Origin of the sequence: Sessilibacter corallicola (genome assembly GCF_021290925.1) — a bacterium.
Classification (GTDB): Bacteria; Pseudomonadota; Gammaproteobacteria; order Pseudomonadales; family Cellvibrionaceae; genus Sessilibacter; species Sessilibacter corallicola.
This window is the reverse complement of the sequence record NZ_JAJSLX010000005.1, coordinates 115343-230685: the sequence shown is the minus strand read 5'-3', so window position 1 is coordinate 230685 and position 115343 is coordinate 115343. Positions and strand designations below refer to the sequence as shown.

96 protein-coding genes, 1 other RNA gene and 1 riboswitch (2 of these 98 running past the window's edge) are annotated in these 115343 nt (G+C 44.3%); of the genes, 45 read left to right on the top strand and 52 right to left on the bottom strand.

What is annotated here, in order from left to right; genetic code table 11:
- A protein-coding gene (gene serA, locus LU361_RS19535; RefSeq protein ID WP_233090848.1) for a phosphoglycerate dehydrogenase crosses the window boundary here: on the bottom strand, nt 1-456 show its start. The gene continues 774 nt to the left of window position 1, outside the view; the window shows 456 of its 1230 coding nt (coding positions 1-456); the start codon lies at nt 454-456; its stop codon lies off the left edge, out of view.
- A 494-nt stretch (nt 457-950) separates the two neighbouring features.
- Between serA and LU361_RS19530 the strand changes: the two genes are divergently transcribed.
- From LU361_RS19530 to LU361_RS19495, 8 genes are all read left to right on the top strand, one after another.
- Entirely contained in the window at nt 951-1859 is a 909-nt protein-coding gene (locus LU361_RS19530) for an alpha/beta hydrolase (RefSeq protein WP_233090847.1), read from the top strand.
- Between the two features lie 113 nt (nt 1860-1972).
- Nucleotides 1973-2296 (top strand): DUF4156 domain-containing protein, encoded by a 324-nt coding sequence (locus tag LU361_RS19525; RefSeq protein WP_233090846.1) that lies wholly within the window; start codon nt 1973-1975, stop codon nt 2294-2296.
- Nucleotides 2297-2421: 125 nt separating this feature from the next.
- Nucleotides 2422-3405: a YbgA family protein gene (locus tag LU361_RS19520; RefSeq protein WP_233090845.1), complete on the top strand. Its 984-nt coding sequence runs from the start codon at nt 2422-2424 to the stop codon at nt 3403-3405.
- 39 nt (nt 3406-3444) lie between these two features.
- Nucleotides 3445-4848, top strand: a complete 1404-nt coding sequence (locus tag LU361_RS20425) for a cryptochrome/photolyase family protein (protein WP_233090844.1) — start codon at nt 3445-3447, stop codon at nt 4846-4848.
- Nucleotides 4849-4909: 61 nt separating this feature from the next.
- Entirely contained in the window at nt 4910-5758 is an 849-nt protein-coding gene (locus tag LU361_RS19510; RefSeq protein WP_233090843.1) for an AAA family ATPase, read from the top strand.
- Nucleotides 5759-5792: 34 nt separating this feature from the next.
- Nucleotides 5793-6968, top strand: coding sequence for a vWA domain-containing protein (locus tag LU361_RS19505; RefSeq protein WP_233090842.1), 1176 nt, complete (start codon nt 5793-5795; stop codon nt 6966-6968).
- 251 nt (nt 6969-7219) lie between these two features.
- Nucleotides 7220-8293, top strand: coding sequence for a Mut7-C ubiquitin/RNAse domain-containing protein (locus tag LU361_RS19500; RefSeq protein ID WP_233090841.1), 1074 nt, complete (start codon nt 7220-7222; stop codon nt 8291-8293).
- Nucleotides 8294-8306: 13 nt separating this feature from the next.
- Nucleotides 8307-9566: an SDR family NAD(P)-dependent oxidoreductase gene (locus LU361_RS19495; protein ID WP_233090840.1), complete on the top strand. Its 1260-nt coding sequence runs from the start codon at nt 8307-8309 to the stop codon at nt 9564-9566.
- 360 nt (nt 9567-9926) lie between these two features.
- Here LU361_RS19495 and LU361_RS19490 read toward each other — a convergent pair whose 3' ends face one another.
- Nucleotides 9927-10373 carry a hypothetical protein gene (locus LU361_RS19490; protein ID WP_233090839.1) on the bottom strand — a complete coding sequence of 149 codons (447 nt, stop codon included), beginning with the start codon at nt 10371-10373 and terminating at the stop codon, nt 9927-9929.
- A 627-nt stretch (nt 10374-11000) separates the two neighbouring features.
- Here LU361_RS19490 and LU361_RS19485 point away from each other — a divergent pair.
- Together LU361_RS19485 and LU361_RS19480 are read left to right on the top strand one after the other, a co-directional pair.
- A complete protein-coding gene (locus LU361_RS19485) occupies nt 11001-12626 on the top strand; it encodes a hypothetical protein (protein WP_233090838.1) in 1626 nt (541 codons plus the stop codon).
- Between the two features lie 234 nt (nt 12627-12860).
- Nucleotides 12861-13658, top strand: coding sequence for a hypothetical protein (locus tag LU361_RS19480; RefSeq protein ID WP_233090837.1), 798 nt, complete (start codon nt 12861-12863; stop codon nt 13656-13658).
- Between the two features lie 193 nt (nt 13659-13851).
- Here the strand turns inward: LU361_RS19480 and rpiA are convergent, their stop codons facing one another.
- Nucleotides 13852-14517, bottom strand: coding sequence for a ribose-5-phosphate isomerase RpiA (gene rpiA / locus LU361_RS19475; protein ID WP_233090836.1), 666 nt, complete (start codon nt 14515-14517; stop codon nt 13852-13854).
- A 157-nt stretch (nt 14518-14674) separates the two neighbouring features.
- On the opposite strand from rpiA, the gene ilvA reads away from it, so the two are divergent.
- Together ilvA and LU361_RS19465 are read left to right on the top strand one after the other, a co-directional pair.
- Nucleotides 14675-16207: a threonine ammonia-lyase, biosynthetic gene (ilvA, locus tag LU361_RS19470; protein WP_233090835.1), complete on the top strand. Its 1533-nt coding sequence runs from the start codon at nt 14675-14677 to the stop codon at nt 16205-16207.
- Between the two features lie 440 nt (nt 16208-16647).
- Nucleotides 16648-16785 (top strand): hypothetical protein, encoded by a 138-nt coding sequence (locus LU361_RS19465; protein WP_233090834.1) that lies wholly within the window; start codon nt 16648-16650, stop codon nt 16783-16785.
- 33 nt (nt 16786-16818) lie between these two features.
- On the opposite strand, the gene LU361_RS19460 is transcribed toward LU361_RS19465, so the two are convergent.
- The 4 genes from LU361_RS19460 to LU361_RS19445 form a co-directional block, all read right to left on the bottom strand.
- Nucleotides 16819-17442: a 5-formyltetrahydrofolate cyclo-ligase gene (locus tag LU361_RS19460; RefSeq protein ID WP_233090833.1), complete on the bottom strand. Its 624-nt coding sequence runs from the start codon at nt 17440-17442 to the stop codon at nt 16819-16821.
- 77 nt (nt 17443-17519) lie between these two features.
- A non-coding RNA gene (gene ssrS / locus LU361_RS19455) (6S RNA) lies at nt 17520-17696 on the bottom strand.
- Nucleotides 17697-17815: 119 nt separating this feature from the next.
- Complete coding sequence (locus LU361_RS19450; RefSeq protein WP_434064676.1) at nt 17816-18127, bottom strand: cell division protein ZapA; 312 nt, start codon at nt 18125-18127, stop codon at nt 17816-17818.
- Between the two features lie 32 nt (nt 18128-18159).
- On the bottom strand, nt 18160-18384 hold the full coding sequence (locus LU361_RS19445) for a TIGR02449 family protein (protein WP_233090832.1): 225 nt from the start codon (nt 18382-18384) through the stop codon (nt 18160-18162).
- Nucleotides 18385-18638: 254 nt separating this feature from the next.
- On the opposite strand from LU361_RS19445, the gene LU361_RS19440 reads away from it, so the two are divergent.
- Together LU361_RS19440 and pepP are read left to right on the top strand one after the other, a co-directional pair.
- Nucleotides 18639-19223, top strand: a complete 585-nt coding sequence (locus LU361_RS19440; RefSeq protein WP_233090831.1) for a UPF0149 family protein — start codon at nt 18639-18641, stop codon at nt 19221-19223.
- A 9-nt stretch (nt 19224-19232) separates the two neighbouring features.
- Entirely contained in the window at nt 19233-20564 is a 1332-nt protein-coding gene (gene pepP, locus LU361_RS19435; protein WP_350338030.1) for a Xaa-Pro aminopeptidase, read from the top strand.
- Nucleotides 20565-20633: 69 nt separating this feature from the next.
- On the opposite strand, the gene LU361_RS19430 is transcribed toward pepP, so the two are convergent.
- The 7 genes from LU361_RS19430 to LU361_RS19400 all read right to left on the bottom strand — a co-directional run bounded on the left by LU361_RS19430 (nt 20634) and on the right by LU361_RS19400 (nt 25495).
- Nucleotides 20634-21299 carry a hypothetical protein gene (locus LU361_RS19430; protein WP_233090830.1) on the bottom strand — a complete coding sequence of 222 codons (666 nt, stop codon included), beginning with the start codon at nt 21297-21299 and terminating at the stop codon, nt 20634-20636.
- A 139-nt stretch (nt 21300-21438) separates the two neighbouring features.
- Nucleotides 21439-21927: a hypothetical protein gene (locus tag LU361_RS19425; protein ID WP_233090829.1), complete on the bottom strand. Its 489-nt coding sequence runs from the start codon at nt 21925-21927 to the stop codon at nt 21439-21441.
- A gap of 12 nt (nt 21928-21939) precedes the next feature.
- On the bottom strand, nt 21940-22395 hold the full coding sequence (locus LU361_RS19420; RefSeq protein WP_233090828.1) for a hypothetical protein: 456 nt from the start codon (nt 22393-22395) through the stop codon (nt 21940-21942).
- Nucleotides 22396-22522: 127 nt separating this feature from the next.
- The gene (prfH, locus tag LU361_RS19415) at nt 22523-23215 is read right to left on the bottom strand and encodes a peptide chain release factor H (RefSeq protein WP_233090827.1); all 693 of its coding nucleotides are present in this window, start codon (nt 23213-23215) and stop codon (nt 22523-22525) included.
- A gap of 2 nt (nt 23216-23217) precedes the next feature.
- Nucleotides 23218-24420: an RNA ligase RtcB family protein gene (locus tag LU361_RS19410; RefSeq protein ID WP_233090826.1), complete on the bottom strand. Its 1203-nt coding sequence runs from the start codon at nt 24418-24420 to the stop codon at nt 23218-23220.
- 362 nt (nt 24421-24782) lie between these two features.
- Complete coding sequence (locus LU361_RS19405; protein ID WP_233090825.1) at nt 24783-25088, bottom strand: hypothetical protein; 306 nt, start codon at nt 25086-25088, stop codon at nt 24783-24785.
- 89 nt (nt 25089-25177) lie between these two features.
- Nucleotides 25178-25495, bottom strand: coding sequence for a hypothetical protein (locus LU361_RS19400; RefSeq protein ID WP_233090824.1), 318 nt, complete (start codon nt 25493-25495; stop codon nt 25178-25180).
- A gap of 134 nt (nt 25496-25629) precedes the next feature.
- Nucleotides 25630-25722, top strand: a riboswitch (TPP riboswitch).
- A 102-nt stretch (nt 25723-25824) separates the two neighbouring features.
- Here LU361_RS19400 and thiC point away from each other — a divergent pair.
- From thiC to LU361_RS19365, 7 genes are all read left to right on the top strand, one after another.
- A complete protein-coding gene (gene thiC, locus LU361_RS19395) occupies nt 25825-27750 on the top strand; it encodes a phosphomethylpyrimidine synthase ThiC (RefSeq protein ID WP_233090823.1) in 1926 nt (641 codons plus the stop codon).
- On the top strand, nt 27750-28901 hold the full coding sequence (gene thiO / locus LU361_RS19390) for a glycine oxidase ThiO (RefSeq protein WP_233090822.1): 1152 nt from the start codon (nt 27750-27752) through the stop codon (nt 28899-28901). Before thiC ends, thiO begins: the two co-directional genes overlap by 1 nt.
- Nucleotides 28898-29686 carry a thiazole synthase gene (locus LU361_RS19385; RefSeq protein WP_233090821.1) on the top strand — a complete coding sequence of 263 codons (789 nt, stop codon included), beginning with the start codon at nt 28898-28900 and terminating at the stop codon, nt 29684-29686. The genes thiO and LU361_RS19385 overlap by 4 nt, the downstream gene beginning before the upstream one ends.
- Before the next feature lie 38 nt (nt 29687-29724).
- Nucleotides 29725-31215: a bifunctional hydroxymethylpyrimidine kinase/phosphomethylpyrimidine kinase gene (thiD, locus tag LU361_RS19380; protein ID WP_233090820.1), complete on the top strand. Its 1491-nt coding sequence runs from the start codon at nt 29725-29727 to the stop codon at nt 31213-31215.
- A gap of 298 nt (nt 31216-31513) precedes the next feature.
- Nucleotides 31514-31711: a sulfur carrier protein ThiS gene (gene thiS / locus LU361_RS19375; RefSeq protein WP_233090819.1), complete on the top strand. Its 198-nt coding sequence runs from the start codon at nt 31514-31516 to the stop codon at nt 31709-31711.
- A 61-nt stretch (nt 31712-31772) separates the two neighbouring features.
- Nucleotides 31773-32750 (top strand): HesA/MoeB/ThiF family protein, encoded by a 978-nt coding sequence (locus LU361_RS19370; RefSeq protein WP_233090818.1) that lies wholly within the window; start codon nt 31773-31775, stop codon nt 32748-32750.
- Between the two features lie 239 nt (nt 32751-32989).
- Nucleotides 32990-34270, top strand: coding sequence for a metal-dependent hydrolase family protein (locus LU361_RS19365; protein WP_233090817.1), 1281 nt, complete (start codon nt 32990-32992; stop codon nt 34268-34270).
- A 171-nt stretch (nt 34271-34441) separates the two neighbouring features.
- Here the strand turns inward: LU361_RS19365 and LU361_RS19360 are convergent, their stop codons facing one another.
- Both LU361_RS19360 and LU361_RS19355 read right to left on the bottom strand, forming a co-directional pair.
- Nucleotides 34442-35968, bottom strand: a complete 1527-nt coding sequence (locus LU361_RS19360) for a phytase (RefSeq protein WP_233090816.1) — start codon at nt 35966-35968, stop codon at nt 34442-34444.
- Between the two features lie 120 nt (nt 35969-36088).
- Nucleotides 36089-38332: a TonB-dependent receptor plug domain-containing protein gene (locus LU361_RS19355; protein WP_233090815.1), complete on the bottom strand. Its 2244-nt coding sequence runs from the start codon at nt 38330-38332 to the stop codon at nt 36089-36091.
- Between the two features lie 298 nt (nt 38333-38630).
- Here LU361_RS19355 and LU361_RS19350 point away from each other — a divergent pair, with 298 nt between their 5' ends.
- Both LU361_RS19350 and LU361_RS19345 read left to right on the top strand, forming a co-directional pair.
- Complete coding sequence (locus LU361_RS19350) at nt 38631-39560, top strand: GGDEF domain-containing protein (RefSeq protein ID WP_233090814.1); 930 nt, start codon at nt 38631-38633, stop codon at nt 39558-39560.
- The gene (locus LU361_RS19345; protein WP_233090813.1) at nt 39554-40576 is read left to right on the top strand and encodes a helix-turn-helix transcriptional regulator; all 1023 of its coding nucleotides are present in this window, start codon (nt 39554-39556) and stop codon (nt 40574-40576) included. The genes LU361_RS19350 and LU361_RS19345 overlap by 7 nt, the downstream gene beginning before the upstream one ends.
- Here LU361_RS19345 and LU361_RS19340 read toward each other — a convergent pair.
- Nucleotides 40573-41010: a helix-turn-helix domain-containing protein gene (locus LU361_RS19340; protein WP_233090812.1), complete on the bottom strand. Its 438-nt coding sequence runs from the start codon at nt 41008-41010 to the stop codon at nt 40573-40575. The genes LU361_RS19345 and LU361_RS19340 overlap by 4 nt on opposite strands.
- Before the next feature lie 93 nt (nt 41011-41103).
- Between LU361_RS19340 and tmpT the strand changes: the two genes are divergently transcribed.
- Nucleotides 41104-41748 carry a thiopurine S-methyltransferase gene (tmpT, locus tag LU361_RS19335; RefSeq protein ID WP_233090811.1) on the top strand — a complete coding sequence of 215 codons (645 nt, stop codon included), beginning with the start codon at nt 41104-41106 and terminating at the stop codon, nt 41746-41748.
- Nucleotides 41749-41876: 128 nt separating this feature from the next.
- On the opposite strand, the gene LU361_RS19330 is transcribed toward tmpT, so the two are convergent.
- Together LU361_RS19330 and LU361_RS19325 are read right to left on the bottom strand one after the other, a co-directional pair.
- Nucleotides 41877-42530 (bottom strand): Abi-alpha family protein, encoded by a 654-nt coding sequence (locus LU361_RS19330; protein WP_233090810.1) that lies wholly within the window; start codon nt 42528-42530, stop codon nt 41877-41879.
- 172 nt (nt 42531-42702) lie between these two features.
- The gene (locus LU361_RS19325) at nt 42703-43107 is read right to left on the bottom strand and encodes a hypothetical protein (RefSeq protein ID WP_233090809.1); all 405 of its coding nucleotides are present in this window, start codon (nt 43105-43107) and stop codon (nt 42703-42705) included.
- Nucleotides 43108-43353: 246 nt separating this feature from the next.
- On the opposite strand from LU361_RS19325, the gene LU361_RS19320 reads away from it, so the two are divergent.
- On the top strand, nt 43354-43941 hold the full coding sequence (locus LU361_RS19320) for an endonuclease dU (RefSeq protein ID WP_233090808.1): 588 nt from the start codon (nt 43354-43356) through the stop codon (nt 43939-43941).
- 12 nt (nt 43942-43953) lie between these two features.
- Here LU361_RS19320 and LU361_RS19315 read toward each other — a convergent pair whose 3' ends face one another.
- The 4 genes from LU361_RS19315 to LU361_RS19300 all read right to left on the bottom strand — a co-directional run bounded on the left by LU361_RS19315 (nt 43954) and on the right by LU361_RS19300 (nt 47582).
- Nucleotides 43954-44448: a hypothetical protein gene (locus LU361_RS19315; protein ID WP_233090807.1), complete on the bottom strand. Its 495-nt coding sequence runs from the start codon at nt 44446-44448 to the stop codon at nt 43954-43956.
- An 81-nt stretch (nt 44449-44529) separates the two neighbouring features.
- Nucleotides 44530-45918, bottom strand: coding sequence for a TRAP transporter large permease (locus LU361_RS19310; RefSeq protein ID WP_233090806.1), 1389 nt, complete (start codon nt 45916-45918; stop codon nt 44530-44532).
- A gap of 1 nt (nt 45919) precedes the next feature.
- Nucleotides 45920-46462 carry a TRAP transporter small permease subunit gene (locus LU361_RS19305; protein ID WP_233090805.1) on the bottom strand — a complete coding sequence of 181 codons (543 nt, stop codon included), beginning with the start codon at nt 46460-46462 and terminating at the stop codon, nt 45920-45922.
- Nucleotides 46463-46532: 70 nt separating this feature from the next.
- Nucleotides 46533-47582: a TRAP transporter substrate-binding protein gene (locus LU361_RS19300; protein WP_233090804.1), complete on the bottom strand. Its 1050-nt coding sequence runs from the start codon at nt 47580-47582 to the stop codon at nt 46533-46535.
- A gap of 493 nt (nt 47583-48075) precedes the next feature.
- Between LU361_RS19300 and LU361_RS19295 the strand changes: the two genes are divergently transcribed.
- Nucleotides 48076-51546, top strand: a complete 3471-nt coding sequence (locus tag LU361_RS19295; protein WP_233090803.1) for a PAS domain-containing hybrid sensor histidine kinase/response regulator — start codon at nt 48076-48078, stop codon at nt 51544-51546.
- A 19-nt stretch (nt 51547-51565) separates the two neighbouring features.
- Here the strand turns inward: LU361_RS19295 and LU361_RS19290 are convergent, their stop codons facing one another.
- A complete protein-coding gene (locus LU361_RS19290) occupies nt 51566-52180 on the bottom strand; it encodes a response regulator (protein ID WP_233090802.1) in 615 nt (204 codons plus the stop codon).
- A 583-nt stretch (nt 52181-52763) separates the two neighbouring features.
- Here LU361_RS19290 and LU361_RS19285 point away from each other — a divergent pair.
- Nucleotides 52764-53864 (top strand): DcaP family trimeric outer membrane transporter, encoded by a 1101-nt coding sequence (locus tag LU361_RS19285; RefSeq protein WP_233090801.1) that lies wholly within the window; start codon nt 52764-52766, stop codon nt 53862-53864.
- Between the two features lie 57 nt (nt 53865-53921).
- Here the strand turns inward: LU361_RS19285 and LU361_RS19280 are convergent, their stop codons facing one another.
- From LU361_RS19280 to LU361_RS19260, 5 genes are all read right to left on the bottom strand, one after another.
- Complete coding sequence (locus LU361_RS19280) at nt 53922-54155, bottom strand: DUF1737 domain-containing protein (protein WP_233090800.1); 234 nt, start codon at nt 54153-54155, stop codon at nt 53922-53924.
- A 360-nt stretch (nt 54156-54515) separates the two neighbouring features.
- The gene (locus tag LU361_RS19275) at nt 54516-57254 is read right to left on the bottom strand and encodes an FG-GAP repeat domain-containing protein (RefSeq protein WP_233090799.1); all 2739 of its coding nucleotides are present in this window, start codon (nt 57252-57254) and stop codon (nt 54516-54518) included.
- A gap of 1166 nt (nt 57255-58420) precedes the next feature.
- The gene (locus LU361_RS19270) at nt 58421-58993 is read right to left on the bottom strand and encodes a hypothetical protein (RefSeq protein WP_233090798.1); all 573 of its coding nucleotides are present in this window, start codon (nt 58991-58993) and stop codon (nt 58421-58423) included.
- Nucleotides 58993-64116: an RHS repeat-associated core domain-containing protein gene (locus LU361_RS19265; RefSeq protein ID WP_233090797.1), complete on the bottom strand. Its 5124-nt coding sequence runs from the start codon at nt 64114-64116 to the stop codon at nt 58993-58995. The genes LU361_RS19270 and LU361_RS19265 overlap by 1 nt, the downstream gene beginning before the upstream one ends.
- A 412-nt stretch (nt 64117-64528) precedes the next feature.
- On the bottom strand, nt 64529-65506 hold the full coding sequence (locus LU361_RS19260; protein WP_233090796.1) for a hypothetical protein: 978 nt from the start codon (nt 65504-65506) through the stop codon (nt 64529-64531).
- 104 nt (nt 65507-65610) lie between these two features.
- Here LU361_RS19260 and LU361_RS19255 point away from each other — a divergent pair, with 104 nt between their 5' ends.
- From LU361_RS19255 to LU361_RS19240, 4 genes are all read left to right on the top strand, one after another.
- Entirely contained in the window at nt 65611-66888 is a 1278-nt protein-coding gene (locus tag LU361_RS19255) for a radical SAM protein (protein WP_233090795.1), read from the top strand.
- Nucleotides 66888-67694, top strand: a complete 807-nt coding sequence (locus LU361_RS19250) for a DUF547 domain-containing protein (RefSeq protein WP_233090794.1) — start codon at nt 66888-66890, stop codon at nt 67692-67694. The genes LU361_RS19255 and LU361_RS19250 overlap by 1 nt, the downstream gene beginning before the upstream one ends.
- Before the next feature lie 500 nt (nt 67695-68194).
- Nucleotides 68195-69544: a polysaccharide lyase family 7 protein gene (locus LU361_RS19245; RefSeq protein WP_233090793.1), complete on the top strand. Its 1350-nt coding sequence runs from the start codon at nt 68195-68197 to the stop codon at nt 69542-69544.
- A gap of 109 nt (nt 69545-69653) precedes the next feature.
- Nucleotides 69654-70661 carry a hypothetical protein gene (locus tag LU361_RS19240; RefSeq protein ID WP_233090792.1) on the top strand — a complete coding sequence of 336 codons (1008 nt, stop codon included), beginning with the start codon at nt 69654-69656 and terminating at the stop codon, nt 70659-70661.
- Between the two features lie 129 nt (nt 70662-70790).
- On the opposite strand, the gene LU361_RS19235 is transcribed toward LU361_RS19240, so the two are convergent.
- From LU361_RS19235 to LU361_RS19210, 6 genes are all read right to left on the bottom strand, one after another.
- A complete protein-coding gene (locus tag LU361_RS19235; protein WP_233090791.1) occupies nt 70791-71183 on the bottom strand; it encodes a hypothetical protein in 393 nt (130 codons plus the stop codon).
- Nucleotides 71184-73067 (bottom strand): DNA topoisomerase IV subunit B, encoded by a 1884-nt coding sequence (gene parE, locus LU361_RS19230; protein ID WP_233090790.1) that lies wholly within the window; start codon nt 73065-73067, stop codon nt 71184-71186.
- 41 nt (nt 73068-73108) lie between these two features.
- Nucleotides 73109-73702: a YqiA/YcfP family alpha/beta fold hydrolase gene (locus LU361_RS19225; RefSeq protein ID WP_233090789.1), complete on the bottom strand. Its 594-nt coding sequence runs from the start codon at nt 73700-73702 to the stop codon at nt 73109-73111.
- Nucleotides 73703-74014: 312 nt separating this feature from the next.
- Nucleotides 74015-74806: a 3',5'-cyclic-AMP phosphodiesterase gene (gene cpdA / locus LU361_RS19220; RefSeq protein WP_233090788.1), complete on the bottom strand. Its 792-nt coding sequence runs from the start codon at nt 74804-74806 to the stop codon at nt 74015-74017.
- Between the two features lie 263 nt (nt 74807-75069).
- The gene (locus tag LU361_RS19215) at nt 75070-75540 is read right to left on the bottom strand and encodes a DUF1249 domain-containing protein (protein WP_233090787.1); all 471 of its coding nucleotides are present in this window, start codon (nt 75538-75540) and stop codon (nt 75070-75072) included.
- Nucleotides 75541-75857: 317 nt separating this feature from the next.
- Entirely contained in the window at nt 75858-76466 is a 609-nt protein-coding gene (locus LU361_RS19210) for an NUDIX domain-containing protein (protein ID WP_233090786.1), read from the bottom strand.
- A 501-nt stretch (nt 76467-76967) separates the two neighbouring features.
- On the opposite strand from LU361_RS19210, the gene LU361_RS19205 reads away from it, so the two are divergent.
- From LU361_RS19205 to LU361_RS19195, 3 genes are all read left to right on the top strand, one after another.
- Nucleotides 76968-78314 (top strand): TolC family outer membrane protein, encoded by a 1347-nt coding sequence (locus tag LU361_RS19205; protein WP_233090785.1) that lies wholly within the window; start codon nt 76968-76970, stop codon nt 78312-78314.
- A 485-nt stretch (nt 78315-78799) separates the two neighbouring features.
- Nucleotides 78800-80236: a rhomboid family intramembrane serine protease gene (locus tag LU361_RS19200; RefSeq protein ID WP_233090784.1), complete on the top strand. Its 1437-nt coding sequence runs from the start codon at nt 78800-78802 to the stop codon at nt 80234-80236.
- A 9-nt stretch (nt 80237-80245) separates the two neighbouring features.
- Entirely contained in the window at nt 80246-81643 is a 1398-nt protein-coding gene (locus LU361_RS19195; protein ID WP_233090783.1) for a B-box zinc finger protein, read from the top strand.
- 75 nt (nt 81644-81718) lie between these two features.
- Here the strand turns inward: LU361_RS19195 and LU361_RS19190 are convergent, their stop codons facing one another.
- Nucleotides 81719-82327 (bottom strand): LysE/ArgO family amino acid transporter, encoded by a 609-nt coding sequence (locus LU361_RS19190; protein WP_233090782.1) that lies wholly within the window; start codon nt 82325-82327, stop codon nt 81719-81721.
- Nucleotides 82328-82486: 159 nt separating this feature from the next.
- Between LU361_RS19190 and LU361_RS19185 the strand changes: the two genes are divergently transcribed.
- From LU361_RS19185 to LU361_RS19175, 3 genes are read left to right on the top strand one after another with little or no spacing between them, the layout of a single operon-like run.
- The gene (locus LU361_RS19185) at nt 82487-83362 is read left to right on the top strand and encodes a LysR family transcriptional regulator ArgP (RefSeq protein ID WP_233090781.1); all 876 of its coding nucleotides are present in this window, start codon (nt 82487-82489) and stop codon (nt 83360-83362) included.
- Nucleotides 83363-83390: 28 nt separating this feature from the next.
- On the top strand, nt 83391-83855 hold the full coding sequence (locus tag LU361_RS19180; protein ID WP_233090780.1) for a GNAT family N-acetyltransferase: 465 nt from the start codon (nt 83391-83393) through the stop codon (nt 83853-83855).
- 10 nt (nt 83856-83865) lie between these two features.
- Nucleotides 83866-84573 (top strand): sulfotransferase, encoded by a 708-nt coding sequence (locus tag LU361_RS19175; protein ID WP_233090779.1) that lies wholly within the window; start codon nt 83866-83868, stop codon nt 84571-84573.
- Here LU361_RS19175 and waaA read toward each other — a convergent pair.
- From waaA to tfpB, 6 genes are all read right to left on the bottom strand, one after another.
- Nucleotides 84558-85844, bottom strand: a complete 1287-nt coding sequence (waaA, locus tag LU361_RS19170) for a lipid IV(A) 3-deoxy-D-manno-octulosonic acid transferase (protein ID WP_233090778.1) — start codon at nt 85842-85844, stop codon at nt 84558-84560. The two genes, LU361_RS19175 and waaA, sit on opposite strands and share 16 nt — an antisense overlap.
- A gap of 19 nt (nt 85845-85863) precedes the next feature.
- Nucleotides 85864-87612 carry a lipid A export permease/ATP-binding protein MsbA gene (msbA, locus tag LU361_RS19165; protein WP_233090777.1) on the bottom strand — a complete coding sequence of 583 codons (1749 nt, stop codon included), beginning with the start codon at nt 87610-87612 and terminating at the stop codon, nt 85864-85866.
- Between the two features lie 26 nt (nt 87613-87638).
- Entirely contained in the window at nt 87639-88646 is a 1008-nt protein-coding gene (waaC, locus tag LU361_RS19160) for a lipopolysaccharide heptosyltransferase I (protein ID WP_233090776.1), read from the bottom strand.
- Between the two features lie 97 nt (nt 88647-88743).
- Entirely contained in the window at nt 88744-89673 is a 930-nt protein-coding gene (locus tag LU361_RS19155; RefSeq protein ID WP_233090775.1) for a branched-chain amino acid transaminase, read from the bottom strand.
- A gap of 65 nt (nt 89674-89738) precedes the next feature.
- Nucleotides 89739-92816, bottom strand: a complete 3078-nt coding sequence (gene glnE, locus LU361_RS19150; RefSeq protein ID WP_233090774.1) for a bifunctional [glutamate--ammonia ligase]-adenylyl-L-tyrosine phosphorylase/[glutamate--ammonia-ligase] adenylyltransferase — start codon at nt 92814-92816, stop codon at nt 89739-89741.
- 91 nt (nt 92817-92907) lie between these two features.
- Nucleotides 92908-94668, bottom strand: a complete 1761-nt coding sequence (tfpB, locus tag LU361_RS19145) for a type IV pilus assembly ATPase TfpB (RefSeq protein ID WP_233090773.1) — start codon at nt 94666-94668, stop codon at nt 92908-92910.
- Nucleotides 94669-95892: 1224 nt separating this feature from the next.
- Between tfpB and LU361_RS19140 the strand changes: the two genes are divergently transcribed.
- Nucleotides 95893-96510, top strand: a complete 618-nt coding sequence (locus tag LU361_RS19140) for a chemotaxis protein CheC (protein ID WP_233090772.1) — start codon at nt 95893-95895, stop codon at nt 96508-96510.
- Complete coding sequence (locus tag LU361_RS19135; RefSeq protein ID WP_233090771.1) at nt 96489-99053, top strand: sensor domain-containing protein; 2565 nt, start codon at nt 96489-96491, stop codon at nt 99051-99053. Before LU361_RS19140 ends, LU361_RS19135 begins: the two co-directional genes overlap by 22 nt.
- Nucleotides 99054-99125: 72 nt before the next feature.
- Here the strand turns inward: LU361_RS19135 and LU361_RS19130 are convergent, their stop codons facing one another.
- Nucleotides 99126-99899 carry an SDR family NAD(P)-dependent oxidoreductase gene (locus LU361_RS19130; RefSeq protein WP_233090770.1) on the bottom strand — a complete coding sequence of 258 codons (774 nt, stop codon included), beginning with the start codon at nt 99897-99899 and terminating at the stop codon, nt 99126-99128.
- Nucleotides 99900-100001: 102 nt separating this feature from the next.
- Here LU361_RS19130 and LU361_RS19125 point away from each other — a divergent pair, with 102 nt between their 5' ends.
- Complete coding sequence (locus tag LU361_RS19125) at nt 100002-100358, top strand: winged helix-turn-helix transcriptional regulator (protein ID WP_233090769.1); 357 nt, start codon at nt 100002-100004, stop codon at nt 100356-100358.
- A 13-nt stretch (nt 100359-100371) separates the two neighbouring features.
- Here the strand turns inward: LU361_RS19125 and LU361_RS19120 are convergent, their stop codons facing one another.
- Nucleotides 100372-100965, bottom strand: a complete 594-nt coding sequence (locus LU361_RS19120) for a hypothetical protein (RefSeq protein ID WP_233090768.1) — start codon at nt 100963-100965, stop codon at nt 100372-100374.
- Between the two features lie 379 nt (nt 100966-101344).
- Here LU361_RS19120 and argE point away from each other — a divergent pair, with 379 nt between their 5' ends.
- The 4 genes from argE to ilvD all read left to right on the top strand — a co-directional run bounded on the left by argE (nt 101345) and on the right by ilvD (nt 107121).
- Nucleotides 101345-102490, top strand: a complete 1146-nt coding sequence (argE, locus tag LU361_RS19115) for an acetylornithine deacetylase (RefSeq protein WP_233090767.1) — start codon at nt 101345-101347, stop codon at nt 102488-102490.
- Nucleotides 102491-102677: 187 nt separating this feature from the next.
- Nucleotides 102678-103988 carry an amino-acid N-acetyltransferase gene (argA, locus tag LU361_RS19110; RefSeq protein WP_233090766.1) on the top strand — a complete coding sequence of 437 codons (1311 nt, stop codon included), beginning with the start codon at nt 102678-102680 and terminating at the stop codon, nt 103986-103988.
- A 612-nt stretch (nt 103989-104600) separates the two neighbouring features.
- A complete protein-coding gene (locus LU361_RS19105) occupies nt 104601-104825 on the top strand; it encodes a hypothetical protein (protein ID WP_233090765.1) in 225 nt (74 codons plus the stop codon).
- Between the two features lie 460 nt (nt 104826-105285).
- A complete protein-coding gene (gene ilvD / locus LU361_RS19100) occupies nt 105286-107121 on the top strand; it encodes a dihydroxy-acid dehydratase (protein ID WP_233090764.1) in 1836 nt (611 codons plus the stop codon).
- Nucleotides 107122-107380: 259 nt separating this feature from the next.
- On the opposite strand, the gene LU361_RS19095 is transcribed toward ilvD, so the two are convergent.
- The 8 genes from LU361_RS19095 to lgt form a co-directional block, all read right to left on the bottom strand.
- Nucleotides 107381-108742: a tetratricopeptide repeat protein gene (locus tag LU361_RS19095; RefSeq protein ID WP_233090763.1), complete on the bottom strand. Its 1362-nt coding sequence runs from the start codon at nt 108740-108742 to the stop codon at nt 107381-107383.
- A gap of 14 nt (nt 108743-108756) precedes the next feature.
- The gene (locus LU361_RS19090) at nt 108757-109362 is read right to left on the bottom strand and encodes an energy transducer TonB (protein WP_233090762.1); all 606 of its coding nucleotides are present in this window, start codon (nt 109360-109362) and stop codon (nt 108757-108759) included.
- Between the two features lie 7 nt (nt 109363-109369).
- A complete protein-coding gene (locus LU361_RS19085; protein ID WP_233090761.1) occupies nt 109370-109774 on the bottom strand; it encodes an ExbD/TolR family protein in 405 nt (134 codons plus the stop codon).
- Between the two features lie 42 nt (nt 109775-109816).
- Nucleotides 109817-110344, bottom strand: coding sequence for a MotA/TolQ/ExbB proton channel family protein (locus LU361_RS19080; RefSeq protein WP_233090760.1), 528 nt, complete (start codon nt 110342-110344; stop codon nt 109817-109819).
- 11 nt (nt 110345-110355) lie between these two features.
- Nucleotides 110356-111729, bottom strand: coding sequence for a MotA/TolQ/ExbB proton channel family protein (locus LU361_RS19075; protein ID WP_233090759.1), 1374 nt, complete (start codon nt 111727-111729; stop codon nt 110356-110358).
- Nucleotides 111726-112511 (bottom strand): DUF3450 domain-containing protein, encoded by a 786-nt coding sequence (locus tag LU361_RS19070; protein ID WP_233090758.1) that lies wholly within the window; start codon nt 112509-112511, stop codon nt 111726-111728. Before LU361_RS19070 ends, LU361_RS19075 begins: the two co-directional genes overlap by 4 nt.
- A 629-nt stretch (nt 112512-113140) precedes the next feature.
- Entirely contained in the window at nt 113141-113974 is an 834-nt protein-coding gene (locus LU361_RS19065) for a thymidylate synthase (protein ID WP_233090757.1), read from the bottom strand.
- A gap of 77 nt (nt 113975-114051) precedes the next feature.
- The gene (gene lgt / locus LU361_RS19060) at nt 114052-114882 is read right to left on the bottom strand and encodes a prolipoprotein diacylglyceryl transferase (protein WP_233090756.1); all 831 of its coding nucleotides are present in this window, start codon (nt 114880-114882) and stop codon (nt 114052-114054) included.
- A gap of 128 nt (nt 114883-115010) precedes the next feature.
- On the opposite strand from lgt, the gene LU361_RS19055 reads away from it, so the two are divergent.
- A protein-coding gene (locus tag LU361_RS19055) for an NRDE family protein (protein WP_233090755.1) crosses the window boundary here: on the top strand, nt 115011-115343 show its 5' end (the start). It continues 444 nt past the right edge of the window; 333 of the gene's 777 nt are visible here — the first part of the coding sequence; its start codon is at nt 115011-115013; its stop codon lies beyond the right edge, outside the window.

The window sequence follows — 115343 nt, the reverse complement described above, 5'->3', positions numbered from 1 at the left end:
TTTGCCGCGAATTTCGTAGGAACCCGCTGCTGATTTACCCCAACCACCGCGGTGGGTTTCGAAGTTTTTCTCAGGAATTCGACGCAACAACAAAATAGCTTCGGCAATCACCAATTCAGCCACCGAACGGGTGTTTGAATAAGGCGCGTTAAACACAACCACACCGTGCTCTTGAGCGGCGTCTAAATCCACCTGATTTGTCCCGATACAGAAACAACCCACGGCGATCAACTTTTCAGCGCTTTCAAATACTCGACGAGTCAGCTGGGTACGGGAACGAATACCCACAAAATGCGCGTCTTTGATTTTTTCGATCAGTTGGTCTTCTGGTAGAGAAGTTTTCAGATACTCGATGTTGGAGTAGCCGGCTTCTTTGAGTGTATCAATCGCGGACTGATGCACGCCTTCAAGCAAAAGAAACTTAATTTTGTCTTTATTGAGCGACGTGTTAGCCATACTGTTTCACCTCGATAGCGGTAACAAACGGGATAATGCTTAAGTTCTGCGTTACACGACTTAAACAAATTTGGCAGTTCAAAAACTTCGCCAAACCGTAGATGATTGCCAATGTTTTCCGAAATTGAAAAACAATTCTCTCATTAAATGTATGCTCAAGATTTATCTATCTTGAATTCGTTAGAATGGCCCGAGATTGACTCCGGCCTAAAAAAGGGGCGCTATCATAGCACACAGATACCTGAGCCCAAGTATTCAGGAGGAAATTCCTTCTTTTGTACCATTTGCGGTAATTTTCTAGAATTATCGATCAAAAACCTCTAGATTTGTGCTGTCCAGTTCATGTTATGCCAGCAAAGAAATAACAACGGCGTAATAAGCAACTCCCGAATAAACGCCGCTTTTTAGCGTTCGTCATTGATTTAATGAGACTTCAGCCGATTAGGTTAGACTGGATCCTAACCGACAAGCCCATCGCTCAAATGAGGCAACCCATGAGCATTGATAGAGTTATCTCTCACATGACCACCATTGCCGAGCTATCTGCTACCACGGCAAATCATCCCATTCACAAACGCGCCCTACTGGATATGTACTTTGCCGCCAGCCCCGAAATACTGACGGTAGACGCCGACATTCAACCGGCGGTGGTAGGTGATCTTGCCTGCGAGTGGGTCATTGCCGAAAACGCAGATATCAACCGCCGTATTCTCTACGTTCACGGCGGCTCTTGGATGGCGGGCTCGTCGATCAGTCACAGGCCCTTAACCGCACGCTTAGCCAAAGCCTGCGGCTGTGCCGTGCTGGCGATTAACTATCGCCTCGCGCCAGAATTCCCATTTCCCAACGGCCTGGAAGACATTATTCACGGCCTGCAATGGCTGAGAAATCACAGCCCTAGGGGAGAACAACCCGCCGAGCAAGTGTTCTTAATCGGCGACTCAGCCGGTGGTAATCTGAGCTTGGCAGCGATGCTCGCACTCGCCGAAGAACCCAAAAACCTCCCCGATGCGTGTGTATTGCTCTCTCCTGCTACCGACCTCAATTACGAGCGCAAAGGCTTTGGCAGCGCGTGCGACAACGACCCAATCATTAGTGAGTTAGTACTCCCTTACATTGTCGCTAAATACGTTCAAGAACAAGGCGATCTTAAAAACCCGCTGATCTCTCCCATTCACGGCGATTTAAAATCCCTGCCTGCGACACTGGTTCAAGTGGGCGAGCGAGAAATTCTTCTGGAAGATTCAGTCAATTTTGTTGAAGCTGCAAAAGCCCAAGGTAACGAGCACATACAACTGTCTCGTTGGCCAGATATGCCCCACGTCTTTCAAGGCTTCGCCCCCATTCTTCCTGAGGCCAATCAGGCATTAGAAGAAATTAATGAATTTCTGCGGCAAATATGATCAAAGACACTCCGAATTAACCTGTCAACACGGTAGGATTAAGCCTTTATCGCATGGCTTTTGCTAGCGCCAACCAAGCCAGCTAAAGCCAACTGTTTTTTGGGAGTGACTTTATGCCATTTAAGAAAATAATTACCCTTACCACCGTCGCCTTGGCGGTAAGTCTGAGTGCCTGTACGTGGGTGAAGCTATCGGATGCCGGTAAAAACGTGGATGTTCGCCGCTCCACTGGCGTCGGCAATTGCAAATCGTTGGGAACACTGTCGGTTAGCGGCATCGATAAAATTACCGGCATCTCTCGCAACAAAAATAAAGTCGAAACCGAACTCCTCACCCAAGCTCGCAATGACGCGGCCTCAATGGGAGCCAACGTTATCGTGCCACTGGAACAACCCGTTGAAGGCAATCAGCAGTTCAAAATGTATCATTGCCCATAATCCACGGCTTCCAACAAGTATTACTGCTGTAAAAATCGCTCAAGCCACCAAATGAAAACTCATCTGGTGGCGATCCAAGGCTTATACTGATACGTAACCGTCAGAAAACCATTGGAAGAGTAGCCTTGCCTTACCGAAATCACCCGCACAACATTCCCGTCGGCATCAGCGCCTGTGTAATGGGACAAGAAGTCCGTTACAACGGTGGCCACAAACGCTCTCGCTTCTGTACCGACGTACTGGGCAAAATTTTTGACTTCAAACCTTACTGCCCAGAAATGGCCATCGGTTTGGGCGTTCCTAGACCAACCATTCGTTTAGTCGGCGACATTAACCAGCCTCGAGTAGTCGGCACAGACGACCCTACCCTAGACGTCACCGACAAACTCTACGCCTACAGCGAGGAAACCGCTGGCACCCTGAACGATTTGTGCGGTTACATTTTTATCAAGAACTCACCCAGTTGCGGCGCGTTTAAAGTTAAAGTCTATAACAACGATCCAACCAGCAAGAGCTTTGGTTACCCGCAAGAAGGAAAAGGTGTCGGTGTTTTCGCCAACGCCGTTATGGAAAAAAACCCATTACTGCCCGTGGAAGAAGAAGGTCGATTAAACGATCCACCACTTCGCGAAAACTTTATTCTGCGCGTATTCGCCTTAAATTATTGGCGACAAACCGTTGAGCAAAAACCGACTCTCGGTGCATTAATTGATTTCCATAGCCGCTACAAATACACGCTCATGGCACATTCACAAAAAGGTTACCGAGCACTCGGCCGTCTGGTTGCCAATCACGATGGTCTCGACGAAAAGTCCATCTGCGATCAATACATTGCGTTATTCATGCAAACCGTTGCCAAACCCGCAACGCGAAAAAATCACGTCAATACACTTCAACATATTCTCGGTTATTTAAAACGCACCGTCGAAGGTGAAATTCGCCAAGACATACTGAGTGTTATTCGCCAATACCACCAAGGCTCCGTGCATTTAAGCGTTCCCATAACATTATTGAAACACTATGTTGATCGCTACGGTAACGACTACATTCGCTCGCAAATTTATTTGGACCCCTACCCGCTAGAGTTGGGTTTACGAAACCAAATATAAGCACTGTAAAACATAAAAGACAAAACATTAGGAACACTAGTGAGCCACTCGCCGTTACACCTTATTTGGTTTCGCAACGATTTACGTCTCAACGATAATCCCGCCTTATTTAATGCCGCAAAAGCTGGCTCTGTTGTAGGTGTATTTTTTATCTGTGAGAAACAATGGCAAGAACACAACGACAGTCCCGTAAAATTGGGATTAATAGCCGACAGACTGCGAGAATTCAGCAAGGAACTGAAGCAAAAAAACATTCCGTTAAAAATTATTGCGGTGGATTATTTTACCGAAATTCCAGGCAAGCTCGCTCAATTTTGCAAAAAGCATGCAATTCACGATCTGTGGTTTAACAATGAATACCCATTGAACGAAAAAAAACGTGACGACCAAACCGAGCAAGAACTGAAAAAAATATCCGTCACAAGCCATCGATTTAACGGCGACGTTATTCTTCCTCCGGGCAGTGTTCTGAATAACTCCGGCAGCATGTTTCAAGTGTTTACCCCTTTTTCCAACGCTTGGCGATTGCGAGCAAACCCAGAAATACTTACCGTATTTAAGTCGCCGAGAAAACAATCTGAATTAACCATTGAGAGCGACGAAATTCCACAATTTGGCGGCGAATACAGAACGGATTTATGGAAAGTAACCACAAAATCCATTCATTCGCGACTGCATAAATTTGTTGAACGCTCTGAACAGAGTTATAAAGAGCTTCGTGATTTTCCCGCCATAAACGCAACCAGCACATTGTCACCGTATTTAACCATTGGCGCTGTTGGTATTCGTGAATGCATACAAGTACTGATAGAAACCAACAGTGACGAAGCCTTTCACCGACAGTGGCTAACCGAATTAATTTGGCGAGAATTTTACCGACACCTCATGGCAACCAATCCTCGATTAAGCCAAGGACTGTGTTTTAAACCCGTAGCCGATAATCTTCAATGGCAGGTTAACGAATCCAATTTTCAACGTTGGTGCGACGGAAAAACCGGTTTTCCAATCGTTGATGCTGGCATGCGACAACTAAAGCAAACCGGTTGGATGCACAATCGCGTGCGCATGATTACCGCCGCGTTTCTCACAAAATTACTGCGCATCGATTGGCGACTCGGCGAAGCCCATTTTATGCAGCATTTAATGGACGGTGATTTTGCCAGCAATAACGGTGGATGGCAGTGGAGTGCATCCGTTGGCGCCGATAGCGTACCTTATTTTCGTATTTTTAATCCCTATCGACAGGCAGAAAAGTTCGACCCACAGGGCAATTATGTCAGAAAATTTGTGCCCGAACTTTCCTCAATTAATGACAAAAAAATTCACCAGCCAAGTACTTTAAGCTGTGAAACCCTGGGCTACCCAAACCCCATGATTGATTATGCCAGTGAGCGAAAAAAGACACTGGCAATTTGGAGCGAATTTCTTAATACTGCTCGATAAATTTGGTGCTCACACCACCAACACAATCGTTCAGAAACCGTTAAAGTTAGGGTTCGTTACCATGAAATTCCAGGGAACCAACGACTACGTCGCTACCGATGATTTAAGCATGGCGGTCAACGCCTCTGTCAGTTTACAACGACCATTACTGGTAAAAGGTGAACCCGGAACCGGTAAAACCATGCTCGCCGAGCAAATTGCTGCCAGCTTAAATTTGCGCCTCATTCAGTGGCATATAAAATCCACCACCAAAGCGCAACAAGGCTTGTACGAATACGATGCAGTATCGCGACTAAGAGACTCTCAACTCGGTAACGAACGCGTTCACGACATCAATAACTACATAAAAAAAGGCAAACTTTGGGAAGCCTTTGAAGCTGATGAACAAGTGGTTTTATTGATTGATGAAATCGACAAAGCCGACATAGAATTTCCCAACGATTTACTGGTAGAAATCGATAAAATGGAATTCTTCGTTTATGAAACCGGAGAAACCATCAAAGCCAAAACCCGTCCCATCGTTATTATTACCAGCAATAACGAGAAAGAACTTCCCGATGCATTTTTACGCCGATGTTTTTTCCACTACATTAGCTTTCCCAGCCGGGAAACCATGCAAAAAATTATCGATGTGCATTTCCCAACAATAAAAAAAGATCTAGTCGCCAACGCCTTAGATGTATTTTTTGATGTCAGAAAAATTCCAGGCCTTAAGAAAAAACCGTCAACATCTGAATTAGTCGATTGGTTAAAATTGCTCATGGCCGATGACATACCGGACGATATCTTGCAAAACAGCGACGCCCGCCAAGCCATTCCACCCTTGCACGGAGCACTGCTAAAAAACGAGCAAGACGTTCAATTGCTGGAACGCTTAGCGTTCATGACCCGTCGTAAAAATTCGCCGTAAAAACCCATAGTGACGACTTTTCGTAGGCAGCATTATGCTAGTTAATTTTTTCTACCACTTACGACAAGCCAAAGTTCCAGTTTCACTCAAAGAACTGTTGGTTCTGATTGAAGCTATGGAAAATAATCTAGCTTTCGGCTCTATCGATGATTTTTACTTGCTTGCTCGGATCTGTCTTATTAAAGACGAAAAATATTTTGATCGTTTCGATAAAGCCTTTGGCACTTACTTTAAAGGCTTAGAAGATCTAGGCGATATTATTGATGCCCTCATTCCCGACGACTGGACACGTGCAGAATTCCTAAAAACCTTATCAGACGAAGAAAAAGCAAAAATAGAATCGCTCGGTGGATTGGACAAACTTATCGACGAATTTAAAAAACGCTTACAAGAACAGAAAGAACGGCACCAAGGCGGCAGCAAATGGATTGGCACCGGAGGCACCTCTCCTTTTGGTAACAACGGCTACAACCCAGAAGGTATTCGTGTTGGTGGAGAAAGCAAAAATAAACGCGCGGTAAAAGTTTGGGAAAAACGAGAGTTTAAAAATCTCGACGATTCCGTCGAACTGGGTACCCGCAACATTAAAGTTGCCCTGCGCAAATTGCGTAAATTTGCCAGAACTGGCGCCGACGAAGAACTTGATCTAGACGATACCATTCGCTCCACCGCCAACAATGCCGGTTTTCTCGATCTAAAAATGGTGCCTGAACGCCACAACGCCGTAAAAGTGCTGTTATTTTTTGACGTCGGTGGCTCGATGGATCCATATGTTCAAGTGTGTGAAGAACTTTTCTCAGCTTGTAAAACCGAATTCAAACACATCGAATATTTTTATTTCCACAATTTTATCTACGATTTTGTTTGGAAAAACAATCAGCGTAGGCACGCCGAAACCACACCGCTCTACGATGTATTGCACACCTATTCCTCAGACTACAAAGTAATATTTGTTGGCGACGCCTCCATGGCTCCCTACGAAATTACATCGCCTTATGGCAGCGTTGAATACAACAACGAAGAAGCTGGCAGTGTATGGATGCAACGTCTCACAGAAACATTCGAAAAAGTTATTTGGCTAAACCCAACACCAAAACGATTTTGGGACTATTCGACTTCCATTCAACTAACCCAAGACCTAATCGAAAATAAGATGTACGAGTTAACATTGTCAGGGTTAGAGAAAGGTATTAAGTATTTGACCCAATAGTAATACGCCGAATATCGCCTGCTCGAAACACACTCGACAAATCTGCTTTACAGCTCAGCCACACAATGATAAATTTCTTGTATCTGGGCTGCCTGCTCGCCCTTCTTCCCACAAGAAAAGGTCAATCGACCATTAGGCTTTCGATTCTGTAGTCTGTTATTAGCAGTTAGAATCATACTTAAATACACAGTCGCATATTTTAATGAGCAATTGATTCAGAGTGGGACAAATCTCAATTGCAACGATGAAATATGAGAACTTGTGTTATGCCTTTTTATCTTTCCAAAAAAGTTTTTAAACAACAAACCAAAACTCTTGTTGCTCACTGGCCCTTCGGCGCAATAAAAACCACTCACGCTCGGAATTTATTAGGTCAATTCTACGGCTATAAAGACGACCATGATTTCCAAAAAACCTCAATAAATCATGGCATAAGAACAATACCTGTTACTCAGGAACTCGTGCTAGCCAACTATGTAAACTGGGTTAAAAAGTTAGCCGATTTAGGCTCGATGAACCAAATTCAAGCCAAAAAGCTACTTCATCAGTTATGGCCTGGCTACCTATCCAACCATATATCGCTGCATGAAAAACTCTATCAAGCAACACTGAGGTTTCACGGTAACTGCAATAATTTTTTAAACAATAACTCGGAAATCAGTGAATTAGTTTATCGCTTTGACGATCGCCCCTCCATCAAAGACACCATAGAGGCCTGTGGCATTCCTCATCCAGAAATTGGGGCGATAACAATTAATAATCAATGGGTTGAATTCGGTCACCAATTGCAGAACGGTGATCGAGTTGAGGTATACCCTAACCCGCACAAAGACGCGTCCATTTCTATGCCATATAAGCCTTCTGGAGAACTAACTTTTTTGCTTGATGTGCACTTAAAAGGCCTAGCACGTTATTTACGGTTAGCAGGTTTTAATTGTCTACATAACGACCGAGATCTAGGGGACGAGTTACTTGCGGAAATTTCATCGAACCAGGATTACCTATTACTCACTCGCGACATCGGCTTACTCAAGCGTGGAAACATTAAATACGCACGCTGGATTCGCAATCAATTGCCGCAAGCGCAATTTAAAGAGATCGTCGATCACTACCAACTGAGAGACGAATTCAAACCCTTCACACGGTGCGTAAAATGTAATGGCACCATTCATCAAATACAAAAGTCTTCGGTGAGAGCAATGTTGCCAGAAGATATATTTGACCGCTTCACTGAATTCAAACAATGCTCCGATTGTAAACAAATTTATTGGAAAGGGTCACACTTCGAAAAGATACAAAAAATCCTTGATGAAGCGCGCCAATAGGGAAATAAAAACGATGAACTTTACCCGTAAACAACGCCAAATTATGCACGACAAATTACTGATTGAATCGACCGAACGCTGCCAAGCAGAGCCTTACTTTCTGAATTGCGGCAGAATGTTATCAATCAATAGTTCTTTACAGTTACCCCACGAAGATGCTCGAATCTTGTTTCGGTCACGCCGCTGCTACGTATGTAAAGAGAAATACAACAAAGTCCATCATTTCTATCACCAAATGTGCCCGACTTGTGCATCAGAGAATTATAAACATAGAAATCAAACAGGAAACCTAGAAGGTAAAATTGCACTCGTCACTGGCGGACGAATTAAAATTGGTTATGAAACCTCGTTAAAACTCTTAAGAGCTGGTGCACAAGTAATTGTAACAACCCGGTTCGAAAAAGACGCTGCATACAGATTTTCACAAGAAGCGGACTTTCACGTTTGGCAAAATCGGCTCATAATTTACGGCTTGGACCTGAGACATGTCCCTTTGATCGAAGCATTTACAACCTATTTGCTAGATCACTATCAAGCCCTGGACATTATCATTAATAACGCAGCACAAACAATAAAAAAGCATCCAGAATATTTCGAATACCTGTCACACCAGGAACAGCGCCCATTGGAAAAACAACAAACACAGCTATTAGGTAAATTTCGAGACACATCTCTTGAGGCAGAAAAGCTAAGATTGATACACATTAACGACGATACGCATTCGAAAAATTTACCAACCCGGAATTACAATTGTGATGAATTTAACGAACCCGTTGACACCCGTGCAACCAACAGCTGGACTGACACGTTAGAATCCGTAGAAACACTCGAACTGGTAGAAACTCAGGTTATAAATGCAATTGCACCATTTATCATTAACAGCCGATTAAAGCCGCTATTAAAGAAGAGCACTCATACAGAAAAATTTATTATCAATGTATCTTCAATGGAAGGACAATTTAATCGTAAAAATAAAACTCATCGCCACCCTCATACTAATATGTCAAAAGCCTCTTTGAATATGATGACGAGAACTTCGGCGTCGGATTATTCTGATGACAAAATTTATATGAACAGCGTGGATACCGGCTGGGTAACCGAAGAAAACCCATTACCCATAAAGGTTCGATCCAGAATATCAGGCAAAGTACCACCCTTAGATTGTATCGATGGTGCAGCAAGAATTCTGGCACCCATATTTGATGTCTTAGAAGACAATAAGTCACCAGCTTATGGCAAATTTTTCAAAGATTACAGGGAAACTAATTGGTAACAAACAGCATTATAACTAAAGGAGCCTCTGATTAACCTCAAAATTACTCAGCGTGGTCTCAAACGTGCAGTTGCAAGGCTCCGTTTGTAATTAATGGCCTGAGTCCTTAATAAAAACGGCAACGCCGCAAATGTGCGTTTGAGATCACGTCCTTGGGAGCCTGCCAGTTTTTTCCTGCTCTGCGTTGTGCTTTTTCGATTTAACCCGTTAGACCTTCAAAAGCACGCCTTAATCAGAAAAAAACTCCTTGGCCTGAGTGATCTTGAGGTTAATCAGAGGCTCCTAAACTAAAAAGCCAATGTTCATGCTCGTGAACATTCAACGAATATGAACACTGGCAAAAATCTGTTGAAATTTACGTCACAAACAAATAATCATATTACTGTAATCTTTATTACTCGCTGAAAAGTCATAAGTAACCTGCTGGCTCAACTGCGCCTCATTTTTATGCGCATAAATCGTATTCCAAACATGAAAACGAATTAAATAGGTTCCTGATTCGTCTGACAGATTTAATTTCGATTTGTATCTAAGCGCCATTAACTGACAGAAAGCAATGGCGGGATCAGTGCCAGCGGGCATTAAATTGAAAAAGTGACGAAATTTAGGCACATTTAAAATATATTCCATGTCTGCTTGGTCACGGCCATCAGAGGCATCCCTAAACCAGATGCAACTGTCGTCATCGTTGCGATGAACTTCGTCATTCTTGTACGAGACAATGTCGCACGACTCTACATAACTCTTAAACTCTTCAAAACCTGGATACGTCTGGTTACTCCACTTTCTGATAATGGCATTTCCCATAATTTTTTTGTCCGTGTGTTTTACTGAAAGAGCACAGTCGATACAGACTGCAATTAGAAACAGTTATCTATTGAAATTTTCGAAGAGTCTATCTTTGCCAATCTTTAATAAAAAGATGTTGAACCAACATTTTACAAGACAAATTTTTAGACTTAAAACTAAACCGGAAATAAAGTCTCGAAAAATCAATTACTAAAAGAGAATCTAAAAATATGTAAACCAACGAATAACTGGCACTACTATCAGGACAGCAATAAAAGAAAACCAGACAATTAACCTTAATAAAATCTATAAAAGAGTAATTTTTATAACGGTATCTATGCCAATAGGAACAACTTCAGCACCTTCTAAAGTCATTCATTCAAAAAATACTCGCACTCATTATTGAACAATCAATATTGACACCAATCACATCCACCAAATTTCAGATGTTGAATAAGGAACTAATAAAAATCAAAACATACTAACACCACTGAAACGATTAAATTCAAACACCTCCAAGCTAAAACATCCAAATCAAAAGTTATTTATACCTTGTTATTCTCGTCGTCACTTTCCCGAATCATGAAATTAAACCAGAGTTATCGCACGCAACTGTTATCATTATTGACAGTGATTATCCTGGTCATGAACAGTAACCTTCAAGCAGAAGAATCAACGCTCGAAACAAATGATCAGAATAACATCTCATCAACAGTTGAAAATTCTACGCAGGCTCGAATCTCGGAATTAAGTACTGAAATCACATCGATTCGAGAATCTATTTCAGAAATCGATCGGCAGATAGAATTTTCTACCTACGAAGATGAGCTGGACAGTTTAAGAAATCAAAAAGAAAACCAGCAAGTGTTGCTTGCCGATAAACTTATCGCCTTTGAACAAATCGCCACTGGCATCGTCGATCAGTCGGTTTTTGATGAGACAAAGAGTAATGATTTTAGTTGGCACAAAGAATTAAAGGAAATTTTTAAGCCCATAGTATACGAACTTAAAAAGTTAACCGAACGTCCACGGCAAATTGACAGACTCACCAGTGAAATAGAATCACTTACGCTACAACAAGAACTTGCTGTATCGGCAATTAATAAACTTCACGAGTTAGAGCTGTTACCTAACAACTCTGAAATTCACAACAATTTAAATAATTTAGAGATTCAATGGCAAAATAAACTCTCTGACATAAACAATAAGCTGGCGCTAGTCTCCATTCAATTGGAAGAAAAGCAACAAAACAGCGGTCCACACAGCGGAGAAATCGTTCAATTCTTGAAAGATTTTTTTAGTGGACGAGGATTAAACCTATTATTGGCGACGCTGGCATTTTCATTGACACTGATAACGTTACGCTTTCTCAGCCACCAATTAGAGCGATTTATTCGTCGCGGTAGCGATCGTGAACGTCGTTTCTTCAGCCGTCTAGTTCACGTTGTATTTCAGGTACTCGCGGTACTCTTAGCCTTATTTTCCCTATTGGCGACGTTATACACCTTGGGTGATTGGCTACTACTGACATTAGTTATTATATTTTTAATTGGCCTAGCGATCGCTTTGCGTAATTCATTGCCGCAATATTTAGGCGAAGTTCGATTGTTACTTAATTTAGGCCCGGTGCGCGAGGGAGAGAGAATTATGTATAACGGTTTACCTTGGCGGGTATCACGGTTAAATATTCATTCAGATTTGGTCAACCCAGCACTTACCGGCGGTAGAATACGCCTGCCAATCACCGAGCTTTCAGAGATGGTGTCGCGCCGATGGTCCAGAACCGAACCCTGGTTTCCCTGCAAGCCAAAGGACTTCGTTATTTTAAATGATGAAACCTACGGCGAAATTCTTCTTCAAACACCCGATACAGTGCAACTTAAAGTATTTGGTGGCTCGGTTAAAACCTATAAAACTCAGGAATTTCTCGATCTATCCCCTAGAAATATCTCTGAAGGTTTTGGAATCAACGTCGTATTAAAATTAGATCACTCACTGCAACCAGAGATTACATCCGGCGTGATCGAAAAACTCCGCGAACAGATAAAACAATCATTAGATTCATCCGCCTACAAAGAACATATTCACCAGCTCAACATTGAGTTCGATCAGGCAAACATCTTGTCGTTGGATGTGGGTATACAGGCAACCGTGTCTGGCGAGTGCGCCAGCGATTACAATAATATCCGACGATTTATTCAGAAAGGTGCAATAGAGTGTTGTGATAGAAATGGTTGGGCAATATCTAAAGCGAACAATGTATTGCAATAGAGACTTTACAGATTCGAATAACATTTAAATTTAAAAGAGTAATATCCCTGTCGAAGACGTATTATCTATTAAAATGCAAAAATCTATTATAGCTAACAAGATCAAAACTTTGAAAAAAACTAATTTAAAAATCAACCTAAGTAGTAATTAAAGACTACCAATTTACAATTGTTTGTCTTTCTTCAACCAAGTAGCATGCCCTTTCAATGTCCTACGCTGAGGTTAATATTTTAAATGAAATTTAGACTTTTGATCGCACCTTTATTATTTTCTTCCTTATCTTTCGCCGGTCCGGCAGAAACTAATAGATTCTGCCCTGACATTTCAACCCAGATCGGGCGCAGCGGTAATTTTATTAATTTTGATGGAACTTTAAGAATTCGAGATCCATCATATAATATTGTAGGAACATCGTTTCAATTAAGATCCGAGGAACGAGAAAGACTCGAATGTATAGATGACTTAAGTGTGAGTGCTTGCAATTCGTTGGGTTCTACATTAATTGACCTAGCTTATGACGGTGATAATGTCGACTTTGTTTATTCGAGAAATGGTTCATTGTTACCTAATTCTGGAGGTACAACTTTCACACGCTCTGAAACCTATTCACTACCTTCCAGATCCAGAGGTACAGAATCTGTTGGGGTTGGTGCAGTAGTTAGAGGTAGCGGTCCATATTGTGAATTTAACACTTTATACTGGCAAAATGCTCCAACTATATCAGCTAAATCAATAAGTTTAACAAACATCCATAGCCCCATTACTGCAAGCGTAAATGCAACTTACGATACCTCTTACTCACGATCCGCAATTGAAGGGGTTCCGGTTAAATACACGTGGATATTCCAAGCTTTGAGCGCAGGTGGCACTTACACAGTTGAGACATCAGTCCCTTCCGTTTCTTATGCCCCCCCAAAAACAAGTGATTATCGAGTAAGAGCCATCATTAACGACGGAACTTTCACTAGATCAGTAACGTTTTCTCCAATCCCTTATTATCAGAGCAGAGATAATGGTGGGATCCTACGTTAATCTAAGCCCTTGTAACACCAGGATTGTTCGATAACGATAAAAATCGTAATGTAAGGAAATGAAAAATAGATTATGGATGCTTACCACCCAATTAAATCAAGGATGATTTAATTGGGTGGTTCTTAGAAAATAGTGCAGAAAGTTAGAGGTTGTACTTTTGGATAATTTTCACTGAGTTTGGGTTTGCACTCAATTACTTAGTCTCAACTCCACTCTCAGTTCCCAACAGCAATACATCGGCGTTGCGAGCGGCGAATAATCCGTTGGTAACGACACCAACGATTTGATTGAGTTGATTTTCGAAATCAACTGGGTCGGTAATTTGTAAGTCATGCACATCTAAAATGACATTGCCGTTATCGGTAACAACACCTTCGCGATAAACAGGGCTGCCACCGAGTTTTACGATTTCGCGGGCGACGTGTGAGCGCGCCATTGGAATTACTTCTACGGGCAATGGGAAAGCACCTAATACGTCTACCCATTTGCTGCCGTCGGCAATACACACGAATTCATCAGCAACGGCGGCAACGATTTTTTCGCGAGTTAATGCAGCACCGCCACCTTTAATCAACATTCTTTGTGGATTGGTTTCGTCGGCACCGTCGACATACACAACCACTTGATCAACTGCGTTCAAATCGTAAACCGGAATACCGTGAGATTTTAGTCGCTCGGCGGAAGCTTCGGAGCTGGCAACGGTACCGTCAAATTGGCCTTTGATATCAGCTAAGTAATCAATGAAATAATTGGCGGTGGAGCCAGTTCCGACGCCGACGATGGAATCGGATTCCAATTTTGGTTGAATGTAGTCGATTGCAGCTTTTGCTACCGCTTGTTTAAGTTGGTCTTGATTCATCGCAGCGCCCTTTGAATTTTTGCTCTCAATAAACTTGGAGCCTTGGTTTTGGCGCCATTATAGGCAAGATTTCACGGGTTTAAAGGCGCAATTCATGACTTGTGGCGACTTCTTAGATAGTATGGCCGTTTTTCCGAACTGACCAAGAAATAGAATCATGCCTCACTTTTACATCAAGCGCATTTTAGATGCCCGCATATACGACCTTGCCGAAGAAACTCCTCTGGATTACGCCAAGTCGATTTCTGCGCGCATTGGCAATTCGGTGTATTTAAAGCGAGAAGATTTACAGCCGGTGTTTTCATTCAAAATTCGCGGTGCCTACAACAAACTGTTGGCGTTAACCGATGAGCAACGCGCCGGTGGCGTTATTGCTGCATCGGCCGGTAACCACGCTCAAGGCTTAGCTTACAGCGCTCGGCATTTAGGTGTTAAGGCTACCATCGTGATGCCGAAAACAACTCCGGCCATTAAGGTTGATGCGGTACGTGGCTACGGCGCACAGGTAATTTTGCACGGCGATGTTTTTGATGAAGCGTCAAAACACGCGCAGAGCTTAGTGGAAGAAAAAGGCTTTACTTATATTCCCCCCTACGACGATCCCGATGTCATCGCCGGTCAAGGTACCGTGGCGATGGAAATTTTGCGTCAGCACCCCAAACACATAGACGCCATTTTTGTTCCCGTTGGCGGCGGTGGCTTGGCCGCAGGTGTTGCTACCTACATCAAATACGTTCGCCCCGACATCAAAGTGTTCGCGGTAGAGCCAGAAGACGCTGCCTGTTTAAAAGCCGCATTGGAAGCAAACGAAAGGGTTGTTTTGCCCGAGGTGGGCATTTTTGCCGACGGCGTTGCCGTTGCTCAAATTGGTGAAGAAACTTACGACGTACTTAAAGACACCATTGACGGCGTAATCACAGCCAATACCGATGAAATTTGTGCGGCCATCAAAGATATCTTTGAAGACACGCGCTCCATCGCTGAACCCGCGGGGGCTTTATCACTAGCGGGCTTGAAAAAGTACGCCGAAGAACACGATTTGAATGGCCAAACGTTAATTGCCATCGACAGTGGCGCCAATACGAACTTTGATCGCCTGCGCTACATCTCAGAGCGCACCGAAATCGGTGAAAAGCGCGAAGCACTCTTTGCCGTAGAGATTCCCGAACAGCCCGGCGCTTACGCCAAATTCTGCAAGGATCTCGGCAGTCGCAACATCACCGAATTTAATTATCGTTATACCGGTGGCGACAACGCCCACATTTTTGTCGGCGTACAGGTGTCTCACGGTGGCAATGGCCGCGCAGAAGTCATTGAGACCTTGCAGTCAAACGGCTATCAAGTGGAAGACTTAACCGATAACGAAATGGCAAAACTGCACATTCGCTATATGGTCGGTGGCCGCAAGGCCTTGCCAACGAGCGAAGGCAATGTCCAAGAACGCGTTTACCGTTTCCAATTTCCAGAACGCCCCGGCGCTTTGATGAAATTCCTGAGCCACCTTGCCGGTCGCTGGAATATCTCGATGTTCCACTACCGCAATCACGGCAGTGCCTTCGCGAGAATTCTGATGGCGATGCAAATACCGGAAAACGAGCTGGAAGCCGCCGAAGTGTTCTTCAAATCATTAGAAAGCTACCGCTTTTGGGATGAAACCGATAACCCAGCGTACCAGTTGTTCTTGTCGTAGATCACAAAGTATTGGCTTGAGAAGCATAAAGTTTGGGAAGGACCCCAACAAAAGAAACCCATTAGTAAACGTAAATATTGAACGCGCCTTTTCGGTGCCTTATTTGCAATTTTGCTAGGTACACGTTCACGCTTTTGTAATAAATTGCCAGACCTGACAGGTTATAGGCTTTGGCTGTTTTCACTACTCTAAGCAATGAAAAGAATTTTTAATCAAAATTTAACAAATTGTAAGCAAATACTCACTATCAGAGTGAACCCTTTAACAAACTGGCAATCTAAATTTGTGATTAATTTTTAGCAACGCTATAACTGATAATATTATCGCGTTGTCGCCATAAGCACTTGGTCTATTGATTATTTTTCGGTATAAAGTTTGCTCTTCCTATAAGGCATATAAAAAATAGTATTTATAGAAGAGTTAAACGTAAGGACATTACAATGAAGTTTGATGTACTTACCTTCGCTGCAGCTATCTTTTTTATTGGCGTGCTAGCAACAAGCGTCGGAGCGAGCGATTGGTTCAAATCCGAAGCAGAGCCGCCAGCACAACTGCAGCAAGGTGTTGCTATAAAATAAAGCGCGCTATAAGAAGTTTTATCAAAAACCGACTTAATCCGTCGGTTTTTGCTTTTCTGAGCCAGGAAAATACCAATCTTTATCAGTTAACACAGCGTCAAGCTTGATATCCCAGGATTCGGTTGGCAAAGGCTGCTCATACATCTGACACTGATGAGCAATTCCTAACAAAAAGGGTTTGTGACCTCGACCTTGGCGAAAGGCAAAGGTCCTGTCGTAAAACCCGCCGCCCATGCCTAGGCGATTTAAATCGGCGTCAAATCCCACCAACGGAACACACACCAAATCCAGAAACCGTGGATTGATGACTTTTAGGGGGTCTGGCTCAGGCTCGGTAATGCCATAGCGATTTAGCAGCAGTGGCGTTTGTTCATCCACCTTCTGAAAACGCATACGCTCGCCTGAAACAACCGGCACGAAGACCTGTTTTTTTGCGTCTAGCAACAGCTTTTGAATCAGTGGAAATGTGCCGATTTCGCCCTTGCACGAAAAATACAAACCAATGCGTTTTGTACTCATCATAAACAGGCTGCCAAGGAGCTTTTGCGCCAAAGCAGATTCGGCGTTTGCCTGCTGCTGATCGGTCAATTGGGTTCGGCGAGATTTTAGCTCTCGGCGAATGCGGCCTTTGTATTCAGCCAGTGTTGGATCGTGCATAGAAATGTGTAGGCGGCTAATCTGAAATTGAATTTATTAGGATAATTCGTCTACTGCGCTTCAGATTCCAGAGGGGTTAGTGCCCCGAGAATACCGCTGTCAACTTGGCCTTGAACCGTAGGGTTCAAGGGGTGGTAACTGAAATACTTTAGGCTTTCCGTCTCGCGGACATGCACACCGGTATTTGCGAGTTACCTCCAGGGGTAACATTATCGGCTCGAGGACTAATCGACTGGCGAATACCTCAGGGAAGTTCAGTATACAGAATTCTCTGTTCAGAAAAACTCTTGTAAATAGACGAATTTTTCTTTATGAGCAGTGAACTTATAGCCCTAAATTCATTGACAAAAAGCCCGTATTCAACGGGTAAAAATCAATCGTTACTCAATTTATTGAGGGCATCATCCAGTTTAGACGACATTCGCTCTAGCAGCGATTCATCGATGTGAGGTTGGGCTTGATGTTGGGCTTGCATCAGCTCGTGACAGAGATTGAGCGCCGCCATAACCGCGATGCGCTCAAGACCAATAACATTGCCAGAATTGCGAATCGTACGCATGCGCTCGTCGAGCTGACGAGCAGCGCTCAACAAGTCGTCGTATTCGTCGACACCACACGCTACTTGGTATTCCTTACCAAGTATGGTGACAACAGCAGTTTTGTTGGTACTCATGGCATCAGTCATTGTTTAGCTTCACACAATCTACTCTCACTGCCCTAGGCTTGAGATTCCAAACTTTTTAGTCGGCTAATCATTGCCTCAACACGGGTTCTGGCAAGGTCGTTCTTTTCGATCAAACGCGCTCGATCTTCAAGCCAGCGCTGCTCATTTTCACGCAGAGTTTGGTTCTCTCTGGCTAAGCTGTGCGCCTGTTCTATCAACACCTCAAGTTTGCGCTCCATCTCAACTAAAGATTGCTCCGGTGTGTGATTCTCAGCCATAACCTGTCTACATCATCCTAAAAAGTGAAACTACTATATGTTGCGGCAAATTGGTGGTCAATCGTTGCAATTACAGCTTGCGTAACTTAGGGCCTGATAACAGGCCTTAGCCAATATAACGGATCGCTGAGTAAAATCATCCACCTAATAACAGGATTTACAAATATTGCTGTATGGCGCTTGTATCATCAATCTGTAACGGCCAAATTCATGATAGCATCGCACAAAAACCAACGACCCAAGCATAGACAATTATGGCAGATGATTTTCAACCGATCAGCTTTGACGAACTCTCGCAAATACTGATCCACCACAGCGCTCTGGCAAGCACCAGCGAAATTCACGGCTTTTTGGTCGGAACACTGTGCCAACGAGCCGGTGAGTCCGAGTGGATTCTCGGTGCACAAACTCTATTAGAGATCGACCTCAACAGCATCGATAATTTAATGGTGATGCTGAAAACGCTTCACCAGCAGGTCGGCGCCACGCTCGAAGAAGGTCAATTCGACTTCGAGTTGTTTTTACCGGATTCAGAAACGCCGCTGCCACTGCAAGTTGAAGCGCTGACTGAATGGATTAACGGATTTCTCTCTGGCCTCGTGAGCCAGGCTAACTCCGACGCTGACGGTTTTATCTCTAAACCGCAAGAAACGCGAGAATTGATCTTGGATCTCTCGAAAATCAGCGAAGCAACCGCCACGTCTGACAGCACCGAAGACGAACGCGATTTTATTGAAATCTGTGAGTACGTCAAAGTTGCGGTGCTGAACATCTACGAAAACTTTGGCCCAGAAACGCCAAAACAAGACAAACCGAAAGTCGCCAAATTAATTCACTAAGGATCTACTGTGACTGCGAAAATTAACCTTCAAGAATTTGCCCGTCGCCGCAAAGAACTGATGGCCATGATGGAACCCAACAGCATTGCCATTATTCCTGCTGCCGAAGAAAAAACCCGCAGTCGAGACACCCTGTACAGTTATCGCCAAGACAGTGATTTTTATTATTTGTGCGGTTTTCCCGAACCCGAGGCGGTCATTGTACTGATTCCCGGCAGAGAACACGGCGAATTTGTCTTGTTTGTTCGCGAACGCAACCGACAAAAAGAGATCTGGGACGGATACCGCCAAGGTCCAGAAGGCGCCATTGAAAACTACGGCGCAGACGACGCCTTCCCTATCGACGACATCGACGAAATCCTACCGGGCTTACTCGAAAGCCGTGAGCGGGTTTACTACAGCCTCGGGCGCGATGCGGGATTTGATCAACAGATCATGACCTGGATAAATACCCTGCGCGCGCAGGCTCGATCCGGCGCTATTCCTCCTGGGGAATTACAAGACCTCGATCACTTCCTTCACGATATGCGCTTATTTAAAAGTGCAACTGAGGCCAAACTGATGCGCACCGCCGGAGACATATCCGCCCAAGCGCACATTCGCGCTATGCAGTTTTGTCGACCCGGTCAGTACGAGCACCAACTCGAAGCTGAAATTCACCACGAATTCGCCAAAAGCGGCGCGAGAAATCCCGCCTACAGCACCATTGTCGGCAGTGGCGCAAACGGTTGTATCCTGCACTACATCGAAAACGACCACAAAATGAAAAACGGCGACCTTGTTCTAATCGATGCCGGTTGTGAATACGACATGTACGCTGGTGACATCACCCGAACATTTCCCGTCAACGGCAAATTCAGTGACGAGCAAAAAGCCGTTTACAACGTTGTTTTAGACGCTCAGTTACAAGCCATCGACGCCGTCAAACCCGGCAATCATTGGAATCACCCCCACGAAATTGCCGTGCGCGTATTAACCGCTGGTTTAATTGAATTGGGCTTATTGCAAGGTGATCTCGATGAATTAATCGAAAAGCAGGCCTACAGTGATTTTTACATGCATAGAACCGGACATTGGCTGGGTTTAGACGTTCATGACGTTGGCGATTATAAAGTTGAAGGCCAATGGCGCGTGTTAGAACCCGGCATGTGTTTAACGGTAGAGCCCGGAATTTATATCGCTCCCGACAACGAAAACGTCGATGAAAAATGGCGCGGCATTGGTATTCGAATTGAAGATGATGTTTTGGTGACCGCAGAAGGATGCGAAGTGTTAACGGCCGCAGTTCCCAAATCGGTAGAAGAGATTGAAGATTTAATGGATAGAGAGAAAGGTTGGTAAAAATACCGTATTAATTATCAGCTCTAAAATGCTCGGCAAATTTTTTCTAATCAGCCGAGCATTTTTGTTTTAATTTAGCGTTAATTGCACTTCACCCGCTTTTGTACTTAAAGCAAGATGACAACTACCAACGCCTTCTGACCATTGAGTTTTTGAACCCACCAAATGCTGGCGCTTTTCTTCGATGGTTTGGTCGCCAACAACCAAACGGGTCTCACCCACACTCGCCTTTAACGTTACCTCAGAAACCACCGACTCGAAAACCTCTGCGTTAATAGAGCCCGCAGCCAAGCTGGCATTTAGGCACCCCTGATAATTGGTAATTCCCAACGAGCCCGCCGCCATTTTTACGCGCAAATTCTTCGTTTTGGGAATATCCACTTCGGCAACAATCGATACATTAGAGTTGCTTTTTACGCCTTTGGGTAGCAGAGCCAAATTTAATTGATCGCCCTGCTGATTGAACCCCCAACTGATTTCGTTTTTAATGCGTTCGCACGATTTATTTTCTCGTTTACAAAATACTTTAACGTGAGTAGAAATTTCATCGTCGTCTGTTCCTGCGATGCGGAACTCGCCTGCGTTGAATGACACCGTAACATCATCCACACCAGACACGTCAAAGTGATTATCTTTAGCCACCACTTCTCCGTAATATTCTGAACCTTGTGCGTTTATAAAAATACAGCCTGACAACAACGTCAAGCTCACGACTAACAGTATTGCTGTGCGCATGTAATCATCCTCGAATTATGTTCATCAAGCTTATGAACCCACCAAGCATTTGTGCTTATTTAAAGTGGTAGACGGGTGCATTCTCAGAAAGGTTTACACAAGCTGAATCAGCCTATGAAAACCTTTCCCTTAGGTAACATTACACCGACATATAATACCAATTCGGAGCACCCACCTTTTTCAGGTTCTTACGTATCTTCTGAGTTGTTAATATCATTTCTGGATGATGTTGCACTTTGCTAAAACAGAAACGTTTCGCAAGCGTGGAATAGAGCGATTTTGGCGGCTTACCCATGATATTTTTTAAAACATTACCCTGTTCAAACGAATGATAATAAATAGAATTAATACCTAATTCACTTTTAACAAACTGAATTGCGGCTAATAATGCAGCCTCGCTCCAGATCTCTCGGTAAGGTTTTAACTCCACTGCTACGTACTGGCGAATTTCCTCAAAACTGCCAGATAAGCAATTTTTCTTATAATTAGGAAGGGTCGTTAAATTTTGCTTTTTCCGCCGATCGACCATAGTTAACAGACTATTTGCCCGACGAATCCAATCCGTTTGAATTTCTTCAATAAGAACTTCATTGGTGGAAAAACTTACATCGAGTCTAACCCAGGCCAAGGTTTTGTATTTTCACGAATAAACCGGATGCCCCCAATATTCAAAAGGCCCAAAATCATAGGTCGGCTTAACAAGATCAACATACTTACGAGTGTGTTGTTGATCAAAGTTAAGTTGCAAAACAAGGTTAGCGCCCTTGCGAGTTGTTTGATTGGAATACCGGTTAGACGCCACCCATTTTCCAAGGGTAACGACAAAAGGAATTTGTTCGTACGGATAAAACAGAGGAAAATCCTCAGTATTCACAACACCCGAGGGAAATCTTTTCGACAGTTCAGAAAAAATCGGTTTATCCAAATATTTTTTATACGAACTCTGCTTTAACTCTCGAACAGATAACGTCTTTGCGCCACGACGCTCGGCATCGAGAGCGATTAAATCCAGACAAAATTTGTCTTTAAAATACCAAAAAATGCGTTTTTCATCTCCGCAGAGATACAGTAACTCTTCGACCTCTTGATTGTTCACAACAAGACCTCAAATCGTATTTCAATTTATGCTTCACAAGCATTCGAATTATTTCCATAAAAGTAGTTTTTGGTGGTTCGGTATAAATCATATGATTTCTCCAATTAAAAACTCGTTAATCTATAAATCACACTTCGTTAAAGTCTTCACCTTGAAAACGACGCGTAGGATTACCGCGATCAACTTCATAGTGTTTCAACCATCGGCTTCGAACGGATTCAGATTTTGACTGATGGTTTTGTTCATTTAACAGTATTTGTAGCCGCTCTAATGCAATGGCTTTATTTCTGTGTTGGGAACGATCAGCGTCAACGCGTAACTGAATGCCGGATTTTTTATGAACCAAGCGAACGGCACTGTCGGTTTTATTAACGTGCTGTCCACCCGCGCCAGACGATTTACATGCGCTAAATTGGACTTCTGTTTTTAATTTATCAATGGATTCAGAAGTACTGTTATCCACATTCACACGATGCACCCCAACAAACCAATTAATTCGTTTACGCTTCGGTCGGTAAGGACTCAAGCCATGCCAGCGAATGGTTCCTGTCCAGTCATTCGATAATGAGAGGGCGTTGGCGCCCTCCAATCGAATCAGCACAGATAAGTACTCAAGCGGCTGAATTAAATCTTGATTACGCAGCAATTTATCGAACGCGACAGACTCAATCACTTCTGCTTTTACTTTAAGGTCAGTTGCTTCTGTCAATAAAAGTTCAGTAACTTTAGCAACCACCCAACCGCACTCTTTGGGGCCTTGACCAGCGGTTATCTGTAACCAAATAGCCGAGGCATTATTGTGTTTTTTATCCGTTCTCATTGTTACTTCCTTGTTGTCTTAAATGAAATCATAGGCTTGAAACTAGCAATCACTGTAATCAAACCTGCGTCAACTAAATCAGAAACAACACCATCAATATTTTTGTACGCCTGTGGGGCTTCTTCGTACAACAGATTACGATTCTCGCAAATGACTCGACTGCCTATTGGCGTTGATTCTAATTCTTTAACCGTAAATCGATGACAAATTCTTCCCTTGCAATCACTGCGCTTCCATTTTCTTCCAGCACCATGAGCGAGAGAAAATCCAGAAATCGCCGAATGACCATTTGACGAAATTACGGGTTTGACTAAATAGCTCAAACTGCCACGCGAACCAGGAATCATAACCAATCCTTGATTGGACGGGCTCGCACCTTTTCGATGAATCCAGTATTTTTGGTCTGTATTTAACTGTAAAGCCTCACATTCTGATGCACTTAATGGGTAAACATGATTGTGAGAAACATCCAAAATATTTTTGAGCTCGCTGCCCACCAGCCTTTCGATTTTATCGGCAATAACTTGTCGATTGAGCACTGCCCAATCGTTGGCAAAATTATGCTTTAACAAATATTGATCGGCGGAATCATCCTTTATGCCAGCACCACCGTATTGGCTGACATGCTGAGTAAGAATGTGCTGACCAAGACCTCTTGATCCGCTGTGCACTAATAAAAATAACGAATTCTTATTAACATTAATACAATCAAAGGCAGCCTCGTCGATAATTTCGTGCACAGATTGGCATTCAAAAAAATGGTTACCGCCACCGACAGTACCAAGTTTTTTATTTAATTCATTCGGAAAATAAAACGCCGATAAATCAGGGGGCGAATCGACGCAATCGGCCACCTCCTCATCAATCGATTCAAAGTTGCGGAGTTGTTTTTCTAATTTATCGAGTTTGAGTTTTCGTCTGGATTTATTAAATTCATACAACGCCATACCACATCCAATATCACTTCCCACCAAGTGTGGGTAAATAATATTTTCGGTGACAAAGGCGGCACCTATCGGTTGACCTTTACTAGGGTGTAAATCGGGCAGACCAACTGCGAGTTTCATTCCCGGCAGTTCTGCGGTTTTTTTCAATTGTGCGATGGCATCGCTTTCGATCCAATTATCGTCTGAGGCAACAATGCGCACGCGAACGTTATCGCCATGATCAATATCATTGATAACGTATTTAGAAGTAATGTCCACTTCGATTTCTCTTGTGAGATTTTTAGACGGCAATAGAACACCCTCGAACAGAGCCGATTCTAATGCGTAAAAAAGAAGTGTTATTAAACCAATACAGGAATGCCCTACCGGTTATTTGGCAGAGATAAAACCTACACTGACTTTTTTATTGTATGCGTTAAAAAATTAACTGAATAACTGGCGAGCAGAGAGGTTTAACAACACGTTTAGACTAAATACCAACATAATAAATCCTCCCTTTAATGTGACTTACTGAAAATGAAAGCCAGATCGATCGATCTGGCTTATTGGTGGCGAACTATACTGATTTGAATTTGAGTTAGCAACCGTCAATATTGAATTTTTAAAAAATAAAAAGCCAATTACTCAACAGTAACATGCAAAACTTTAGGGCGAGCACCTTCGCACGATCCTGTATCAAGAAGAACTCGCACACTTCGCTCAGCAAACAACGAACTCAATAAAACACTGTAAATTCTTTGTTGTACCTCTTGATTATGAGCGGTAGAAACAAAATAACTGTCTGCGTCACTACAATTTGCGGGATTATAAACTCCGTCATTAGGAACTAATCTAATCACAGATTCTTCAAGAGTATTACTCCAAAGCGTATATTCTTGCGCTGTTACCCAGCCGTTATTGCCATCGTGACTTAGAGCATTTGACATAAATAAAATGCCGATCATTCCCAGCATCAACTTACCCAGTTTTTTTGTATGAATAATATTTATACCTCCACAACATTATGGTCGATTGTTTATTCTGTTTTAATCCAAGCCAAAGTTTCTGTTCCTGTATGAATATCACATTTATCGGTACCTTTTACAAAAACCTCTTTTCCCGAAGCTTGGGCAGATAGTAGAACTGAAAAAAGTAATTCACCACCCGCATTACTGGTATCGATTGCATAACGATTTGATGTTGTACAATCAGCCAGTTTGGCCCCTTCAATCCTAAAAAACACGGTAGTCGCAAATTGATGGGTATAAATATCATAAACTTTACCCGTACTATCCACTGCCGAGCTTGATGCCGAAAACAATAATCCAATCAATAAGATTAATCCGTATCTCATTCTTTATTCTCCAAATTACTGTTGTATTTTGTTAAATATCAGCGGAGTTTATCAAAGCCGCCGATCAACTTTTGTATGATTCAGTATAGAAATTCGTATATTGATTTTTAGACGCAATTGCTCTACTGTTCTCAAAACACTTGTCGGGGTGCCTGTTAAAGGCTGAGAGTTTACCCGTGGAACCTGATTGGGCTAGCACCTACGTAGGGAACAAGGCTTCTGATACCAAGCATAACGATTAAAGCCACCATCGTTATCGCATCAGTTACCGTGTATTGCCACGCGAACTTTCCCGACGTTTATTCTTATTAGCCTGAGGAAAAAACGTTATGGGTGAGCAACTTTCCAATAAAATACTAAGCCGTGATGCAAAAGCAGATTCGGCATCACTTGAAAGTTTTCCATCGTCACAAAAAATTCATGTCACCGGTTCACGCGATGATATTCGGGTCGCAATGCGGGAAATTTCCCTATCACCCACCCCAGTTGCGCAAAAAGACGGTAGCACCCGAATGGAGGAAAACCCATCGGTTCGTGTTTACGATACTTCCGGCCCCTACAGTGATCCGGCCGTTGATATCGACATTCGCAAGGGGCTTGCGTCATTGCGCGAAGCCTGGATTGATGAGCGCAACGATACCGAAATTCTGTCGATCAATAGCTCTGAATACTCTCGCGAACGCCTCGAAGACGAAACCCTGAATCAATTGCGATTCGATTTAAAACGCTCACCGAAACGCGCAAAAGCTGGGAAAAACGTAACGCAATTACACTACGCGCGACAGGGCATTATTACGCCGGAAATGGAATACATTGCCATTCGCGAAAACATGAGCCTACAACAGGCACGCGAGCAAGGCAGCTTGGGTCATCAACACCCCGGCGATTCATTCGGCGCAAACACGCCAACTGAAATCACTCCAGAATTTGTTCGCGCGGAAGTTGCCGCAGGTCGTGCCATTATTCCAGCCAACATCAATCACCCAGAAATCGAGCCCATGATTATCGGCCGTAATTTCTTGGTGAAAATTAACGGCAACATCGGTAACTCAGCGCTCGGTTCATCCATCGAAGAAGAAGTAGCCAAGCTTACTTGGGGCATTCGTTGGGGCGCCGACACCATGATGGACTTATCCACAGGGAAAAACATTCACGAAACCCGCGAGTGGATTGTACGCAATTCCCCAGTTCCTGTAGGGACCGTTCCAATTTATCAAGCACTGGAAAAAGTCGACGGCATCGCCGAAAACCTGACCTGGGAAATCTTCCGCGACACCTTAATTGAACAAGCCGAACAAGGCGTGGATTACTTTACCATTCACGCGGGTGTACTGTTGCGCTACGTACCGTTAACGGCAAAACGCGTAACAGGAATTGTCTCGCGCGGCGGTTCAATTATGGCGAAATGGTGCTTGGCTCATCACCAAGAAAACTTCCTCTACACCCATTTCGAAGAAATCTGTGAAATCTGTAAAGCCTACGACGTAAGTTTCTCGCTGGGTGATGGCCTACGTCCGGGCTCAATTGCAGACGCCAACGACGAAGCACAATACGGCGAGTTGGAAACCTTGGGCGAACTTACCAAAATTGCTTGGAAACACGACGTACAAGTAATGATTGAAGGTCCGGGTCACGTGCCAATGCACATGATCAAAGACAACATGGAGAAGCAATTAAAATACTGTGAGGAAGCGCCGTTTTATACACTCGGCCCGCTAACCACTGACATCGCTCCAGGTTACGACCACATCACCTCTGGTATTGGCGCGGCTATGATCGGCTGGTACGGCACAGCCATGCTTTGCTACGTAACGCCCAAAGAACACTTAGGACTGCCGAACAAAGACGACGTTAAAACTGGCATCATCACCTATAAATTGGCGGCACACGCGGCGGATTTAGCCAAAGGTCATCCCGGTGCTCAGCTGCGCGATAACGCACTGTCAAAAGCGCGTTTTGAATTCCGTTGGGAAGATCAATTCAATTTGGGGTTAGATCCCGATACTGCGCGAGCGTTCCACGACGAAACCTTGCCGAAAGAATCCGCAAAAGTGGCGCACTTCTGTTCGATGTGTGGCCCGAAATTCTGCTCCATGAAAATCACTCAAGAAGTTCGTGACTACGCCGCCGAAAACGGTTTTGAAGTCGCAGAGCAAACGGTGCGCATGATTGATGTAGAAAGCGAAATGAAACAAAAATCCGAAGAATTCCGCGCGCGCGGCAGCGAAATTTATTTAGAGGCTGAAACCAAATAATGAATATCGGCATCGCCGGTGCGGGTATCGTCGGGCGTTTGCTCGCCTGGCGACTACTGCGCCTAGGTCATAAAGTCACATTATTTGATAACGACATCCACGGCGATAAATCCGCCGGTTGGATTGCCGCTGCAATGCTGGCGCCTTTTAGCGAAGTTGCCAGTTGTGATCCCGCCATTTTTCGACCCGGCCTTGCAGGGATTAAACAATGGCGCACCTGGATTGCCGAGTTGGCGGTTGAAGTTAACGAAACCATCGAATTCAAAGTTAACGGCAGCGTGGTTGTCGCTCATCACTCTGACCATGCCGACTTACAGTGGTTTTTTCAGCGCCTGCAAGCCATTTCTGAGGTGCCCAAAGATCATGTGCACTGGATCACCAAAGAAAAAATTCGCGCTCTCGAACCGGAGTTAAATCGATTTGAACAAGGCATTTATCTTCCGCAAGAAGGTTATGTCGATAATCGCCAGCTTTATCGCGCCCTTGCCAAAGCCATTAAAAATGCCGGTGGCGAACTGGTGGATAAAACCGAAATCAGCGATGTGCAGTGCGGATTAATTTGGTCGAACGACAAAAGCTGGGCCTTTGATTTAATTATCGATTGTCGAGGATTCGGCGGTAAAAAATCGTTGCGAAGCTTTCGTGGTGTTCGCGGAGAAGTGCTTTGGGTGAAAGCCCCGGAAGTGAATTTAACTCGACCCGTGCGATTAATGCACCCAAGGTATCAAATTTATATTTCGCCCAGATCTGACAACCACTACGTTGTGGGTGCCACCGAAATAGAAAGTGAATCGATCGAATCCGTTACCGTGCGTTCGCAGCTAGAACTATTGTCTGCCCTATACAGCGTTCACTCCGGTTTTGCTGAAGCCAAAGTGTTGGAAGCACGTGCTCATTGCCGACCGACATTCAGCGATAATTTACCCAAAATTGTTAAAGCACCGGGCTTGTTACGCGTTAACGGGTTGTATCGCCACGGGTATTTATTGTCGCCAACCCTTGTGAATAGCACACTCGCAGTGATTGATAACAAGCCGCCGCTCAATCCCGTTGGCTTGCACGAACTGGGTGCTGCCTTCAAACAATCGAGCGCTAAAACTGCCACAAAAGCCACAACGCTAACAAGCACAAAAACGGAGATACCGTCATGACCGATACTTGGCAAGCTTACGGTGAAACCCTGACCAGCCGATTATTGCTGGGAACGGCTTTGTACCCCAATCCGAATGCCATGCAAGAATCGATAAAAGCCAGCGAATCCGAAATTATTACCGTATCGCTGCGTCGACAATCCCCCGAAGATGGCGGCGGCGAATCCATGTGGCAATTTATTCGCGATCTCAATAAAAAATTATTGCCCAATACTGCGGGTTGTCACAACGCAAAAGAAGCCATTAACTTGGCAAAAATGAGCCGAGAAATATTTAATACCCATTGGATTAAATTAGAAGTGATCGGCGACGATTACAACTTACAACCCGATCCTTTTGAATTAGTCGAAGCCGCGAAAATACTCACCGATGATGGCTTTGCGGTATTTCCTTATTGCACCGATGATTTAGTGCTTTGCCAAAAATTATTAGACGTGGGCTGCGAAGTATTAATGCCGTGGGGCGCGCCCATTGGCACCGGCCGCGGTATTATGAATCCTTATTCCCTAGAAACCCTGCGCCAGCGTTTGCCCAATGTACCCTTAATTATCGACGCCGGGCTTGGTAAACCTTCTCACGCCTGCCAAGCGTTAGAAATGGGTTGCTCTGCGGTTTTATTAAATACCGCCGTAGCAAAAGCTCACGATCCCATATTAATGGCGATAGGCTTTAAACAAGCCGTGGAAGCAGGCAGAGCCAGCTTCTTAGCGGGCGCCATGCCCGAACGCCAATCCGCGTCGCCGAGTACACCGGTTTTGGGCACCCCCTTTTGGCATCAGTCATAAATACTCAGTCTTAAAAACTCAGTCGTAAAAAACCTGCTATGCTATCGAATCCATCACAAACGCTTACTGCATTAACCATCGCCGGTTCAGATTCTTCCGGCGGTGCCGGTATTCAAGCCGATCTTGCCACCTTCACTAATTTTAACGTCCACGGACTCAGCGTTATTACGGCATTAACCGCACAAAATCCGCAAGGCGTGCATCGAGTTTCGCCTTCGTCTATCGAACAAATTACCGCAGAATTAAACGCGATAGAAATTCTTAAACCCGCCGCTATTAAAATCGGCATGCTCGCCAACAGCGAGATTTTGAATTCCGTTAATCAATGGTTGAATCAACAGCCAGTTCCTGTGGTTTGTGATCCGGTTATGTCGGCAACCAGTGGCGGCTCGTTATTGGATAACAATGGTATTGCTGACTTTAAAAACTTACTCAACAATATCACCTTACTCACACCCAATATTCGCGAAGCAGAAATACTCACCGACACAAATATCGCTACCATTGAAGACATTCAACTCGCAGCGGATAACCTCTTAGCCATGGGCGCAGGCGCAGTACTGATTACCGGCGGCCACTTTTTAGAGGAGTCTGATGTTTGCTTGGATTATTTCAAAAATGCCGAGCAACAATATTGGTTAAGAGGCAAACGCATTGCAACGGTAAATAATCACGGCACCGGTTGCACATTATCATCGGCAATCGCCGCAGCATTAGCTCACGGTTACGAATTAATTGATGCGGTTGTATTAGGCAAAATGGTGGTAAGCCAAGGGCTTTCGCAAGCACAATCAATTGGTGATTTTACCGGTGCAGTCGCCCACCCTGGTTGGCCTTGCGGCATTGAATTTTTACCAGAAATACTGCCTGCCAACGCGCACCCATTAGAGTACAAAACCCCAGCATTTTCCCGTTGCACAACCGAACCCTTAGGTGTTTATCCAGTTGTTGACAGTGCCGAGTGGGTAGAAAAATGCTTAGCCGAAGGCGTGCCCACCGTACAATTACGTGTAAAAGATTTACCCGAAGACACATTGCGAGAATTAGTAAAGCAATCGGTTGCCGCACAACAAAAATACGGCGGCCAATTATTTATTAACGATTACTGGCAACTCGCCATTGAATACGGCGCTTACGGTGTTCACCTAGGCCAAGAAGATTTAGACACCGCCGACATTCATCAAATCGCCAACGCCGGTTTACGCTTAGGGGTAAGCAACCATGCCTGGTACGAAATCGCGCGTGCTCATGCAATCAAACCGTCTTACATGGCCATTGGCCCGATTTATTCCACGCCTACAAAAGTCATGCGCTTTGCCCCACAAGGATTGGAGCAATTGCAAGAATGGGTTGATTTACTGAAACCAGAATATCCCATGACCGCCATTGGCGGAATTAATTTAGAACGCGCCCCCGCAGTTGCTAAAACCGGCGTGGAAAGCATTGCCGTGGTAAGAGCCGTAACCGAGGCCGTCGACTACAAAGCGGCAATTAACGAACTGAATAACAGTTTGCAAGCAAAGTCATAGGAGCCTCTGATTAACCTCAAAATTACTCAGCGTGATCTCAAGCGTGCAGTTGCAAGGCGACGTTTGCAATTAATGGCCCTTTCTATAACAGATAGTGGGGCCTTAATAAAAACGGCAACGCCGCAAATGTGCGCTTGAGACCGCGCCTTTCAGGGCCTGCCAGTTTTTTCCTGCTCTGCGTTGTGCTTTTTCGATTTAACCCGTTAGACCTTCAAAAGCACGCCTTAATCAGAAAAAAACTCCTTGGCCTGAGTGATCTTGAGGTTAGTCAGAGGCTCCTCACTAAACGGATAATAAAATGAACATCGTCATTAATGGTGAAACAAAAATCACCGCTAGTAAAAACCTTGCAGAATTACTGATAGAACAAAACTACACGGGCGACACCATCGCTACCGCATTAAACGGTGTATTTGTCGCAAAAACCGATCGTGAACAAACACCTCTCACCGATAATTGTTCGATAGAAATTGTCGCGCCGGTTCAAGGCGGATAAGTTAAACACATTTTTATTTAATCAGCCTCGCTAATACAACGTTATTCCGGATTAATAGTAAATGGATAATTCTTTTACCAATAATCGCTACAGTCGCCAAACTATGTTGCCCGAAGTTGGTGAGCAGGGCCAGCAACGATTAAATAACAGCTCCGTGTTAATCATCGGCGCCGGTGGCTTAGGCTCTCCGGCAGCAGCGTATTTGGCAGGTAGCGGCATTGGTAAAATCACCGTTGTTGATCACGACACCATCGCTGAGCACAACCTGCATCGACAAGTATTTTATCGCGAACAACATATCGGCGAATACAAAGCAGAAGTTCTCGCCGACTATTTAAAAAGCTTAAACAGCGACATCACTATTAATGCAATAAAGACGCGGTTGTTATCATCAAACGTAGAACAGCTCGTCAACGAGCACGATATTATTTTAGATTGCGCCGATAACTTCGCAACTATCTATCTTTTAAACGATACTTGCCAAGCACATAATAAATATTTAATCAGCGCCTCCATTATCGGCACTAAAGGTTATCTGGGAATATTCTGCAAAACCGCACCGAGTTATCGCGCTGTTTTTCCAACACCGCCGGAATTCGCAGGCAACTGCGCAAGCAACGGCGTACTCGGCCCCGCCGTTGGTTCACTGGCACTCATGCAAGCGCAACAGGTTATTATGCTATTGCTCGAATCCGAAAACGCACTAATCGGCAAACTCCTCAACACCGATTTTTGGCAAAGCCGATTTACCACAATGGATTTTAATAGCGCGCCAGAACCCACAGCATTCAACACCATCGGTATCGTAGCGCGAGAAGAAATTACTGACTCCGATTTGTTAATTGATTGCAGAAGTGACGAAGAACAACAGAACGCACCCGTGAAAAACAGCGTTTCAGTGCGGCAACTGCCAGAAGATATTAGTTGTTATAAACGATTGGTGTATTTTTGTGTTTCCGGAAATCGGGCTTATTTATCGGCAGTAAAATACGTTAACAGTGAGTTACCACTGTATATCTGTTCTGAAGGTTTGAGATAAAAAATTTAAAAAAGCATGATACCTATAAAACCGCATTCTATTGTGTGTTGGGTAAATTCAGATATTTACAAAAAATGTTAAAGCCACTCTAATTTCACTTCAGGTCCAGTCCATAATGATCTAGAGCACTACATTGCACACTTTTTGGTGTACTCATTACCCCCAACCTCTGAGGCAAATCCCTTCTAACTCGTTGACTGTTCAGTAATAAAAACAATCACTGAACACTCGAGGGTTTCATGACAGTTAGTATCAAGAACATTATTACCGCTTGTACTTTCACTCTGGTTTCTGGCTTTGTCAGTGCCGATAAACAACTGATTCACGCGGGACAGTTACTGGCGATTCCGGGCGAAGCGCCTCGGCTTGAGCAATCGGTTCTTATTGAAGACGATAAAATTTTGTGGATTAAAAATGGCTTTGTCGAAGTTAATGATGCCAAGTTAATTGATTTGAAAAACAGCTTTGTTATGCCGGGCTTAATGGATATGCACGTGCATCTGCAATTTGAGCTTGGCCCGGATAACGATAAAGAAGCGCTTAAGATGTCGGATGAATTAATGGCCATGCGCAGTACCCATTATGCGCTGAAAACATTACAGGCGGGCTTTACTACAGTTCGCGATCTTGGCTCTAATCCGCAGTACATGTACGCACTGCGTGATTCTATTGAGCGCGGTTGGGTAGATGGACCACGCATTATCGCAGCCGGAGGCGTTGGCATTACGGGCGGCCATACGGATGTTAGCGGAATGCGCCACGATTTGATGGAGTATTACACCACCAAACAAATTTGCGATGGCCCCTACGATTGTCGCCGTGCGGCAAGGCAAGCGATTAAATACGGTGGTGATTTAATCAAGATTGCTTCTACTGGCGGCGTACTGACTGATCGCGCCACGGGTACCGGTCAGCAAATGACCAATGACGAATTAATCGAAGTGGTTTCTGCCGCGAAATCGATGGGTAAAAAAGTGGCTGCACACGCTCACCAAGAAGATGGCATTGTTGCGGCTTTGGAAGCGGGTGTTGCCAGTATTGAACACGGCTCCTACGCCGGACCGAAAGCGGTCAAGCTTTTCAAAAAAACCGGCGCCTATCTCGTTCCTACATTGCTTGCCGGAGAAACCGTCAAACGCTTAGCAATGGAATCTAACTTTATGAGCCCAGAAATTAAAGCGAAAGCCATTCGCGTTGGCGGTGATATGCAATCGAATTTTGCTAAGGCATCCAAAGCCGGTGTTAAGGTGGCTTTTGGCACTGACAGCGGCGTATCCCAGCATGGCATTAATGCGCAGGAAGCGGTACTTATGCATCAAGCGGGCATGAGTGAAATGGATATTTTAGTCAGTGCAACCGTTAACGCAGCGGATTTAATTGATCGCTCAAAAACCCTGGGCACGATTGAATCAGGCAAGCACGCGGATATTATTGCTATGGATAATTCGCCACTGGAAAATATTGAAGAATTACTGGATGTGGACTTTGTAATGAAGGGCGGAACGATTTATAAATATTAAAAAATAGAAAGCATGAAATAAAAATCATTCTTATTAACGTAAAAATACGTCATAAAAATACAGACCTGAATCGTCCCTGACTGAGGTCTGTTGCGGATTAAAACCATTGCTGAGGTCTGTGCACTTTTCGTTTACAGGCCTCAAGTAAACCGACATTTATTTGAGCTGTCATTATTTTTTATTTATCAACACTGACACATCGCGCCAATCGATAATTTTAAAGTTCTGATTTTGTTTAGGCGCTAAATTTCTACCATCTTGCACCACTAAAATACCTTCCGGAAATCCAGGTAACGCGGCATTAGAAACCGCTAAGCCGTCGGTTTCAGAAACACCATCAATATTTATTTCAAAATTGGGTTTAATGTTAAACGTGGTTAATTCTGTCCAAGGCTCAAGTTGATAAACCACGTAGCTATCACTGCCCTGGCTAGAAACAACCAGAAATTTATTGTTCTCAGACCGATAGATATCCATACCTTCAACGTCAGCAACAAGGCTAGCACCTACGGGCTCTATCAAATCTTTTTGATAATTGTTGAGATCAATTTTCCAAATACCTTTATTTTCTTCACCAACATAAAGTGCGTTGGTTTCAGAGTCGATCACACAACCTTCCGTTTGTGAGCTAAACTCAAATCGCTGCATTAGCTGGGCTTTTTTTGCGAAGCCTTCTAAAAAACTATCAGAGCGAATCAGCCAATAGTCGAGCTTAGAATCGGAATCACCAACAACAATCTGGACGCCTTGGGGATTTTTATTCATACATAATCCGTAAGGATCGGCCAAAGAAAGTGGAATTTTATCGATAAAACGAAGTTCGTTGTGATTCGGCTTTGCCCAAAATAAGTCGATTGTTTTTTCCGTACGATTGCTTGCGGCAACTAAAAACTCGTCGTTAGTTATGCGAACAACATCAACATTATTCAATCGGCCGCGATTAATAAAGTGAATTTTCTCACCATGAATATTGTATACCGCCAAACCGCGTTTTTTATTGGTGCCTAAAATCCATGTTTGCTGATCCGTTACGATAATAGCAGGATCATCCGCTGCGTCACCACGGTTATTTACGGGGTCAGTTTCAACACTTGCAGTAACAGAAGCATTTAATCCCGTGGAATCCGTTTTAAAATGACTTTTGTGTGGCTTTAGAACGATGTCTTTTTCGATTTCTCGATCAATTGAAAGTTTTCCTAAAAATGGATCGAAAAATACCAAGTGATGATTGGTTAAATAACAGCTTTGTATTTCTGGATTCGTGGGTATTTTACGAATCAGTGTGATCTCTGAAGATTCTTTTTGTAACCAATAGTGAAAAAAGAATTCATCACCATCGTGGGCGTATAGATCGTAGATGTCGTCATTTAACGGCGCCATACACAATACATCAATATCATGAAAAATACTTTGTGAACGCACCGGTTTATTTTTGACAAGATCGTTAAAGGAAGAAAATTTCAATGAATTATCGTTGTCTTCATTCCAAGCAATCAAATCGTCATCAAATGCTATCGCTTCAATGTCATTGTCAGCTGTGTAAATAACTTGTTGGTTTTCTGCGATAACAATTTGGTTATTGTCGTTCACAAGCGCTTTATTATTCACTTGCTCTGTATGGGATTCCGGCTCAAATGTTTGACATGCCGTTACAGACATTACAGCTGAGACTAAAATGAATAGTGTGTATTTGCCCATCTAACTTCCTAATAAAAATTGCAGATGACCGAAAGTAATAGCTTGGCTGGTCATCTGCACAAAACGGTAAAGAATTGCATCTATGAATTTAAAGATCTGATGGTTTTAAAGATCCTTTAATTAAAAGCGACCGCGCAACGTCAATACAATTGACGGCTCGGAAGTTTCAACTTCGTTTTCAACCGTATCGGCAGTGCCTGCTCTCAATGCCTCTACACCGTCAAATTCGCGAATCAATTCTTCTTTTTCTGCATCCAGTAAGTTTTGCCCAGACAAACGAATAACGTAGTTGTCATTGGCAAAACGTTTTTCAATGAACAGCTCTAGATTACCATCGTAGGAAATTCGGTTAATTTCTTCGCCTTCAAACTCTTCGGCGTCGCCCTGCTCTTGATAAGTCAAGCCATAGCTCATATCGAATGAATGCAATTCGTGCTCGAAACCAATGTTAAACACGTAATCGGCTTGACCACTGAATTGACGATCCAAGCCTTCAAAGAAAGGATCTTCGACCTCGGAATCCAAATAGGTGTAATTAATATTCCACTGTAAATTCGGCAAACCGATGAACGTTGCCGGAGCACTGACATCGAACTCAACACCGTAAATTTTTCCGTCGTTGTCGTTATTAATCGGCATTCTTAAATCGAACTCTTCACCGTCAACAACAATGTCGGTTTGGCTGAATTCAATTAAATCACTGACGCGACGATAAAAAGCATTCACACCAATAACAGTATGATCTTGAATAAAATGCTCGTAGCCGACATCTACCCCCCAAGAAACTTCAGGATCAAGACCGGTATCGCCTTGGAATATTTCATCTTCCACCGTCAATGCTACTGGGTTTAATTGATCGAATTCAGGACGACGTACGGTTTTTGCCAAGCTCAGTCTGAATTGATCGTCGTCGGTTAAATGCCAACGCACGTGCACGCTTGGATTTAACTGTAAATCGCTTTCGTTGCTGTTGGTTTGCTCACTAGAAAAATCAGAACCGCTAATGTCTAAATCGGTGTATTCCAAACGCAGTCCAGTTTCAATTTCTACGGCGTCGGTCAAATCCCATTTTGCCAGTGCAAAGGCGTCGAAGCTGTCTTGCTCGGCAGAGAAATCAGCAAAATCATCACTTTCGTCATCCACTTCACCTTCGTCGTCGAAGACCACCAAACTAAAATCGCGCTCTTGGCGTTCAACCTCAATACCAAAACGCGTTTCAAAGGCATCGTGATCAACGGTGGATTTCACACCAACACGCCATTGGCTGTCGTCGATATCGGTAATTTCGATGTCGTCAATTTCTAGCGCTTCGCCGAAATCCGCTTCGGTATTGGTTTCGGTTTTATCTTCTTCAAACTCGTGGTAACTCAGATAAAAGTCACTGGTGATGACATCACCTTGGCGTAAATAATTGCTGGAAATAGCGAAATTTTTCTGCTCAATATCTTCTAATTGCGCCTCAACGGCTTGCTCGGACAATTCGAACTCAGAGTTTTCATCGTCGCGCTCAAACACGTTAACGCGTGTACGTTCAGTTTCTTCACGGTCGGTATCGATGTAATAAAAATTAAGGTTAGTCTTGTCGCCGTTATTTAAGGTGTAGCTGAAATCACTGTTAAACGATAAATCGGTACTGTCTCGAACATCGTCTTCCACTTGATCTTCACGCTCGTTGTCTTCCAGTGTGCGTTCCGTTTTTAACTTGGGGTTATAACGCTCTTGGGCATTGATGGAAAAGCCGTAATCCAACTGACCGGAAGATCCAGACACGCCCACAAAACCACTGCCGCGAGTCTGACCGGTATCAACAGCACCTAAGCGCCAAAATCCACCTTGATAGGCAGCGCCGTCTTTCAAGACAATATTAATCGTTCCACCAACACCTTCACTGCTGATGTCACTGCTGGGACTTCGAATGACTTCAATATTTTCAATGATTTCTGCGGGAATACGATCAACCGCGATAGCGCCGTCGTTTGCAGAACCGGGAATGGCCCGACCGTTAATCAATACCTGAGTGTAGCGAGAATCCAGGCCGCGCAAACGCGGTAAATCGTATTCGCCGACATCACTGTTAAAAGTAATACCAGGAACACGCTTTAATAAATCGCCCACCGAAATAGGTTCAAATCGTTGGAAGTATGCCGCGTCGTAAATCAGTTTTGGCGATGTGTCATCAACATGGTTGCGAACCACAACACGGTCGGCCAAGACATAAACGGTTTCGATATTCTCGTCATTACTGATTTTTTCATCGTTATGGTTTTGCGGCACTTGCTGTGCGTTTACCGATAACGTTGTTGACGCCAAACCCACGGCTAACGCCAATGGCTTAACAACCAGTGATAGATTTTTGTGAAGCATTGCTACAGTCCCCAATCATTGTGATACGCACTGACGGCGTTCTTTAGAGCGAAAATTAGAGACCGTAGATGACAATTAGATTTCTGTTTTTTTACCACTGTGCGTTAGCGTCGGTATTTTCGGCAGATTTATTCTTGAATGAGCCGATATGACCTTTTTCTAACACAAATTGCGTTTACCATCGCTTGTCATTAACCGTGTAAATTCTTGATGACTGCGTAACTTATTCAGTCTGACAAATTAATTTTGACGATAATAAAAATTCAATATTGGATTTATCAATTGGGTAACAAAACGAATGAGCTTAGTTGACCTGTTTCGAATAAATACCTCGAAACCGTCGTTAATCACACACAATACCTTAACCTCCAGTTATGTTCTGTTGGGGCTGGCTTATGTACTGTGCGCGGCAAAAGCGCTTTATCACGGCGCGCCTAAATCCTTAGCAGAGATTGATTGGATTGATGTGTTCGGGGAAGGTGGAACTTGGATCATCAGTTTAGTTTGGTTTCATTTCGCCGTCGCTTGGCGCCCACCAGGGCCGGTAACGCGCTGGTTAATGACCGGCTTTGCCGTACTCAGTTTCGGTTTCTTTTTAGACGCATTAGACGAAGTACTGCGCTTTGATGAAACTCTGCTCGGCCATTCATTAGAGTCGATATTTATTCCAGCGGGCATTACGATTTTAACCTTCGCGGCTATTTCGCTGCATCAAGAGCAACAAATTCTCAATCGCCAACAATTGCGGCGTGAAGCTAATTTTCGCGATCATCAAGCCATTGACTCTATTACCGATTTATACAACGCGGACTATTGCCGCCAAGCCATTCATTCCGCCATAGAGTCCAACACACAATTGGATTTGTGGATGATTGATTTGGAACGCTTCGATAAAATTAATCAACACTACAGTTTTTCAACCGGTGATACGGTGTTAAATCGCGTTGCCAACGTGCTGGTTGCAACCGCACCGAGTGGAGCCTTGGTGTGCCGTTACGGAGGTGATCGGTTTATTTTGCTGCAACCGGCAACCGACTTAACCGAAAATATCGACGAAACCTTAAGCCAATTATTAACACACGCGACCTCGTTTGCGCTCAGCAATTTAGCCATTAAAAATATTGATTGTCGGGTTCGAGTTGCCAAGGTTTCCGTTAATAAATTCAACACCGCCGAGGCCGTTCTGGCACAAGCTAACGCGGTGATCATCGAGAAAAAACAATGCTAAACACCATTACCCTACTCGATGAAAAACTGATACCCGCCTGGCAACAGCCCGTGAGCGTATTGGATTTATTGGCCGCACGACAGTTAAATTTAGAAACCGCGCTTTTGGGCAGTTCGCTATTTTTAAGCGACGCACCTTTTACCGGCCATAAAATAAACCCCATTCAGTTCCAACAACTGTTACAAAGCGCACAAAAGCTTTGGCGTGATCAGGATTTTTATTTTCAGTTAGGTCATCGATTATTAGCCAATGGTATTGGTCCGCTCAAAGATGCGTTGTACCACGTTCATTCGTTAGCACAGTGGACCGATCTTGTGGGTGAGTTTGCACTATTGTTGTCTCCCACCATTTATTGTCGTGATTACACCATTAACGCACACGAACGATTTCTTTTATTTTCGAGTAATATCGGTTTGCCGCTTAATTCCTTGCAGCACAGAACACTGCTGGTGCTCATTAGCCAACTGATTAAACGCTCGGAGAAAAATTGGCGCGTTGAGTTTTATTTATCGGAAAACACACCCAGTGATGTCGATCAGTTTTACGTTCACGTTGCCGGTAAATGTTATTTTTCGTCGCCGTTTAACGGCGTACGTATTCGACAAACGCAAAATAATAACGATGATCATCACATGGATATCAGCACCCAAGTGGCGATTAATCAATGTCGGGATACTCTCGGTGAGAAACGCTATCTATTGCCTTATGTCGCCGAGCTTCTGTGGTCAAACCACCAATTAACACTCAACGATACCGCCGAACACATCGACACCAGTCCGGCAACGTTAAAGCGCAAGCTCGCTTCGCATCGGGTATCGTTTCAAGCGCTGTCAGACCAAATGAAGGCCGAGCGTGCGGTCATTGAATTGTTGTTGAAAGGAACGTCTCTGGAGCAAATCAGCACCAGCTTGTGCTTTCACGACAGCAGTAATTTTCGCCGCGCCTTCAAGCGTTGGACCGGCATGACGCCAAGCTCGCTCAAGTCCGCTTATCGTGGCATTTTTGAACCCTCTTAACGTTCTGGCGCCATCGTTTGAGGTTGATGATTCAGCTTAACCGAGAGCTTAATTCGATTCTTCGCGGCGATGCCCAACAAGCGATTAAAAGTCGGGCATTCAAAATGATTGGGTGCGTTGCAAGCGGCAGCGTGTCGTAATCCGTCACGCATGGCGACTAACTCATTGATTTTACTGTCTAATTCCTCCGCCTTTGCCAACAGTTTATCCCGATTCAGCTCGTTGCGGTTTTCGATGAACATCTCAACCAGCTCATCCAGGCTGAATCCGGCGTTCTGCCCCAGGGCAATCAGCGCCAATTGATCGATAACCTTTTCGCTGAATTGCCGCCGAATACCACGCCTTCCGGTAGACTTTATCAGCCCTTTTTCTTCGTAAAACCGCAGTGTTGAAGCTTTTACCCCCGACACCTTCGCTACTTCTGAAATATCCATCTCGCCTCACTTCAAATACTTGACTTAAAGTTAACTTGAAGTTTTATGCTAGAAGACATTCATTCAACGATCAAGCACGAACAGGAATTGACGATGGAATTTAGCTTTTGGAACAACAAGTGGGAAAACATGGATATCGGCTTTCATGAACCGCAAGCCAATTACTTTTTGCAGTCGCATCTCGCCGATTTTAACTTGCCGGAACACGCCAGAATATTTTTACCCTTGTGCGGCAAAACACGCGACATCGCTTGGTTATTGCGCGCAGGCTTTCGGGTGGTGGGAATTGAGTTGATCGAAAAAGCGGTACAACAACTTTTTGAAGAACTCGGCGTTACTCCAACAATTACCTCGATGGATAATTTAACCCAATACCAAGCAGACAATATCGAGATTTACGTTGGCGATTTATTTAACCTAATGCCAGAAATTCTCGGCCCCATCGATTTGGTTTACGATCGCGCGGCCATCGTCGCTCTTCCGAAAGACACACGCACGCAATACACTCAGTTGATTCCGCATTTAGCGCTGGGTGCACCGCAATTAGTGGTGACCTTTGAATACAATCAAGCGCATTTACAGGGCCCACCGTTTGCGGTTGATAACCAAGAGCTAACGCGTTGTTATGAAACCACTTACTCAATAAAAAAACTAGCCAGTCGACCAGCAGAAGACCTTAAGCAACGACGTAAAGTTGACGGTATGGAAACCGCCTGGATGTTAACGGCTATTTCGTAAAAAATAATTTTGGTTTTTATGCGTGCGGCATTAAAAACTACCGTAAGAATTGACGCCTGTTTGTCGATGAATTACGACAAACAGGCGCTATTATTTTAATCCGTTATATTTGTTATGTAGATAAGAAACTACATTTCTTGGAAATTGTATTTCTTTTTATTGGCGTCAAATTCGATAGAACTGATCGATCGCATTAATTCTTTACCCACCACCGTGCAATGCCAATTGCCCGAAACACTTTCAATCAAACCCAATTGTTGCAAGTGAATATGATAAAAGGTTTTATCATCTGAATTAACACGAAGCACATAAGCCGATTTCATCGATAACAATAACGCTTTCGCAAACTGGGACTCACCGGAAAACAGTTTTGCCAATAACATGATATCGGGTGGCGTGAGTTGGCCAAATAAGGTTGCAATTTCTGGATGAACACTGCCATCGCTGAATTCTCGTGACACTAAATTCGACCAAAGCCCTCGAATAATTTCATCGCTTTGATCGTCGGTGTGCTCAAATACGATATAAATAACTTTAGGTTTAACAATAACGTTGTCGTAGCTTTTCGGTTGAAAACGAGTAATTTTATTTTTGGCTTCGCGTAGGGTAATTTCGGCGTAGATTTTTTGCGTAGGATTTAATAGGTCAAATTTGTGTTGGATTAATCGAGCAATTCCCTCAGAGACAGCCGTGTGTGGATAAATGATATTTTGAATAATTGAATTGTTAAATTTATCGGCTTGCTGATTTGCCACTCTCGAAATAAAGGAATTATCTTTCATGAATCTTTCAACTATCCATCAACTTTAGTTTATTTACAACGCTAAGACCCAACCGTCTTAAGCCACTCAGTTTACCCCAGCAACAACTTTGTTCACACCAGCTGAGCCAACTTTACCAGCGCTTTTAAACAACCTTCCAAGATAGAGTGAAAAACCACAAAACGAAATCTCATCAAGGTTTCCCTTTTTCTAGGGCAAACTCTTCCGGCAAACACGCCTTTGACCAAATCTCTGGCATTTTACTGATCAACAATTCGGTTTCCGCGCGATACTGAGTTTCATCCAAAAGCTTATCTTTAGCAATGGCATGGGCTTCTCGGTACTTGAGCGCTTTATTGGCTCGCCAAGTACGATAGGTCTCTTTGGCAATTTTGCGCATGATTGGAGAAAACTGGGCGTACATCTCTTTGCCTAAACACAGGCACAGCTTTTCATCAGCGGTGGGTTCACACTGGCGGACAAAGTCGTCTAAAAACAAACCTCGGGCACTGGTGATTTTGGTGGTAGAATGAGCAGTTATTACAGATAGCGATAAAACGGCAATGAGAAAAATAATCACTAGCTTTGAATAGGTCACAAATTTCACCTCGCGTAATTACGTGGAATCCATTGTTTTCCTTAATTGTATTTTAAAACCGCATGGGCTTTTTTTCACAGAAAATCAGCATGACATCATTTTATTATTTTATGGATCACCGCTTGCTTATGTAGAGGGTTCGTTTTAGCTCAAATATCAGTAAAGGCTTATTAAGGTGTGAATAATTAACCTCGCCTTTATGTTATCGTCCTACTTCAATATAACTAAAGTTTAATAATTCTTACCATGAAATCTATCGATGAAGCATTAAGACTCAACAAACAATTGCGAGTTATCGGTTTTGACGACGCGCCGTTTCAGCACAAACGCGGATCAGACGTGAATATCTCTGGCATTGTGTGTTCTGGTACGCGCTTTGAAGGCATGCTTTGGGGGCAAATTGAAAAAGACGGTCATAATGCGACGGATGTCATCGCACACCTTCTAACCGAGAGTAAATTTTTTAATCAAGTTCACGCTGTACTCACCGATGGCATTGCCGTTGGCGGTTTTAATGTCATCGATTTAGACGCTCTCGCCCAAGCAGTAAACAAACCGTGTATTGCAGTTATGCGCAAACCGCCCAATCTTAAGGCCATTAAGAACGCTTTGGAGAATTTTGCTGACGCTGAAAATCGCTGGCAGACCATTTTAAACGCTGGAGAGATCTATCAGCACTCGGCGTTTTATTATCAGGTGAAGGGTTGTGATTCTGTGCAAGCTGGAAAAATTTTAGAACGTGTCACCGATACAGGCAATGTACCAGAGGCGCTAAGACTTGCGCACTTGATCGGTTCCGCGGTGATGACGGGACAGAGCAGCAACAGCGCTTAAACTAGGGCCTGTTCACACTAATTTATTTTTGAGTAAGAATAAATTCACGCGCTCTACCACATCGTAGGGTTTGTTCGTGCTCGCGTTTTCGTCTTCGAAGTCTTGTTGAACAGTAAATGCAATGTCTTCCAACGGTGAATCACGATAACCGTAGGTTTGCACACCTCGAATGTATTCACTAATAAATGTTTCGGCGCCTAATAGTTTCCACTGTGCTACGTGTACGAGTTCATGAACGTGAGTAGAAAGCGGAATATCGGGATGAACAAAGTAGGTATTTTTGTAGGTAACACCGCGAACATCCATCGCTAAGTATTCCTCTGCACCGGGAATATTGGTAATGAACGTTGGTTTTGGAATGGCGGTGGTTTCTACGAAAAATGCGCTGGCGAGAAATTCTTCATCGTAAAATTGGTGAACACGCTTAGGAAGAGACAAGCAACACTGTTGCTTGTCTCTGTTGGCCTCTAGGGTGGCATCAATCCATTGATTGATCGTTTCGATCATTTGCTTCATTAAAATATAATTTTTTGAATTAAATTACCTACTTTGACCAGCAACCACCGGTGAAGTTTTCTGCGCTCTGCGCTACTGGCCGTAAACCACAGCCGGGAACCAATTGACCAGTGCTGGGAAGGCAATAAGCAGTGCTAACGCCGTCAGTTGCAGTAGGATAAACGGCATAACCCCTTTATAAATAGTTCCTAAAGTAACGCCTGGCGGGCACACACCTTTAAGATAAAAGAGTGAAAAGCCAACCGGCGGTGTTAAGAACGATGTCTGTAATGTTAATGCAACCAGCATTACAAACCAAACCATGGTTGGATTATCCAACACACCGTAGCCGTTAATGGCAATTTCCAACGCACTAATAACCGGTGCCACCAACGGTAAAATAATGAGGGTTATTTCAATCCAATCCAAGATAAAGCCTAACAGGAAGACAATAAACAGAATGAATAAAATAATTCCGTAGGGACCAAACGGTAGTGAAGTCAGTAATGATTCGATGTATTCATCACCGCCCAATTCGCGCAGGACAAGTGCAAACATGGTCGCGCCAATAAAAATCGCAAAAATGTAACCACTTACATTTAATGTATCGCGTAAACATTCTTGAATAACTTTAATGCTCAAGCGTCCGTTTTGCCAAGCTAACGCCATTGCCGCGGCTGCACCTACGGCGGAGGCTTCGGTGGGCGTTGCAATGCCGGCGAAAATACTGCCGAGTACCGCCAATATCATAGCCAGTGTTGGCGTTACGGCTTTTACCACGTTCCAACAAACCGTGCGGGTGACGGGTTTAACGTCTTTAGCCAGCGGCATGGAATCGGGCTTGATAATTCCCCACCCCAAAATATAAACAATATAAAGCACACCAAGAATTAAACCTGGGAACACCGCCCCCATAAATAAATCACCCACCGACAACGCCAGTTGGTCGGCCATAATAACCAACATAATGCTCGGCGGAATTAATATGCCCAAGGTTCCAGAACTGGCTACGGTACCGACGGTGACGGTTTTACTGTAACCCTGATTGAGCATGGCCGGTAATGACATAACGCCCAGTAGCACAACGGATGCGCCAACAATTCCCGTGGAAGCCGCGAGAATAATTCCGATCAGAACCACGGTAATGGCCAAACCACCACGCACGTTGCCAAATAATTCCTGGAAGGATTTCATCAGTTTTTCAGCAACACCGGATTTATCCAGCAAGTTACCCATAAAAATAAACATGGGCAGCGCAACGAGAATCCAGTTGTCCATGATTTTATAGGTCCGGTCTACCACCAAACCCACAGACACAAAATCAATACCGGTGATGGTATCGAGGTGAATATCCGATTGGTAGGCAATAAACGCGAATAAAATGCCAACACCGGCAAGTACCCAAGCGACGGGTAATCCTGTAAACAGTAATAATATAAACGTGACAAACATGGCCACGATGAGAATTTCATTGATTTCCATGTCACGCGTCCTTCTTAAATTGGCGAACCAATAACACACACTCGCGCGCTATTCGATTCAATACTGCAATCATCAATAATCCCATCGTCAAAGGAATTAAACTCTTAATTAACCATCGCCACGGCAATCCCGCAGGCGCTAAGGAACGCTCGCCGATGCGCCACGATTGATAGACAAAATCCAACCCGTGATAAAACACCACCCAGAGAAACGGCATTAATAAAACTGACAAGCCAATAATTTCAATGATATGTCTGGCAGTAGCGCTGAAACGCATTCTTAAAATATCCACGCGCACGTGGGTATCTCTGGCTTGAGCGTAAACCACACCGATAAAAACGCCGATGGCGTACAAATGCCATTGAAGCTCTTCAAGAATAATCAGCCCAGCACTGAATCCTCGTCGCAATGTGACTTGCGCTAAAATCACAATCATTAATAAGAGAAATATCCAAGCAACCGATTGGCAAACCCGAATAATGATTCGATCGATGAGATCAGCAAACGGCACCGGTTCATTGGCACCGGAAGAGGACTGATTCATGAGACACCTTTTATAAAACTGTACAAGATAGAAAGGCGTCCGAAGACGCCTTTAATGGATTTACTCAATGTTAGTCACGCGGCACAAAGGCGCGAGTGGACCACAATTTATAATTTTCTCGGAAGGTAGAAAGGTCTTCATACACGGCGGCAAAGGTAGGATCTTTTTTCTGTTCTTCAACAACTTGATCCCAAGCGGTACGGAAGGCATCCAACATTTCTGGCGGCCATTCGTGAATCGTCACGCCACGTTGTTCGGTATTGGCTTTAATGGCTTCAAACTGAATGTATTCGGATTCTGCAACTGAGTTGGTAACCGAGGCTTTACAGGTTGTGGAAATAACCGCGCGTTGCTGATCGCTCATGCCATCCCAGGTTTTTTTGTTGATAAGCAATTCGAAGAACGTCGCTTGTTGGTGCCAACCCGGAAAATAATTGTGCTTAGCGACTTTATAAAAACCTAATTTTTCATCGATTGCCGGTTGGCTGAATTCTGTTGCGTCGATTGCGCCTTTTTCAAGTGCGCCGAAGATTTCACCTCCGGGTAACAACGACGTCGATACACCCAGCTTTTGCATTACCTCACCACCGAGGCCGTAAAAGCGAATATTCAGTCCTTTTAAATCGCCGACAGAATTAATCGGTTTTTTATACCAGCCTGAGGTTTCTGGACTGATCAATGCGCAAGGTTCAACGTGCACGTTGTAACCGGCATCGTCATACATTTTTTGATACAGCTTCAACCCGTTACCGTAATACATCCACGCCATAAATTCCGGCGCTTCCGGACCGAATGGAATGGTGGAGAAAATGGCCGCAGCTGGAATTTTACCGGACCAGTAACCGGCAATGGCGTAACCAGAGTTTACTTTACCGCTGGAAACGGCGTCTAAAATTTGCAGTGGGGCAACCAGTTTTCCAGGCTCGTACAATTTCATTTTCAGCTCGCCACCGGAAACCACGGGCAACTGATCAGCCACCCAGGAAATGGGCGTTCCCAGTGCGGGCAGCTGCGAACTAAACGCAATAGGCGTTTTTAGAAGAACCGGTTTAGCGTGCGCTGCCGCACAACACACGGCCAAAGCTGAGGTTGCCAACAGGGTTTTTAACGTTTTTTTCATAGCCTAATCCTGATTATTATTTTTGATAACTGGTTATTCGGTAAAAGATTTTTGAATCCACCAGGGCATGAAAAAACTATAAAAGACTGACTCCACCATCCAACCCTTCTTTCGTAGGGGAAAAACCAAAGACCTACCAAAGTAGGTTTGTTAATTGAGTGTAAATTTCCAACTATATCACTACTATTTTTAAGTCATTCATTACCTTGCCATCATGCCCACATAAAGCATGACCAAGAATCGATAAAAATCTAGTGAACGCTTGTGAATTTACAGTGACATAAACCCAGTGGCATAAACCAGATTCGTTTAGAAACTAACTGATAAGGTAAATACTACAGAGCTGTCTGATGAAAGACGCTGCGGTGGAATTAACCTTATTAGTATAAAAATTTTTAGAAAGTTGCCAAAATAATGCCCGTATCCCACAGTTTTTATTCAACGGCATTTCAATCACAACAGAAATGCTCTTAAGAAGAATACGATGGAATTTATGAATACAGCTTGGTTTGTCGGTGGTGTTTCACTGCTGTATATGGCGTTTTTATTTGTTATTGCCACTTGGGGCAATCGCGTCGCTCGCTCGTCTTGGCAGCCTTACGTTTACAGCATGACGCTTGCGATTTTTTGTACCACCTGGGCGTTTTACGGCACGGTACGCCAGGCCGCAACACACGGCTGGATTTTAGCGCCGACCTATTTCGGCGCCATTGTGCTAATTACCGTTGGCTGGAAAGTCTTTGACCGAATTATTTGCATTGCCAAAAAAGAAAACAGCACAACCATTTCGGATTTTATTTCGGCACGTTATGGCCACAGTCGCGGCATCGGCATGGTTGTGGCTCTGTTATGCGTATTCGGCGTTGTGCCCTACATTGCCTTGCAGCTAAAAGCGGTTTCCGGCAGTTTTCAGCTGTTAACCCAAACCACATCCACAGAGCTTAATTGGTTTGGTGATCCAACTTTTTACATCGCAGTCATTATGGCGATTTTCAGTATTTTGTTTGGCACGCGCACGGTGGATTCCAGTGAAAGCCACCAGGGAATTATACTCGCGATTGCTTTTGAATCTCTGGTTAAGCTAGTGGCTATTTTGGCCGTCGGCGGTTTTGCGGTTTACGGCATCTACAACGGATTTGGCGATGTTATCAGCCAATCATTCAACAATTCCGATATTGCACGCACGCTCACTGAATATTCCAACCCGAGCACCTATTTAACCCACGCCCTGCTCGGCGCTATAGCCATTATCGTATTGCCTCGGCACTTTCACGTTGCCGTGGTGGAATATCGCAGTGACAAAGATTTAAAAACCGCGCGCTGGATGTTTCCGCTTTATCTCTTGTTGATCAATTTATTTTTGTTACCGCTAGGGCTGATTGCGTTATTGAATCAGGATTTGCTCGGCAGTTTCAGTTTTATCACGCTGCGTATTCCGTTGGTTTTTGAGCAAGACTGGCTTGCCCTATTGGCCTTTATCGGAGGATTTTCAGCCGGTACCTCAATGGTGATTATCTCATCGATTACTTTGGCAACCATGATTTGCAACGAGCTGGTCCTGCCGCTGTTGATCAAGCTCGGCTGGCTAGATGAAAACACCAACATTAAAAATCGGGTGTTAACCATCAGGCGCATTGGCATTGTTTTGGTGTTGCTGTTCGGCTTTTTTTATTATCGATTGCTGTCGCAGTATCACAATTTATCCGACATCGGCGTGCTCTCGTTTGTCGCCGTTGCACAGTTTGCACCGGCCATGCTGTTGGGTCTTATTTGGCACGGCGCTAATCGTCGCGGCGCGTATTGGGGGATTGGCGTCGGCTTTGGCATTTGGATGTACACCCTATTTTTGCCGCTACTCACCGACTCCGGCTGGATTGATCCGCAGTTCCTCAACCACGGTTTGCTGGGAATCGAATTTCTGCGCCCCTACGCGCTGTTCGGCTTGGAAGGATTAAACCCCACCGTACACGGCACTTTTTGGAGTTTGTTGTTAAACGCACTCGCTTTGGTGATTGCCTCGCTGTATTACAAACCGGGCTTTGCCGACATCGAGCAAGCACAACGCTTTGTCGCGCCTCTAGAGCCCACTGAGCGAACCAACAAAAAGAAATACGCCATCAGTAAAGAAGACTTGCAAGCCTTGCTACAGCGGTTTCTGAGCCCGGCCAAGGTATCGGCCTTTTTTGAATCTCACAGCAATCCTATGACTGGGCGATTGATCGATAAAGGCTTGGTTGATGAAGACATGCTGAAATCCGCCGACCGCTTGCTGGGTTCGGTATTGGGTAGACGCGGCTCCGATTTATTGCTCCGTAACTTAATGGAAGGCCAAAGCTCATTCCATTACTCAAAATTAAACGCCTTAATGGACGAGGTCTCCGAAGTGGTTCTGTTTAACCGAGATTTACTCAACGCAGTCCTACACAGTCTGAACCAGGGAATTACCGTCATTGATGAAAACCAAAACCTGGTTGCCTGGAATCAAACCTTTGCCAATCTCTACCAGTTTCCGCCCAATTATTTGTACGTCGGCCAAAACGCCTCAGCGGTGGTTCGATTTATTGCGCAATCCGGCGGCTATGGCTCGGGCGATGTAGAGGCCTTGGTTGCCGCTCGATTACTGGAGGTAGAACACCACAAGCCACTGCATTATGTGCGTGAAACCTCCGACGGCCGCCACATAGAACTGAGCGGCATTCCCATCGAAGCTAACCTCTACATCACGGTGTATTCCGATATCACCGAATACAGAGAAATCGAAACACAGCTGCGATCCACAAACGAAGCACTGGAAGAACGCGTTGCCGAGCGCACGCAAAAACTGGTGCATCTCAACGAAGATCTGAAAAAAGCCAACACCAACAAAACACGCTTTCTCGCCGCTGCGGGTCACGACTTGGTACAACCGCTGAATTCTGCATCGCTGTTTTCGGCGTCGATCATCAACAAACTCAATCGTTATTCTGAAAAAGACCAACAAATCTCAGATTTATTGTTGCCGGTAGCATCGCATCTCAATCAGTCGCTGACCTCAGCGGAATCGTTGCTGAGTAAACTGTTGGAAGTTTCTAAACTGGATGCCGACATCGTCAAACCGTCTCGACGAGTGCTTTTCTTAAGTGAAATATTGGATTCGCTGGCTGGGGAATTTCAGCCATTAATGGAACAGAAAAACCTGCAACTGCGTTATGTGCAAACCAATCTGTCTGTAGATACCGATCCGATTTTACTCAAGCGAATATTGCAAAACCTACTCACCAACGCTCAGAGATACACATCTTCCGGCTCGGTTTTGCTCGGTGTTCGCCGACGCGGCGATTACGCAGACATTCAAGTGATTGATACCGGCGTTGGTATTCCTAAAGATCAACAAGCTTTGGTATTTGAGGAATTCCATCGCTTGGATTCCGGTATTGAAGCCAGCCAAACCAAAGGGCTGGGATTAGGCTTGTCGATTGTTCAGCGCCTGGGGTCGCTGCTCGAACACCCGGTAACGGTGCGCTCTGAACCCGGCAAAGGCAGTTGTTTCTCTGTATCTGTACCTGTGGCGAACAACCTGCCTATGGAATTTCCGCAACAAGCGAAATTAAGTATGGCCTCAGAATTCAGTGGTTTAATACTGTGTGTGGATAACGAACAACAGATTCTCGATGGTATGTCTAACTTACTGTGCGATTGGGGTTACCGCTTGGTGACGGCAACCGACTTAGAACAAGCTCAGAAGAATTTAAATCAAGACATTCCAACCCTAGCCATTGTCGATTATCACTTGGATAAAGGCGTAACCGGATTAGACGTTATGCATGAATTAACTCACCATTGGCAACAGTCTATTCCGTGTATTGTGGTTACTGCCGATTACACCGACGAAGTGAAACAAAAAATTAATGACCTTGGTTATTATTTATTGCGCAAACCGGTGAAACCTTTGTCACTGCGATCACTGATCAATCGGGTTGCGTAATTAGGCTAGAGAAATAAGATTAATCGGGAATATCCAATTGTTGAACCAACAGTGCCGCTTGGGTGCGATTATAAATATCCAATTTTCGGAAAATATCGCTAATGTGAGATTTGACAGTAGTCTCTTTGATATCGAGCGTGTAGCCGATTTGTTTGTTGAGCGCGCCATCGGCAATCAACTGCAAGACCCGCAACTGTTGTGGCGTGAGTGAAGCCAATTTACGAGCCATTTCACTATCGCCGGTATCGGCGTGATCAGGAAAGCTTAAATTACCATCAAGCACCGTTTTTAGGGCGTTAACCAACGCGTCGATTTTGCTCGATTTGGGGATAAATCCCAGCGCGCCCGACTGTTGCACGGTGTGGATGATGTGGGTGTCTTCACTGGCGCTGACAACAGCAACAGCCACCTGAGGGAATTCAGCACGAATTTGCATCAGGCCAAATAAACCGCCTTGGTCTGGCATTTTAAGGTCGAGCAAGAGGAGATCGGGATTTAAACGTCCCACCGCGTCGAAGGTTTCTTCGAACGTTTCGCATTCTGTCACAAAGTGAGGAACATTCGTTTCCGCCAGTGCTTCTGTGAGCGCGCGCCGAAACAACGGATGATCATCAGCAATAATTATTTGGTACATAGCCAAACCTGTTCTTATTATTTTCTGCTGTTTTGCAAAGTTTACCGGTTGCGTCAGTCACACCACAACGGTTTTCTTGAAATACCTCATCCTACTTAAGTAGGGCAAGGACAAAAAACACCACGAAAATATCTACTTGTTTAATGTATGTCACAGTTTTTATTCAATTTTTAGGAAATCAATAAAACCGCATTCTTAGATCTTGTTCACAACTTCTAACGCTTTTTTCAGCAAAGAATTTACGTAGGCCTTTGTTATAGGATCTAGGGTCTAGGATCCAGATTCTAGGATCTATCAACACCCTACCATTTTACGATACAAAAAAACCAGCTTTAATAAAACTACCAATAAATAATTAAAATTACTTTTTATATAAAACTATACAAACCTAAAAAATATTTTTTTATTATCTAATTTTCCAACAATAACTTTTTCCATCACCTACCATCTTACGGTAGTCCCACCCATTTTGCAGATATACATTAATCCTCGCCCGGAAAAACCCACTTCCAAAAAATAATTACGAAATAATTCGACGCACAACGAATTTGACTCTCTAACTCACAGCAGCGGGGAATAACCCATGGTCAATAATAATAAACCGACCGTACTATCGAAATTAGTCGCCTCATTAATAATTACCGGATGCGTTTCAAGTGCTCATGCAGAGATCGAGACACGCAATGAATTTAGCGGCTACATTAAACTGGACGCTATTTTCAGCCAGGAAAATGACGGCGCGGGAGCATTGCGAGAACAGGCACTGTTAACCCTAAATGAAAACGAGCTGGAAGACGAAGAAGGTGATTTAACGTTTTCAGCTTTCGAATCAAGAATAAAATTTTCACACATTCGAACAGGCACACCGGTTGGGGATTTTTCCGCAGTCGTTGAAGGTGATTTTTATTCTGGTGCCAACCAAAATATTTTTAATTTACGTCACGCCTATTTTACCCACGAAAATCTTTTACTGGGACAAACCTGGTCGACCTTTATGGATTTAGGGGCGCTAGCGGAAACCGCAGATTTTGGTGGCCCAGCGGCACGTATTTTTGTTAGGCAACCACAAGTTCGCTATAAAATTCCGTTTGGCTCAAGCTCACTCGAACTCGCTGCGGAAGAACCGTTAAACTCACCCGATCCAATTCTCCCAGATTTAGTGGCTAGATATACTGTGAAGGGTGACTTTGGTCATTTAACCCTGGGCGCACTTTATCAACACATTAATAACGAAGAAGAAGAGTCCGATGTGGATGATACCGCCAATGCATTTGCTGGACGAATTTCGGGTCGTTTAAACTTTTGGGGAGACAACCTAAAATTTGCGGTTATTTCTGGAACGGGTTTAGGTCGTTACTTAAACTTTAATGACCAAACGTCGTTTGGTATTGTTGACAATGACATTGAGCTTTCGGAACAAACCGGCTTTAAGCTTGCGTATCAACACGTTTATACATCAACACTGCGCTCAACCATTCGTTACGCACAAACCACCAACGATTTAGACGGTGAAGATACCGGTGACTTTACGTCATTCCACGTAAACTTGATTTACAATCCTTATAAGCCATTAAAATTTGGGGCGGAAATTATTTTAGCGGAGAAAGAAGCCACAGAAGCAAACGGCTTTGAAGAAGATTTAGAATTAAAACGTTTCCAATTATTTGGTAAGTATAATTTTTAATATTAATGGTTAATTAAGAAGAAATCTCGTGGCACACACCACGAGATTTATTGACTGTTAGTCTTTTACCATTGCTTGGTATTGTTGGATAACAGTGTACTTACTATCACCTTGACTATCTTCACGCAACATTACGGTAGACACGCCGCCCTGAGGCCTCCAACCGTCGGCGATGTACTGATTTACCTTAGCTTCAAGATCTTCGTCTGCTCCTTGAGGGCGACCGTAGTAATCACTGGTATCTTGATCAATGCTGAAAGATATTTTAGACACAAGAATTTCGTATTGCATATCAACTCTCCAAAGTTAAATGTTTTTATTGTGATATTTTTTTGCCAAAAATAAATTCATGGCACTTGAAAACGGAAGAGAGAATAAAATCAGAAAATTGGTTTGTAAATGCAACCAATGAATACGTATTCATGATTAGACAAGTTTTTTACAATCGCAAAAATAACATTCAATTACTGGCGAAGACTTCTAGCAATTCTATATTGATCATTTTTTGTTTTTATACAACAAAGAAATAGAACTGCTGAAACTATGCAATTAAATAAAAAATAAATATCAATAAAATAATAGCGGGCATTAAGCCATTAAAGCTTGATACCCACTATTACACTGTTGTTTATAACTCAGAATTAATAATAGTTATTCGACAGACGTCGAAAATGATCTAAGTCCACCTAAGTAAACTCTGATACCCGAATCATTTGGAGCAACAATGTCTGGAAACCCGTCGAGGTTATAATCAAAGACTGAAATTTCCTCTGCATCGAAAGGCATATCGGAATTGGCCGTGATAGAGATTCCTCGGTAATTACCCTCATTGTTATGAGCAATTCCAGCTCTAAATCTTCCTGATGAAAGAATATCTATTTCACCGTCCAAATCGAAGTCAGCGACATCAACCAAATCAAGCCTTAAATCCGAAAAGGGGTTTTCATCAAAAGGCGCCTCGTCGAAATCCCCGGATTCAGTCGCATTAAACGTATTAATTTGATTATTACTCAACAACACAATGTCTTCTAATGAATCACTGTTTTGATCAAAAACCAATACATCTTGCACTGATCTTAACCGACTTGCCATAGAACTCAGTAATTCAAAACCATCGCCAGTATTTTCCCAAACATGAGTGATCACCGGTGTTGCCCCAAATCCCGTTAACGCAAGAACAACATCATCAATTCCGTCATCATTGACATCATTAACAGCTACAGTTGTTACATCGGCATTGTTATCCAACGCGTTATTGTTATTTTCAAGAACGTCAAATGAATTCAGATTGCGAACAATCGGGGGGGCTGAAAACCCATTTGCTTCCCATACCAAGAGCTGAGGCTCTACGTCAGGTACGTTCGGCTGAAACTCACGTCGACCTTCCAATAAAACCCAATATTCATTTTCAGGATCACTGTCTAAATTACCGGAACCCGACGCAACAACTGCGCTGAACTGAGATGACAAAGAATCCACAATAGACAACGAAGAGAATTCACCAAAATTACCGTTCTCGTCTTGCAGAGAAAAACGGATTTCGTAATCGGAATTAAACTGTGGTTCGTTAATCGGCAATAGTGTAACCAAGTCTGGTCTGCCATCGCCATTAACATCTTCAATTGTTAACTGTTCTGTTCCAGCGTCTAATTGCTGATGTAAAGCGTAAGAACCATCGCCTTGTGATAAATAAACAAAAACTTCTTCTAAAGCTTGGTTACGATCAGTTGTTGCAATACCTGCAAAGTCTTCGAATCCATCGTTATTAATATCTGCACTTACGACCGATTTCAGAGCACCGTCTAACTCGATGTCGGCAAAAAAATCTTGCACAACGCCGCCAGAAGTAAACGAGATATCAGTACTCTGCGATAAACCTACCCCACTGGCGCGAATTTCGTGAGTGCCTTCAAATAAAGGGTCTGAGCCAAATTGATTCTCTTCTCCACCAGGATCAGTTGGCAGACTCGCTGTACTTCCAAAACCGGGAGTTCGAAGGTTCCAGTTCAAATCAATAAAGGTAGCGGACGGATTAATAGCACTTGCTGCGCTGATATCGTATTGATACTGATTACCGTCAAACGTTTCCACCACTTCTAAACCTGGATTCAACTCACCTAAGTTTAATCCAAAATTGAAGTTAGATCCAAAACTGGAAAATAACACATTATCGACTTCAAATTTTACGCCTACCTTAGAGGAATTTTCTCCATCGCTTACCACAACAGAATAAACATATTCACCGAGGACATCAGGCTCAAAAATAAAAAAGGGTTGGTTGATGGGTTCAAACGATAATTCACTTCCAGGAGGACTAACCTCTAATTTCCATTGATGGCTGAGCAACGGAGAGTCATCATCGTGGCTGTATAAGCTTGAAACTAAGTAAGGAGCATCTGCAATTGGTAACACCGCAGACGTTCCCGGATTAGCAATTGGCACTCCGGTTCCAACTGATTCGACATCATCAAGCTCTTCGCCATTATTAATATTGGCCCAAGTTTGACGAATAGAACTCTCAAATTGTTGATCGTTATTGGTATCGAAAACTAAAGAGACAAAATTTGTATTTTGAGCCACAAGTTTTACGGCACTTTCTTCACCTTCAATAGTGAGTACACCGTTACCTTCTGCGGTAAATTCCGTGGTTTCAGGGTCAATGGTTGGATTAACCAATGGATTTTCTGTACTGAATGTGACGCTCCCTGCAATTGAAGAAACCACCGAGCCTTGCAGATCAGCGACTGCATCCTGACTGTTAGTACTGTCGTAGCTGATGACCGTATCAGTTATGGTAAGAACTTCACCCGAAAGATTATCTGCAGCGGTAATATTCATTGTAATTTCCGACCCTTGAATATCAGACGTGCTAAGCTCGCCATCAAAGGTTATGTCGGCATCATCAGTGATAACTTGGAAATTCTCGAAAGCCAACAACCCTTCAATAGGACTGAATTCATTGTTGGTGCTGATAGAAAAATCCGCTTCCAGAAATTCTTGACGCTGAATACCATCAACTCTTAACGCATCCGTTAAAGCGAAATTATCGTAGTCTACTTCTAAAATACCATTTTGAATGGACACCGTAGCAACGCCACCAGCAGGACCATCCACAGATTGATCAGTTAATGGATCGGAAAACCAAAATTCTTCCAAAACATCGACAAAGAAAAACGGTTGCGTGGACAACGAAATTGCCTCAGCGGTGTTGCCCAGAGATATTTCAATTAAATCACTCGATTCAGATACAGGACCGCCATCAGGCGTTACTTCTCGACCGGAATTAGATCCGCCACCATCTCCACCACCTCCACCACCGCAACCAGTTAATGCAGCAATCACCAAAGTCGAAGCAAATGACAAATAAACTTTTTTATTAAAATTCAACATGAATAGCATCTCAAAGCAGGAATTATTTTTGATTTAAAATCATCAGACCTGTCATTTGAACATGTATTATTTTATCCGTCAGTAGACTCAACAAAATGAGATTTAAAAAGATGATTATTACAAACAAATTAATTATTGTTGTTAATACTAAAGTGAGTTTTTATTGATAAGAAATTGTAGTCTTGGAAATATAGATAAGAAACTTTCTCACGACAACCACTTCAATTGAACTAGTTAGAAGAAAAGAAAAACTTAAGGCAAAAAATTAAATTATAGAAAGAACTAACCACCTATAATGTACAGACTATTAATGTATATAAAAGGGACAAAAAATAACTAAAATAATTTAATTCCTGTAAATTAACAGACTCCAAAATTCGTCGATATTTTTGTTAAACAGAGGACTCAAATACATTTAGCTGAAACATCAAAACTAAACCCTGAGACCATAGACCATCAATTCTAGGAATGTGTTGAATTTACCTCTCAACATTAAACTTAACCTTACAATCAATACAAATAACAATTTGTCTACAACATAAATCAAAAACACCATTCACATTCTAACTAATTATTGCGACCTATCTTCAATAACTTCTGTACTTATATGAACATCCACCTGTAGAAGAATTACTAATTATGGGAATCTTATTGTTGGAAACCATCTAGAAACCATATCAACATCGTCATTTATCAATTGTCTTTGCTACTCTCAAGATGATTACAAATAATAACATAGTAATCTATTGGTCAAAGCGACAATTCAACCATTCACTCGAAGGACTTCTATAAGTTTAAACATTAACCTAACACATATTAGTGTCAAAACTTTTCTTTACATGGCGACATCTTGCTAGAACGTCATCTCTCTTGTTTACGAAGTTTTCGCTCACCGAGATAGAATATTTTTAACATCTATGATTTGTCTTCCTTAACTGTACAGAATTCAAAGAAACACTTTAATAACTCAGGCATTTTAATACGGCATAATTATAATTAAACAACACCTTTAAATTTAATAAATTGAAGATAAGCATCCCCCGTCAACTATGAGTCAATTTTATGATTCATATCTCTCTTCATATACACAAGCTATGATAAATGCATTAATAAAGTATACTGCACCAAATTAAACAATCTGTTACTTTATAAATACTATCTTGATCCTAAGAAACATAGATATACTCTTGAACAAAATCAGATAAAACCTCCCCCTCAGTAACGCAAACAATCCGGCTAGATCCTGATCTTATTGACAAATGACAACCTAACACCAATTTTTTGGAAACATTAGTAAAACCTATCTTTATACCGATATTATTGGGAAATCCCTTATATCCCGGCGCCAATGGCGTACCTTTAATAATCTCTATAGAATTAATTGTACAATTACAAAAAGAACTCAAATTCGCATCCCCTAACTCGCCCTCAACAAAGACTTTCATTGAGTTTGATTCAGAAAGGTATGTATTTACTTCTTCTTTGCTCGTCTCAAAAACAGTAATTGAATGTTCAGAACTAATTCTAGGCACAACAGCAAGTGCTGTATCATCGGCAAACTCTATAAGTAATATTCCTTTTCGACGCCAAAAAAGTTCTTTATTGGGATCCTTTGAACCCATGCTCTTAGGATGGATGAACCTCACCAAAGTTCTAATTATTTTACCTTTTACACCAGCCAATAACCTCATGTTATCTTGAGGCCACTTCCTTCTTTCGATGAAATTGACAGTATTCATTACAAGCCTTTGACTAAATCCATTAACGAATCAATTCTCTCTCTAGTATCAAAATAATCTGCTGTTATATCCGTTTTAACTTCAAGAGGGTCATTCAAAACAAATGTGCCATCTGGCGCTATCAGGAACTGTATATCCACGACCTCTCTCTCAGATAAAAATAACTTATCTCGTATATCTTTAAGAGACGCAATTGAATCTTCTTTATTACTCCTTATAGCTAATAATATCTCGTTTGACTTATCGGATTCGTATATTTCATGATGGTCGAAATCATACCAAGAGAAATCTCGATCACTTCCTAACATCTTCTCCATTATAATAGCGGGCTTACCATCATATCTGTAGCCTGATTTAAATTGAACCACATCCACACCTAAGTCACTGTTTAATGATGTAAGCATACCCATTTCTAAGTCTAACTGTTCAATTGCTCCTCCTATATCTTTAGGTATAGCCAATACTAAATCATTCCCCAAATTGTATACATTTTTGAAAGCCGAGTTCTCTGATATCATATCCCCTACAGCTGACCTCGATATATCTTCAGAAAAGCTATTGGTTAAGTTCTCGAAATCAGATTTTGCCAATCTATTTTTAGCGTTGGGAACTAAATCAGTAGAGTGTTTATTATCTTTTTTCTTAAAAAAAGATAATACCCTTTTTAGCAGATTTTTTTCTTCTTTACAGCTTTGCCCAAACGGATCAACCCACCCAACCGGATTCGGCGCATACTGATAATTATTCAATCCACCCAATAATCCAATCGGATCTTGTTGGGTAAATTGTCCGGTATTGGGATTGTAGTATCTGTGTCGGTTGTAGTGTAAACCGGTTTCTTGGTCGAAGTATTGGCCTTGGAATCTTAGGTTGTTTTCTACGTCATCAACGTCTTTTAGCGCTAAATTACCGTAGGTTTTGTATCTGGCGCTCCAAACAATGTCGCCACAATTGTTGGTAAGTTCTTGGGGTGTACCTAGGTGATCTAAGTGGTAATGGTAGATTTCGTTGTTTTGAATTTGAGCGAGTGGCTTGAAGGTATTTGGCTCAAAGACGTAGATTTTTGCGGTTGCTTGTTCTTGTGTTTCTGTTTTTAGGTGTTGGGTTTCACTCAGTAATACATCGCCATCCCACAGAAATTCGGTTTCTTGTTCTGTGCTTGTCTTTTTGGTTCTGCGGCCTAAAGCATCGTATTGATACTGGGTTTTGGTACCGCAGTTATCCACTTCAACCAGTTGATTTTGGGCGTTGTAGGTATAGCTTGTTATGAGCTTGCCGTTTTTGCCTCTCGCTTCTTTGATAAGGTTGCCGCGCTGATCGTAGGTGAAGTGGCGGTCACCTTGGAAGGCCAAACGATTGCCTTGGGCTTGTTTTTCTTCGCGGGCTTTGTCGAGTGAAAAAACGTTGCTGTGTTCGTCGAAGCGCTGCGATTTTTCTGAACTCGCTGAGCTATCCGCAGCTTGATGATCAGCTTTGGGCTGTTCGCTTTGCTGGATTAAGTTGTTCGCCGGATCGAAATCGAATTGTTCGTTTACAAACCCTTCGACCTCTTTTAAGCGATCGATGGCGTCGTAAAAATAGCGAGTACTGCCTTTGTTGAGGTCGTCGATGCCTTCAAGATTACCGGAACTGGTGTAGTGGTAATGGCGTTGGATAACCGCGTGTTTTTGGCTTTGGCTCAGCACACGGTGCTCGGCCAAACGACCCATAGCGTCGTAATCGTATTCGCTTGTCAGCTGGCCTTGTTGACGTTCGGCAATCAAACCCAGTGGGTTATGTTTCAGTTCGGTAATGATCTGTTCATTGCCGGTGCTGTCTTTAAAGCACGCGGCTTGTAATTGACCAATGGCGTTGAAGGCGTAGTTGAGCGCTTCACCAGAAGGCAATTGGGTTTGGGTACGTAAACCTTGGCTGTTGTATTGATGGCGAAGGGTTTCGTTGCCTTGCTGCTCTTCAATCAATCGACCCAGTGCATCGTAGTGAAAGCGGAGTGTTTGGCTTTGATTATTCGCTTCGGTTAATCGGCCTGCGTTGTCGTAGGCGAAAGTGCTGATGTCGCCGTCAGGGCTGTGTTTTTCAGTGAGCCTTCCGAGTAGATCGCGACTGAAGGTGGTGGTGACTTGCTGGGCTTCATGAGCATTGCTGGGACTGCCGTCGATATGGGCAACGAGGAAACCAGCTTTGTCGTATTGGTAGCGCTGTTCGCGGCCGTCAAATCCGATCTCACGCACGAGGCGTTCATTGCGATCGTATTCCAGCGTGTAGCGTTCACCGTTTTCGTTGATTAATCCTGTGAGGTTGCGTTCTTTGTCGTACTCGTAATGAATGGCCAAGCCATTGGGTAAGACTTTTTTGGTGACTTGCGCTAAACCTTCGTAAAAATACTCGGTGGTTCGGCCACTGATGTCGGTATAGCGCACCAATTGATCGTTTGCGTTGTAGGCAAAACGGGTCACGCCACCGGTAGGATCAATGGCTAAAGTCACGTTGCCACGGCTGTCGTAACGGTATTGATGGGTGCCGACCGGGGTGGTCACGGCCGTGATGTTACCGAGATCATCGTATTGATACTGCGTGGTTTGGCCGTCGGGTTTGATCTCTTCAATGAGTTGACCGCGCTCATCCCAATTCAGCATTTGGCTGATGGAGTAACCGTCACGTCCTACTCGGGTAATTTGTGTGGGCAAGCCTTGCGCGTTGTACTGATAGTCAACGGTGTTGCCTTCGGGGTCAGTTTGGCGTTTGAGCTGACCAGACTCGGTGTATTCCCGCTGCCATTGATTGCCGAGTGCGTCGGTAATTTGGCTGAGTTGTTGTTCGTCGTTGTAGGCGAAGTTTTGGGTTTGATTGAGGGCGTTGGCAATTTGAATTAAATCGCCGTCGACGTTGTATCGGTATTGCGTTGCATCGCCATTGGGGTTGCGCGTACTAAGCAGACGGCCGTAGTCGTCGTAGCTATTGAGGGTTTCACCGCCTTCGGCATCGGTTTCGCGGATGATCTGACCGCGATCGTTGTATTGGTAGCTCAGTACGCCGCCGTTACTGTCGATGGCTTTCGAGCGCTTGTTGGCATCGTCCCATTCAAAGCGGTAGTCGTACTGATTTTTATCGCCCCACTGACGAATACATTTTGCCTCAGGTGTGAACTTGTCCCACTCAAAATAAAAACTGAATCCGGTTTTTAGCGTGCGCTTGGTGACAATGTGGTTGGTGTATTCGAAGGTTTCTCGGTGACCATTAGCATCGGTAATGGCGATAAGATCACCGTGCTCGTCGTAACCGTATTTAACTAAGGTGTGGCTGTTTGCGGTGGCGGTTTCTGAGTTGGAATCCTTGTGCTCTGACACCAACTCAATTGCCGAGATAAACCCCTGGCCGTTGTAGGTAAAGTCTAAGCGCTGACCCCAACTGGAGGAAATGTTCTCTAAACGGCGACGAAGGTCATTGTCGTAATTAAACGACAGCGCGTTACCGGCGTTATCCACCCAGTGGGTGATTTTTTTGCGCGCGCCATAGCCTTGGAAGAATTTATCCGGCGCGCCTTTTTGCTGGAGAACAAAGCCGTCATTGGCAGCAGTTAAGCGTAACCCTTCTGCTTTGTTCACCGTGGTTTCGCCGAGTTTAGGCTCGGGAATAAGAATGTAACGGCCTTCTAGGGTGGTGAACCGAACCTGACCGTCATCAAGAATAAATAAGTTTTCACACGCAGGATGTCCCCAGCCAAAACCCAATGTGCGATTGCGTGGGTTGGTGGTTCGATAGGTGCGCTTCCAGGCCAGAGGTAATGGGCCTTTGAAAACAAAGTCTTGCTGTTCGAGCAATTCCTCACCTGTGACCATGCTGATCGGCTCACCATTGGTACAAGTGTGGCTGTTTGCGGGAGAACATTGATTGGTATCGGTGGTTCCGCCTTGGCCGTCTTCCGCTTGGTTTTTTCCTGGATTATCATCACCGCTGTGACTGCCCTGGCCGGTGGCTTTTTCGGGAGTTTTAGCTTCAACGGATTCGTTGGTGGTTAAATCGGACAGATCACCTTTGTTGGATTTTCCGTTGTTTTCTTCGAGGATTTGCTTGCGACGTTTCAGAACTTTGGCGTATTCCATCACCAAGTCGCCCACTTTGGAGAAGTGTTTCATGTGGCGCGCTTTACCAGCCATTGACGCCACCGCACCCGCACCACCGGTAAACACGGCTAAAATGACGGTTAAAATAATTTCAAAAACACCGCCGCCGGCAAATTCGGCGATCTCAGTGCTGTGTTGTGCGGCCGCGTAGTCTTTGGTGAATCGATAAAAAATATTGCGTACGCTATCGTCGCTATACACCAATTCCGCCACATCAAACGCGGTATATAACTGATCCATCGTGATGGTTGAGGGATCAAAACCCAAAACATCAACGAGCTCTTTTTTAGCGCCGGTTAGAAATTCTTTGTGCGACTCGGCCCACACATCTTTAGACAACTCACCGGCTTCAATGGCGTGACTCGCGGTAAGGTAAGCTTGACGAATAGGGCTGGTATAGAAAGCGACTTCGCCAACATCTTTTACCCAAACCGCCAAGCCCCATGCGGCTTCGCCTAAACCTTCACCTGCGGCTTTGCCGTGCGCCCACACTTTTCCAAGGCGAGTACGCTTTTGATATTCCGCATCAATTTGCGCGGCTTCGAGTTTTTCTTGGTTAATAATTTCTTGTAACGCTTGACGGATTTTTACTTTTAAATTGCCGCCGAGCTCTTCGTTTTCGTAATTACTCAGCGGTGCAGGATCAACAACAATACGCTTACTGATAAAAGCCAAAAACAGTGGCTTGTTGATACCATCGCCAAATTGGTAACGCGCTGCGTATAAATTAACATCTTCGTTTTGAGCAATGGGTGAACTCGGCTGGCGAGAAACGCCATTACCTTGGGGAAATGCTTTTTGTTCTTCGAAAGGATCAATAGGACGCCCCAAGCCAAAAAAATGCTGGTAAATGGCTTGAAGAGTTTTTGCATCGAAAGAATGCAGTAATCGATTTGCCTCAGCGGCGCTGGGTCCACCGGAGGTTGGTGTAGATGTGCCGAATCCTGGTCTGAGCAGGTAGCGCTCGCCATCTTTACCTTTTACGTGCAGGTCAAACATGCTGTCCTTAGTCTCTTGTGCGGGCCTAACTCCGAACTACCAATGAAGAGGTATGTTAAGCCATATTTTGATCAAAAAGGGGTCGAAGAATATTACCCAATCGATAAATAACTTAAGTCTTAATTAAGAATCCTGAAACCCATTCAGGCTACCTAGTTTAAACGAACTCGTGTTAAAGAGTGTAAAACGCACAGTCAGTGTCCCAGGTTCTAGAACTCTTTCACAGTATTTTTAGACATAAATTACAACTTTTATGAACAATAAGCCTTATAAAATATTTCCATAGTCAGATTAACTATAAAACACATTTTTCTAATCTTAATCAAATAGCTTTCCCGAGCAACAAATCTGAAAAAACCAATATTATTCTGCGTTCTTTATAAAAGCCTTTGATTAACGACTAACTTGTTAACTATTGCCCTAGCGGATGTTGAAAATGCAAACGCTGGTCACAAGTTTTTGATGTGATGGAACTCGTTAATTCTAATCGACCAATACGTTGCCACTGTGCTTGCTTCTTGTTGGATATTTCACCTGCAGCTACGTCAATATGCCAAACCAATTTTCCCTCTGGATATTGGTTTACACGCAGTTCATTTCGAAAATCATCCTGGTCCATTTTTGGTATGTGTTTATCAATACTTAATCGAACCCAAGTTGGGGAATAAACAGTCTCAAGAGCGTTTCCATTACGACTATTAATATTGGCTAACGCATCCACTGGCCGATAGGCAATTTCTGAATCATCGCCACTTAATTCACGATCGGCTTTGGCAAAATCACGCTGCAAACGAAGCATGGTGCCCCATTTATTCATAGGCGGTAACGCGCCCAATGCTGGAGCGTTATCCATCGATAGATCAAGAACGTGTTGAGTTTTTACGCCTCCCAAAGAATTCATGACAAAAAGGTTCGCCGTTTTACCTGGGAAATCTGGATTGGGGTGTGGAAACAATTTGACGGCCATACCAAACGCACGCTTGTGTTTTTGCAATGTGCCACCTAAAGCAACTGATGCGCGAGCAATCACAGGCACACGAGTTCCCTCTTCGAATAATCCAGTATATTCGGAGTCACTCTCGATCAACCAATGCCCAGCAAAGCAAATTCCGTTGGGTTGAAAAACCTTTTGGCCGAGTGGGAAATCGAACAAATCCACCGTTGACGTCAAGCTTCTTCTCGCGGCACGCAACACATGATTGTCTGGATGATCGCCCGATTTTCCGAACAACTTTTTGGTCACCTTGTATTTGGGTAAGGCATCGTAAGGGTCAGAAAAAACAGCACTTTGAATATCGTTGAAGCTATTTTTGATTGATTGATCAATTTGTTCAGATGCGTCATTGGCGAAGGTCACTGTGCCCACGGTGCTTGATGCGAATATTGTCACTAAATGTAAACATCGCGCGAACTTAAAATGTTTAAAAAACCGCATATTTTCCAACTCCCTAATGTGCATAATCAGATGATACCCGTGAGCCAAGGTTCCCAAATATGCAGCGAGCAGACATACTCAAAAACACGCTCAGTCGTATGCAACACATTGATGCACCGAACCAAATTTTGGGGCGCAGCCAAACCATTGGCTGCGTCGCCGTAGAAATTACCCAGCGTTGTAATTTAGATTGCTCGTTGTGTTATTTATCTGATCATTCTCAATCGGTAAAAGACATTCCCATTGCCGAAGTGTATCGCCGTTTAGATCAAGTGGTCGAACACTACGGCACCGGCGTTAACGTGCAAATTACCGGTGGTGATCCCACACTGCGCAAGCATAAAGAGCTGATAAAAATTGTGGCTTATGCTGCAAGTATTGGCCTCTATCCTGCCCTATTCACGAACGGTATTGCTGCAACACGGCCGTTGCTCGAAAAACTAGCCAATGCCGGATTAAAAGACATTGCCTTCCATGTGGACTCCACACAAAAACGCAAAGGCTTCGATACCGAAAAACAATTGAATGAAATTCGCGCCGAATACATTGAACGAGCCCGCGGCTTGGGCTTGATGGTAATTTTTAACACCACCATTCATACCGATAATTTTCATGAACTACCCGAAATTTTAACGTTTTTTCGCGACAATGCTGATGTCATCGGGCTGGCCTCGTTTAACTTACAAGCCGATACCGGTCGTGGCGAATGGGGCAGTCGAGAAGAAATCATTAGCCACGAGACCGTCAAACGAACCATCGAAAAGGTCGCCGGAAAAAACTTACCCTGGGATGCTGTACGCGTTGGCCACAGCGAATGCCACAGTTATTTACCCACTCTTGTTGCCAACAAAAACATCTTTCCAGTAGTGGAAGATAAAAAATTAGTGGGCGAATTTCTTCGGGATTTTTCTGAGCTTACTACCGGAAAATTTAAAAACCGCCGCGAGCTTGTAAAAAGTGCATTAAAAGCCGTTTTGAAGAAGCCCGATTGGTGGGTACGCGCCTTACAGTACGCGATCTATCAATCAAACAATTTAGGCAAGCACTTATTTATTGCCAAAGGCGATGTCCAAAAGCTCACGTTTTTTATTCAAAATTTTATGGACGCCGACGGTCTCAATCAAGACCGAGTACACGCCTGTTCATTTATGGTGATGACTGCCGACGGCCCGGTTTCAATGTGTGAACATAACGCCAATCGCGATGATTACATTTTAAAACCCTTGACTGTACAGAACGAAAAAGGCCAAACCGAATTTTACGAACCCTTACCTGCAAAAAAAGCACGCAGTAAATGTTCAAGCACACAACTTTTAGACACAGTAGAGATTGACTAATGAATATTGATATTACAAATATTCCGCGAAAAATAATCATGTGGTTACTATGCCTGGACTTTGGGCTAAGCAGTGCGTTTGCCGTTGCGCAATCAGAAACTGAAAATGCCGCCCAACAATACCAACAAGCCATGCAAAGTTGGGCTAACGTGCTTTCCACTTATGTAGACGAAAAAGGACGGATTAATTTTTACGGTATTAAAGAGAACCCACAAGAATTAAGAAGCGTTGTTGATGCGATTGAAATTTATGGGCCAGATTCACACCCAGAGGATTTTAAAGATGCGGACGTATTAATGGCGTACCACATTAATACATACAATGCGCTGGCCATGCAAGGCGTTATCGATCGAGATATCCCCAAAGGCTTTACCAGCACCATAAAGCGGGCTTCGTTTTTCCTATTGCGAAAAGTGACCATTGCCGGCAAAAAAACCAATTTGTATCACTATGAAAATAAAGTTATTCGCCCGCTAGATGAACCTAGATCTCACTTTGCTTTAAATTGCATGGTGAAGGATTGTCCTCGCCTACCACAAAAACCGTTTACTGCAGAAAACCTTGATGCCGAACTCGATGTGGCCGCAAAAGAGTTTTTCAGCAAACCCGTGCACTTTAATATCGATCACGATAAAAAACGAATCAATGTTTCTTCCATTTTAAAATTCTACACCGAAGACTTTGTAGAATCTGGCAAGAAAAAAGATTTGCCGAATTACATCAATCAGTATTTATCCGAGAAATTACCAGAAGATTATAAAGTGTCTTATATTAAATACGATTGGCGAATCAACCAACAACCTTAATTGATATCTTAATCAGTACACAGAGCCGTAAAAACTTCTTTTACGACTCTGTGTAATCTCATCTGCTAGCATTTAATTCCCTTCCACCAGCAATCCAATACGATTCATAAAACCACTAACCACAACCGACACGCTGGTGTTGCGTCGTTATTTTCCCTCTGCTTTTAACTGCACCCTCGACAAACCAAAATTGGTCAGACCAAAAAAATAAATCATAGAATAATAACTAGGATAGAGATCTTTAAATAGACTCAACTTTATTTATAAAGGTTACAAAACCAAAGGCTACAATCGGTATAACTTGCATTTTGAGCCATTTAAGACTCAAAGAAATGACCGAATAGAACAAAACTAAATATAAGAGAACACTCATACGCATAATTGTTATACCAATTAAATTTACTTTGTAAAAACAATTGGTAATAATTTGTGCCGCTAAATTGAAGACCTTAGCTCACATCCACACACCTCACTTTATTAAAATTCATGAGAAGATGATTATGGTAAAAGTTACATGGTTATTATCGACAGTGGGATTTATTGGCCTATTTTCCAGTTCCGTTATTTCTGCGAATACCGTTGTAATCGAAAAAAACGAAACCAATTTTTCAATCGATGGCGGTAACGGTGTCGCAAACAATAGACAGATCGTGCTACAAAGTTCGAATGCATCTAACGTAAATCAACAGTGGAACATCTTGGATGTCGATGGCCGCTTCATTCAATTACAAAAAATGAACAGCAACCATTGCTTGGATGGCGGTGACGGTGGCGCTCGGCGCCAACCCGTTGTTTTACAACCTTGTAACGCCAACAATAGAAACCAACACTGGGAAAGAATTGCATTAACTAATGGCACAACACGTATAAAAAAACGTGGGGTTAGTTTTTCAATTGACGGAAACAACGGCGCTTCGAATGGCCAATTAATCTATTTGTGGAATTCGCAAAACAGTAATGTCAATCAGCAGTGGTTAATTCGAGGAACTGGTGCTGACAATCAATTTGGCCTAGATCCCAATAAAGAACCCTGGGAAAATTTCGATTTATCCGATTGGGTCATTGATACTCCAGCCTTCGCCAGCGACGGTGAATCCGAACGTTTTGGCGAATTACGTTGGGACGAAATTTCTGCCGAATCACGAGCATTTTTCTTTACTCACACAGACGGTGGAATGCGTTTTGTTACGCGGTTGGACGGCGCAAAAACGAGTACAAATACCTCTTTTGTTCGCTCAGAGTTACGCGAAATGCTGCGCGCAGGAAACACCAATATTTCAACTACAGGGGTCAACGGCAATAACTGGCGATTAGGTTATCAACCTGGAAACGCAAGCAATTGGGGTGGTACTAATGGCGTTCTCTCCGCAACATTACGCGTGAATAAAGTTACTACCAGCGGTTTTGGCGTGCACGTAGGGAGAACAATCATCGGTCAAATTCATGCCGACAACGATGAACCCGCACGGTTGTATTATCGTAAAAATCCGGGCGACGACCGCGGTTGTATTTATGTTTCCCATGAAGTCAGAGATGGCGATGACATTGATTTTAATATTATTGGTAATGAGGATTGCAACAATCCATCCAATGGAATTGCTTTAGATGAATTATTCTCTTATCAAATTATTAATGAAGGCGCTGAAATTGAAATAATTATTCGTCGTGGCGACCGTGACGGAGCAATTATTGGTAGCACGAGCTTCAATATGAATCAATTAAACAGCGGTTACGATCGTTCTGACGAATGGATGTATTTTAAAGCGGGCGCGTACACGCAAAATAATCGTGGTAACGACAGTGACGGCGACATCATTACCTTCTACCGTTTAACTAATATTCACGATTAATATCCAGCAACTAGCACGTAATACTCAATAAAGAAGCATCAGCCAAGAAGGTGCAAAACCCACCTTCTTGGTAACCTTGTTAAAAGACATAATCCGCAGCGAGGTTATCATGAAAATAAAATTAATCATTCTCAGCCTTGTGATTGCTGGACTGCTTATAACGAGATACGCATTTTTTCTATCTGAAAAAAACGCATTGACACAACCAACGGTAACCACATCTCTCGATAAGTCGGTAATACCATTTACTCATTACACTTCCCAGAAAATTATTCATAACAACGTTTTGGATTCATCGTCAACATTTACGTCCATCAAAGATAACTCCAGAATCAACAGCCAATGCTCGCAATTTTGCGGTAGAGATCTTATTAACAGTTTAACGGTGGGCTACGAACTAACGGACGACGAAGTACAAAAAATACAGAGTAAGCCCGAGTTATTTACTGAACAACTCATACAACATCCTGAAATCCTCGAACAGCTTCTCTCAAGTTTTTTTGAAGACGAAAGCACTGATCACAACATAAAAAAGCAAGGTGTTGCTCATGCAATTTTTTCATCGTTGTCGAGCCAAGATAGAATTGCACTCGCCAATCAATTTGCCGCCAGTGAGTTTGACGCAGAACGAAAAATCGCATTAAAACTTTTGAGATCCGAAATTGGGAACAGCGAATCTAACTTGCATGGATTTTTTTCGATTCTAGAAAATGAAAGCAATCCAAGAATTTTAATGCAAGCGCTTAATATGAGTGAATCCATCACTGGGTTGGAAAACAAAAAGCAAGCTATTAACGCACTCAGCCGTAGAATTGAAACCAACTACTCCAATTACCTAACAGGTCAAGCCATTATTGCAATGGCCAAGCTAGATTCATCGGATTTAAAAGCAGTTAACGATCACATTTTAAGTGGAATTGAAAACTATTCAAACGAGATAAGATCATCTGCCCTTGAGGCATTCACTATTTTTATGGATCGTGAGATCAATCACTTTGAGACAGGGCACCATAATAAGCTTTATTTTTTGGCTGCTATCGAAGCTATCATACATGACCCTTCTGCGCCACCGGATATTAAACATCAAGCACAGAAAACCTTAGATAGACTGTTGTAGTTACCACAAATATAGCTACCACAAATATAGCTACCACAAACCAACGTGAAAGCTCGCAAAATTTCACCGGGGTAGAAATAAAAAACTCCGAACAAGTCGGAGTTTTCTAATGCGAAATCATAGCCTTATTTATCGAGCAAATCGAATCGTCAACGCGGCGACAACACCCCAAACCCAATTAAAAAATACAACGAATAAAGGGGTATACAACCCAAGCTCTAATCCAGCTATACCTTTATCAGCTTTATATGGGAAGACAACAAACAACTGAATTATCGTAGGAAATAAACTCAGAATAGTGCCTTTAATAATCGGCTTGGTTTGCAACATGGGCAGAATAAACAGCAATCCCCAAATACCACCCCATACGATTCTGGGATAAAGCCAAGCCGGACTTAGCGACGGCGCAATCGAAACACCCAAACCGGTAGTAATACCGTATTTGCCAAATAGCCAAACGGCTAAGCTGTTGGCTAGTGCGCCCAGGCAACCGGCGGCAAAGAAAACAAGGAGTTTTTTCATTTAAACCTCAGCCAAATCGCCTTTCGATTCCAACCATACTTTGCGATCACTCGCGCGTTTTTTCGCGAGTAACATATCCATGGTGCCGAAGGTTAATTCGCTGTCGTCGATGGTGAGTTTTACCAACCGGCGAGTATCGGGAGCCATGGTGGTTTCGCGCAACTGCATGGGGTTCATTTCACCCAAACCTTTAAAGCGTTGCACGTTGGGTTTGCCTTTTTTCTTCTCGGCTTTAAGACGTTCTAAGATGCCATTTTTTTCTTGATCATCTAGGGCGTAAAAAACTTCTTGGCCAACATCAATTCGATACAGCGGTGGCATAGCAATGTAAATATTTCCGGCTTCAACCAGCGGTTTAAAATGACGAACAAACAGCGCACACAATAATGTCGCGATGTGCAATCCATCGGAATCCGCATCGGCAAGAACACAAATTTTGCTATAACGTAAACCTTCGAGATTATCGCTGCCGGGATCAACGCCCAGAGCGACAGAAATGTCATGCACTTCTTGTGAAGCGAGAATATCAGCGCTGTCGACTTCCCAAGTATTTAGGATTTTTCCACGCAACGGCATGATGGCCTGAAATTCACGATCACGTGCTTGCTTGGCGGAACCACCCGCAGAATCACCTTCCACCAAAAAGAGTTCACCGCGATCGGGATCATCACTGGAACAATCGGCTAATTTTCCGGGTAAGGCCGGGCCTTGGGTGATTTTTTTACGGGCGACTTTTTTGCTCGAACGAACCCGTCGCTGGGCGTTGGCGATACAGAATTCAGCGAGTTTTTCGCCGTCGTCGGTGTGCTGATTTAACCAAAGACTGAATGCATCTTTGGCAATACCGGAGACAAATGCGGCCGCCTCACGAGACGATAACCGCTCTTTGGTTTGACCCGAAAACTGTGGGTCGGCCATTTTTGAACTCAATACAAAACAGCAATTGGTCCAGATATCTTCTGGTGTCAGTTTTACACCGCGCGGCAATAAATTGCGGAATTCACAGAATTCACGCAAGGCTTCCAAAAGGCCGGTTCGCAAACCGTTTACGTGAGTACCACCTTGTGCGGTAGGAATCAGGTTTACGTAACTCTCCTGAGTTAATTCGCCACCTTCAACCAACCATTGTACTGCCCAATCGGCACCTTCGGTTTCGCCAGCAAAAGAACCGACGAAAGGTGTTTCGGGTACGCTTGGCCAACCTTGCGTGGCGGCCAATAAATAATCTTTTAATCCGTCTTCAAAGTACCATTCATCCACTTCATCGGCTTGCTCGTTGCGAAATACAACTTTTAACCCTGGACAAAGCACCGCTTTTGCACGCAGTACATGACGCATGCGGGTGACCGATATTTTGTGGGTATCGAAGTATTTCGGATCCGGTAAAAAACGAACACTGGTGCCGGTAGTCTTTTTGGCACATGTGCCGATGACTTCTAGATCACTGGCTTTGTCACCGCCCATAAAACCGATGCGATGAACCTCGCCACCGCGCTTAATGGTCACTTCCAAAATCTTCGACAACGCGTTAACCACACTAACGCCGACCCCGTGCAAACCGCCGGAGAACTGGTAGTTCTTGTTGGAGAACTTACCGCCTGCATGCAAGGTCGAGAGAATCACTTCAACACCGGGCTTGCCTTGCTCTGGGTGAATATCCACTGGCATACCGCGGCCGTTATCGGCAATGGTCATTGAGTGGTCTTTGTGAAGAACCACGGTGATTTCGTTTGCGTGTCCGGCAAGCGCTTCATCGACGGAGTTATCAATAACTTCTTGAGCAAGATGGTTGGGACGAGAGGTTTCGGTGTACATCCCCGGGCGTTTACGAACCGGGTCTAATCCCGTGAGGACTTCAATATCTTGGGCAGTATATTTCGACATGAATGAATACGATCGGTGTTAGTAATAGTAATCTGTGTGGTTTAAGTGCGCTGGCCGTAGAATTGATCAAAAAATTCCATGCAATCAGAAAGATGGTTTTCGAAACCTTCGAAACTGTGATTACCTCCCTCTTCGATCAATTGACGCGCACTTTGATATTTTTCTACCGCCTGACGGTAGTCTAGTGTTTCATCGTTTGTTTGGGCCATTAACCAATAGTTTTGAGTTCTGGATACGGCGACATCGAACGCTTCAAGTTCCGCAATATGGTGTGAAGCTAGCTCGTAGGTATCTTGAGTATGGTAGTTCTGTAGCGGCTTGCCGACATAATCGGGCAGCAATGCTTGAGGTTTACACGCTGGGTTTACCACAATCGCGGGCAAGTCGTATTTTTCCGCTAAAAATGTCGCCCAAAAACCACCTAAAGAGCTGCCCATCAGATAAATTGGCCCAGACAGACTCTCAACGCGATCCTGCAAAATTCGACCCGTCTCCTCTGGGTAAGGCGGAAGCTTGGGGGCGAAAAATTCGACCTCTGGACGGTTTGTCTCTAGCCAAGACTTTGTCACCTGAGCTTTGTGCGACATGGGAGAACTTAAAAACCCATGAATGTAGATTAACGACGCCTTTGCCATTACTGTCAGCCTTTTAAATCCTAACGCCTAACATCACCTGACATTTGGCACAGTTGGTTCCCGACAGATATTAAACGAGGGGCTGATACCATACCAGACGAACTGATGAGTTTGTGGTGAAATTTTGCGATTGCTAAGAGTTGTAAACGGATTTGTTGGGAAGATGGATCTATTGTGGAGCCTGTTAGCAACACAACATCGAATCAGGCACATTTATTTCGAGCTCTTAAGAACAACGAGCAGCCCGCGTACTGGAAGTCATTTTATAGACTGAGTACGCAGGTATTAACAATGATTTTGGTTTGGAGAAAATTAGTAGCCGGATGAGCTGAAATCGATGTTGTAGTTTTTCTCATCAACACGACCGATAGAGGTGGTAATACCGCCATCGCTTTGCAGGTTGAACATACGATAACCCGGCATTGTTGTATCAATCGTAAACTGATCGCACTTAGGTTTGAACTGCACACAAGTGGATGGACTGGCAAACAGTTCGACACCGTTGCGAACCATGTGGAAATCTTGGTGAACATGACCCCAAGCCACACTGCGAACGTTTTCGTGTTGGTCGAGAATACTAAAGAATCGATCGGAACTGCGAACCAAGTATTGATCGATCCAGGCACTGCCCACTTTCACCGGTTGATGGTGCAAGAAAATCATGGCGTGGTGGTTTGGATGGCGACCCAAAGTTTTGTCGAGGAATTTCAATTCGCTGTCCGACAAATCGCCGTACTCAAAACCCGGTACGCGAGAATTGAGCAAAATAAAGATCCAAGAACCGAGCACCAATACGGGATTCATCACCGCAGGCCCCATGACCCGAGCCATAACTTCGTGGTCATCATGATTGCCCGGCAAACACGCGAAGCGTGAAATACCTTGATTGGTGAGTGTATCGGCGAAGCGACGGTAGGACTCAGGGCTGCCGTCGTTGGAGATGTCACCAGAAGCGATCAGTAAATCGTGCTCCGGCAACGATGTGAGAACATCCTGCAAGCTGTTGTCAGTATTCACCCCCAACAGTTCCTCACCCGGATTTTTGCCGAGGTGTGGGTCGGTGATTTGAGCTAGTCGAATTGTCTTTGACGCTGATAAATACAACGTTGCCCCCGCTTGAGTTGGCTAGTTCGCTAAATCAAAAAATGATGGTTATACCGCTTGCTAACTATGGTTATAGCGCTTGCTGACAATGTGCGATACCGAAATGGAATGAACACATTGGATAATATAAGTCGAGTATACAAAGAACGACAGTGATCAGAAACTAAACGCTAACAAATTCAGCAACCTTTTATCGAAATTTTGCTCCAGTACACACTTTTACACATTTGTGTCTGCACCAAAACAAAGCAAATGACTGTTAACTACTCGGCGATAGTCGTAACAACCCTTCCACACGACAAACAATGGGATAGCCATTCGCCCAAAAAGCGATTGAGCTGAGCTTTCTCATCGATTTGGTGCATATGCTGATTTGGGTACGAATATCGTGCTCGGGTGTTCCAGTAAGTATTCCAAGCAACCACTTCCGCCATTTGAGCATCGTGATACATACGCACTCGAAGCACCCGTCGGTCAGGCTGCTCTGACCAATTCAACGCACAGGACAATTGCTCGATTTCAACGGTGGAGGTGTAAGGGGCATGTTCAATTACGCTCAATCGAACTCGCTCACTTACCGCGTTAGTGTTGCCATCAACTGTATACTCCCAGCAATTTTGTTCACTGAGTTTAGGTAACAGTTTCAGTAAGCGCACGTAGTTCGCGTCGCACTCGGCCTGCTGAGCACGCAAATCGACAGCATACTGATGGCGTTCTTTAACAGCTGACCTCATCTGCAACAATCAAGCTCCAGTCGTTGAATTTAATAAATATAAATACACACGCAAACTGCCGCTGTAGGCATTGCGATCGTGTTTGTCACTGTGTATTTGCAAGCGCTTAGCAACGATAAAAAGCGATTTGAATAAGCCAATCAAAACACCAAGCACACAGCAATAAGCCCTAAGCATAGCGCGTTTTTGCGCGAATAAAATAGCGACTGGCCGCGAATGCGTATTCAGGGTTTGCTATTAATAACTGAATACCTCATTCAAAAACCAGATACCCTGTCAGAATGCGCATAACAATTCACAGTCTGTAAGGTACGCTCTCAGCGAGCTTTCAGTTGATCTCTGTGTCGCTGCAGCCACTGCAACGCGATCACCGTCGCTGCATTATCGAATCGATCGGTAAAGATTCTTTCAAAAACCTGATCGGCACTTTCTACATGCAAGCGAATATCTTCGTTTTCGTGCTCGAGCCCGAAAATTCCGCCGCTCTCATCCAGAGTTCCCAATGCGCAGAACAAGTGGATTCGCTCATCGCAACCACCCGGACTCGAAAGATAACTGCCGATGGGAATTAATTGCTCAGCCGTGAAATTAGCCTCTTCTATTAATTCACGCTCAATACAAGACTCAGGCGTCTCGCCCTGTTCGACAATGCCGGCAATAACTTCGTAACACCAAGGCGTTTTACTGGTAGCAATAGCGCCCACTCGAAATTGCTCAACATAGCCAATCGCGTCTTTTTGAGGGTCGTACAAAATCGCTGCTACGGCTTCACCTCGGACAAATAATTCCCGAGTAAATTCTTGGCTCCAACCGCCGGAAAACAAACGGTGTTTCAGTGTGTACGTGAGCATCTTGAAAAAGCCGCGATAACTCACCACTTTTTTTGAAATCGAAACATCTTGTTGATCGAAATTTGGGGTACTCATTAACGGACTCTATGCTCCAATAATTGTCTTTTCTTAACACCTACACAGGTTTTCACTTGCTAATGACGCATTTTTACGCGCCATTATGATTAATAGGTTCAGTCTTATATTGCGGGGGGGTATACTATTTTTCGATTGAAGCAAACACGAATTATGCGTGTAATCAGCTCAGTAAAACCTCCCATAATTGGCGCAATCGGTTAGATTTTTTGGCGTATAACACCACTACACCTAGATAAATTCGGTTTATAGTTAATCAAAGGCCACATACGAAACCATTTATAACGTTCTTGCGTCTACTATGACTTAAGGCTGGGCTGCCCAACGTTTTAATTAACGCCTTTTGCAAGCAGTTAACAAAACGACCCAATTCTGGGCTTGCAAATCCCAAGTATTCATCGCGCTTGTTTTATCAAACGCTCGAAATCCCATATTTATTCATCGGCGACGGCAATCAAGGAGTCGCAGATAATCGTTACTAGAGTTAAGGCATTAACACACATGGCAAGAAAACCACTGAGATATTTGTTATCACTCGCTTTGTTGGCAGCGCCATTATCAGCGTTCGCCGTGGATTTAAAAGAAGTTTATCAACTCGCCCTAGACAATGAACACCAACTAAAAGCTGATCGTGCCGCTTATGAAGCCGGGCGCCAAGCTAAGATTATTAACCGCACCGGTATTGTTCCCAATATTGGCGCACGCGCCGAATACACCGATGTGGAATTCGATGCGGGCATCAGTACGCAAAACTTTAATACCTCCAACCGCTCTCAGGTTTATTCGATCACGCTAACACAAGCCTTGTTCGACCTGAACGCTTGGTACACCTACAAACAGGGTTTGCGCCTAACCGATCAAGCCAAAGCGCAATTCGAAGCCGACGAGCAAGCGTTTATGCTGCGTGTGGCCAACGCCTATTTTGATGTTTTGCGAGCAGCGGATGTGCTAGAAAACTCTATCGCGCTTGAAAAAGCCCTAAAAAGCCAGCTCGATCAAACCCAGCAACGTTTCGAAGTGGGCCTGACTGCAATCACTGACGTTCACGATGCACAAGCAGACTACGATAACGCACGCGCGGAAACCCTTGGCAATCAGAACGTGCTCGGTACCGCTTACGATACCTTAGAGGTGATCACCGGCTCGCCGCAAACTGCCGTATCTGCGTTATCGGATAGCTTCCCAGTCACCGAACCGGTTCCTTCTGATCGCAAACAATGGGTTGAATTTGCCCTGAAAAATAACAACAGTTTGGAAGCCGCGCGTTTTTCTGCAGAAGCTGCACGCCAAAGCTCACGAGCGGCATCAAGCTCGCTGTTACCGACTGTGCAAGCGCAGTTATTGAAATCCGACGATCACAACTTTGAAGGCGACCGCGACACCGACCGCTCCGGTTTCGTCGTCACCATCGATTTGCCAATCACCAACGGCGGCGGTTTAAAAGCTCAGAAACGTCAAGCCGCAGCAGAATATAACCAAGCCCAAGAAACCTTTTTGCAAACCAAGCGCGAAATCATCCAATCGGCACGATCTCAGCACTTGGGCGTATTAACCGACGTTGCAACCGTAGCGGCGCGTAAGCAGGCGATTGTCTCCAGTGAGAGTTCTTTGGAAGCAACCCAAGCCGGGTACGAGGTAGGTACGCGAGACTTCGTTGATGTTTTGAACGCTCAACAAGGTGTGTTCCAAGCCAAATCTGACTATTACAATGCTCTGTACGACTACATCATCGGCACATTAGAGCTCAAACAAACCGCTGGCACACTGGCCCCGTCGGATATTTTGGAACTCAACAACTGGTTGAATTCGGGCACAGAAAAATCACGCGCGAATTACGGCCTAGACTAGAGCCTTGTAGCACGGCTTAAACCCTTTCTGCCGGAGAGAATTTTTCATCAACACGGCAGAGGTGTATGAGCTTGGTTATCCTATGTGAGCGAGGTTCTCTCGCTCATCATCCCCTTTTTCCCTTTGTCTGCTTTCTCTCGCCACTTTTCCTTCTATATCAAGGTTCCTGTACTCCCCCAATACATTCTTCTTGCTTAGCCATGTCTTGTCTCTTCAATTTCCGTTCTAGACTGAATCAGAACCACTTAAATTGAATAATTGGTCAAATCCGTTCATGGTTTGGTAGAGTAAGACACTATTTGACAATGATTTTTGAGAATGACTTTTGAGAATGATTAAGGCAAAAATCGAATTCAGCGGGACAATACACAAGTTCACTGTTGCCGTCGGTTGAGGTAGATTGATTCTTTGGAAACACTTATTCGTGAAATTAAGTTCGTGAAATTAAGCTTAATTAGACGCCACTGATTTAATAACAAGGTTCTATGGTTGTACTTCCTACAGAAAAACGCATTGATTGGTCTCGGCCACCTGTCGCCGTTTTCGCCCTGATATTACTGAATATCCTGATATTCGCTATTTACCAAAGCGGCGACGAGCGCAGACTCAACAACGCCTATAATTTTTATAAATCAGAGCAACTGAATAAAACCGAATGGCCAGCGTATCAAGACTTTTGGGAGCGTACCCAGGCGCAAAACTACGAGCTAACCCTAGATCAGCTGCTAGAAACAGATTCCGCGTATCTATTTCAAGACATGGTAACCAACCCGGATTTTGCCATTTACATTCGGGAAAACGATCAGTTCTACACCAACGACAGTAATGTTCTTGACCAGTGGCGATTATCGCGAGAAAAACTCAACGCCCAAGTAAATACCGTCAGCGCCCGCGCCTACGGTTTAACCACCCAGCATTTGAGTATTGTTAATTTAATCAGTCACCAATTTTTGCACGGCGACATCTGGCATTTAATGGGCAATATGATTTTTCTGCTGGTGTGCGGCTTTGCCGTTGAAGCCGCATTGGGTTCTCAGCGTTTTCTAACGTATTACCTTTTAGGTGGAATTGGCGCAGGAATTATTTACTGGTTATTCAATGCAGGCAGTCGCGAAACCAGCTATTTAGTCGGTGCCAGCGGCGCAATTTCAGCGGTGATGGCCATGTACGTGGCGTTGTTTAAGCTGAAAAAGATCGAGTTTTTTTACTGGGCATTTATCTTTGTCGGTTATTTTAAAGCACCTGCACTGTGGATTTTACCGGTCTATTTACTGACTGAATTGTTGTATTTGATTTTTGATACTCAATCGTCGGTAGCCTACAGCGCCCACATTGGCGGCTTCATCACTGGTTTCGCGTTAATTTTTTACACCCAGTACACCAATCAAAAAGCTATTGATGAAAACTATCTCGATCAAGATCAGGAAATTGATCACTATCGAGAAGAATTAGACCGCGTTTATAAAACCATCGCCAATTATGAATTTTCCCAGGCGTTGGATTTAACCAATAAAATGCTCGCCAATCACAGTAACGACCACACGTTACTGGAAATCAAACTGAATTTATTCAAAGCCATCGGCGGCGAAAAACAACAGGATTTTCTGGTTGAATGTCTTTCATCGCACGGCAATTTAAGCGGTCTTAACGAAGCTTGGTTGGCTTACTGGAAATCGCTCAACGAACAACAGCGACAAGCTTTTCAACCCAAAACACAAGCCCAAATTGCGATGAAATTGGTCGATGCCAACGAACCGTTGTTATCGGAAACAATATTCGAACACCTAGCCACATTAAAATTTCTCGATCCGGCGCTGGCAAAACTTGCGCGACGTCTGTCACATTATTACGAACGTGAAGGCTTCCCCAATAAAAAAGTTCGCTACGATGAATACGCCGATGAACTAACGCGGAACCTCTAACCCTGTAGTATGAGCCACTGTAAATATCATCCGTTAAAACCTGCCAGTTACTATTGCCGCAACTGTAAGCTCTTCACGTGCGAATCTTGCTGCGATGAAAATCCAGCCTCCGACGATATCGAAGCGCGTCGCTGTTTTAACTGCGGACAACCGCTGACCTTCTTGGGCGCGGCCTACAGTGTTGAGCCATTTTGGCGGAAGTTGGATCAGATTTATCGCTACGGATTTAATAAGCAATCGCTGATGTTGATCGGGTTAGTGACAGTCATTGCTTTCCTCGCCCAATACTACCAAGTGACGCTGTTGCTATTAGTGCCAGCCATTTTTCTGATGCGCTACTCGTTTCAGTGTTTGGAAAACACCGCTGCTGGAAAAATGGAAGCACCGAAAGTCGAAGAAAGCTTTAACGGCGGCATACAATTGCTGGCCCAGGTGATTGCAATTGGCGGTTTAGGTATCGCCCTGGTCATTGTCGTGGAAAGTTTTTTAGGCGAAGAACTGGCGATTGTCATGCTGTGTTTGGTGCTGATCGTGCTGCCTGCGAATTTTATCTTATTGGCGGTCAATGGTGATTTAGCCGAAGCCGTCAGCCCCTCCAATATTGCACAGTTAATTAAATCCACCGGTGCCGCCTACATCATCATGCTGGTGTTTTTGTTTATTATGTCGTCGTCGCTGGTGCTGCTATCGAGCTTAATCGGCGCAGAACATAAAAACATTCAAATCATTACCAGCAACCTAATCACCGGTTATTACAGCGTCATTACCTTTCACATGATGGGGTATTTGGTGTTTCAAAAACAAGATGCGTTGGGGTTCTACGCACCGGATTCCAGCGTTTCTCACGAACCGAGAACCGAACTGCAAATAAAAACCGCGCAAATAGAAGTGCTGGTCAAAGAAGGCCGTTACTCCTTGGCCATTGAGGTTTACCGCGAACTGCTGCCTAAAAACCACAACAATCTCAGCTTGTGGGAAAAGTGTTTTAAACTCATTTGCGCGGTTAAAGACAAAGACGCCCTGGAGCGTTATTCGGATACTTACTTACCCAGAATCATGAGCCGTGGCGACGAATACGCAACGGTAAATACCTACCGAGCGATTTCTGCGGTAATTCCCAATTACCACCCATCAAAAGCAGATGTGTGTAACGATCTTGCCAGAGATTTATTCAACCAAGGCGATTACAAGTCAGTCATTAAATTGCTGAATAATTTCCACAAACGCTACAACAACAAACCTGCAATTTTTGAAGCTTACACGCTTCTGAAAAGCGCGTTGCTAAAAACCCCTAATCTCGCACACAAAGCCGACAGTTACCAAAAATTCTTGGATAAACTAAAAGCAACCATCGACAGCGATCGAGAAAAAGAGCTGAAAGATAATCCTTTGGCTAAGTTTATGTAATGCAGTATTAATTAGATGGCCAACACACACCCTGATTAATTCATTCGAATAATCAGGGTTGTTTAAGACCTGCTATTACATCAGCAGTAAGCTCAAAGCAATCGCCCACATCATTAACGCCACAATCGTATAAAGAATTTTCCAGGCAATCGGTTTCTCGAACAACGGCTGCAACGCCTTGCCTAAAATACACAAAGAAACAAACCAAGTAATTGATGCCATAGACGCACCGAAGGCAAAAGCAAACTGATCTGTACCAGGCATTTGCGCACCGACAGAGCCGATCAATACCACGGTATCCAAATACACGTGTGGGTTGAGCAAACTCACCGCCAAGGTCATCAAAATAATGGTTCTACGACCGGTAACCACCGTTTTACTGGACTCTAATGTTTGCTCTTTGCGGGAATCACAAAACGCGCGATAACCGTACCACGCCAAGAACGCCGCTCCGCCGTATTTAAAATACGTGACCATCTCCGGCGCTTGCTCAATCACAACCCCAAAGCCAAAAACACCAGCCGAAATAAGGGTGATATCAATCACCATACAAATAGCGGCCATCAGCCATTGATGTTGGTTACGAATACTTTGACTGATTAGCATGGCATTTTGCGCACCAATAGCGACAATCAACCCCAGCGTCAACGAATAGCCTTTGACGATCGGCAACAGACTGATCATTTGCAGTTCCTAAAAAAATAGAGTTTCGAAGAATAAGAAGTTTGTGCTGGACACACAGAAGTGTCTGTCAAACGCTATAGCTTCAACAGACAATTAAAGTTTAAGATAGGAATCGAATCCACAAAAACTAAATATTCTGATCACAGATAAGTTTTTCTTATGCAGCTCATCAATCGACAATTACGAGCATTGGCGGCGGTCATTGAAACCGGAAACTTTGACCGCGCGGCACAGAGGCTCAATATCTCCCAATCTGCGGTATCCCAGCGCATCAAGCAACTGGAACAACAGTCGGGTCACACACTGTTGTTGCGCGGTAATCCACCCGTTCCCACCGAACTCGGCAAACGCCTGATGAGCTTTTACCGCCAGGCCGAACTGCTCGAATCCGAAATGTTCGGCGCCCACAGCAACCGATCGCACAACCTCACTATCGGTATCAACGCCGACAGCCTCGGCACCTGGTTTATTCCGGCTATGGCAGAATTCGTCAAACAGAATCAGGTATTGCTGGATTTGAAGGTCGATGATCAGGACGAAACATTAGAGCTGTTGCGCAAGGGGGACGTCATTGGCTCGATCAGCTCCCACAAAGAGCCCATCAGTGGCTGTGACAGTTTCCACTTGGGCGATATGGTGTACTACAGCGTGTGCACCGAGGAATTCAAACAGACTTATTTTCCCAACGGGCCTTCCGCCGAGCATTTTATCGATGCACCAGCGCTGCACTTTGGTCCCAAAGATAAATTGCAGGAAAATTACTTAGCCGAACACTTTCAGCTCAAGGTCGCGCAGTATCGTTTTCACCAAATTCCTTCGGCGGAAAATTACCTGGATTTTATTCGCCGAGGATTAGCGTGGGGACTGGTGCCGGAGTTGCAGTGCCAAAAGTACATTGATCGCGGTGATCTCATTAAGCTCACGCCTCACATTCCGGTATTTGTGCCTTTGTATTGGCACACCTGGACGGTAAAATCGAACCTTGTTCGAGAATTCACGCAATTAATTTTAAATTACTGTGCAAAGCACTGGTAACCCCTTGTTCATTTTCAGGATATTGTAGATGTCAGAATCACGATTCACCGTTCGCCAAGGCACCCTAGAAGACGCTGAAATCATCGTCGAATTCAATCAAGCCATGGCGATGGAAACCGAAGACAAAACACTGGATAACGCCATACTCACCAATGGTGTAACACGTTTAATCAGCGAACCCGAGCGCGGCTTTTATTTGGTTGCCAGCGAAAACGACACCATTGCCGGCAGCTTAATGATCACCAAAGAATGGAGTGATTGGAGAAACCAAGAATTCTGGTGGATTCAAAGTGTTTACGTTGCCCCCGAATTTCGTCGCCAAGGTGTCTACCGCTTGCTGTATCAATCCGTGAAAGAGCTGGCCGATCAGCAAAATAATGTCTGCGGTTTTAGGCTCTACGTTGAAAAAGAAAATCGCGTTGCCCAAACCACTTATGAAAATTTAGGCATGGAAGAAAGCTATTATTTAATGTACGAGCAGGCCAATCATTAATTCATAATTTATGCTGAAACCCAATCAGAAAATTTTTATTCTTGGCCTACCGAGAACTGGCACAACCAGCTTGTGCCATGTATTTCTGCAACACCATTTTTTGGTGGCTCACACCGCTTTCACCGAGGCTGCGTTTGAACAAGCCAACGTTATTGCCGATACACCGGTTTTTTCTGATTTTTGCGAGCTGAATGCGCTTTATCCCAACAGCATTTGGATGTATCTGCATCGAGATTTTAACGATTGGTTGCCGTCGATTACATTAATGTTGGATAAACTCAAACATCAACCCAGAGAGCGATTTCATCCACTGATTATTCGGTCGTTCGAACGCAGCTTTGGGCCTTTGAATCAAACACGGTTAACTGATACAGAACATTTAGCGCACTGTTACGCTGAGCACTTCAATAAAATAAAAACGCTGGCCGTTAAACTCAATAAATTATTAATAACCGCTGAATTAGTCGATCTTGAAAACACCACCGCAACGGCGGATTTTTCCAAGCTCGTTGATAGGATCAACAATAATACAATTGAATATAATCACGGTGAAATTAAAAAAAATTCAGAAGACTTTGAAAGATTAAAAATTGCCGCGCAGCCACTCAATAAAAACGGAAAAATCACCGATTGGCAGGCAATAAAACACCCCAGTAAAGTTCCCTCTCACCTGGCAAAAAACGGCCGACGAACGTTTTTTGATTATTCCGTTGTTTGATCAGCTGCTGGCAAATAGGGTTTGATTTCCGCAATGGCTCGCGCTAATGCGCCGCGATTTTCCAAAGCAAATTCACCCGACTGCCTGCCCGCTACTGCGCGTAAATCATCGTCCAAAAAACGGCTTAATTGCTGATAAAGCTCGTCACTGTCATTGACGATACTAAGAGCATTTTTTTCCAGTAACTGATCACTGATGACTGAAAAATTAAACAGGCTCGGCCCACTCAATAAAGGTAAATTCCAGTTCGCCGGTTCAATTAAATTGTGGCCACCGTTTTCCACCAAACTGCCGCCGACAAAGGCAAGATCAGCGAGGCCATAAAGCATCATCAATTCGCCCAATGTATCGCCCAACAATACCTCGGTACCCTTGGCTAACATTTCGGTCTGGCTTCTTTTTTCAGTGGTGAAAGACGAGCACAATTCGGCAACGGATTGGAACCGTTCGGGGTGTCTGGGCACCAAAATTAATAACGCTTTCGGTTGCTTGGCAAGCAAACGTTTGTGTGCCGCCAAAATAATTTCATCTTCGCCTTGATGAGTTGACGCGGCGATCCAAATAAATTGCCGACCAACGTCGTGCATGTGCGATTTCAGCTGTGAAGCTTTGCTTTTAATATCATCGGTGATTTCGATATCGAATTTAATACTGCCGCAGGCCACTACTTTGTTTTGCGCAGCACCAAGCTTTTTAAATCGCTCACCATCACTGTTGTACTGCACTGTGATCAGTGACATATCATCCAGCATTTGGGACATCATCGTGCCCAGTTTGGTGTAGCCCTTATAAGATTTCTCCGACAGGCGACCATTTAATAATGCAACGGGAATATTTCGGTTTCGGCAGGCTCGAATTAAATTCGGCCACAATTCCGTTTCCATGATAAAAAAAGCACGGGGATTAAACGCATCGAGAAAGCGGTCAACAAAAAGCTTGGTGTCGTACGGCGCATACACCAGCCAGATTTTATCGGCGAATAATTCCAACAATTGATCGCGACCGGTGGGTGTTGAACAGGTCACTAACACTTGGTATTGCTCTTCGCTCAGCAGCCATTCGATTAATGGCTTTGCTGCAATCGCCTCACCCACCGATACCGTGTGCAACCAAACCACAGGCCGCACACTGGTGTAAGTTTTGGTGTACAGCCCAAAACGCTCATCGATATTTAAGCCGTAACCAGGGTTTAATTTGGCGCGCTTTTTCAATCGTCTGCGTGCCAAAGGCAACGCTAATTTCCAAATTAAATCGTATTGCCAAAGCTTCATAATCAAATCAGTCGATGAATTAGTCCAGCTGTTGAGACGCATGCAGCTGGGCGTAAGCGCCCTGCTTTTCGAGCAACTGTGCGTGGCTGCCCGACTCTAAAATTTCCCCTTTGCCCATAACCACAATGCGATCAGCCGTTTCGATGGTGGATAAACGGTGAGCAATAACAATGGTGGTTCGATCGCGCATTAACGCTTCTAATGCCGATTGAATGGCGCGTTCGGATTCGGTATCGAGCGCGGAGGTTGCCTCATCCAAAATCAGTACCGGCGCATTTTTTAACAGCGCTCGAGCAATGGCAATGCGCTGACGCTGACCGCCAGAGAGACGGGTGCCGTCTTCACCAATAACGGTATCGAAACCCTCGGGCAGCTGCTCGATAAACTCCAACGCGTGCGCTGCGCGAGCAGCTTCAACGATTTCTTCACGGGTGGCATTGGCCAAATGACCATAAGCAATATTTTCAGCCACAGAGCAGTTAAACAAAGTAATGTTTTGGCTCACCAAGGCGAGATGCTCACGCAAATTAGTGAGTTCGTATTCCGGTAGCGATTTGCCGTCTAATAATATATCGCCAGAATTGGGCTCGTAGTAACGGCTAATCAAAGCAGCCAAGGTGGTTTTTCCGCTGCCAGATTTTCCGACCAAAGCGACGGTTTCACCGGCTCGAATGGTCAGATTAAGATCTTTTAAGGCGAGGCCAGAATCTTCGGAATATTGGAAATTCACCTGTTTAAAGGTCAATTCACCGTTAACGCGATCGGTTTTGTAATCGCCTTTATTCACTTCGGAATCGGCATCGAGAACATCGAACACACTTTCTGCGGCGGTAATGCCTTTTTGAATCATGCCACTGACTTGGGTTAAGGCGCGAATGGGTCGCGCCAATAAACCCGCCATCACAATGTAAGCCACGTGTTCTTCTGGGGTGCCATTAATAATCAGCACCAACAACATCACGCCAGCCAAGGCACAGGCCAAAATAAATTGCAGTACCGGCGTTTGCAGGGAGTGCACCAAATTAAATTTATTGCCCTGCGTGGTATTGCGCTCACTGCCTTCAAAGAATCGCTGTCGCTCGTAGTCTTCGCCGCCGTAACCGCGCACGAGGCGATAACCGGAGATCGCTTCGTTAGCAACGTGCGCGATATCGCCCATACTCGATTGAATGCGTTTACTGAGCTTTCTAAAACGACGACTGGCAAGTGTAACAATGCCCGCCATGAACGGTGCGGTAATCAAGAAAATAGACGTGAGCTGCCAGTTTTTGTAGAACAGATAAACCAGCAAAGCGATAACCGTAAAACCTTCACGAAAAATAGTTTTAACCGCATTCGACGCCGACGAGCTGACCTGATTAATGTTGAACGTAATAATGGCAACCATTTCGGCCGAGTTACGATCGTCAAAATATTTACTGGGTAAATACAGAATTTTTGCGAACAAGTTTTTACGCAAATCATTCACCACCGCCAGCGACACCAACGACATCGAGTAGTTGGCGAGAAAATAACTCGCTCCGCGAATGAAAGCTAAAACCACTACCAAGATCGGCACAAAATATAAACCTTTCTCGCTGGAGTCTTGCAGCGCTTTAATGAACTGTTCAATCACATAACCGAACGACGCTTGGGTAAGGCTGTAAATTAAAAACCCGAGTATCGACAAGCCGAATTTTAATTTGTGGGATTTTAGATAACCTAAAAGACGTTTGTAGATTTGCCAGCTGGACTGACTAGCGCGGGGATCATCAACTTGTTGATTCATAGAGTAAGAGTATTTCTAAACTCGCACTACGCCGAGTTTTTATGTGCTAGAGAATGACGTGAAAACTTCATGGAAGATTGCTGATGAATTAATTCATCGAGCAATTGCTGCAATCGCGATGGTGAATAATCTTCTTGATTGGAGGCTTCAATTTTTAGCTGCGTAATCTTAGAACCAATGGCCGAGGTCTGCCGGTCAGAACCCACACTCAATAAACAAATGGTCGGTGTTTCTAGGGCCGCAGCGAGATGGCTGAGATCATTGTCTACCGTCAAAATGGCCTTGGCTTGAACCATTACAGCGGCAATGCCCGACAATTTTAATTTCGGCATGGTTTCGACACCGGGAATACCCTCGGCCATGCCTTTGATGTAATCGCCCGATTGAACATCGCGCCACAATAATTTTACGCGTAAGCCGCTGTTAACCAGACTTTGGATCAGCTCTCGTCCCAGCTCAATGGGATAACGGCGCTTAACGTGGCGACAACCAAAACACAAAACAACGCTTTCGTCGTAGGCGTGACTGAATCGTTTTGAATCCAATGCGTATTGGCAGATCGGAAATTTTAACGAGTAATTCATGCCTTGGGCGAACAGGCGGCGAATTTGTTCGACTCGGTGCAATTGAGCGTCTGCTGGAAAGCGCTGGTTGTATAACAGCGAAAAGGCTTTTTTCTGATTGTTAAGGCGACTAAAACCCACGCAATTTGCGTTAAATGAACGGCTAAACCAAGCACTCAACCAGTTGCCGTGTAAATCGACCACCCAATCGTAAGAATATTTGCGCAGCTGCAAGCGAAGACGTTTGAGTTCGTCTGAGGCCATCAACGAGATAAAACCACGGCGCCACTGTTTAATGGGTAGAGCGTAGACTTTGTCGACCGCAGGATGCCAGGAAGGCACTTCTGCCCAGCGTTCATCGACCAAGGTGTCGATAACGATATGAGGTAGAGCTTGTTTGGCGTCACTGAATGCCGGCAGCATTTGCACCACATCAGCCAGACTTCCTGCATTAAGCACCAGGATTCTCACAGCGGCCATCTCTCAGTTGATTGTTTGGGCTATTAAGAAAATGAGCCTCGATTGAGGCTCATTTTTATATTAGTTTTTACAAGTCACTAATAAAAGTTTATTTAGCGACTGGAGTCAACCAATTTAGGTATTTCTCATCGCGACCGTGAATACAATCGAAGTATTTCGTTTGCAATTTTTCAGTCACAGGACCGCGTTTACCGTTGCCGATTTGACGACCATCGAGTTCGCGAATTGGCAGTACTTCTGCAGCGGTACCGGTAAAGAAGGCTTCATCGGCAATATAAACTTCGTCGCGGGTAATGCGGCGCTCTTTGATGGTGTAGCCGGCGTCTTTGGCTAAGCCAATAACGGTTGAGCGGGTAATTCCATCAAGACACGAAGTCAGCTCTGGGGTGTGAATCACACCGTCGCGCACAAGGAAGAAGTTCTCGCCGCTGCCTTCAGCGACGTAGCCGTCGACATCCAACAACAAAGCTTCGTCACAACCGCAGGCCAACGCTTCTTGCAACGCTAACATGCTGTTGATGTAGTGACCGTTCGCCTTTGCCTTACACATGGAAATATTCACGTGGTGGCGAGTGTAGCTTGAGGTGCGCACTTTAATGCCAATTTCTTTGGCTTCTGGCGACATGTAAGACGGCCAGTTCCAAGACGCAACCACAACGTGGACTTTAAGGTTATCCGCGCGCAAGCCCATGCCTTCTGATCCGTAAAATACCATCGGACGCAAATACGCGGCTTCGAGGTTATTTTCACGAACCGTAAGCTTTTGTGCTTCGTTAATTTCTTCTTGGCTGAACGGAATTTGCATGTTCATGATGTGTGCGGAACTGAACAATCTGCGCGTGTGCTCTTCCATGCGGAAAATAGAAGCACCAAGATTGTCGGCGTTGTACGCACGGACACCTTCGAAAACACCCATTCCGTAGTGCAGTGTGTGGGTCAAAACATGTATCTTGGCTTCGCGCCAAGGTACCAATTCACCATCTAACCAAATTACGCCATCGCGATCTGCAAACGACATAGAAAACTCCACCGATAAATTCTTTGCCTACAATTTTCGAACGGTAACTACCGCCCGCGACTCGTTCACGCCTGTGAATCGAGTTCCCCTTCAATCATCAGATTTTGCCATATGGATGTCACGGCTTGACGATACTCCAACAACGCATCTGTGGGTAAAACATTGGGTTGTTGTTGCAAAGCTAGGCGATGGCCGATGGATCGATAGGCTTTGTAAGCGTCCACCATGAGTTGAACATCACTTGATGGCATCAGACCAGCTTGTTCTATTTCGTCGAGTATCCGAATGTTATCAGAATACTTTACCAGCCGAGGGTGTTGGTGCGCCCAGGCCAGGGCGGCGTATTGAACCATAAATTCTATGTCGACGATACCACCGTGATCCTGCTTGAGGTGGAATAATGATTGTTTCGGTTTCGATCCTAAGTGTGAACGCATTTTATCCCGCATTTCGACAACGTCGGAGCGCAGGGTTTTAAGATCGCGCGCACGACACAGAATTTGCTCGCGCAAGTTCTGGAATTTCTCAATCAGAGAATACGTACCCGCCACCGGGCGCGAGCGCAGCAGCGCTTGATGTTCCCAAGTCCAGGCTTGGTCATTCTGATAGCGTTCAAACGCCTGCAAACTACTGACGAGCAACCCGGAATTTCCCGAAGGCCGCAAACGCATATCCACTTCATACAACCGTCCAGAAGGCGTGCGTGTGTTTAAAATGTGGATAATCTTTTTCCCTAAACGCGTATAAAACGTTGGATTATCCAGCGGCACATCGCCATCGGTGGACAATTGCGAGCTGCTGTCATGAATAAAGACTAGATCCAAATCCGAACCGTGGCCCAATTCAATGCCGCCTAATTTGCCGTAGGCGATGATGGCAAAACCTTTATCGGCAATCGGCCCATTCTCGTCGCACGGCACACCGTGGCGCTCGGTCAGAGAATTCCAAGCCAACTCCAATACCTGAACCAGAATTGCCTCGGCGAGCCAAGTCAGATAATCACTCACCTTCATTAATGGCAAGGCACCGCTCAATTCACAGGCAGCGACGCGCAAGGCGTGAGAACGGCGGTAATAGCGCAAGGTTTCCATTTGCGCTTCTAGATCATCGTTGGGAATACCAATTAGCGCTTGGTTGAGTTCTTGATTCAAGCTTTGCTTGTCGGGCACGCGATGCAAATTAGGCGCATCGATAAGTACTTCGAGCAACGCCGGGTGACGCGTTATCTGCTCAGAAATCCACACACTGGCGGCGTACAACCGTACGAGATGAGTCAGTACCGCCGGGTTTTCCTGCATAAGAATTAAGTAAGCGGTTCGTCTCGCCGTCGCTTCGAGCAACGGCAACAGGCGTGTCAGCACGGTATGTGAGGACTGATGTAACGGCTGCAATTCCCAATTGAGGAACTGCCAATCGAGTTCAGACACCTCTTTTAACAGGCGCCCGACAATATCGTCCATGCGATCTCGACTGCCCGAATTCATATGCACCAAGGCGCGACTGGTAGAAAACTCGCGTAATAACTCAAGGGTTTGTTCCGGCTGATCAAAACCAAAGGCATTCAATTCTTCGATTAAGACATCGGCACCTACTTCGCCCTGAACCACCGCTTGCCAAACCCTCAGCTGTGGCGAGTCTTCGACAACTTGGGTTTCTTCCGGCTCTTGAATAACGCCTTGGAAAGAGTCGTTCACACACTTGCGATGTTGTTGCAGGCATTCGTAGAAATCTTCCCATTGCTCAAACCCCATGACGTGAGCAAGGCTCGCTTGCGGCAATTCATCCACAGGCAGAGCTTGGGTTTGTCGATCAGCCCAGGCTTGAATTGCGTGCTCGGCTCGGCGCAAAAAGTAGTAGGCTGCCGTCAGTGCTTCAACTTCTTCTTGGGGCAAACAATTGAGTCGCCCTAGAATGGGCAAAATGTTCAACAAACGTCGGTCTTGCAGGTGTTTTTCGCGTCCGCCTCGAATCAGCTGGAACGCCTGGGCGATAAACTCCACTTCTCGAATGCCGCCGTAACCCAGTTTCACGTCTTGGCTTTTACCGCGCAGTTTCACCTCGCGATTAATCATGGCTTTTAAATCGCGCAAGGCTTTGATGACCGAGTAATCAACATAGCGACGGTAACTGAACGGCCGCAACAGGTTCATCAAATCATCTTTGGATTTATCCACAAAGGATGCGTCAAACCACGCTCCCTGGCTTTGTGCGATCACCCGCGCCTTGATCATGGCGTAGCGTTCCCACTCACGTCCCTGATTCTGATAGTAATCTTCCAGGGCAAGGAAGTTGGACGCCAAGGCACCACTTTGACCGTAGGGTCGCAGTCGCATATCGACTCGGAAGACAAAACCATCGGCGGTTTGAGAGTCGAGGGATTTAATAACTTTTTGCCCAAGACGAACGAAAAACTCCTGATTCGACAACGACTTGCGGACTTTTTGTCCTTCAAAGGGCTGGGTTTCACCGGCTTCGGGGAAAGCAAAAATAAGATCGATATCGGACGATAAATTCAACTCCCACGCACCGAGCTTACCCATTCCTAAAACAATAAACGGCTGCACCGTTTTAGTTTCTCGGCCGATGGGAACGCCGTGTTGCAGCGCCAGCAGCTGGTAGTGTAAATCCATACTCAACTGAACACTGGCACTGGCTAATTCCGACAACTCCGCGGTGATCTGTTCGTGGTTATGAATCTGATTCATCTCCCGCCAAATCAGAGAGATCATGGCAACCCGGCGGTGTTGGCGAACCAGCTTGTCCCAGCCCATGGTGAGCTTATCGATCTGGATTTTGGTCAGTACCTGGCTTTGAGTTAACACACACTGTTCGTGCGGCAGATTTTCATCGTCCAGCAGCGCGGCAAGCTTGTCTGTGAGTTGTTGGTAGTGTGAAACTGCACTGGGATTTTCTGTGGATAACTCTAGCGTTGCCACAACTTGGGTAACAATATCGGGGTGTGTTAAGAACGCGTCTTGCACGTATTGGCTGGCAATCAAGGTGCGGTTAAATTGTTCCCGCAGGTCTCCAACCAGCCTATTCTCTATGGTTTGCCACTGTTCGGGCCAGCGCTCCTGAAAGTTTGCACAAAACTTATCAACAAGCGCGGTTAATTGTTTCGATGGGGGATAAAATTGGCTCATAGTTATCGTTATATTTTTGTGGATAAGGTCAATCGGCGTTGATCTTGTCAACGCTCTTCTATCGATGCTTGCTTGGTCTTTGCGTTAGCAATTATTGCGTATCTATGGGAGGAGCGACACGTAAGACTTCTTCTAATGTGGTAATGCCGGAGGCAATTTTCTGCGCGCCGGACAACCGCAAAGTACGCATGCCTTCTTTCATGGCAATTAAACGCAGTTGTGAAATATCGGTGTCGTTGCGAACGTATTTTTGCACTGGTTGGGTCATGGGCAAGATTTCATAAATACCCTGGCGCCCAAGATAACCGGTGTTACGACATTCTAAACAGCCAACTGGCTCGTAGATGACTTTTGGCACTGGCGCTTTCCAAGGTTGCACAAGGGCTTCCCAGTCGGCGGTAGAAATTTTGCCTTCGGCTTTGCAGTGTGGGCATAGGGTTCGTACCAGTCGCTGTGCCATCACGCCCAATACCGTGTTTTTAATCAAAAAGCTTGGCACCCCTAAATCCAGCAATCGGTTGATCGCCGAGGGCGCGTCGTTGGTGTGCAATGTGGATAACACCAAGTGACCGGTCAGTGCCGCTTGCACTGCCATTTGCGCGGTTTCTAAATCTCGAATCTCCCCCACCATGATGATGTCCGGGTCTTGTCGCATCAAGGTTCGAATACCAGAGGCAAAATCAAAGTCGATCTGGGGGTTTACTTGGGTTTGGTTGAAACTGTCTTCGACCATTTCAATCGGGTCTTCCACCGTACTGACGTTCACTTCCGAAGTCGCCAACAGCTTTAAGGTCGAATACAGCGTGGTGGTTTTACCAGAACCAGTAGGGCCGGTAACCAAGATAATGCCGTGGGGGCTTTTCATCATTTTCTGCCACATGGCAAAATCTTCGCCCACAAGCCCCAAATCATTAAAGCTGCGCAACAACACTTCCGGGTCAAAAATACGCATCACCAACTTTTCACCGAATGCCGTCGGCAATGTGGATAAACGCAATTCCACTTCACTCTCATCGGCGCGCTTGGTTTTCACGCGGCCATCCTGTGGTTTGCGGCGCTCAGCCACGTTCATGCGCGACAGCACTTTCAAACGGCTGACAACTGCGGTTGTCACCGCAGACGGCATTTCATAAACCTGATGCAAAATGCCATCAATACGAAAGCGAATTTTGCCGACTTCACGTCTGGGCTCAATGTGGATATCACTGGCGCGCTGATCGAATGCGTACTGCAACAGCCAATCAACAATATTAACAATGTGCTGATCGTTCGCTTCGGGATCTTTTAGCGTGCCGAGTTCGAGCAATTGCTCGAAGTTGGTAACGTTGGTTGACTGACCGCCGATACCACGGGCACCAGAAATGGAACTGCTGAGACTGTAAAACTCCACCATGTAGCGGGCGATGTCTGCCGGGCTCGCTACCACCTTGCGTACGCTTCTGCGAGAGACCTGCTCAACCTGTGGAATCCAGTCTTCCATAAACGGTTGCGCAACTGCGATGGTGACTTCTTCAGAATTTACTTCTACGCACAGAATGTTGTGTCGTTTAGCAAACGCGTAAGAAATAATTGAGGTGACTTTGGCGACATCAATTTTTAACGGATCGATGTGATAAAGCGGCAGCTTGGCTTTATCGGCCAACCATTGCGCCAACACTTCATCGGTCAGCTTCGCTCCGGGTCGCGAAGGGTCATCCAAATTTTGGCTGGCAATAAAAGCCAGCGGATGCATCAACGCTTGATCGCGAGTTCTTGGCGTGCCTGAAAGTAAGTTCGCGTCGCCGCGATCAATGCGACCCTCATTGACCAGATCATCCAAACAATTGCGTAATTCAAGAATTCGATCGATCATGCTTGACCCTTTGCTGTGGATTAGTCACTAAAGACTTGACCTTACACTCAGCCTTCGTGTGATTTCAACCGAGCACCCTGGAATTTCATCGCGGCGATAAAACCATTCACGATAATTTGATCGATTCCGTCATCTCACGTTTATTAAGGTCAATGAACCTTTAAGCAAACTCTGATTAAAAATCGTGGATATACGCACATAAAGTTTTACAAATCGCCGACACGGAAAATCCTTTGCCCGGTATTTTCGCGTTAGACCATAATTAGAAACCGGCAAATAATGGACTTCTAATTCACCCACAGTATTACTGAGTAAAGGTGTGGATAACTGGCGCAAATGCAAATCTGGCGAGCTTTAGCGGCACAGAACAATTTTTAGTCACTGAGAAAAAGATAAGAATTAATAGAAAATATTCGCGTAAAACTTAGTCACGAAATTCTTTTTTTGATTAATACATACGATTTTTAGCATAGACTTGACCAACACGAAAACACGGCTTAGCCAATATTTTTTGTAAGCCGAACGTATTTATTCAAATCACACGCAACGGTTGTTTACCGACAGGTTGGATATTTCAAAATTCGATTAAAATAAAAGATTGCAATTCCCAGCTTTTATCAAACAACGCTGTCTCAACGGTTTCACACTATTATTTCGTGTGCAATTAAGCGATGACCAAACAGCGCCAATATTAAAACACAGGAATAAAACCCAGCCGCTCGGCAATATTCAAAGTAACTCACCCGTTATACACAGCTGTTTACGCCAGTTATTCACCGGATAGTTTTCACGGCCCTGTTATTCAATTATTTCTCGACAAAAATTTTGTATAGAAACTAACGCTGTATAACGCGGTTTTATGTGCCGACTTTCTTGTATTCACAAAAGTATCTGCTACAAACAATAGAAGGCTCTGTTAATTTCCCTGGACAATTAAGGCGGGAAAAACCTCTATTTAAAGGCTTTTAGATTTTTCAACCTATTTGTAAGGTCATCTCTAACACGGGCCACGTCCCGCTATTTAAAGTCTTTGTAACGCTCGTCTACAGGTTTTATCGCACTAAGAAGACGGTTCCTCAATACTTCATAGTCAGCCTAAAGTTCATTATTTAATTGTCGTTATAGTTATTGCCATACCGCACATTTTGATCGCTCGACCACAATCCCATTGCTGAATAACAACGCAATAAACTATGACAAACAACGAAAACCGATTAGCTGATAATGAATAGCATCTACAAACACAACGACACCCAACCGCTTGAGAATTGCATAACCCAAGGACTTGCAAACTCAGCAGCAACGATTTCTAAACTGTTCGGCGGCCCTGTGATTCTCGCCATTACCGAACAGAGCCTGTACGGCGACTACGAATTTTCAACGCCACACGATCACGTTACCAAGCCTTCCCACCTCATTCGACAATCCATCGCCGGCGATACCCTTGCCAGTATATTGCTCGTTTTTCCCGACGAAAAAATATTGCAATTACTGCCCGGACACATCGACCATTTAGGCGATGAATCCACAGCGCCTATCACCCAAGAAGCGTTGATGGAGTTGGGCAATACACTGTTGAATACCTGCTTAAAGACACTGATTGTGCAAGCAAAGTCTAATATCAAGTTGTCTTCGCCCGAATTAGAAGGTGGCATTTTGTGTGAGTTACTCAACTCTTATCCACAAGATGCTTTGTTTTTTAAGATCTCTCTACGCTGTCAAAATCGAAATCTCAGTTGTGATTTGTGGCTGTTGATAGATACAAGCCTGGCACAACACCTTAAGCCGGAAAACCGATACGGCAATCGAGGAGTGGACAAGTGCAAGGTTTTATCAAATTAAAACAGGTTGTAGATTCACTCGACTGTGGCGTGATGTTGTTAAACGCCACTCTCAAAGTTATTTACATCAACGAATGGATTTACAAACGCGCTGATATTCACCCTCACCAAACCGATAACTCGCATTTGTTAGAAGCGTTTCCAGAATTAAAATCGACCCGCTTTTACGACTGTTGTGTCGATGCCGTTAAATTGCATTTGCAATCGTTTTTGTCCAACTCATTTAATCCCTCGCCGCTGCCGCTGTACGATCCCAACAGTGTTGGCAATGAGCTCTATCGTTTGCAGCAAAGCATCACGATTAAATCCCGCGACATCGGCGATGAGACTTACTGCGAAGTCGTCATCAGCGACGTTACCGCCTCCGTAATTAAAGAGTGCTGGCTCAAACGTTTGGCCAACGCTTACCGAGAAGAATCGTTAACCCGCAAACTCGAACAAACTCAGTTATCGCGCATTATCGACAATACCGCCGACGCCATTTTGGTGTTTACCCACACTGGCGCAATTGAACTGGCAAACAGCTCGGCCGAAGATTTGTTCGGTTATACACGCGAAGAGTTCGAACACGTTCACCTCAACGATTTACTCTCAAAAGATCAAATCAAGCAAAACGCTTCGGTTTATGACCGCATCATGCTGTATTTAAATAGAGCCCTAGATAATGATCAGAATCTGAATTTACCGCCGGTAGCAACCAGCCTCAGTTCCAAAGACGGCCGCAAGGTGCCGGTGGAGATTAAGTTTTCCACCAGTAAAGCGGATGAAAGAATTAACATCATCACGGTGATTCGTGATCGCACCAACGAAATTGAATCCGAACGCATTTTTCGCGAAAGTGAAAACCGCTTTAAAACCCTGGCGAAAATCGCTCCTGTGGGAATTTTCCGCACCGACAGCAACGGTGTTGTCCGCTACGCCAACGAAACCTGGCTGCAAGTGACTGGCTGTAAACACACGGATTTACACCAATTGACCTGGCACGACATCATTGAAAACGAAGAGCGCGATCAGGTTCGGCAACGGTGGCACAAGTCTAAATCGAACAAACTGGGTTTTAACGAAGAGTTCTGTCTGCGCACACATGAGAAAACCAACAAAAAAACCTGGGTGATCGGTAACCTCATGGCCGAATACGATGTTTATAAAAACATCATCGGCTTTGTTGGCACCTTCACCGACATCACCCAACAACGGTTAAATCAGGAAGAAATCGAGCGCATGGCGTATTTTGACGCGCTCACCGGTTTGGCCAATCGTCGTTATTTTAAATCCAATCTCGATCGCCAAATTAAATTGTCAAAACGCAGCCAAGGTATGTTTGCCTTAATGGCTTTGGATTTGAACGGCTTTAAATCCATCAACGATACCTTCGGTCACGACGCAGGCGATAAAGTGTTGGTTGAAGTGGCCAAGCGCTTGACCGCTTGCGTGCGCGAATCCAATGTGATTTCTCGTATTGGCGGCGACGAGTTCAATATTTTGGTGTCGGATTACGACCAGCCCAAAGATTTAATCCACATCAGCAAGCGTATTTTGGATTCGATCAAAGCCCCCATCGATGTCGGCAACGACGAGGTTTCCGTCTCGACCAGTATCGGAATCACCATTTATCCGGGCGATGCGCAATCGCCAGAGCAGCTGATTAAAAACGCAGATCTCGCTTTGTACAGCGCCAAAGAAAATAAACGTGCGTTCTTCGAATTTTTCAATCCAACTATGAACGAAAAAGCCGAAGCAACTATGCTGCTTGAAAAGCAAGTGCGAGTTGCTTTAGACGAAGACCAATTTGAAATCTATTACCAACCGATCATTGCGGCGGAATCCGGCGAGATCTGCCGCGCCGAAGCCTTGGTGCGCTGGCGTCATCCCGATAACGGCCTGTTATTGCCTGCGGAATTTATCGCGCCGTTGGAACGATGCCGTATCATTCACGAGTTTGGTTTGGAGATCATCCGCAAGGTGGGTGAGTTTTCAAAAGAATTGTCTGATATTAAAAAGCTCAGTGGCGATTTTCGAATTTCGATCAACATGTCGCCCGCTCAGTTTTTAGAGCCGCACTTCACGGAAAAATTTAACGCTTGCCAAAAAGAAGTTCAGTTTGATTGGCGCAAGATCGAAGTAGAAGTCACTGAAAAATCGTTTATCAGCAATGCCAAGCACGCCGATAAAGTAATGTTGGAACTGCAGAGCTACGGCGTTTCCTTCGCACTGGATGATTTTGGATTAGGTTACGCATCCCTCACCCACTTGACCACACTGCCCATTGGCTTGGTTAAAATTGACCGTGCGTTTATCGCGTCAATGAACAATAATCCGAAAAACCGGGACATTGTTCTGGCGATCATAGAAGCCACTCAGCGCTTAGGCTGCGCCGTTGCCGCCGAAGGCGTGGAATCGGAAGAACAAAAACTGTTTTTAGAACGGTCTGGCTGCGATTTACTTCAAGGGTTCCTAATTGCCAAACCCATGCCGCAATCGCAATTTCTCGATTTTGTCGACGACAAACACTCAACAGTTGTATCGATAAAAAATGCGAAATAAAACAGCAAGGGAAGCCCGAAGACGAGCTTCCCTCAATTGCTTAAGATGTGCCTGTTAATAAGCGCGAGATAATTAATTTCTACCCGCCATTACGCCACCATCAACATCCAGCACCGTGCCAGTAATCCAGCTAGCGTTGTCTTTTAATAAAAAGACAATCGCATCGGCGATATCGTTGGCTGTTCCAATTCTGCCGATAGGATGGAAATCGTTAAACCCTTCTAAAGCAGTATCAATTTCAGCGGGATCAATAAACGAGCCGTAAATTGGTGTTTTTACCACCGCCGGGCTGACGCCGTTAACGCGAATTCCCTCACCCGCTAATTCCATGGCCAAATGCTGAACCATCGAATGCAATCCAGCTTTTGCCATAGAGTAAGCACTGGACGGAGTTGCTTTAACCGCCTGTTTTGCCCACATGGAACCAATGTTGACGATGGAGCCGCCGCCGTTGGAAATCATATTTTTCACGACCGATTGGGTAACAAAAAACGTCGCTTTGTTTAAATCCATGTATTGATCGTAATCTTGCTCGGTGTGATCAATAAAAGGTTTCGGGAAAAAATAACCGGCGGCATTCACCAAATATTTAATGGATGCCTGCATGTTATCAATAATAGTTTGAAGTTTCTGAACGTCTTCTGGGTTGTACAGATCTGCTTGAACAGTCTGCACTGGCGCACTGTCAAATTGCGATAAATGCTTTTCAGCATCATTTAATTTTTGCTGGGCACGACCGACAATAACCACAGGAATGGCTTGTTTTACCAATTGTTCTGCGACTGCCAAGCCCATTCCGCTCGAACCGCCAACAATCAATGCAGTTGAATTCATTTGCTGATTCATGGATGTGTCTCCTTGATGTAGTATGGAGAAATTATCCTTGATAGGCGCGGCTTGCATAAGTAAGCACAATTCAGCCACCTAGGAACAAATTGGTATAAGTTAATGAAAACACAGGAAAAATTTTTTCGAAAAGCATCAACCAGCCAGCAAGCGGCACGAATGGTCGAAACCATTGTCGGGTGTAAGTGGTCGTTAACGGTTTACCAATTACTCGAACATGGCATTAACCGACCAGGCGAAATGGTGCGCTGTGTGGAAGGTTTAAGCACCAAAGTGCTGAATGATTGCTTGCGAAAAAATATTGATTTCGGAATTATCGATAAACAAACCTACCTCGAAACTCCAGTGAGGGTGGAATATTCGCTGACGGAATTTGGCCGCCAATTTATCAATATTTTAGACGGCGTGGAAAAGCTGCAAAATATGATTGATACGGAAACCACATCGCAACCAGGTTGATAAAATTTGTGTGTTATTCGGCTTCACGAATTACTAATCGCTCAAACTTGCTGGCACTGGTTTTTTCAAACAAAAAGATAATGTAACTGTCGAGACTGATATCATCTAAGATAAATTGAATTTGGAATATTTTTGCTGGCTCATTGGGTAAATTAACAAATTCAAAAACGTCATTGTTTTCACCGTGATAAAACACAGGTAATTCCGTGACGAGACAACAGTTCAGCCGTGTCATAGTTTCGCCTAAACAGGCATTAATAATAATATTACCCAACTCCAACAGCGCGTCTTTTTTAAATTCTTTATTGCCGCTGGATTCGCTGGAAAAATAACAACACGGATCGGATAACAATACCTTCACCACGCTCTCAGGCAATAAAATAACCGCCGTACCGTCGAGGTCGCCGTTAAATTGTTCACTGAGGGCAAAATATTTTTGGAACTGCTGCAATTGATCAACACCAACGTCTTCTATTAGCGATTCATCAATTTTTAATTCGATTTTCTGCCCAGCAATTTCGACCAAATGTTTTGCCGCACGCGCAAGGCCAGTTCTAATTAATTCCAACGTTGCGTAATAAATTTTTAGTTCGTTTGAACCGTTCATGGATCTACTTCTTTCTCACCTTATACTGTGAGTCAATTAATCGTCATTAATTAATAAAAAGTTGTCGGTAACACTCAATCATCACTAAGAAAACTTAGCACTATTGATAACTAAATTAGCTATTTATCCCGTTTTTAATTAATTTTTTGTTTACCTTAGTTATAGACACAAAAACAACGAATTACTACCGCGATATTCGATAAATTCTTATCGTTCACACTTCGTTATTGATCTAAACAACCAATAGAAATCCAATTGAAACACACGTGGTTGGGGATTAATCAAAGTAATCCAATGCTCAATTAGCTATGTAACACGCAAAAATGCTAATGTTGGGAAAACAAAACGACAAAGCTCACCATCACAGTTAGGTCGACCCATGAAATTACCGTCTTACGAACAGCAATTATCCGCACTGGTTGCTACGCCTTCAGTGAGCAGTGCCCACCCAGATTTAGACACCAGCAATCGTCCTGTACTTGATATCCTCGCTACTTGGTTCCAAGACCTAGGCTTCTCGGTGGTTTATTTGCCGGTTCCAGGTGAGCCAGATAAAGCCAATTTACTAGCCACACTGGGACAAGGTGACAGCGGACTGGTGTTATCCGGCCACACCGATACGGTTCCTTTTAACGCCGAACGCTGGCAACAAGACCCGTTCAAGTTAACCACCCGCGATGAGCGCTGGTACGGGCTCGGCGCCACTGACATGAAGGGTTTCTTTCCGGTCATTACCGAGGCCGTAAAAGGTATTAAGGCCGAACAACTCAAGCAGCCTATTATGGTGTTGGCCACTGCCGACGAAGAAACGTCCATGTCGGGTGCTCGCGCGCTGGCGGAAATCGGTCAACCGAAAGGCCGCTACGCCATTATTGGCGAGCCAACCAATTTACAACCCATTCGCGCTCACAAAGGCATTATGATGGAGTCTGTGCGTATTCAAGGTTTGGCCGGCCATTCATCGAATCCTAAGCTCGGAAAAAACGCCATGGAGGCCATGCACGAGGTGCTCGCCGAACTTCTACTGTTTCGCAAGCAAATGGAAGCCAAATACGAAAACGCGAGCTTTGCCATTAAAACGCCAACACTGAATTTGGGCTACATTCACGGCGGCGACAATCCCAATCGCATCTGCGGTCACTGTGAATTGCACTTTGACCTCCGTCCGTTGCCCGGTATGTCGTTAGAAGATTTGCGCGCTGAAATCAGCCAACGCCTGCAACCGATCAGCGAGAAATTCAATACACCGTTAACCTTTGAAAGCCTCTTCCCTGGTGTTCCCGCGTTCGAGCAGCCGCAAAACAGCGCCTTGGTGCAAGCTGCCCACGAACTCACCGGACAAACGCCGGAATCCGTCGCCTTCGCAACAGAAGCGCCGTTTTTACAGGGACTAGGGATGGAAACTCTGGTCATGGGACCGGGTTCAATCGATCAAGCCCATCAACCCAACGAATACATTGCGATGTCGCAAATTGATCCAGCGGTTGCGGTATTAAAAGGCTTAATAAAGAAATTCTGTATGTAATTCTGATCGCGTGGCGGGACGCTCAAGTAGAAGAACGCTGCGACCCTTCTCTTTTTCTCTGGGGGGTATTTTTGGTAATTGGTCAGATACCCCTAAAATACCTGGTTATAATACAATGGACTCGGCAATTGAGCATTCCTCACTCGCCGGATCGTAGCATCATTCTACTTATAGCTGGGTTAGTACATTGGCCAATAACGATTACATCAACTGGTTTCGCGCATCATCGCCTTATATTAATGCTTATCGCGGCAAGACCTTCGTTGTTTACTTGCCGGGAGAGGCGATTAGGCATTCGAATTTTCACACCATTATTCAAGACTTAGCATTATTGAATAGCCTCGGTGTGCGGCTGGTGATTGTTCATGGTGCCCGCCCACAGATTGATGAGCAAATTTCTGCTGCCGGTATCGAACCCCTATTGGTAGAGCGCACCCGCGTGACTGATGCCGAATCACTGCCCCACGTATTGCACGCCGTTGGTGCCACTCGCTGTGTCCTGGAATCGGCACTGTCCACGGGCCTGCCCAATTCCCCCATGCACGGCGCCGATATATCTGTGCTGTCTGGCAATTTTGTTGTCGGCATGCCCAAAGGCGTTATCGATGGCGTGGATTTTCAATTCTCCGGCAAGGTTCGAAAAATTGCCGATCAGAATTTAGTACAAGCGCTGAATAATAATGCCATCGTGGTTATTTCATCGCTGGGTTACTCACTCACTGGCGAAATTTTTAACATTCCAGCCTCGGAAGTGGCCAGTGAGGTTGCCATCGCTTTAGGAGCAGACAAGCTCATCACTTTTATTCACTCCGATGGCCTGTTAGATACGCATGATAATTTGGTTCGACAATTACGAGTTTCCCAATGCCCGAATTATTTTCATGCGAACGATAAGAACGACACTTCGATTATCTCTTCCCTAAAGAGTGCCTACACAGTGTGCAACCGTGGTGTACCGCGCGCGCAATTGATTAATTTTTGCCAAAGCGGCGCTTTGCTCGGTGAATTATTTACCCGCGAAGGTCATGGCACTTTAGTTCATAGCGATAGCTACGAAGAAATTCGTCCAGCGACTATCGATGATGTCGGCGGTATTTTAGGCTTAATAGAACCGCTGGAAGAACAAGGCATTTTGGTTCGCCGATCACGTGAATTATTAGAGCGAGAAATTAATCAGTTTTATATTTTAGAACTCGATGGCACGATCATCGGTTGTGCGGGACTGTACAGTTTTGGTGACAGTGACGTCGGGGAGCTGGCTTGTGTGGCAACCCACCCAAATCACCAAGGTTATGGGTATGCGCCGAAACTGCTCAATAAAATAGAAATAGAAGCAAAAAATCTCGGCTTTAAAAAAATATTTGTCCTGACCACTCAGACAGCTCATTGGTTTATCGAACAAGGATTTAAACCCGCTGACATTTCTGACTTACCCGCGCAGAAACAATCGGCGTATAATTTTCAACGCTTGTCCAAGGCTTTTATCAAAAACCTATAAATACCGATAAAAATACAGTTTTTTTACCAATAATAGTCTTACCAATTCAGCGACATAAAAGAAATTTATAGAGGCACTCATTCTTTTTTGTCGCATTCCATTTACGACTTTATAAAACCTGCAATTAGTTTTTCTTTTTTCGTTGAATTAGATCAAATGAAAATAGTGTTGGTTTTCACACTTTCTGCACTATAAAAATACACTATGTAGGGAAGTAAATTTAGCTATAGATTTTCTCTGTATTTTCTTGGTTTATTTTTAGCAACGAAATTCTCAGAAATACCTCTCATTAATTTCAAATTAAAAATATACAGCCTGTTATTTAGGCATATTTCTAAAATTAATTTCATTTCGTTAAATTAATGGCATCCATACTGCTTTAACTTCAATGTTCTTGAAACAATGCGCTCTGAAAATTTGGAAAAACCCCAGAAATTATTATTAGACGAATTCAGTAAGCCATGGCTAAACTAAGCCTCAAGAAACGTAAAATTCTTCACCAGAAGATTTGACACAGTTTGTGAGACAAAGCTTTGCCAAATCACACAATAATAATATAAATTAAAAACAGACAATAATTTTAATAGTTATTGGCAAATAGAGGACTTGTTTATGGGCATCGATACTATCTTATTAAACCAAAACTTCGTTTTTCTAATTGTTCCATTTATTGCATTAGCATTATTTGCGTTGCCATTTTGGCTAACATTTAAAAAGACTGAAATTTCTTCGGTAACATCAGCGTTACTTTTAGTACCATTTGTGAATATTGTTTTTATGATCTACGTTTTAGATTCCGCTAATCGCCAACAACCTGCATTGGCAAACGTAGAATAAATATAGTCTGCATTTGTTACATTCCATCTACGGAATTCCTGGTAACAAACCGAATTAATAGCCTGCCTGTAGTGATAACTTAAATAATAACCCTATTTAAATATCCGTGAACTGGTTTCACACTACAGGCAAGCTTTCTTCTAAAGACGCAACTCTCTCTTCTTCCTTAGTCAACCAACTCTCTGCTCTACGTTCAAAATCTCAATTGCGAAGTGTTATCTCTTAAGAAAGCTCTGATTAACCTCCGTAATCTGTCGGTCGCAGTTATGTATACACAGAGGTAATTTCGACCCTTTTAGGTGTGACCAAAAGACGGCTTTCGATGTCTAATTCAGGTGCCGCTATTTTGAACTCAGTATCTACTAGCGGTTGAGGTCTAGCCTATTCATTGCTTTCTGGTATGCTTAGCGCCCATTTTTAAGCCAGAAATCACCAAATATAGGTGAATCAGGAGCCGATTATGCCTGCTTACCGTTCCAAGACGTCTACTTCCGGTCGCAATATGGCCGGCGCGCGTGCACTTTGGCGCGCCACGGGAATGAAAGACGACGACTTTCAAAAACCAATCATTGCAATTGCAAACTCATTTACTCAGTTTGTACCGGGCCATGTGCACCTAAAAGATATGGGCCAATTGGTTGCTCGAGAAGTAGAAGCAGCAGGCGGTGTAGCAAAAGAATTCAATACCATTGCGGTTGATGACGGTATTGCGATGGGTCACGACGGTATGCTTTACAGTCTGCCAAGCCGCGACATCATCGCTGACTCCGTGGAATACATGGTCAATGCACACTGCGCCGACGCCTTGGTGTGTATTTCGAACTGCGACAAGATCACCCCAGGAATGTTGATGGCCGCAATGCGCTTAAACATTCCGGTTGTGTTTGTCTCTGGCGGTCCAATGGAAGCGGGTAAAACCAAGCTTTCCGAGAACAAACTCGATCTCGTCGACGCTATGATCGTTGCCGCTGATCCCAATGCCAGCGACGAAAAAGTCGAAGAATATGAACGCAGCGCCTGCCCAACCTGTGGTTCGTGCTCAGGTATGTTCACTGCAAACTCAATGAACTGTTTGACCGAAGCCTTAGGGTTGAGTTTACCGGGCAACGGCACCATGCTGGCTACCCACGCAGACAGAGAGCAATTATTCAAACGTGCTGGTCATTTGATCGTAGATTTGGCCAAACGCCATTACGAGCAAGAAGAAGCCAATATCTTGCCTCGCGATATTTGCACGAAAGCGGCATTCACTAACGCAATGACGCTCGATATCTCTATGGGCGGCTCGACCAATACTATTTTGCATTTATTGGCAGCGGCGCAAGAGGCAGAAGTGGATTTCGATATGAGCGATATCGATGCGCTTTCACACAACGTACCTCAGTTGTGTAAAGTGGCTCCGAATGCCCAGCAATATCACATCGAAGATGTTCACCGTGCTGGCGGCATTATCGCCATTCTTGGCGAACTCGCTCGCGCTGGCAAGCTCGATACTAGCGTACCAACGATACATTCAAAATCACTGTCGGAAGCGATTGAGAATTACGATGTTGCGGTAAATTACGACGACGATCTGCAAACTTGGTTTAAAGCAGGCCCCGCTGGAATTCCAACACAAACCGCATTCAGCCAGGCAACTCGCTGGCCTTCTCTGGACTTGGATCGAGCCAACGGCTGTATCCGTTCTTACGAAAATGCGTATTCCACCGAAGGCGGCCTTGCGGTGCTTTACGGCAACATTGCCGAGAACGGTTGTGTCGTTAAAACGGCCGGTGTCGACGAATCTATTTTAGTATTCGAAGGCACAGCGCACGTCACCGAATCACAGGATGAAGCTGTGGAAAATATTTTGGGTGGCAAGGTAAAAGAAGGTGACGTTGTCATTGTTCGCTACGAAGGTCCAAAAGGTGGACCTGGCATGCAAGAGATGCTTTACCCGACCAGCTACCTGAAATCTGTTGGCCTGGGCAAAACTTGTGCGCTAGTGACTGACGGACGTTTCTCCGGTGGTTCTTCCGGTTTGTGTATTGGTCACGTTTCACCAGAAGCGGCTTCTGGCGGTGCGATTGGCTTGTTGGAAGACGGCGACAAAATTCTCATCGACATTCCAAACCGCAGCATCAATTTAGTGATCTCTGACGAGGAGCTTGCCGCTCGTCGAGCAGAGCAAGATAAGAAAGGTTGGAAACCTGCCAAAGCGCGTCCAAGAAAAGTATCTGCGGCATTAAAAGCCTACGCGCATTTCGCTACCAGTGCTGATAAAGGTGCTGTCCGCGATTTATCGAAATTGGATTAACCCATCCTTTGAATTCGCTGGGCATAGGACTTCGCGTCTATACTCAGCGAATTATTCACATTGAAAAACCGAATAAAATTTTTTTATTTTTTACTGCGGTAATTTTCCTCATTAAATAGCGCTCGCTTTTTATTTTCTGATTTTTAAAACCCCGCCAACACCTTTTTATTCTTTGCGAAAAATTTTCGAATTTAAAAAACACGAAAATTACAGACATAAAAAAACCGGCATAAAGCCGGTTTTTTTATTGATGCGAAGCTTAGGAATTTAGCTTTTGCTCACGCTCTAGCTCACCTTGGCAATACTTCATCCAGTTTTCCGCGAATGCTCTGCTGCGCTTATCTTTTGCAGCTTCTCTAAACGCGTTAATGGCTGGTTGCCAACGACCTAAATTTGCATTTGCCATACCGATAGAAACATACAGAGAATCTTTACGATTGATATCGCCAAGCTTAAGTGCTTTATCGGCAATTTCTAACGCTTTCTTCTCTTGGTTGTCATCGACGTACAAACCTGCCAAGCGAGCGTACAAATCTCCTTTATTAGAAATTTGCGCTGCTTCGGTAAGTGCAGTGATGGCTTTTTCTGTTTCCTGAGAAATCAGCCAAGCATTGGATAAATGCTCTAAATTCTTGGAAGTTTTCTCTATCAGTTCAGAGTCCATTCCTTTCTCAAGAATTTTAGCCGCTCGGAAAGAATAACCTTCACCCATCATCATAAAGACAAGGTTTAGAGCTTCTTGCTCTTTATCTACCATACCGGCAACGTAGGTTGCGTCAGTTAGATAGATTTGGTCATTTTCTTTACCGATCAGTCCGTAAATACCCGCAAGCTGTTTGTAGTAGCTTGGTTTCGGGAAAGTACGCACTAAGATCTCTAATATTCCCGCCACTTCTTTGTAGTTCTCACGTTCGAACTCAATCGCCAAAGCAATGGAATACCAGTTTTCTTTCGGCTGCTTACCTTTCTCTTTATAAAGATCGATTGCCTTGTAGATGTTCTTCAAGGAGTTATCGAAGTCTTTATTTTGGTAATAGGCTTGCGACAACAATGCGTAGTTATCCGCATTGATGAACAAAGGATCTTGCTGCTTAAACCACGCCTGTAGTGATTCAAGTGCACCTTTGTAATCCTCAGATACGAATTGCAACTGAGCAACGGTATAAAGCGTTGATAGCTCAAGTCCCAATGGAATGTTTGGTGATTGTGCAATCACTAGCTTGTAGTACTTAACCGCTTGAGTGTAATTCTCAAGGCTGTAGTACACAAAACCGTAGGTGTTGTACAAGTTAGCTAGCTCGTACTCATTCCACTTTTTCGCATCTTTAGCTTCCAGTTTTTTCAACTCAGCAAGTGCTGCGTCGAAATCTGGTTTTGCATCTTCGTCGTCTTCCGGCGGATTAACCAGCGCGTTAACAACAGCAAGCTTCTTAAAAACCGGCTGACTAAGAGCCGGTGTTTTACGAGTTTTGCGTTGTGGTGCTTCATCTTGCGCCTTAGCTTTGGCGAAAGATGACTGAACACCGAAGGCATCCAAAACAACCGTTGCGGCCATTGGAGACAAGGCCAAAGGCACTGCTAATGCAGCACTTTTAAGAAACTGAGTTGTGTTTAATTTCATAACCTAACTCCCCCTTATTTGGCAATCGCAAAAGTAATTTTGTTTTGTACACCAGGTACTTCAATCGGGTTGCCGTCGACAACACGAGGCTTGTACTTAAACTTCAGTGCGGCGTTAACAGCTGCACGATCAAAGATTTTTGGTGGATCAGCTTCTACAACAACCGGATCACGCACTTGGCCTGATTTAGTCACCGTAAATTCAACGATAACGTATCCTTCGATGCCACGCTGAAGCGCGCGTCTTGGATAAACCGGTTGAACTTTAACGATTGGGAGATATTCCCCATCGCCACTGAAACCACCTAAACCTTTAACGTTGAGGTCTGCCTGGGCAACTGGTGCACCAACCGAAAGGTTGCCTACATCGATATCAGGAGTATCGATTTCAACATCCGGTAAATCTGGTGGCGGCTGCTCAGGTTCTTCCGGCTTGTCAGGTTTTGGCGTTTCATAGCGCGCCTCAACCGTTGTTTCCGGCATAGTAATGTCAACGATGCGAGTTTCTTCACCTTCTTCAGGTGCTTTGCCATCGGTATGAATCAGAAAAGTCATCAGTGCAAACAAGCCGCCCGTTACAGCAACGGCGAGTACACCAGCAAGGATAAGTCTAATAGGCATAATAGGCTTAACCTCTCTCTGTTGATACAGCAATGTTAGCAATACCCACTTCTCGAGCAGCTTCATACACTCGATTAATGGTCTCGATGTTTGCCGTAGCGTCAGCTTGAATCACGACGCCTCCTTTCGGATTTTCAATATGCAAACGCTCGATAATTTGTTTTACGTTGCGCGGATCAACACTTTTCTTATCAATCCAAATCTCATTTTTTTCATTGAGAGCAATAAGAATCGCGGCGTTTTTCTTGTCGATATAGTTCGTAGCCTCGGGTCGATTAACCTCGACGCCGGGGATTTTGATGAACGAAGCAGTCACGATAAAGAAGATCAACATGATGAACACGACGTCCAACATCGGTGTTAAATCAATCGCACCTGCTTCCTCCTCCTGGCTCTGGGTTCGTCTACTCATTGGGAGTCCTACCAGCGAAATTGTTATTTTTTGGCAATGGACCTAGTGGTCCATTGTCAAATGGTCTGCGAACAAATGATTTTCTCGCTCTGCAACTCGATTAACGTAGGTGGAACCAAATACACCAGATAGAGCAGCAACCATTCCCGCCATTGTCGGGATTGTTGCCTTAGATACACCGCCGGCCATCGATTTTGCATCGCCACCACCGGTTACCGCTAACACGTTAAACACCTCGATCATCCCGGTTACTGTACCCAACAGCCCCAATAATGGAGCCAAGGCAACTAATGAACCTATGACATCAAGGTTAGAGTTAACTTTAATGCTAACTCTTGAGATTAAAGCATCACGAATTCTATGGGCTTCCCACGATTTACGTTCATTGCGCGCTTCCCACAAGGCGAGAGCAGCGTTGGCATCGGAACGTAAACCGAACTTGAAGTACCACACACGTTCGAAAATCAGAGTCCACATCAGAAATGTGAGCAGCGCAATCCAGAGTAAGATGTTACCGCCTGAGGCGATAAACCCATTGATTGCTTCTAGCGCATCGGATAATCCTGACATGGCGAATCTCCTTACTTGCGCTCAGAATTTTCTGCAACAATTCCAGCACTTTGTTCTTCAAGAACGTGAAGAACTTTCTTAGCACGACCATTTACGAAGGTGTGCATTAGAACCACAGGAATCGCAACAACAAGACCAAGTACCGTGGTTACCAAGGCACCAGAGATACCGCCAGCCATTGCTTTTGGATCGCCCGCACCGAAGATGGTGATTGCCTGGAAGGTAATGATCATACCGGTTACGGTACCTAGTAGACCTAACAAAGGTGCAACCGCAGAGATAATTTTGAGGAGACTTAAGCCAGATTCGATTGAAGGCTTCTCTTTAAGAACCGCTTCTTCAAGTTTCAACTCAAGAGTTTCAGAATCTGCTTCTGGGTTATCTTGAGCAACTTTCAATACACGACCCAATGGGTTGTTGGTATTTGGAGAAGAAGGAGACTTCAATTGTGAAGCTACTTTACCGCTGACGATGGTCAATACGATTAGGCGGAAGATACCTAACAACATACCAACAACACCAACCGCACTAATGATGTAACCAACCACACCACCTTGATGCCAGCGCTCTTCAAGATCAGGGCTGTTAATCAATGCAGATAGGTAAGTACCACCTTGAGGACCTGTTGGGTCAATACCTACTTTGGTGAAACCAGAAGTAGCGCTTTCAACAGCTGCGGCAGAAGATAAGTATTTACCTGCTGGTTGGCGAGTTAGCTCAGCCATTTTGCCGTTGTCGGTGTACTCTAGGTATTTACCGTTAGAGATAAGGTTGTAAGTACCGATACGAACAACGTCTTGAGTTAATTGCTCACCTTCAGGAGTAACAACGGTGCCAGAGAACTTAACAACTTTACCACCTTCGATGGTTTCACGTTGCAGTTCATACCAAAGACGCTCAATTTCCTCGATAGTAGGAAGCTGAGTCGCACTGTTCATCTTGCCAATCAATTGGTCTAAGAATTCAGTACGGCCTGGGTATTGAGCACTGATAAGTGAAGAATCAATGTTTGAACGAAGGTCACCAGCAGTACCCGTTAAGTGACCGAAAAGTTCTTTCAAAGAACCCAAACGATCTTGTAACTGCTGACGCTTTTCACCAACAAGGATTTCTTGGTCTTCGTAGGTTTGCTCTAAAGTTGCAGAGCGATTCTCTTCAGAAGTACGAATAGCTTTTGCTTCTTCTAGAAGCTGAGCTTGACGATTTTTTTCGCGACGGAAGTTAGCTTCACGCTCACGGTGTTCTTTGGTTTCAGAGAAACGATCGTCTTGAACCATCTTTAGAAGCTCGTCTAAAGTGGCCGCTTTGTCCTGGGCAAACGCGCCAGTCGCTAATACACCTGCTGCAAATGCAACCGCGATTTTCTTTGCGAAGGTCATTTTCATTGTGCAGCCTCCGGTGCCAAAATTGGTAAATCTAGGATATCGATAGACGCTTGTTTCTTAGCGATGCGAATGCCTTTAAGGATGGCACTGCGGTAGGCACCTGAATCTAAAGGAACCCATTGGCCCTGGGCAGAATCCCACGCGCCAGATAGCTGAGTGTCTTTAGTTTGATAAAGTAACGCGATACGACCGACTTGAAGTACGTTCACTTCACGCTCAGAACCGTTAACGTTCAAGCTATCTTCGTAAGTACTGATGCGACGACCGTACTCAGCTTCGATTTTGTAAAGCTCTAAAACTTGACGGAATTTCTCAGCAACGGAGAAATCTGCGCTCGCCATGTTTGACTTAACTTTTTCCAATTCTGCAGCACGAACGGCTGGGTGGAATGGCATATCTAACGCGAGGAATTGCTCTAGCCCTTCAAGCATACGAGCAACCAGAGGTTGGATCTGACGTTCAATAACGGTGACGTTATCGATAGATTCTTCAAGATCGTTGATTACATCCAACTGCGCTTGAATTTGAGCTTCAAGCTGAGAGTTATAAACGCGCAAACCTTCGATTTGCTTGTTTACGGTTTTGAACTCTTGGAATAATGCATCAGTTTCAGTCTGAAGCTTATCAATTCTTTGCTGAGATTGAATCCCAGCTTTAACTTTTGATTCACCGACTTTAAATATCTCATCCAAAGTCTGATCCGCATACACTTCCCCACCAAAGAAAGCTGCTGCGGAGATGAAAGTGGCAGCCGCCACAGCCTTCACTCGCTGCTTTTTCATATTTCCCCCAACTCGGGTGCTAGCAAAAAATAGTAAAATTAAATCCAACTCAATACAGGAATTAAAAAAAGCAACTTCGAACGTTGCTTTTTATAGATGCCCGATTAAGGGTTTTTGTGAGAACAAGAAATTGCTTGTTCTCGTGCACTAGGCAACAGTCATCCAATACTGCGCCAGTCTAGTAGCAGATGCCATAAAGTAGCTTGTGCATATTACACATGCAACTTACAGGAGAGGGAACAACCCGAAGAGACTACTTTTTATTTGATAACACCTAATGGAATGTTCTGCCAAATAACTAAATAGTATTTCGCCCCTTTAATTATCGTTATGGTCCCAATCCCACAAAATACTTTAAGCTTGGCATTAGTTTTTTTCACAACCTTGTGTCTTGATATTTACCACGCAATTTCTATGCAACCTTTAAGCTATATCCCTATATTTATTATTTTATGAATTCCGAAAAGCCGAATAGTTAACTGGGCTTTTACAACTCACCTAACTAGACGAGTAAGTCAGATTTTGCATCACTTTTATTGAAATTTAAACTACTAATCCCTATTTCTGTCCGGGAAAATATGGAATAAAGCCTAAAAAATTCAATAAATAGCCTCTAAATTTTTTCTTAATCAAATCGCCACTGGCGCCGAAATGTGGGGATGCGGGTCGTAATTTTCGAGGGTAAAATCCTCAAATTCAAACTGAAACAAATCTTTAACATTTGGATTTAACGTCATTTGTGGAAGTGCTCTTGTCTCGCGAGACAACTGCAATTCAGTCTGCTCCAAATGATTTAAATAAAGATGCGCATCCCCTAATGTATGTATAAATTCCCCCGGTTTTAAATCCGTAACCTGGGCAACCATTAACGTCAACAACGCATACGACGCAATATTAAATGGAACGCCTAAAAATATATCAGCGCTGCGTTGATATAGCTGACACGATAATTTTCCGTCGGCGACATAAAACTGAAAAAAGGCATGACAAGGAGCCAGAGCCATTCGTCCACAATCGACATTATCTTGCGGAGCCACTTTTTCGTCCGGCAAATCTGAAGGGTTCCAAGCCGAGACAATAATTCTGCGAGAGTCCGGTTTGGTGCGTAACTGCTCTAAGACATTGCTAATCTGATCAATATTGGGGCCAGACGGATTCGGCCATGATCGCCACTGCTTGCCGTATACTGGACCTAAATCTCCGCCGTCAGTTGCCCACTCATCCCAAATCGATACGCCATTATCGCGCAAATATTTTGTGTTGGTGTCGCCTTTAAGAAACCACAACAGCTCATGGATAATTGAACGCAGGTGACACTTTTTTGTGGTCACTAACGGAAAACCTTGAGCGAGATCGAATCGCATTTGATACCCGAATACGCTGAGCGTACCCGTTCCTGTGCGATCCGATTTTTCTACACCGTGGTCGCGGACGTGTCTCATTAATTCGAGATATTGTTTCATTGAAAGTATTAAACTTAAATTTTAAAGTTAAATTAAGCAGCGTATAGAATTAACGTTATTTATTATTTTTTACAAAATTACGATTTTATATTTACGCTATCTGACGATTTTTCCTGGGATTTCGGTATACCCTTTAGATTGAAATAGACGAATAAAGCGACGCCGATAACGATCATGGGGATACTGAGCAATTGTCCTCGGGTCATCCAACCCAACATGTCAAAACCAATATGACTGTCAGGCTCACGATAAAATTCCACGATAAACCGAAAACTTCCGTAGCATATCAAAAATAGTGATCCAACTGTGCCTGTTGGTCGCGGTTTGCGTGAATATAAGAACAGAATGATAAAGAGTAAAAGCCCTTCCAGCGCCGCCTGATACAACTGCGAAGCGTGGCGAATTTTCTCTTCTGGGTCTTTCGGGAAAATCATTCCCCATTCGGAGGTTGTCTCACGCCCCCAAAGCTCCTGACCGATAAAATTACCCAAGCGCCCAAATCCGAGCCCCGGCGGCACCATCGGTGCGACAAAATCCATCAACGCCAAAAAGTGAATTTTCAGTTTTCTGGCGTACAAAGCCATAGCAACAATGACACCGATTAAACCGCCGTGGAAAGACATTCCTCCTTCCCACACCCGAAACAGCCACGCCGGATCTTCTAAAAAACGCTCAAATTGGTAGAAAAATACATAGCCGAACCGACCGCCGACAATCACACCAATCGCCGCCCAGACGATTAAATCGTCGACGTGATTCTTTTTTAGAGGTGTCCAATCTTTACCGGCGCGGTGAGTTGCCAAGGTCCATGCTGCGACAAATCCCGCCAAGTACATAAGACCGTACCAATGAACGGTTAATGGTCCTAAACTGAATGCAACAGGATCTAGTTCCGGGTATTTCAGCATTTTAACTCCATAAATTGAGCAAATAGACTCAATATGTTTGAAAAAGGTGACGGATTTTCTAAAAACGGCCGTCGAACTTCTAGATATTTCAGGTAGACTAGCCGCTCTTTATGACCAGTGATTGATTTATGTGCTTAATTTTTATCGCCCATCAGCAACACCAAGATTGGCCTTTAATCATCGCCAGTAATCGCGATGAGTTTTTGAATCGCCCTACGGAACCCGGCCATTTTTGGGGCCCGCAATTTAACCTGCTCGCCGGTCGGGATCAAGAACACGGCGGCACCTGGATGGCGATTAACCGCCAAGGCAGGTTCGCAGCGGTTACTAATTATCGCGACCCGAACCAAGCCATCGGCAAAGTCAGCCGCGGCCAAATGGTGACTGATTTCATCAATACCGAGGCATCGGCGAAAGACTACGTCTCTGGTTTGAATCCAAGCGATTACACCGGCTTCAAC

What these genes read in the sequence shown, in the direction of transcription:
- LU361_RS19360 (WP_233090816.1), bottom strand. Translation starts at nt 35,968, where the DNA reads ATGGGCAAATACACACTATTCATTTTAGTCTCAGCTGTAATGTCTGTA.
- LU361_RS19085 (WP_233090761.1), bottom strand. Translation starts at nt 109,774, where the DNA reads ATGAGTAGACGAACCCAGAGCCAGGAGGAGGAAGCAGGTGCGATTGAT.
- LU361_RS19225 (WP_233090789.1), bottom strand. Translation starts at nt 73,702, where the DNA reads ATGGCAAAGGCGTCGTTAATCTACATTCATGGGTTTTTAAGTTCTCCC.
- LU361_RS19185 (WP_233090781.1), top strand. Translation starts at nt 82,487, where the DNA reads ATGCAGCTCATCAATCGACAATTACGAGCATTGGCGGCGGTCATTGAA.
- LU361_RS19130 (WP_233090770.1), bottom strand. Translation starts at nt 99,899, where the DNA reads ATGAATCAGCAAATGAATTCAACTGCATTGATTGTTGGCGGTTCGAGC.
- rpiA (WP_233090836.1), bottom strand. Translation starts at nt 14,517, where the DNA reads ATGAATCAAGACCAACTTAAACAAGCGGTAGCAAAAGCTGCAATCGAC.
- thiC (WP_233090823.1), top strand. Translation starts at nt 25,825, where the DNA reads ATGGGTGAGCAACTTTCCAATAAAATACTAAGCCGTGATGCAAAAGCA.
- LU361_RS19310 (WP_233090806.1), bottom strand. Translation starts at nt 45,918, where the DNA reads ATGGAAATCAATGAAATTCTCATCGTGGCCATGTTTGTCACGTTTATA.
- LU361_RS19140 (WP_233090772.1), top strand. Translation starts at nt 95,893, where the DNA reads ATGAATAGCATCTACAAACACAACGACACCCAACCGCTTGAGAATTGC.
- LU361_RS19065 (WP_233090757.1), bottom strand. Translation starts at nt 113,974, where the DNA reads ATGAAACAATATCTCGAATTAATGAGACACGTCCGCGACCACGGTGTA.
- LU361_RS19345 (WP_233090813.1), top strand. Translation starts at nt 39,554, where the DNA reads ATGCTAAACACCATTACCCTACTCGATGAAAAACTGATACCCGCCTGG.
- LU361_RS19460 (WP_233090833.1), bottom strand. Translation starts at nt 17,442, where the DNA reads ATGCACGATCCAACACTGGCTGAATACAAAGGCCGCATTCGCCGAGAG.
- LU361_RS19465 (WP_233090834.1), top strand. Translation starts at nt 16,648, where the DNA reads ATGAAGTTTGATGTACTTACCTTCGCTGCAGCTATCTTTTTTATTGGC.
- LU361_RS19205 (WP_233090785.1), top strand. Translation starts at nt 76,968, where the DNA reads ATGGCAAGAAAACCACTGAGATATTTGTTATCACTCGCTTTGTTGGCA.
- LU361_RS19235 (WP_233090791.1), bottom strand. Translation starts at nt 71,183, where the DNA reads ATGAAAAAACTCCTTGTTTTCTTTGCCGCCGGTTGCCTGGGCGCACTA.
- LU361_RS19405 (WP_233090825.1), bottom strand. Translation starts at nt 25,088, where the DNA reads ATGTCAAATGCTCTAAGTCACGATGGCAATAACGGCTGGGTAACAGCG.
- LU361_RS19255 (WP_233090795.1), top strand. Translation starts at nt 65,611, where the DNA reads ATGCAGCGAGCAGACATACTCAAAAACACGCTCAGTCGTATGCAACAC.
- thiD (WP_233090820.1), top strand. Translation starts at nt 29,725, where the DNA reads ATGCTATCGAATCCATCACAAACGCTTACTGCATTAACCATCGCCGGT.
- LU361_RS19500 (WP_233090841.1), top strand. Translation starts at nt 7,220, where the DNA reads ATGAGAACTTGTGTTATGCCTTTTTATCTTTCCAAAAAAGTTTTTAAA.
- LU361_RS19505 (WP_233090842.1), top strand. Translation starts at nt 5,793, where the DNA reads ATGCTAGTTAATTTTTTCTACCACTTACGACAAGCCAAAGTTCCAGTT.
- LU361_RS19445 (WP_233090832.1), bottom strand. Translation starts at nt 18,384, where the DNA reads ATGGCTGAGAATCACACACCGGAGCAATCTTTAGTTGAGATGGAGCGC.
- LU361_RS19265 (WP_233090797.1), bottom strand. Translation starts at nt 64,116, where the DNA reads ATGTTTGACCTGCACGTAAAAGGTAAAGATGGCGAGCGCTACCTGCTC.
- LU361_RS19105 (WP_233090765.1), top strand. Translation starts at nt 104,601, where the DNA reads ATGGGCATCGATACTATCTTATTAAACCAAAACTTCGTTTTTCTAATT.
- LU361_RS19215 (WP_233090787.1), bottom strand. Translation starts at nt 75,540, where the DNA reads ATGAGGTCAGCTGTTAAAGAACGCCATCAGTATGCTGTCGATTTGCGT.
- LU361_RS19315 (WP_233090807.1), bottom strand. Translation starts at nt 44,448, where the DNA reads ATGATCGAAACGATCAATCAATGGATTGATGCCACCCTAGAGGCCAAC.
- LU361_RS19095 (WP_233090763.1), bottom strand. Translation starts at nt 108,742, where the DNA reads ATGAAATTAAACACAACTCAGTTTCTTAAAAGTGCTGCATTAGCAGTG.
- LU361_RS19305 (WP_233090805.1), bottom strand. Translation starts at nt 46,462, where the DNA reads ATGAATCAGTCCTCTTCCGGTGCCAATGAACCGGTGCCGTTTGCTGAT.
- LU361_RS19180 (WP_233090780.1), top strand. Translation starts at nt 83,391, where the DNA reads ATGTCAGAATCACGATTCACCGTTCGCCAAGGCACCCTAGAAGACGCT.
- LU361_RS19245 (WP_233090793.1), top strand. Translation starts at nt 68,195, where the DNA reads ATGGTAAAAGTTACATGGTTATTATCGACAGTGGGATTTATTGGCCTA.
- LU361_RS19250 (WP_233090794.1), top strand. Translation starts at nt 66,888, where the DNA reads ATGAATATTGATATTACAAATATTCCGCGAAAAATAATCATGTGGTTA.
- LU361_RS19450 (WP_434064676.1), bottom strand. Translation starts at nt 18,127, where the DNA reads ATGACTGATGCCATGAGTACCAACAAAACTGCTGTTGTCACCATACTT.
- LU361_RS19270 (WP_233090798.1), bottom strand. Translation starts at nt 58,993, where the DNA reads ATGAATACTGTCAATTTCATCGAAAGAAGGAAGTGGCCTCAAGATAAC.
- ilvA (WP_233090835.1), top strand. Translation starts at nt 14,675, where the DNA reads ATGCCTCACTTTTACATCAAGCGCATTTTAGATGCCCGCATATACGAC.
- LU361_RS19280 (WP_233090800.1), bottom strand. Translation starts at nt 54,155, where the DNA reads ATGCAATACGAAATTCTTGTGTCTAAAATATCTTTCAGCATTGATCAA.
- waaA (WP_233090778.1), bottom strand. Translation starts at nt 85,844, where the DNA reads ATGAAGCTTTGGCAATACGATTTAATTTGGAAATTAGCGTTGCCTTTG.
- LU361_RS19370 (WP_233090818.1), top strand. Translation starts at nt 31,773, where the DNA reads ATGGATAATTCTTTTACCAATAATCGCTACAGTCGCCAAACTATGTTG.
- LU361_RS19300 (WP_233090804.1), bottom strand. Translation starts at nt 47,582, where the DNA reads ATGAAAAAAACGTTAAAAACCCTGTTGGCAACCTCAGCTTTGGCCGTG.
- parE (WP_233090790.1), bottom strand. Translation starts at nt 73,067, where the DNA reads ATGTCGAAATATACTGCCCAAGATATTGAAGTCCTCACGGGATTAGAC.
- LU361_RS19190 (WP_233090782.1), bottom strand. Translation starts at nt 82,327, where the DNA reads ATGATCAGTCTGTTGCCGATCGTCAAAGGCTATTCGTTGACGCTGGGG.
- LU361_RS19080 (WP_233090760.1), bottom strand. Translation starts at nt 110,344, where the DNA reads ATGTCAGGATTATCCGATGCGCTAGAAGCAATCAATGGGTTTATCGCC.
- LU361_RS19330 (WP_233090810.1), bottom strand. Translation starts at nt 42,530, where the DNA reads ATGAAAGATAATTCCTTTATTTCGAGAGTGGCAAATCAGCAAGCCGAT.
- LU361_RS19155 (WP_233090775.1), bottom strand. Translation starts at nt 89,673, where the DNA reads ATGTCGTTTGCAGATCGCGATGGCGTAATTTGGTTAGATGGTGAATTG.
- tmpT (WP_233090811.1), top strand. Translation starts at nt 41,104, where the DNA reads ATGGAATTTAGCTTTTGGAACAACAAGTGGGAAAACATGGATATCGGC.
- LU361_RS19195 (WP_233090783.1), top strand. Translation starts at nt 80,246, where the DNA reads ATGAGCCACTGTAAATATCATCCGTTAAAACCTGCCAGTTACTATTGC.
- LU361_RS19525 (WP_233090846.1), top strand. Translation starts at nt 1,973, where the DNA reads ATGCCATTTAAGAAAATAATTACCCTTACCACCGTCGCCTTGGCGGTA.
- LU361_RS19510 (WP_233090843.1), top strand. Translation starts at nt 4,910, where the DNA reads ATGAAATTCCAGGGAACCAACGACTACGTCGCTACCGATGATTTAAGC.
- LU361_RS19200 (WP_233090784.1), top strand. Translation starts at nt 78,800, where the DNA reads ATGGTTGTACTTCCTACAGAAAAACGCATTGATTGGTCTCGGCCACCT.
- LU361_RS19285 (WP_233090801.1), top strand. Translation starts at nt 52,764, where the DNA reads ATGGTCAATAATAATAAACCGACCGTACTATCGAAATTAGTCGCCTCA.
- lgt (WP_233090756.1), bottom strand. Translation starts at nt 114,882, where the DNA reads ATGCTGAAATACCCGGAACTAGATCCTGTTGCATTCAGTTTAGGACCA.
- msbA (WP_233090777.1), bottom strand. Translation starts at nt 87,612, where the DNA reads ATGAATCAACAAGTTGATGATCCCCGCGCTAGTCAGTCCAGCTGGCAA.
- LU361_RS19400 (WP_233090824.1), bottom strand. Translation starts at nt 25,495, where the DNA reads ATGAGATACGGATTAATCTTATTGATTGGATTATTGTTTTCGGCATCA.
- LU361_RS19125 (WP_233090769.1), top strand. Translation starts at nt 100,002, where the DNA reads ATGAAAACACAGGAAAAATTTTTTCGAAAAGCATCAACCAGCCAGCAA.
- LU361_RS19120 (WP_233090768.1), bottom strand. Translation starts at nt 100,965, where the DNA reads ATGAACGGTTCAAACGAACTAAAAATTTATTACGCAACGTTGGAATTA.
- ilvD (WP_233090764.1), top strand. Translation starts at nt 105,286, where the DNA reads ATGCCTGCTTACCGTTCCAAGACGTCTACTTCCGGTCGCAATATGGCC.
- glnE (WP_233090774.1), bottom strand. Translation starts at nt 92,816, where the DNA reads ATGAGCCAATTTTATCCCCCATCGAAACAATTAACCGCGCTTGTTGAT.
- LU361_RS19070 (WP_233090758.1), bottom strand. Translation starts at nt 112,511, where the DNA reads ATGAAAAAGCAGCGAGTGAAGGCTGTGGCGGCTGCCACTTTCATCTCC.
- LU361_RS19430 (WP_233090830.1), bottom strand. Translation starts at nt 21,299, where the DNA reads ATGCGCACAGCAATACTGTTAGTCGTGAGCTTGACGTTGTTGTCAGGC.
- LU361_RS19365 (WP_233090817.1), top strand. Translation starts at nt 32,990, where the DNA reads ATGACAGTTAGTATCAAGAACATTATTACCGCTTGTACTTTCACTCTG.
- LU361_RS19440 (WP_233090831.1), top strand. Translation starts at nt 18,639, where the DNA reads ATGGCAGATGATTTTCAACCGATCAGCTTTGACGAACTCTCGCAAATA.
- LU361_RS19485 (WP_233090838.1), top strand. Translation starts at nt 11,001, where the DNA reads ATGAACAGTAACCTTCAAGCAGAAGAATCAACGCTCGAAACAAATGAT.
- LU361_RS19320 (WP_233090808.1), top strand. Translation starts at nt 43,354, where the DNA reads ATGAAATCTATCGATGAAGCATTAAGACTCAACAAACAATTGCGAGTT.
- LU361_RS19240 (WP_233090792.1), top strand. Translation starts at nt 69,654, where the DNA reads ATGAAAATAAAATTAATCATTCTCAGCCTTGTGATTGCTGGACTGCTT.
- LU361_RS19385 (WP_233090821.1), top strand. Translation starts at nt 28,898, where the DNA reads ATGACCGATACTTGGCAAGCTTACGGTGAAACCCTGACCAGCCGATTA.
- LU361_RS19355 (WP_233090815.1), bottom strand. Translation starts at nt 38,332, where the DNA reads ATGCTTCACAAAAATCTATCACTGGTTGTTAAGCCATTGGCGTTAGCC.
- LU361_RS19290 (WP_233090802.1), bottom strand. Translation starts at nt 52,180, where the DNA reads ATGTACCAAATAATTATTGCTGATGATCATCCGTTGTTTCGGCGCGCG.
- LU361_RS19295 (WP_233090803.1), top strand. Translation starts at nt 48,076, where the DNA reads ATGAATACAGCTTGGTTTGTCGGTGGTGTTTCACTGCTGTATATGGCG.
- LU361_RS19480 (WP_233090837.1), top strand. Translation starts at nt 12,861, where the DNA reads ATGAAATTTAGACTTTTGATCGCACCTTTATTATTTTCTTCCTTATCT.
- thiS (WP_233090819.1), top strand. Translation starts at nt 31,514, where the DNA reads ATGAACATCGTCATTAATGGTGAAACAAAAATCACCGCTAGTAAAAAC.
- argE (WP_233090767.1), top strand. Translation starts at nt 101,345, where the DNA reads ATGAAATTACCGTCTTACGAACAGCAATTATCCGCACTGGTTGCTACG.
- LU361_RS19490 (WP_233090839.1), bottom strand. Translation starts at nt 10,373, where the DNA reads ATGGGAAATGCCATTATCAGAAAGTGGAGTAACCAGACGTATCCAGGT.
- LU361_RS19350 (WP_233090814.1), top strand. Translation starts at nt 38,631, where the DNA reads ATGAGCTTAGTTGACCTGTTTCGAATAAATACCTCGAAACCGTCGTTA.
- LU361_RS19210 (WP_233090786.1), bottom strand. Translation starts at nt 76,466, where the DNA reads ATGAGTACCCCAAATTTCGATCAACAAGATGTTTCGATTTCAAAAAAA.
- LU361_RS19075 (WP_233090759.1), bottom strand. Translation starts at nt 111,729, where the DNA reads ATGAAAATGACCTTCGCAAAGAAAATCGCGGTTGCATTTGCAGCAGGT.
- thiO (WP_233090822.1), top strand. Translation starts at nt 27,750, where the DNA reads ATGAATATCGGCATCGCCGGTGCGGGTATCGTCGGGCGTTTGCTCGCC.
- LU361_RS19090 (WP_233090762.1), bottom strand. Translation starts at nt 109,362, where the DNA reads ATGCCTATTAGACTTATCCTTGCTGGTGTACTCGCCGTTGCTGTAACG.
- LU361_RS19495 (WP_233090840.1), top strand. Translation starts at nt 8,307, where the DNA reads ATGAACTTTACCCGTAAACAACGCCAAATTATGCACGACAAATTACTG.
- tfpB (WP_233090773.1), bottom strand. Translation starts at nt 94,668, where the DNA reads ATGATCGATCGAATTCTTGAATTACGCAATTGTTTGGATGATCTGGTC.
- LU361_RS19275 (WP_233090799.1), bottom strand. Translation starts at nt 57,254, where the DNA reads ATGTTGAATTTTAATAAAAAAGTTTATTTGTCATTTGCTTCGACTTTG.
- LU361_RS19340 (WP_233090812.1), bottom strand. Translation starts at nt 41,010, where the DNA reads ATGGATATTTCAGAAGTAGCGAAGGTGTCGGGGGTAAAAGCTTCAACA.
- LU361_RS19175 (WP_233090779.1), top strand. Translation starts at nt 83,866, where the DNA reads ATGCTGAAACCCAATCAGAAAATTTTTATTCTTGGCCTACCGAGAACT.
- LU361_RS19530 (WP_233090847.1), top strand. Translation starts at nt 951, where the DNA reads ATGAGCATTGATAGAGTTATCTCTCACATGACCACCATTGCCGAGCTA.
- prfH (WP_233090827.1), bottom strand. Translation starts at nt 23,215, where the DNA reads ATGAGAACGGATAAAAAACACAATAATGCCTCGGCTATTTGGTTACAG.